Below are 110,464 nucleotides of genomic sequence, written 5' to 3'. Positions count from 1 at the left end.
TTCTAATTTGATTGCTGCAGAATACGTTGCACGTTTTAATTTCGTCATTTTTTCACCCAAATTTGTATGCTTATCAGCATAACATTTCTTTCTTAATGGGTGGCCAAAATTAATTTACCACTACAGTATGGGGTTTGAGTTTAAGGAAAATCTCGATGACTTCGACGCAAACACCGAATACTTCTCCCTGGGAACAGATCCCATAGGAGACTGGTTTGTTATGACAAAAGATGAAGGTGGTAAGATTTCCTTATCCGACCATCATACTTACGGGCTGTATGATCACTGGCTAAACCCAAACCACCTGATTGCCTGGGCCTTACGCCTAGAGCTGGCTGTTGAAAACAACCTTACAGAAGCTGAGATTATGCAGTACTGGAAAGGCCGCGCGAACAGGCTAGAAAAAGTCACCGTTGAGCGAATAGCAAACTCTATAGATGAATAAAATTAGCTACTAGATAGCTGGAGGGAGAATCTAACTTTCAGCTATTACACTGACGTACATAACGAATCCTGCCTAGTTTTCATTTAAAAAACGTAGTAATAGTACATTTCAGCGAAACTAAGGGCGCGATCACAAATTTAATATACAACAACCTGAGACGGCTTAAGGTGGCATATGTTGTAAAATATTACATTAATTTTGAAAGGTAATTTTATAGTCGGACTTGATACGATTTAATAATCTCTTTAAGAAAATTGATTCCGCGTATCATGCACAATTAGAGGGCTTGCTAAACCTAAATTGAGCAATTGCTTAACCGCATTTTATCCGTGAACTTAGCTCAAAAATATTCGCAACGCTGTAGTTTCATGTACCATAAAGCCAAAGAGTTTTAATATTAACCACTTTAAAATCAGAATATGGAAATTAATTAATGAGTGATATAAAAGTTTATTTATCAGATCGCTTTGCACAATTTTTAGACACTATAGGTGGAGATTCTCCTTACGATAAGGATGCTGCTTTAGCCATGGTTTTCATCTTAATGGAGAGAAAAGTTTTCACTCGAAAACAACGGAAAGTTTTATCTCTAGAACTAATTGAGCAATGTTTAAATAATAAGAGTATGTTCGATAACATTATTGCACAACCATCAGAGACTACCTCGTCTACATATGACTACTGCTACTATCCTTATACAGCCAAATATTTAGCTAAATATGGCGCGCTTAACCTCTCCACACTCAAATATATATTGACTGAATTAGATAAAGAGCTTTTTGCTGCCCAAGGCTCTAGCTCAATGAATATGTCAGTCCATAATATTCAAGGTAAAGCTGAGAGCGCTATAGTAATTAATGATTGCATTAAATTAATACAGGGTTATTCAAATGCTAAACCGTAAACGAATAGCTAAATTGTCTAGTGTCTAGTGTCTAGTGTTCATATCAACCATTTTGGTCATTTAGCGTAACTTAAGAGTGATATATGTTACCTAGATTAAAAATTAAATATTTCATTGTTATTGTCGTTTTGATTGGGTTTTCTGTTGGCTTTTTTAATATTAGCTGGTCTAGTTTCAAACTCACTAATCATGAAGTTACTTATATACAAGACACACTCAAAAACGGTGAATTATCGCCTAATATGGTAATAATACCGCCAGGTACAGGCACCATAGGTGGTGAAAACTTTCGTTCTTTTCAAGATGAAGCGCCAATTTTTGAAGCGACAGTAAAAGATAGCTATGCACTAAGTGAAACTGAAATTACCTTTGCGCAATATGACCAATTTTGTAAAACCGGCATACGCTCTTGCCCAAGCGATGAGGGTTGGGGTCGTGGTAAGCAACCTGTGATCAATATATCTTGGTTTGATGCCGTTGCTTATACAAAATGGCTAAGCAAAGAAACAGGCTATACATATCGATTACCAAGCGAAGTTGAATGGGAATATGCTGCTCGCGCTGGAACAAGTAGTAAGTTTTGGTGGGGTAATGAGTATAAACAAGGCATTGACCACTGCGATAGAGATTTAGGTGGTTGCCCAAAAGGCTCTGATTTAGGACACCCTTGGCAAGTAGCTATTTTAAAGCCAAACCCTTTTGGTTTATACGATGTAACCTCAAATGTATCTGAATGGGTGGAAGACTGTTATGTAGATAATCATAACAATGTAACGGGTACTACTGCTGCAAATAAAACTGGTGATTGTAATGATAGAACGGTGAAAGGTGCTAGTTGGACTATGCCACAGCCGCATGTACATCACTCACTAAGAATGGGCTTTACTATAAATGCAAGAGCCGACTTAATTGGTTTTAGAGTATTAAGAGAAATTAATAAAGACGAATTAAAGGATTAAAATGAACGTTGCGTGCCCAAACTGTAAAAGTAAGGTTGATAGTAAGGATATAAAAAATATAAATAAAAAAGGCATTTTTATTGAAAAGCAATGTCCTTCTTGCCGTGGATGGTTTGGTTTAAACAAAACGCAAGAAGTTTTAAAAACAGCTGGGATATTACTTTTATTAATCACTAGTCTGCTAAATATTTTCAGCATTAACAGTGAATATAGTTTAGTTTTCTCAACCATAGGCTTTGTTGGAATATTTATAGCAATAATTATTACTTTTTTTGGTAAACATGAAACGGTTAAATAATAAAAAAACAAAAAAGAAGCCAAAAATAAAACACGCTAATATTAGTAATACCAGAATGTTATTAAATCAAATAGCATTCTCCTTGTTTTCTTTTTCTTTAGGGCTATTGCTTATAATAATAACGGTCAAATCTATATACGACGGATATGTTCTTACACCAACAGATTATCGAGTTGAATCTGATGTTTATTTTTTATCGACCTCTCCATTTTCTTATCTTTTTAACCTTCTTTTTTACTTAGGGGGTGGGATCTTTTTTTTAGTGCTACCTTATTTAAGTAGAGATATGTTCCCTCGTAAGAAAGAAAAAAAGCTAAACAAAAAAGTTCAAAGAAAAAATAAACAATAGTTTTAATTAACTCGTTTTGTATTTATACAATAACTCAAAAGGTATATGGCAGTAATCATCAGGGTGATTAGTTAAACGGTCTTGATGCTCAGGATCGCTTGGCACGTAGTTAGTTAACAACTCTACCCCTACCACAATTTTATCGGCATCACTGCGTTTGTTTATATAATTGCTTGCTGCATCTAAATGGCTTTGGTTTTTGCTGTAAATAGCAGTGCGGTATTTAGGGCCTACATCATCCCCTTGTTTATTAATGCTATACGGGTCAATAATTTCAAAAAAGTAGTCATACAGCTTATTTAGGCTAACGACTTTTAAATCAAAAATGACTTTTACGCATTCGGCATAACCATCGTATTCGCCGTCAGTGGTTTTGCTTGTACCATTAGCGCGACCTGCTTCAGTACTTATTACGCCTGGTAAGTGCTTTAAAAACTCTTGTACGCCCCACAGGCAGCCACCAGCAAAGTAAATAGTATTTTGTTGTGTCGTATCCATTATAAATGTTACCTAATAAGTAATTATACCGATTGCATTAAAATAGTGTTCAATTATAGCGCCAAGAAAATAGCGCAATAACAAGGCGAAAATTATGACATATAGTTGTTCTATATAAATAATTTTTAACGCAGTGAGTGCGCTATTTAATACGATAGAATGACCATGTTTTTAATAAAGTCGGTATTACGTAAATGGTTATCAAATGCAGTTATTAACAAATTAATGTACAATCGCGCACAAAATGACTGCTGTTACGTTTAGTTATTTTATCATGCTCAAATATAAGCTTTGAAATTAATTGTAATCGCAGCTACAAATAAAAAATGACGAGAAACACATGAATCGCACACCACACCTTATAATACCTGCAATATTATGCAGCGTTACTGCATTTGCTAATGCTAATACGCTATCTGATGAGTCACCAATCGAGAAAATAACGGTTGAGGCCTCACCCACTGCAAATAAGTTGCCAGTAGGTACATTCGACTCGCCTATTTCTAATTTAGAATATGACCCCCGTGTTGACCTTCAATCGCGTAATATGGCTGAGGCGCAAGCTGATGTAACTATTCGTGGTGGGATTTTTGAAAACACCGGTTTTAGAGTAGGAAGCGCTACCCTGCTTGACCCGCAATCTGGGCATTATTTTGCTGAAATACCCATTGCACCGCAAATGCTAAGCGGCCCAGATGTTTTAACCGGTGCCGATAACGCACTTTACGGTATGAATAGCTCTGTAGGTACAGTTTCGTTTGGTTGGAAACCGATTATTACTGGCGGTAGTGTATCCCTTGGTACTGGCACAAATGACTTTAATCTGCAAAGTATTCACGCTGCTAAAAACACACAACTTGATAGTTTAGTTAACTATACTCTGGGCTTTGAAGGTGAGTATTCTCATTCGCAAAGTGATGGCACCATTGATAATGGCGATCATGACTTTTCGCGCGCCTCAGCTCGCGTGCAATTAGCTAGCGAGCACAGCCAAACAGATTTGTTTTTTGGCTCACAAGATAAGTTTTTTGGCTGGCCTAACTTGTACACCCCTTTTGGCGTTAACGAAACTGAAGATTTAGAAACCCGTCTTTGGATGCTTAATCACAAGCAAAACTACTCTGATAACAGCAATTTTGAAGTATCTGCTTATTATCGTACCCATGACGATCACTATATTTACTCTCGCGAAAATCCAAGCGCTTTTGAAGCGTTTCACAAAAGTGAAGTTAAGTCGTTAGCGCTATCGGGGCATCATGCTCAAAGCTATGTATTTGCTGTAAATTATTCAGCACAGTTTATTGACGACTCAATTGAATCTACCACGCTTGAAAACAACTTTACCTCTCGTAAGTATTATAAATTAAGCGTATTGCCTGAATACAAAATGGCGCTTGAGGATAATAAACAACTTACCTTTCGTTTAGGCGCAGCCTATGACGATACAAATCGTGATGATGCTGAAGTATCAGCTATTGGTGACATAACCTTAAACACCCAAAATAGTGACGGCACAGCACAAACCCTTTACTTATCATACGCGCAAGCGAGTCAAGTTGCAGGCTACACAGCCATTGGCGGCAGTGATTCAGGCGGGTTATTTAGAAGTAACTACAACCTTGAGCGCGAAACCACATCAAACTTGGAGCTAGGTTTATTACTTGAAGAACAAAGCTGGCAGTTAAACTCGGCTATTTTTTATCGAAAAGATAATAACTTAACCGATTGGACCTTTAATTTTGATTCAACCTCAGCGCGCTTTGCAAACCCAGTAGATATTGATACTGCAGGGGTTGAATTTTTAGCGACTAAGCACTTTGAGACAGCAAAGCTTATAGCAAGCTACACCTATTTACATAAATCAGAAAACTACGGCGCAGCCGATATTGATGCCAGCTTTTACGCGTTAAACTTTCCTGATCACCGTTTAACACTTGGCGCTGTGTACAACCCAACTGATATTTTAGAATTTAGAATAGATAACGAATGGCGTACACAACACAAAAATGCACTTAGAAACGGCAATGATAACGCGTTATTTACCCAGCTAACACTTAAAATAACGCCGCCACAGTTGAGTAATTTATTTATCACCTTAGCGGCAGATAACTTATGGGATGAGTCGTTTGAAGAAATACCAGGTACACCTGGGCGCGGTGAGCAATATACGTTAAGCGCAACGTATAGCTGGTAGAAATGAGCTATCACATTCAAAGGCCTGTTTATTTAAAACAGGTCTTTGAATAAATATTTAGCAAAGAATAAACGACATGCTAAATATTAAGAACTTTGATTACTCAGCTTATATTGAACCAGAACGACATTGTCTCTTTCTTAGCTCATTATCAATTTGTAAAGGGCGACTAAGCTCATCTGTAAGAACCTGCGAAACAACCGTACCGGTTTCAACTTCTTGTATCCAGATTGATATTTTATCCCCTTCCCTTTTTCTATTTAGCATGTAGCTTTTATCAGAATCTAAATTAACGTTAAAATTAACAAAAGCTTCTTTTTGACTATTTAAAACATCAGGGTTTGAAACACTCGCCTTTACCCATAAATCGTGCTCACCACTGATATACTGCTTTGGTTCAGCCCATTGTGTAGGTTTTTTGTTAAAGCACATCAAGTGGACATATTCAAGATCTACTCCCTGCTCTCTTTTAAAGTTTTCGAGTCTAAAATGGTCTTCTTTAATATCGGTTTTAATGGGTAAGTTTGAACAACCTAATAAAGTCACACCTAATGTAAATGCTGTAAGTAAATTTTTCATTTTTCTTTCCTTTTAAAAATTAAGATTGAACGAAATCACCTATAAATGAGATTTATAAAAAGTATCTTACAATTTCCTATATTAGCAACAAAATTAAATATGTCTAATATTTCACCATAGAATATATTAACGACTGCTTTTAATAACCTTGTGAAGATTTTTATTAATAATATATTGTAAATAGATGTGTATTAAAAACGAGGATTAAGTTAGCTCTTCGAGCTCTGTAATAAGCGCTAGGGCTTGTGCATTTGTAGACCCGCACACATCAAGCGTGGCACTAAAATCACTACATACTTTAGGTCGGCTTGAATCACCAAATAACTTACATAAATTACGTTCATCTAGCTGAATACAACGCTCTCCGGCTTTTTTACCATTTGGCATACCTGGAATAGGCGAACTAATACTTGGCGCAATACAACATGCGCCGCAGCCTAGCCTGCAATTCATCGATTCGGTTTTCATAATTTCCTCTGTATAAAAAACACTTACTTTAATTTCTTTTTAGGAACTTAATTAGTCACATAGTGAGTTGTAACACACACATGTAATGCTTTGTTACATCTTAAAACAGCTTGTAAACACTTTATTGCGTATTATTGCTCTGTCACCACCAATTATGAAGGAATGCCTTGTGGCTACTACAAAACAAATAATACTCCCAATCGCTGTTTTAGCAGGCGGTATTGCTTTAGCTTTCGCCTTTATGGCAATGAAAAAACCACCCGAAGAAAAGCCAGAGCAAGATTTACGTCCTTTAGTAGCAACACAAAGCGTACTTTTAGATTCTATAACGCTCGATGTTAAATCGTACGGCATTGTTAAACCAAAATATCGTACCGAGCTAATAGCACAAGTTAGCGGGCAAGTTATTTCGGTATCAGATCAATTTGTTGAAGGCGCGTTTGTAAAGCAAGGCGATATTTTAGCACGAATTGATGCAAATGATTACGAAGCAGACTTTATTGAAGCGCAAGCGGGTTTAGCACAAGCAAGCTCAGCACTTGAAATAGAACGCGCGCAAGCACATGTCGCTCAAGCTGAGTGGGAGCGCATTAAGTCAGACTCAAGCGACGCTATCGCATCAGAACTTTATTTACGAAAACCACAGCTGGCCGAAAAATTAGCGCGTTACCGCTCTGCTCAAGCAAGTGTTAAGCGTGCTAGCCGCAATCTTGAGCGTACTTATATTAAAGCCCCTTATGATGCCATTATTAATGAGCGCACAATTAGCTTGGGGTCAGTAGTAAACCCAGGTAATAGTTTTGGCGCACTAAGCGCAACCTCAGTTGCAGAGGTACGTTTACCGGTTGCCGATCAAGAACTGCAATATTTAAAAAATGGCGGCGTAGGCTCAAATGTTACATTTAACGCAGAATACGCGGGTAAGCAAACAATGTGGCAAGCCAAAGTAATTCGCACCGAAGGTGTGGTTGATCAAACAAGCCGTATGAGCTACTTGGTTGCACAACTTGCAACACCTTATGGCGATAAAACACGTCCTCTTCGTTTTGGTTCGTACATTAATGCTACCATTGAAGGCCGCCCGCTTGATAACGCAATTATTGTTGCGCACCACTTAGTTAAAGATAATAAAATTGTAATTTTAAATGACGATTTAACATTGTCGTTTAAAACCCTCAATATTATACGCGAACAAAACGGCATGATTATAGCCAGCCAAGGGTTAAACAATGGCGAGCAAATTGTTACCTCAGCGCTTGAATACCCAACTGAAGGTATGGCAGTAAAAATTGAAGATATTGCGCCTGATAAAACTGATGTAACTCAACTTGCGCTGAAAGAGGAATAATCATGAACACTCGTGAAACAGGGTTAATAGCATGGTTTGCCCGAAATCCCGTTGCAGCCAACCTACTAATGATATTTATATTAGTGGGCGGTATTTTAATGGCAATGACCATTCGCAAACAAATGTTCCCACAGTTTGAAAGCAACTGGATAAGCGTACAAGCAGTTTACCCAGGTGCAGCCCCGCAAGAGGTTGAAGAAGGCATAACCATAAAAGTTGAAGAAAACCTCGAAGGTATTGAAGGCATTAAACGCCTAATTACGTACTCTAACCGTGGTTTTTCACAAGCGTGGATTGAAATAGAAGAACAATACAATCCACAAGAAGTACTTGATGAAATTAAAGTACAAGTTGATTCAATAAACACCTTTCCTGCGGGAATGGAGCGCCCTGTTGTGCGCCGCGATAAGTTTGAGCAAGAGGTAATGATACTCGCGCTTTACGGCGACATGAGTAACTACCAGTTAAAAGAGCTTGGCAACGATATAAAAGACGAACTACAAGCACTGCCTCACGTGAATCTTGTTAATTTTAACGGCGGCTTAGAATACGAAATTGGTATAGAAGTCAGCCCTGATAAACTACGCGAGTACGGCTTAACATTTAGAGATATTGCAGGCGCGGTGCAAAACTTTTCGGCAAATATGTCGGCGGGGCAAATACGCTCTGAAAATGGTTATATATCGATGCGTGTTGAAAAACAAGCCTACCGTGGTTTTGAGTTTGAAAAACTGCCACTTATTACCCTTTCTGATGGCGCACAAATTTATTTAGGCGATGTAGCAACCATTAACGATGGCTTTGAAGAAGGCTTACAGTATTCAAAATACAATGGTAAAAATTCACTCTCGTTTGAAGTAAACGCATCAAAAGATCAAGATATTACCGATGTAGCAAAAGTTCTTAAAAGCTACATGGCGGCTAAAGAGCCACTTTTACCTGCAGGCGTTAAGCTATCTCCTATTGTTGATTTAACTTACTACCTTGAAGGTCGACTCGATATGATGGTCGATAACATGATTTGGGGTGGCTTGTTAGTAATGATAGTGCTGGCACTATTTTTACCGCTACGCTTAGCATTTTGGGTAATGATGGGTTTACCGGTGTCTTTTCTGGGCGCCTTTTTGTTTATGCCTATTGGCTTTTTAGATGTAACAATTAACCTAGCCTCTCTTTTTGCCTTTATACTTGTGCTCGGGATTGTTGTTGATGACGCCATAGTTGTGGGCGAGTCAGCCAGTGCCGAAATAGAAAAATACGGTCACACACTTGATAACGTTGTACGCGGTGTAAAACGCGTTGCGATGCCAGCAACCTTTGGTGTACTAACGACTATTGCGGCATTTTTACCTCAAACACTCGCAACCGGCCCTGGCGCTGCTTTTTCTAAGGCCATTGGTGGCGTGATTATTTTATGTTTGATTTTTTCACTCATTGAATCAAAACTTATTTTACCTGCGCATATTGCAGCAATGAACCCACGTAAACCAAATCCTAAAAACCTATTACACCGCTTACGTATGGTGATTGATAGCAGCTTAAAAAGCTTTGTGAATAACTACTACCTTCCTTTTGTTGGCCGCTGTATTCATTATCGCTATACAGTGATTGTCGGCTTTATGTGTTTGCTTATTGTAAGCGCAGGTATGTTTGCAGGTGGTTTAGTTAAGTTTGTACCAAACCCTAAAATACCGCACGACTTTCCGCGTATTGATATAGAAATGAACCTTGCCTCATCTGAGCAAGCAACGCTTGAAACCGCACGTAAAATAGAAAGCGTGTTGTTACAGGTCGATCAGCAACTACAAGAGCAATACGGTAAACCGATGATCCGCGATTTATCGGTAAGCCTTCGCGGACGAACTGAAGCAAATATTATGGCCATTTTGGTAGAGCCTGATTTACGCCCTATCGACACCTTTGCCCTAAGTGCATTATGGCGTGAGCAAATGCCCGCTCTACCCGGCATTAAAACCATGACCATTCAAGACAGTATAATGAATGGCGGTCGAGATGATGGCGACGTTAGCTTTAAACTTGAAGGCAAAAATGCTGACGAGCTAAAAGAAGTGGCTGGTAAATTAAAAGCCAAATTACAAACAATGGAAGGCGTTGGCGACGTAAACGATTCAATGCAAAGCGCTACCGACGAAGTGCAACTTGATTTAAAACCACTCGCTTACAGCATGGGTTTAACGCTTGCTGATGTAGCGTCGCAAGTTAGCTTTAGTTACTACGGCTTAGAAGCGCAGCGAATATTGCGTGAAGGCGAAGAAATTAAAGTCATGATCCGCTATCCAGAAGACGAACGTAACTCAATAAGTGACATAGCAAGTGTGCGTATTATCACACCCACAGGCGCTGAAGTACCGCTAAGTGAAGTAGCCGAAGTTAAGCTTGTTGACGGTGTAAACCGTATTCGCCGAGAAAACTCTAAACGCACTGTAAACGTATGGGCTGCGGTAAATACCGACAAAGCCGAACCATTTGCGATTGCAGAGGAAATTCGTGATGAATACTTACCAACATTACTTAAGAGCTACCCTGGCGTTACAAGTGATGTAGCTGGGCGCATTCAAGAAGAGATGGATAGCGCTTCAGAGCAGCTTCGTGATTTTGGTATATCAATGATGATTATATTTGCCTTGTTAGCCATTCCGCTTCGCTCTTACTCGCAGCCACTTATTATAATGTCGGTTATTCCGTTTGGTGTAGTGGGCGCGATGTTTGGGCATATGATTTTAGGTATGACCATGAGTAGCTTATCGATGTTTGGCATTATTGCTGTAGCGGGTGTGGTCGTAAATGATTCCCTCGTTATGGTTGATTTTGTAAACAAAGCACGCGCTGAAGGTGTTGCGATTAAGGATGCTGTAATGCAAGCCGGTGCTCGTCGCTTTAGAGCGATATTACTTACCTCAATCACTACCTTTATTGGTGTAATGCCAATTATTTTTGAAACGAGTTTACAAGCTAAAATTGTTATCCCAATGGCTGTATCACTTGCTTTTGGTGTGTTATTTGCCACAGTAATTACACTGATACTTATACCGTGCCAGTATGTTGCACTAGAAGATGCTAAACGATTAGTACGTAAAATGCGTGGCAAGCCACCACTAGTAGATGCCCAACCAGCGCCTACAAATAGCTAAATTAAGTAACATCCCAACCAAAAAAGCTCGGCATACTATGCCGAGTTTTTTATTTGAAATAACTATGAACCAAGTGTAAGTTATTATTTCGCATTCAAAAAAGACTTTATTAAGATGGCACAATGGCACGATGAGAAAACAAAAATCAAAGATATCTTTGATGCAATTAGAAATTTTGGATTAGTCGGTCTAATTTTTTATACATCTACAATTAGCTTTTTAAGAGCTAATTCATCTGAATCACTTAGCTACATCTACTTATCAATTAGCATTATTTTATTGTTGTTATCATTCTACTTATATTACTTGAATATTAGCTCTTTTTATAAAACAGTTAAAAGAGAATATAAAGCTAACAATGTAGGGCATCTATTCTATATTTTAATGCCAGCATTTATGCTTGTTTTAAGTATTCAAGTTTATATCCTAACTACTGTAGAAATTAAATTAAAAGATGGTAGAAACTTGAGTGAACTAACGATAAAGGACATATTAAATTTTGATAATAAAGAAATATCTTCAAGAGAATAAGTATTTGGGCTTTATTAATAATTCGATAAAAAGAGAGAAAATATTGCTCGTTTTTTATTCCTAATACGTTATGGTATTTAAATAACAAAATAAAATTAAGGAACAGCCATGAATACATCTCCCTCTGATCACATTCCTCAAGAAGCCTTTGATTGGTATGACGAATACGCCCACGGTTTAATGGACCGTCGTACTTTTATGAAAAAACTCGGAGGGCTTGCTGCACTTGGTTTTTCAATGGCTGTACTTACATCAGCATTATTACCTAATTACGCGCTGGCTGAACAAGTGTCGTTTAACGATGACGATATAACGGCAACGTACGAAGAATTCGATTCGCCAAACGGGCACGGTAAAGGCAAGGGTTACTTAGCAACCCCTAAAAACATAGAAGGTAAGCTCCCTGTTGTTCTTGTGATACACGAAAATCGTGGATTAAACCCATACGTAAAGGATGTAGCAAGACGCTTAGCGAAGGTAGGTTTTATTGCATTTGCGCCCGATGCGCTCTTTCCACTGGGTGGCTACCCTGGTAACGATGATGAAGGACGCGCCATGCAAAAAACCATGGACCGCGCTAAAATTCAAAACGATTTTGTAGCCGCAGCACACTTTTTAAAATCGCATGCTAACAGTAACGGTAAGTTAGGCGCTGTCGGTTTTTGTTTTGGTGGCTACATTGTTAATTATTTAGCGGCAGTAGATAGTAATTTAATCAGCGCCGGAGTGCCTTTTTACGGTACTCCAGCCAGCGAAAGTTTACGTAAAAACATTAAAGCACCATTAATGATTCAATTAGGCGAGCTTGATAAACGTGTAAACGCGTCGTGGCCACAGTACGAACAAGACTTAAAAGCCAATAACGTTGAGTACACTATGTATATGTATAAAGGGGCAAATCATGGATTTCATAACGACTCTACAGGTCGATATGATAAGGACAATGCCGAGCTTGCATGGCAACGTACCGTTGAGTTTTTTAATAAAAAGCTAAGTTAAGCTAAGTTAGCGAATAAAAAATAATGCCACCTGCTCAAAGTAGGTGGCATTATTAAAGTAATTAGCTATTTTTTGCTTTAAACTTTTTTGCTACGCATAACTAATAACGACAACAAAACGAGTATATAAATACTCAAAGATCCACCGCTGCTGGAGCCATCTTTATTTTCGACTTTTGCAATTTTCTCTTCTTTAACACGTGTTTTAAACCTTGCTAGTTCTGCATCTAAATTAGTACTCATATCACTAACCGCTAGATTAAAACCTTCAGCCGACTTTTCAGATAACGTTTCATCAATACCTATTGCTGTTGTTCTTTTTTCAAGCTTACTTATACCAGGTGCTCTAAATAGCATTTTTCTACTTTTAATATCAAAAACAGCTGTATCCACAAAGGTTTGGATTGTATTTTCATTACCTGGAATAACGTACATACCCACTATTGTCCAATAAAGTAAGGCTGCATTATTTTCATACGATTGCGTAATTTGATCATATGAAACCAGTGCCATTACATCTACATCGTAAAGTCGCCCTACTTGCTCGAGTGTTGCAAAACCTTCACCACCCTTTAAATAGGTGCTTGGTATAACTTCAATGCGGTCAATGTAATTATATTGAAGAAATGACTTTTTTACTTTTTCGAGTAATTCGACTTGGTTTTGGGTCTCTAACCCGTCTGGCTGCCAGTTTTTAGACGGTACAAATGCAATTCCGACGGTAACAGGGAGTTTTAAAACAGGTATTTCAGGTTTATAGGTAGCACGGCTTTGTTGATCAGGATATAAAAAATCCATTAAGCTACTAGATTGTGTATTTTTACCTGTATTGTTACTCATAAACGAGCTACAAGAAGCAAGTAAGGCCGCCATCAAAATGATTATATATTTATTAAATTTCATATTTATTCCTTTTTATTTTTAATTTAATTCAGTTACGTGCCAAAGCTCACCCGATGGTCCCCATAAGTAAATAACGCTACCCCAAGGTTCTTGCTTTATACCCTCAAAGCGGATGTCAAAACCGTTTAGGTTACTAATGAGTTCGTATGCTTCATCTATATTTAACACACAAAGTTGCAGCATTAAGTTTTCAGCAAACGTTTTATTATAATAACGCTGTAAAAAGAACGTACATTCGCCAAAGGTACACACACATAAATCATTTGAAGCATCTTCAATCTTAAATCCAAGCGCTTTATAAAAGCGCTGAGATTGTTCATAGCTTTTACAGGGAATAAAAACTCTAATATCATCAACTTGCATAACTCTTCCTAAATTAGCTCAGTACGCTTTTATCAATAATTCCTTTATTTACCAACTGCTGCAAAATAGCTTGGGATTTTGCTCTGCATGCATCACGTAGTAAACGCACCGCTGGGGTTATTGACTGCCTACTTGGGCAAATAAGCCAAAGTTCACCATTAACATGTTGATAATCTTGCATTACAGTAACCACCCTGTCATTGAGTAAATCGTCAGCCATATCAAGGGCTGATTTTACAGCCAAGCCTTTACCCGCAACGCACCAGCGCCTTACTAAATCGCCATCGTTTGAGGCGCGCCTGCCATTCATTTTAACTTTAAATTTTGACTCACCATCGGTGAATTCCCACGTATTATTTATAATATCCTGCAACTGATAAAACAAACCTTGATGCGACGCTAAATCATCGGGATGCATGGGAGCCCCGTTTTGTAAGAGATATTCGTCAGTTGCACATAACAAGCGCGGTACGTTACAAATTTTGAATCCATAAACGCTAGCATCATTAGGCGAGCCATAACGAAGCGCTATATCAACTGAGTCACGGTAAAAGTCGATATTACTATCACTTATATGCGTTCTTAAACTTAGCTTTGGATAAGTGTCCATGAGTTCATCAATCCATGGGATCACTAAGTTACGGCCTAAGTCAGATGAAAGGGCAACACGCAGCTCGCCTTCTATTTCGTCGTGTTCACCTTTTAGATTTTGCTTTGCAAGCTCAAGTACAGCTAAAGCCTGCTCACATTGTGGTATGTAGCGCTCCCCAGCAGCCGATAACCTTAAATGACGTGTTGTCCGAACAAATAGCTCACTACCAAGGGCTGCCTCAACACGTTTAATAGCAGCGCTTGCTGTAGCTGTACGCATATCTAACTTAGCAGCTGCGAGCGTAATACTTCTAAACTCAGCGACTTTTAAAATAAGTTTTAAATCTTCTATGTTCATATTATCTATTTATATTTGATAATGATTCAACAATTATGCGGTTTATCTATATTAAAGCAAGGTCTACTATATATCCATCAGCTAGCCAAAGCATGGCTTGCAGCTTATATGTAAACAAATTAGGACACTTATTATGAAAGCCATTGGTTATAAAAAATCTCTTCCTGTTTCTAACCCTGAATCGTTAATTGATGTTGAATTACCACAGCCAGTTGCAACTGGTCGTGATTTATTAATTAAAGTTAAAGCTATTGCAGTTAACCCAGCAGATTACAAAGTGCGTGCATCTATGCCCCCTGCTGATGGTGAAATAAAAGTTATTGGTTGGGATGCTGTTGGTGAAGTTGTTGCCATCGGCGATGCTGTAACGGCATTTAAACCTGGCGATGCTGTTTACTACGCAGGTGATATTACCCGCCCAGGTAGTAATGCAGAATTTCAATTAGTGGATGAGCGCATTGTAGGGTTCAAACCACAAAGCTTAAACGATGCTGAAGCTGCTGCATTACCCCTTACTGCAATAACAGCGTACGAATTATTATTTGAGCATTTAAACATTGTAAAACAAGCAGCTGATGCAAAAACAAAATCAGACGAAGTTATTTTAGTAACAGGTGCCGCAGGCGGCGTTGGCTCAATTTTTATCCAGCTTGCTAAAGCGATTACTGGTGCAACAGTGATTGCCACTGCATCGCGTGAAAGCTCACAAGCATGGGTTAAAAAACTAGGCGCAGATTATGTTGTTGATCATACAAAACCATTACCCGCTCAAATTGACGCATTAAACATTGGCTCGGTAACACATGTAGCAAGTCTGCACAGTACTGATACTTACTTTGAAGCGTATACAGAGGTACTTACACCATTTGGTAAAATTGCAATGATTGACGATCCTGAGTCATTAGATGTTAGTAAATTAAAAATGAAGAGCTTATCGCTACATTGGGAATTTATGTTTGCCCGCTCAATGTTTAATGCCAAAGATTTAATTGAGCAAAGCAAGTTATTAAATCATGTTGCTGAGTTAATTGACCAGGGCCATATTCAAACAACTATTGGTAAAAATCTAGGCATTATAAATGCGGCTAACCTGCGTATTGCACACGCAGAACTTGAAGAAGGTCGCTCTATTGGAAAAATAGTGTTGGAAGATTTTTAATTCCATAAATACTAAATACGCGCTGCCTGAATTAATTGAAGGCACCAATGTAATTGGTGTCTTCAGCCAATATTTCGGGGTGGCTATGGCTGTATTTATATTTATTAAAGAAACTATTACCTAATAATATTTGATAATGATTCAACCATATACCTGTTTATCATATTGTAATAACCCACTACTATCCGTACCTAGCTATATTGATAGGCTTTACTTTACGTAGATATCAATTGAATTAAATAAGTAGAGTGATTTAAAAACACGATATTATTTTTGTAATAAATTTTTAAAAGGGTTTGTTTTTACTAAAACTGACTCAACATAGTAAATACTGGTAAAACACCTACTCAATGGAGAAACTAATGACTCACCCTATTATTAATGACTTAGAAAAGCGTTACACAGCAAAACGTTACGATGCAACGAAACGTGTATCTCAAGACGATTTAGCCGTTATTTACGAAGCTATGCGCCTATCTCCATCATCTATTAACTCGCAGCCTTGGAAATTCATCGTAATTGAATCAGATGAGGCTAAAGAGCGTATGCATAGTACATTTGCTAATAAATTTGCGTTTAACCAGCCACATATTAAAACAGCTTCGCATATAATATTATTCGCTCACAATCCTAAATATACCCGCGATGACTACGCACAAGTTATTGATGCAGATATTAAAAATGGCCGTACTAAAGCAGAAAATCGCGAACAAGCTTTTGGTGCTTATGCGTTTGTTGATATGAATACTGATGAGCAAGGCGTTAATGAAGAGTGGACTAAAGCACAAACTTACATTGCACTGGGTAACACTATGCATGCCGCTGCACGTTTAGGCATTGATTCAACCCCAATGGAAGGCGTAGATGCCGAGCTGATTGGCGAAGTCTTTGAAAAAGAACTTGATGGTTACGTATGCGACGTGGCATTAGTACTTGGCTATCATGATAGCGCTGAAGATTATAATGCTAAATTACCTAAATCTCGCTTAGCAAAAGAGCAAGTTATTCAGGTTTTATAAGTAATACGTTATAAACTTAAATGATAACAATATTAAAAAACCACTTATTTAAATAAGTGGTTTTTTTGCTTTAAAGCAGTTTAGCTTACTTTGCGCTGTGCAGCCTGAATGTGTTGCACTAAATCTTCAATAGAAACCACGGTCATATTATGTTTATTAGCATAATCACTCACCTCAGGTAAGCGCGCCATTGAACCATCAGGATTTGTTAGCTCGCAAATTACGCCAAATGGTTTTAAGCCGGCAAGTTGCATTAAATCAACGGATGCTTCGGTATGGCCACGACGCACTAATACGCCACCCGTTTGTGCTTTTAAACCAAATACATGCCCTGGGCGCGATAAATCACTTGGTTTTGCATTATCCGCTGTCGCTGCTTTTATAGTAGTTACTCTATCAGCAGCAGACACACCTGTTGTTACGCCATGCTTAGCTTCAATAGTGACTGTATAAGCGGTGTTATTTTGACTCGTATTGTTAGCTACCATTTGCGGTAAGTCGAGCTGTTTAATGCGTTCCTCCCCCATGCATAAGCAAACAATGCCGCTGCCTTCGCGGATCATTTCGGCCATTTGAGAAGTCGTTAAATGCTCAGCTGAAAAAACAAAGTCGCCTTCATTTTCACGGTTTTCATCATCAACAACAAGTACGCCTTGGCCTTGCTGTAGTGCAGTGATTGCGCTTTGTACGCGGGTATGGCTTTCGCCGAATTGAGTAAGTAGAGACTGAATCATCATTATATTCCAAATAAAAATAATAGATTCAGGACTGTGAAAGGATCAGTAATACATCACTTAAATTTAAAGCGATCACTACCAAAATAGCTTAAATAAAATAACAAAAAGCACGCAGCAAAATGCAGCGCACACTGTTATACCAATAACATTAAATTAGTGACTAATTATAGCGCAAAGAAAAATAGCTCACTTAACGCGATACAACAGTCATGTCTTTAATAAAATTGGTTTTAGTATAATAAGCCATATTCTCTTTCATCCGGACTGTAACCGTCGGCTCTGGCATCTCACCAGATCTGCTTGACCTTTACTTAACCTAAAATAAGTTAAATAAAGCGCTCGCGGGCTCGTTTAAGTCATAAAAAACATTAAACATACCGCCGGTGGGGAATTTCACCCCGCCCTGAGAATTTACAGTAAGCATTAGCACTTACTGTAGGCATATTATACGCTTGTATTTATTTGTTTTTCAAAACTAAATACAATAAAAACTACGAAAGTTGAATATTTAACGATGCGCGATCTACTATACCTTCGTTTATATCAGCAACTAGCGTACAGGTAGCACCATTGACCAAATTTAAGTTAGGTTGAACGTGCCCTATATCCGCATCAAAAATTACAGGAAATAAACACCCACCTAGCGCAACATCAAGCGCATGGCGATAATCAAAGGCATCGTAATGACCTTGTGTTATTTCACTTCGCCCTAAAACCAAGCCATTGATGTCATCAAATATACCGGCTAATTTTAATGACAGTAAAAATCGTGCAACGGTTGTTGGTGTAAGTTCTGAGTTTTCGAGGTATAAAATAAGCCCTTCGGGCGCACTGTCCTTTTTAAACTCATGCAGCGCTAAAAATGGCGAGTCGAGCAATAAACCTACGGTATCTAAACACCCACCAAATAACCGACCAGACATTTCTATGGTACGTTTATCTGTGTAGTTTAAACATTGCCAGTTTGTGGGCTCACTCGGGCTGAGTAATTCGTTCGGGTTTTGCGCGTAATTAGGCTTATTTTTTTGGTATAAAGAAGAAGGACCTTGCTCAAATTTACTACCGGCTTCGTAGGTCAGAGTTTCAAATATTTGTAAACTGTACGGATTTTTTTCATCTGGGTGTAACTGCATAAGATTAGCGCTGTGAAGGGTTGCCCATTGGCACTTAGCAGTGAGTGCACATGCAATAGTACTCACATCAGAAAAACCAACTAACCACTTAGGCTTTGCTTCTTTAATGGCGTTAAAATCAAGTAGTGGCAGTATTTCCATTGCCAGCTCACCACCCATTGGCGGCATAATCGCATCTATTTCATCATCTAATAAAAAACCCATTAGCTGCTTAGCATGCGCTTTAGCATTAAGCTGTTCGCGTGGTTTGTTTTGACGTAAAAACTCGCCTTCAACAACATTATACCCTCGTTGTTGTAGTCCATTTATAACAATATCTAATCGTCCGTGATACTTTTCTTTTAGCCCAGATGAAAGCGAGCAAATAGCAATTTTAGAGCCTACTTTTAAAGGCGCTGGGTAAAGTATATTAGCCATTGAGTGTTCCTTTTAATGAAGTGATTATGTACCTATATCATCATGCTCACTCTTTATGCAATATGAACACCCTTATCAGTATAGTGATTTATTTAGGGCATAAAAAAACCGATGTAAATACATCGGTTTTTATTTAAAACGTTAAAGTGAGTTATGCGTTAAAGATACTCAACTTCAATGATTTCGTACTCAACGATACCTTTTGGCGTTTGGATAGACACTGCATCGTCTACTTGTTTACCAATTAAGCCACGTGCAATCGGTGAATTAACAGAAATTAAGTTGTTTTTAATATCTGCTTCATCATCGCCTACAATACGGTATTTTACTTCAGCATCCGTATCTACATTTACTATAGTTACGGTAGTACCAAAAATAACTTTGCCCGTATTTGGCATTTTAGTTACGTCGATTATCTGAACATTTGAAAGTTTAGCTTCAATTTCTTGAATACGACCTTCACAAAAACCCTGTTGCTCACGTGCAGCGTGGTACTCAGCGTTTTCTTTTAAGTCACCGTGTTCACGCGCAACAGCAATGTCGGCGATAATTTTTGGACGGGTAACTGTTTTTAATTCGTTAAGCTCTTTGCGCAGTAAATCTGCGCCACGAACTGTCATCGGAATTGATTGCATACTTTTCTCACTTAACACCAAGGCCCTAGTTGGCCTTGGCACATTTCCTTAGTTCAATCGCAGGTGTAGCTCTTGAACTGACGTTACTTTACTACGGTCATCTGCTTTGTTAGCAGTACAGTTAGCAAAAGCCGCGTTCAAGGTTGTCGTATAGTTGGTTTTATTTTGCAATGCACCACGACGTAACACCTTCGAATCTTCGATCGCTTGGCGACCTTCGGTGGTATTAACGATATAGCTGTACTCTTTATTCTTGATATAATCAAGAATATGCGGGCGGCCTTCATATACTTTGTTTACACGTCGTACTTCAATGCCAGCTTCTTCAAGAGCTTGTGCCGTGCCACCCGTTGCGTCAAGTTCAAAACCTAAGTCGGTCATAATCTTGGCTAATTCAACAATGCGTGGCTTATCGCTATTACGGACAGATAATAACGCGCGACCACCGCGTGGTAAAGTGTTGCTTGCACCTAATTGTGCTTTTGCGAATGCTTCGGCGAAAGTATCACCAACACCCATCACTTCACCCGTTGAGCGCATCTCAGGGCCACGAATTGGATCCACACCCTGAAACTTAGCAAATGGTAAAACAACTTCTTTAACGCTGTAATAAGGAGGGATCACTTCTTTAGTAATACCTTGGCTTGCCAAAGACTGACCCGCCATACAACGAGCCGCCACTTTTGCAAGCGCTACACCGGTTGCTTTTGATACAAACGGTACAGTACGTGCTGCACGCGGGTTAACTTCAATTAAGTACACTTTGCCATCTTTTACAGCAAACTGTGTATTCATTAAGCCAACAACACCAAGCTCAAGCGCCATGTCGGTTACTTGCTTGCGCATCACATCTTGCACTTCTTGCGATAAAGAATGTGCTGGTAATGAACATGCTGAGTCACCAGAGTGAACACCGGCTTGCTCAATGTGCTCCATGATACCGCCAATAATTACTTGCTCGCCGTCGCAAATCGCGTCAACGTCAACTTCAATTGCGTTATCTAAGAAACGGTCCAGTAATACAGGTGCTTCGTTTGATGCAGATACAGCTTCGGTCATGTAGCGACGCAAATCGTCTTCATCGTATACAATTTCCATTGCACGACCACCTAGTACATACGACGGACGTACAACGAGTGGAAAACCAATTTCAACTGATTTAAGTAGTGCTTCTTCAGTTGAAGTTACTGTTGCATTTTCTGGCTGAAGTAAGTTCAAACGCTCAACAAGTTGTTGGAAACGTTCGCGATCTTCTGCACGGTCAATCGCATCAGGCGAAGTACCTATTACTGGAACGCCATTCGCTTCAAGCTCACGCGCTAATTTAAGTGGTGTTTGACCACCGTACTGCACGATAACGCCTTTTGGCTTTTCAACACGTACGATTTCGAGTACGTCTTCAAGTGTAATTGGCTCAAAGTATAGTCTATCAGATGTATCGTAATCGGTAGAAACCGTTTCAGGGTTACAGTTAACCATAATAGTTTCATAGCCGTCTTCGCGAAGCGCAAGCGAGGCATGTACACAACAGTAATCAAATTCAATACCTTGGCCGATACGGTTAGGGCCGCCACCAATAACCATGATTTTGTCTTTATCTGTTGGGTTTGCTTCACACTCTTCATCGTAAGATGAGTACATGTAAGCTGTGTCTGAGCTAAATTCTGCGGCGCACGTATCAACACGCTTGTATACTGGCACGATGTTTAATAGGTGACGTTTTTTACGAATTTCAGCTTCAGATACACCAGCAATTTCAGCTATACGTGGATCTGCGAAACCTTTGCGTTTAAGTTTACGTAGGAAGTCGGCATTTAAACCAGCCATACCTACTTCACCAATTTTTGCTTCGTCTTTTAAAATATCTTCTATTTGTACTAAGAACCAGCGATTAACTTTAGTCAGCTCATAAACATCATCAACGCTCATACCATGGCGCATTGCATCGGCAATGTACCAGATACGCTCAGCACCTGGTTCGCGTAATTCGCGGATGATTTTTTCTTTCGCTTTAGGGTCATCAAGTGCAACTATTGGGTTAAAACCTGTTGCGCCCACTTCAAGACCACGTAATGCTTTGTGTAATGATTCTTGTTGGTTACGACCAATCGCCATTACTTCGCCAACTGATTTCATTTGCGTAGTTAAACGATCGTTAGCACCGGCAAATTTTTCAAAGTTAAAGCGAGGAATTTTTGTTACAACGTAATCGATTGAAGGCTCAAAAGATGCTGGAGTTTTACCGCCAGTAATATCGTTTTGAAGCTCGTCAAGCGTATAACCTACTGCTAGCTTTGCAGCAATTTTAGCAATTGGGAAACCCGTTGCTTTTGATGCAAGTGCAGATGAACGTGATACGCGTGGGTTCATCTCAATGATAACCATACGGCCATCTTCAGGATTAATACCAAACTGCACGTTAGAACCGCCAGTTTCTACACCAATTTCACGTAATACCGCCATAGAGGCGTTACGCATAATTTGGTATTCTTTGTCGGTTAGCGTTTGCGCTGGTGCAACGGTGATTGAATCGCCAGTGTGAACACCCATAGGGTCAAAGTTTTCAATGGTACAAACAATAATACAGTTATCGTTTTTATCACGTACAACTTCTGTTTCGTACTCTTTCCAACCAATCAGTGATTCATCAATCAATAATTCGTTTGTTGGCGATAAGTCTAAACCACGTTCACAAATTTCTTCAAACTCTTCCATGTTGTAAGCAACACCGCCACCGGTGCCACCCATGGTGAAAGAAGGACGAATGATACATGGTAAGCCAATTCGGCTCATTGTATCTTTAGCTTCTTCCATTGAGTGAGCAATTTCAGCACGAGGACATTCAAGGCCAATGTTTTTCATTGCTACGTCAAAGCGTTCACGGTTTTCTGCTTTGTCGATTGCATCCGCCGTTGCGCCAATTAGCTCAACGCCGTGCTTAGCCAATACACCGTGCTTGTCTAAATCAAGTGCACAGTTTAATGCTGTTTGACCACCCATTGTAGGCAGTACTGCATCTGGCTTTTCTTTTTCAATAATTTTTTCTACCACTTCCCAGTGAATTGGTTCGATGTAGGTAGCATCGGCCATTTCAGGATCGGTCATGATAGTTGCAGGGTTTGAGTTAACTAATATAACTCTATAGCCTTCTTCTCTAAGTGCTTTACACGCTTGAGCACCAGAGTAGTCAAATTCACAAGCTTGACCAATTACAATTGGGCCTGCGCCTAAGATAAGAATGCTTTTTATGTCGGTACGTTTTGGCATTATTACTCCAGTTAAATTAGTGTTTACGCGCTTGCATCAAATCGATGAAGTGGTCAAATAATGGTGCTGCATCATGTGGACCTGGACTTGCTTCAGGGTGACCCTGGAAGCTAAACGCAGGCTTATCAGTACGATGAATACCTTGAAGCGTTCCATCAAATAACGATTTATGCGTGGCACGAAGCGTACTTGGTAGGCTTGATTCTTGAGCTGCAAAACCATGGTTTTGAGCTGTGATCATAACTACATTACGGTCTAGGTCTTTAACTGGGTGGTTACCACCGTGGTGGCCAAATTTCATTTTTTCTGTTTTAGCACCTGAGGCAAGGGCTAATAACTGATGACCTAAACAGATACCAAAAATAGGTGTGTCGGTTTCTAAAAAGGCTTGAATGGCTTCAATAGCGTAAGTACATGGCTCAGGATCACCAGGGCCATTAGATAGGAAAATACCATCAGGGTTTAAAGCAAGTACGTCAGCGGCTGAAGTTTGCGCTGGTACTACTGTAAGTTTACAACCACGGTCTACAAGCATACGTAAAATATTACGTTTTACACCGAAGTCGTAGGCAACAACATGAAACTTTTCATCAGCAGCGTCAAGGGTTTTAAATCCTTCACCTAATGTCCAGCTTGATTCGCGCCACTCAAAATTTTCCTTGGTTGAGACAACTTTTGCTAAATCCATACCTTTTAAGCCTGGGAAGGCTTGCGCGGCTTGTAACGCTTTATTTTCGTCTAGCTCGTCACCGGCAACAATACACCCGTTTTGTGCGCCTTTATCACGCAAAATTCGAGTTAGCTTTCTAGTGTCGATGTCCGCAATACCTAAAATATTACGTTCTTTTAAGTAATCATCTAACGATTGCTCGTTACGAAAGTTACTTGCTAGCAGTGGCAAATCACGGATCACTAGGCCTTTAGCCCAAATTTGATTCGCTTCTTCGTCTTCGCTGTTGGTACCCGTATTACCGATATGTGGGTACGTCAAAGTTACGATTTGTTCCGCGTATGATGGATCAGTCAAAATTTCTTGATAACCAGTCATAGACGTATTGAATACCACTTCACCGACTGACATGCCGTCAGCGCCGATTGCAGTACCGCGAAACACTGTGCCGTCTTCTAGGACTAACAGAGCGGATTTAGTCAAGTTAAACCTCCTAACAGTAAAAAACGGGAGTAAGCAATTGCTTAACACCCCGCCAATACCCAGAGGGATCGTCAAAACCAGATTTTTGTGAGCTTAAATTGTTTTACGCAGTCTTAAATGATGCAGATGTAAAGCATTCAACCTTCAATCATTTTTCTTGCCTAAAACTATTTTCATTCCCACTGAAACCCTGGATTTACTAGCCACTTGGGTATAATTGGAAACACGCATTTAGTAATTTTTGGCAAATTGGCTGCATATTACATGAAGTTGCTATTTAGGTCTAACATTATTTGGTTAATTGTTACAAATAAGTCACTGTAGGTGAAATTAGACCCAAACAGTTAAAATAGTAACTAAACTACTTAAGATCTAGCACATCTTGCATATCATAAAGTCCAGCAGGTTTGTTTTTTAACCAGCTTGCAGCCCTTATAGCACCTAGAGCGAATGTCATTCTCGAACTTGCTTTATGTGTTAATTCAAGCCTTTCGCCCATTGTAGCGAAGTATGCGGTATGTTCACCTACTATATCGCCCCCTCTTAGGACAGAATAACCAATCTCATTTTGAGATTTCGCTGTTTCTACTTGGCTTCGGTCATATACCGCAACCTCGTCGTGATCCCAGCCTTTCGCTTGCGCGATTGACTCACCTATTGCCAGTGCAGTACCCGATGGTGCATCTATTTTATGACGGTGATGCGCTTCAAATATTTCGATATCTAAATCGTCACCAAATTTAGTCGCTGCAGTTTGCACAAGGTTAAGTAATACATTGACACCTACGCTGTAATTTCGCGCAAATACAATAGGGATATGTTTAGCGGCATCGTGTAATAGCGCCATATCATCATTTGTTAAACCTGTTGTGCCAATTACCATAGGAATTTTTTGTGCAACAGCTGTTTTTAAATGGTTTTTCATACCCGCTGGCAGCGTAAAGTCGATTAAAACATCTACATCATCTATTGTACTTTCGTCGCTAAAGCTAACACTGTTATCGGCTGCGCTATTTACTTGATTTACATTAATGCCCAATAGCGATGAACCACTACGAACATATGCGCCTGTAAGTTGTGTTTGCTCTTTAATTGTCGCGGCTTCTAATAGGGCTAAGCCCATTCTGCCGTTAGCACCAAAAACACCTATTCGATTTGTAGTCATGGTTTTTACCTAATTTTATTTGAATCCGTTTATTAGCTATATATCCGGACATTGCAAAATACGCAGGTGGGTATTTTTATGCAGTTGGATAAATATTAATCGCTGAAAATCGCGTTGCTTTATAGATATTATCTAAAAGTCATGCAATAGTCAGGTGACCTTTTAATTTAATAATAATAACAATACCAGTTTACTTTAGCCATCTATACATTTAAACTTCTCTTTCGCGTCGATTTGGTCTTTGGCTTGCGGACGCTGCGGCTATCAACTTTTTAAAATAAAAAGTTGTACTGCTAAATTCAGCTAAAAGAGGAGTTTTGGCTGTGATAAATTTTACTGGTTATGAGGATTATGATGCAGCCATCATTTAATAAAAACAAAGCAATACTTTCTTTACTTCCCCTACTTACCTTTGTAGCGCTATTTTTAGGCTCAGGTTTGTATTTGCAATCGCAAGGGGTTGATTATGCTTTTTACCAACTACCTGCACCTGTTGCTATATTGCCCGCCATCATGCTTGCGTTTATTTTAAATAAAGGCACGGTAAACCAATGTGTAGAGACCTTTATTAAAGGTGCCGGACACAACAATATTATTACCATGTGTTTAATCTACTTACTTGCAGGTGCTTTTTCGGCTGTGGCAAGTGCAACCGGTGGTGTAGATGCGGTAGTAAATGCAGGCTTATCGCTTATTCCACCTTCGTTATTGCTCCCTGGTTTGTTTTTAATTGCGGCCGTTGTTTCTACTGCAATGGGAACGTCAATGGGTACGATTGGCGCCATTGGCCCTATCGCTTATGCGGTATCAATTAAAACGGGTATAGATCCAGCATTAATGGCCGGTACGATTGTATCTGGCGCTATGTTTGGCGATAACTTATCTATTATTTCAGACACCACTATTGCAGCTACGCGCACGCAGGGCTGTGAAATGAAAGACAAGTTTAAAGAAAATCTTAAAATTGCAGTCCCTGCAGCCATTCTAACAATCGCCCTGTTGTTTTATTTAACACCTGCTGCACAAGTAGTTGAAACTAAAGATTATGATATTTGGTTGGTACTTCCTTATGCCTTTATTTTAGTGTTAGCAGTTGCTGGCTTGAACGTATTTGTAGTGTTGTTTAGCGGTATTATTTTTGCCGCATTAATGGGCTTTACCGGTAGTTACGAAGGCGCAAGCTTTGTAAAAGATATTTACAAAGGCTTTACTGATATGCAGGAAATATTTTTACTTTCTATGTTTATTGGCGGCTTATCTGAATTTATTCGTATTAACGGTGGTCTTGATTACATTGCTCAAAAAATTCAAGCGATTACTAAAATCATTGCAAAATGGCACCGTAAAGTGGCAGATCAATTAGGTATCGCTGCGTTAGTTTTAACAAGTAATGTATGTATTGCTAATAACACAGTGTCTATTATTGTCGCGGGTCCTATTGCTAAAAAGCTAGCAGATGACGGTGAAATAAGCGGTAAACGCTCTGCCAGTTTACTTGATATATTTGCCTGTGTTACACAGGGTTCATTGCCATACGGTGCCCAAGCATTGTTATTAGGTGCTACGTTTAAAATTAGCCCGTGGGAAGTATCAACGTCTTCTTATTACTGCTTTATTTTAGCATTTACAGCCATTGCAGTTATTTGCTTACGCCGCAATAAAGCATAGTTTAAACACCGACACTATGTTGCAGCTTAATAAGTAAGCTGCAACATATGTTAAAATAATGCTCTACATATCAATCACTTTTGCTATAATGCGCGCCTTCGCGTGTCACTAAAATTATAGTTAAATACAGATATGAAATTTAAAAAATTACTTCCTCTCGTTACTTTTACATCAATTGCTTTATCGTCTTCTGCTTTTGCGGCTAATTGGAGCAGCACAGCACTACATATTAATAATGGCGACCAAAAAAACCCATTCACTGAGCAAGAGTCAAACACCACTGTTTACTCGGTTCAACATGCATCGGGTTACGATTACGGCGATAACTTCTTTTTTATCGATTACAGTAAAGACGATACCGATGATGGTTACCAAGATGCTGATTTTTATGGTGAGTGGTATTCAACGGTAAGCTTATCGGCCATTAGCGGCGAAAAAATTGGCGCAGGCGCATTATTAGATGTGGGCCTTACCGGTGGTATTAACGTTGCTGGCGACGCTAAAGTAATGAAATACTTGCCTGGTGTTAAATTAAGCTGGGATGTACCTGGGTTTAACTTTTTTCAAACGCTGTTCACAGCCTACATTGACGATAGTGAAGGTGTAGCAAAAGGCGGGGCTCCTATTGAAACAAATAGCTGGATGCTTGATGTTGCCTTTGAATACCCTTTTAATATTGGCTCACAAAAATTTAGCTTTAAAGGCCACGCTGAATACATTGCAGAGCGTGAAGATGAATTTGGTAACGATGTAGAGGCGTGGATACTCGCACAGCCTATTTTAGTATGGGATATGGGCCACGCTCTTCAAATGAAAGAAAACACACTACTGTTGGGTATGGAATTACAATACTGGCACAATAAACTAGGTACTGAAGTCACTGAGTCAGTGCCACAAATCCATATTGAGTGGACGTTTTAAGCTTTAACGATACTCGTTTTACCCTACATTAATAAGCGAAGCTCTATTTTAGCTTCGCTTTTTTCATCTCCAAATTAAACAACGTTGAGCATGACAAAGCCTCAATTGAATAGTACTTAATGTTTGGTTACTATAATGAATTATTCTGAGTTTTATATATTAGAGCTCATATTATTTGTCCTTAATTGGAGTAACCAAATGTCGTCGATTAAAGTTATTTGCTTTTCTACTTTATTGTTATTAACAAACAATGCATTAGCGAGCACAACGCAAGATACCTCTTCACTTTCTTATGATGCACTTTTAAGCAGTTATCAGTACGACTTTAAAGTAAATTACTTTAACATTGAGTCACAAAAACAGTCCCTTAAAATGGCGTATATTTACTTAAAGCCTACCAAATCCGACATGCCTACAGTGACGCTTATGCACGGCAAAAATTTTAATGCAGATTACTGGACTACCACTGCGCAATACCTGCAATCTTTAGGCTACGGCGTATTAATTCCTGATCAAATTGGTTTTGGAAAATCATCTAAACCAACTAATTACCAGTATTCATTTGCGGCTCTTGCTCATCATACTCATGCGTTAATGGACTCACTTAATATAAAAGAGTCAATTGTATTAGGGCACTCTATGGGTGGGATGCTAGCGAGTCGTTTTGCACTAATGTACCCAAACACAACTAGTAAATTAATTTTACTTAACCCTATTGGGCTTGAAAACTACCTGCAGTATGTTGATTACAAAGATACAAATTTTTTCTATAAAAACGAATTTTCAAAAACGCCAGAAGGCGTAAGAAAATACCAACAGAAAAATTACTACGATGGTAAGTGGAATACCACATATTCAGCCCTAACCGACTTTATAACAGGGCAAATACAAGGCCCAGATAAAGAACAAATGGCATGGGTAAATGCAAAAACATACGATATGATTTTCACTCAACCTGTAATAACCGAATTTAAAGATTTAGCAGTACCGGTTAAATTAATTATTGGTACACGCGATAGAACCGGCCCTGGCCGTAACTGGAAAAAAGACGGTGTTGATTACGAGCTTGGTCGATATGATAAATTAGGCAAACACGCTGCAACACTTATCCCTGACGCACAATTATTTGAACTGGATAATTTAGGGCACCTGCCGCACATTGAAGATTTCGAACGCTTTAAAAATGTATTTAAACAAGCACTTGCTGCTGAATAACCACGCTTAAAAACTAAAATAAAACCCCTGTAGGTAAAATACTTACAGGGGTTTTATTTTAATTACGCATTAATACTAAACGTACACTACTTCAAATAGTAAAGCGCTTAACTACAGTGTGCATTGTGGGTTTTTACCCTGTGCTTTAGCAGTGCTTTGCTCGCTAAGTGCTTTACTCATTTGCGCTTGTAGATTTTTAATACGGTTACTTGGCGCTGGGTGAGTAGATAAAAACTCAGGGGTTGTACCGCTGCCCGCTGCACTCATATTTTCCCAAAGTGTAACCGACTCTTGTGGATTAAACCCCGCCTGTGCCATTAAATCCAGACCTATAGTATCGGCTTCTGATTCGTGAGAGCGGCTAAATGGTAAAACAACTCCATATTGTGCGCCCAAACCTAAGCCTTGCATAATTTCGTTACGGTATTGAATATTACCCATTTCAAGTGCAGCACTACCAAGCTGCATCCCGGTATCTAAAATAGAGCTTTGTGAAACACGCTCATTAGAATGCTCAGCAATTACGTGCCCTACTTCGTGCCCTAGTACTGTTGCTAGTTGGTCTTGATTGGTGGCTATTTTTAGTAAGCCCGTATGAACCCCAATGTAACCACCAGGTAGTGCAAAAGCGTTAGCAGATTCATCTTCAAATACTACTACTTCCCAATTTTGCGACGCGTATTCTTTTGGTAATACAGCGACTACTTTTTCAGCAATACAATTTACATAAGAATTTGTTTTAGCATCTTTATTAATTGGTTGGCTTTTTTTCATATCTGCAAAGCTAGCAGTACCCATTTCACTCATTTGTTGATCTGAGTAAAGCGCTATTTGAGTACGTCCTGTTGGTGACGTTTTACAACCGGCTAAAACGGCTGTCGCTAATACTGCAAGTACTAGTTTTTTCATGATAATTCTCTTAAGTAATGAATTTTTTATTGCTTGTAGAATAGCAAACACAGTACCAATTTAAAATATTTGCTTTATGTACCGTTATATTAAAAAAAAAGCAATATGACGATAAACTTAGCGGGCAAACTAAGTTTATCCAAATACAATGCCCTGTTACACTATAACCCTTGTTTTTAGTGATTGTTGAGTTTACACATGGACGCCTCAGCCTCGTCTTTTAATACCCGTATTTTATTGCCTTTATTAGCCAGTATCGTGGCGATTACGCCATTGGCGATAGATATGTACTTACCTGCCATGCTGGTAATTGCAAACGATTTACACACTAATATGCCCAATGTACAAATATCGTTGAGTATTTACTTAGCAGGCTATTCATTAGGGATGCTATTTTTTGGCCCCATTGCCGATCAAATTGGCCGCCGTAAGCTTGCACGTATCGGCTTAACCTTATTTGGTGCAAGCTCACTTGCACTGGCATTTACCACCGAAATCCATGCTTTTTGGACTCTTCGAGCAGTGCAAGCATTTACGGGAGCGGCAGCAACGGTAGTAGTACCGGGTATTATTCGCCATATTTATCAGCAAAATACAGCTAAGGGAATGTCGTATGTATCGATGATTATGATGGTAGCGCCGTTAGTTGCCCCCTCTGTTGGCTCGTTTATTTTAGGATTTTCTGTTTGGTCAACCATATTTTTGGTTCTTGCTGGGTATAGCTTTTTAATATTGGCGTTTGTGCAAGTGTATCTAATTGATATTCCTATTCACAAAAATGAAAAAAAGGGTCTCGCTCTATTTTTCGACAGCTATAAAACAGTACTCAGTAATAAAGATGCACGTGCCGACATACTCAGTTCTATGTTTGTATCGTTTGGATTTTTTTGCTTTTTGACCTCAGTACCATTTATTTATTTAGATTTATATGAAGTGTCAGAACAGTTATTTGGTGTGTTATTTGCCTTTAACGTAATGGCGCTGATGTTTGGTAACTTTTTAAATACGCGAATTGTACCAAGGCTGGGCTCTCGAAAAATGCTCTATATTGGGCTTACATTTGGATTTGTATCGGGGCTGGCTTTGTTAACATTTAGCTTATTGCATTTATCACTTTATTATATTGTGGCTGCTATTGCGCCATTAATGATGAGCTTAGGCGTCACTGCAAGTAATGCTGACTCGCTAATATTAATGAAGTTTGAAAAAAACACAGGCACGGCAACGGCCGTAATTGGCACACTTCGTTTTGGCAGTGGCGCATTAGTTGGCCCACTACTCGCTATTATGCATGCAAAAAGCGCAGTGCCGTTTTCAAGTTTAATGTTCAGCGCTGTTTTGCTTACTATGCTCGTACAGTTAATTCACTATAAAAAAGACAAAAAAAATGCCTCAATATGAGGCATTTTTTAAAACTAATAATTCAATTAAGCATCAGCAGCTTTAGAAACCATAACCATTGCAGGGCGTAATAAACGACCATTCAATGTGTAACCTTTTTGCATAACAGCAAGTACTGTATTAGGTGTTACATCGTTACTTGGTTGAATTGACATTGCTTGATGAAAATCTGGATTAAACTGCTCACCTTGAGGGTTTACAATTTCAACACCAAACTTTGCAACAGCATCGTTAAAGCTTTTAACTGTCATATCGATACCTTCAAGCAACGGCTTTAAAGTCTCATTTTCTTTATCAGAAAACTCAATAGCACGCTCAAGATTATCAATTACAGGTAGTAATTCGTTAGCAAATTTTTCTAGTGCAAACTTATGCGCTTTTTCTACATCTTGTGCTGCACGACGACGAATGTTGTCTACGTCTGCTGCAGCACGAACAACACCATCTTTTTGATCAGCAATAGTTTGTTTAGCAGCTTCAAGCTCTGCATATAGCATAGCTATCTCTGCCTCAGGGCTTTGCTCTTCCTCGGCATGTTGATCAGCGGCTTCTACTGCTGCTTCTACATCAGCCTGCATTTTAGAAATTTCTTCGTTTAATTCTACTTCTTGCTCAGGGTTTTGTGTCTGCTCAGACATAAAATACGTGCTCCAATTCTTTTCAACTGCGGTAATTATGGGGATTGAATAAAAAGATTCAAGAGTTAGATGTCTCAATTAATTTAAATTCTTGGATTATTTCTTCAATTTGCGCTGATTTAGGGCAAATTATACAAAAGCGGCTTTGGTATTCTTGATTTTGAAAGTACGGCACACTTATTACAATCAATTCATCGCACTCAGTAAAAGGTAATTTTTCGCTATTAAGTACCGATACACCGTTTTTAAAAGCGAGTTTATCTTCTACATAATTTAAAAACGAAACGCCAATATTTAAACTTTGCTCACAATCGATTTGTTTATAGAGGTAATTTTCGCCAACAACAATACTGTTATCTGAGCCTAATTTTTGACTTAGTTGTCGCGTCCATTGATTAAGCGAATCGTGACAATTTCGAGGAGCGGTATTAGCCATAGCTTGCATACGGTATAAACCTTCCATCAAAGTTTGTTGGCTAAATACGGTGTTCAACCACGTTGCAAACTGATAACGAACAGAGTCTGACGAATCATGAGGCTTATCAATACAAATATTATGGCTCTGCCCTGCTCGGTCTATTAATAAAATAAGCCAGTCGGTAGAATCAAAATCAAGCACTTCTACTCTAAACACTTGCTGCGAGCTGGCTTGTGGTAAACCAACACAACAACATATTTGGTATTTTTGGCTCAAACCATGTGCTAGTTCAACGAGTTGTGATTGCTCTGGTTGCCAATAATTAGCAATGTCAGCGAGTGGAAAAAACTCGTCAAACCAATAATCAAACCCTTCATTTGTGGGCACTCGTCCTGCAGATGTATGAGGTGAATACAATAGCCCCACTTTTTCTAAGCGAGCCATAGCATTACGAACCGTAGCCGAGCATACTGCCATACCTTTGAGCTTGGCAATTTTTGTTGATGGAACAGGCAAGCCTTCACCATTACAGTACATGTTCATAACAGCTGAAAAAATTTGCTGATCTCGTGAGTTTAGTTTCATGGTATCTACATCTTGTTGCATGAAAGAGATATCGGGGCGTTTAGTTGTTTTTCAAGTCGTGCAGTTAACTGACTGCGAATAAAATTGAAGGTTTATAATATTGCTATAATCTGTATTTTCAAACACTTCTGTTTTGAGTTACTCTACAATTATTAAATCTTTTTGTGCGTACATTATGGACTCTCCTTTTAATACCATAGGCCTAATTGGCAAACCTAATCACCCGGGAGCCGCTGCTACCCTTCAGCGCTTACATACATTTTTACTTGCGCTTGGTTTTGAGGTAATAGTAGAAAAACGCACAGGGAGTCAATTAGACGATATCCCGCATGACAAACTTGTTAAGTTAGTCGACTTAGGAGAACAAGCCGATTTAGCTATTGTTGTTGGCGGTGACGGTAACATGCTTGGTGCTGCACGCGTGCTTGCGCGCTTTAACATTGCTGTAATTGGAGTAAATAGAGGTAACCTTGGCTTTTTAACTGATTTAAACCCTGAAGGGTTTGAAGCGAGCTTAGAGCAAGTCCTCAGTGGTGAGTACCTTGAAGAAAAACGCTTTTTATTAGAAGTAGAAGTATATCGCCACAACGAATTAAAGAGTGCAAACTCAGCCGTTAACGAAGCGGTACTTCATGCCGATAAAGTAGCGCATATGATTGAGTTTGAAGCTTTTATAAATAATGACTTTGTGTTTTCTCAGCGCTCTGACGGTTTAATAGTATCAACCCCTACTGGCTCTACGGCATATTCACTTTCAGGTGGCGGGCCAATTTTAACGCCAGAGCTAAATGCAATATCGTTAGTGCCTATGTTTCCTCATACCTTATCTAGTAGACCTTTAGTGGTCGATGCCGATAACGAAGTACGCTTAAAGCTAAGCCTAGAAAATACAGATAGCCTACAGGTAAGTTGCGACAGCCATGTTGTGCTTGCCGTATTACCCGGCGATGAGGTAGTAATTAAAAAAGCGGATAAACAACTGCGCTTAATTCATCCAAAAAATTACTCGTACTACAACGTTTTACGTACAAAACTAAATTGGGGTAGTCGTTTGTACTAATTTTATTGCCAAATTTAGTACTATAAAGCAAAATGGCGGCTTAAAATAATAATCAAATAATTTAGGAACGAGTAGCAATGACTTATGTAGTATTCTTTGCTTTACTGCTATTAATTACACTTTTATACAGTTACCTCAAAATTGAGAGTAATCGCAAAAAAGCAATCGAAGCTAGAAAAAAGCTATTTAATGAACGTGTTTCGCATGTAAATTCACGCCTTAAAGCAAAGCTTAATGATCTTCTTGATGCTAAAATAATTCGCCCAAAATACGTTCCTCGTATTCAAGCTATTGTAAATAATTTTTTTGTTGTGCAATCGCATACAGACGAGAATTTGCAACAACTTGAAGATACCGCTGACCTACTAATTAATACGTTGTCCAACGAGTTAATTAAAACTAATCAAACGAATATAATCCAGCCATTGATTGATAATATACAGTACTTTGTATCTGAGTTACCTCAGCAAGGAATTTTATACAATAAGAGTTTTTACCTAAATACTTTACCTCCACTTATCGGGCTACTTAAAACCGAAGACATTATACAAGCTACTGATATTGTTGATGATCAAATTGATACCTCCCCAAAAACTTCTGATACACAATTTACTCAAGATGTAAGCGTTGCATAAATAATAAAAAATTAATTTGCAAAAAACCAAAACACTGTATAAATTAACAGTTAATTGACTGGATGGATAAACAGTATGTTAATTGGTTTAGAAGTTAAAAATTTTGCAATTGTTAGTAATTTAAGCACAGAATGGCGCAGCGGTATGACCGCGATCACTGGCGAGACAGGTGCTGGTAAATCTATTGCTATTGATGCGCTATCATTATGTTTAGGTGAACGAGCTGAAGCATCAGCAGTGCGCCCAAGCTCTGATAAAGCAGAAGTATGCGCTCAATTTGACCTAACAGATTTACCGCTAGCTCAATCGTTTTTAGAGCAACATATGCTAAACAATGACGATAATGAATGTCTATTGCGTCGTGTTGTTTGCAAAAATGGACGCAGTAAAAGCTACATTAATGGCAGTGCCGTTACCGCATCACAATTAAAAGAACTTGGTCAATATTTAATATCCATTCATGGACAACATGCCCACCAACACTTATTAAAAGCTGAGCATCAGTTACAGCTTTTAGATGCCTACGCAGGGCATCACCACTTAGTAAATGATGTAAATAACAACTATAAACAGTTTGCTAACTTACAAAAAGAATTTAAACATTTAGAGCAACAACAGCAGCAACAAGCAGCGCAAAAACAATTGTTAGAATACCAAGTTGCAGAGCTCGATGAGTTTGCCTTACAAGAAGGTGAGTTTGATTTAATTGAGGCCGAGCATTACAAACTTAGTAACAGCCAAACAATATTAGAATCGTGCCAACGTGAATTACAATACTTATATGAAAGTGATGAACAAAATGCTTGTTCAATGCTGCAGCACAGTGCCCAACAATTCGCTGAGCTGGCTCAATACGACGAAAGCTTAGCAGGCGTAGCAGCCCTCCTTAGTGAAGCCGCAGTACAAGTTGAAGAAGCAAGCCGTGAAGTTCGAAATTATACTGAGCAAGCAGATTTAGATCCTGCTCGTTTAGGTGAAGTAGAAAATAGACTAAGCGGTGCGATGGATTTAGCGCGTAAGCATCACATAAAACCACAGCAGCTAGTTGAGTTTCATCAATCGATTGCTCAGGAGCTTGAGTCAATAAGTAATAATAGTAATCGTCTGGAGCAACTAGAGTCAGAAATAGAAAGCGCGTTAATTAGTTATAAGCAAGCTGCCGATGAACTAAGTAAAAGTCGCTATGAGTATGCTAATACACTTAACATACTAATAAGTGAAAGCATGGCTAATTTATCGATGGAAAACGGTGTATTTGAAATAGCTTTAACTCAAGAGAGTAGCCGCGCACCTAATAGCTTAGGGTACGATAATGTGTCGTTTTTAGTATCAACTAATCCGGGGCAACCACTTCAGCCGTTAGCTAAAGTAGCCTCAGGTGGTGAGCTTTCGCGAATTAGCCTTGCTATACAGGTAATTATTGCCCAAAAAGTAACAACCCCAACGCTTATTTTTGATGAAGTTGATGTAGGTATTTCTGGCCCTACAGCATCAGCCGTAGGCAAACTATTGCGCCAGTTAGGTAAGTCTACTCAAGTGATTTGTGTTACCCATTTACCGCAAGTTGCTAGTAGCGCACACCAACAATTTTTTGTAGCTAAAGAAATAGCACAAGGCGAAACGTTCACTCATATGCTGCCTTTGAATAAAGATGGTCGTATTAATGAAATAGCTCGCTTACTTGGTGGTGATAATATCAGTAAAACAGCTAAAGCGAATGCTAAAGAACTAATAATGGCCCATGCCTAACATTGGTTAATAGAGCTTTGAAGGATTAAATAATGCACAGTACTTTAGTTAATTTTTGTATCATTTTAAGTTGGTTTTTATTAGCGCTAAGCAGCTGTTTAATTATTTTTAGTAAATTTAAGCATACTTACTTTAAACAGCGTTTACTGAGGTTTTTAAATAGCTTTTTAGTTCTTCAGATAATCGCTGTAGCCTATTACTTTACTAGCGAAAAAATAAATAACCTAAGTGACTTAGGCATAAGTTATTGGCTATTAATTACAATGCAGATTGTCTGTAATGCAATGTGTTACATGAGCGTAAAGCGCAGAAAGGCTAAAATAAAGCCATCACTTGATTCGTTTTCAATGGATTAAAGTAGATAAACTTTTAAGAAGAACACGTTCTGTTTTTACCTTGCGCTTTTGCTTTATAAAGTAGTTCATCAGCACGCTTGATATCAAGATCAATTGAGCGTTCGGCACTTGCAGAGATAACACCAATACTTAGCGTAATATTGGTACTATCTGAAAATAAGCTCACAACTGAAGCTTTAAGGGTGTTGTGGATTTTTTCTGCAACTTGCTCCCCCTGCTCAACTGTTGCATCTGGAATAACAATTAAAAACTCCTCTCCGCCCCAACGTGATGCAATCGCATTTTTTGGAATACTTTTATCAAAGGTTTTAGCTAACTGAATAAGTGCTTCATCGCCAAAATCATGGCCGAATTGATCATTAATCTTTTTAAAATTATCTACATCAGCTAATAAAATTACAAAAGGAGTATTATTATCTTTCAGCTCACTTTTGAAAGCCACAAGCTTATTCATGGTATAGCGACGGTTTGGCAGGTTGGTGAGTGGATCTATAGTTGCTAAAAATTCATTCTTTTGACTCAAAGCAATTATTTTACTGCTGTATTTTTCTCTTGAAAACTCGTAGTAGCCACTCAGCGACGCGACAATTATAAAAGCGAGTATGATTCTGATAGGAAACTGTTCCGGACTATAGTCATATATATTGAATGTATCAGCGCAGTAAAAGCCTAAAACAATCGCTAATAAAAACAAAATTATATCAAATGTACCTCGCTTAAGTCCGCGTATTGAATAAGTAACTGGAGACACTATGAATATCCATATAGGCCCTGTTCCTTGTGCTCCACCAGTGAGGACTAGGTAAAACATTAGTGCATAAAGGTTGTATAAAATTATAGTGCCTGACTTCTCTACTCCCCTACTTATGCTAAATGCCAATAAATAAACAAACGAAGAAACAACCAAGGTACACGCTAATAAATAACTGCTATTAATAAATGCTAAGCTAGCCATAGAAAACGTTGCTATAAACCCTATTGAAGAGAAGAATCGAACAATGAGTTTCCTTTCCGACTTGTTTGAATATTCGTACATAATTTCTATTTATTTTATTAATATATAAAAGCTCACTTGTAGACAAAAAGTAAGCAAACCGTAAACAGCGTGCGATAATGGACCAACTTTATATTTAAATCAACTCTTAAGATTAGTTATTTCGGGTTGATAAAAGCGAATACTTTAACCATTACTTACCTTTGTTAGGAATAATGCATAACATTAAGAGTTAAAAAATAAATAAGTTTACTTTTTTATTTCCACACTACCCGCACTAATAGTACTGAGTAATAGTAAAAGTAGTGATATAACACACGCAGTTAAAGATGGTATTGACGATGCTGTAAATATGTATCTAGCACTAGCGACCAATCAATTAACTCTTCACATCAAAGTGTTTATACAACGACGAAAACAAAAGTTATAGCATATTAAGCAGCAAAAAAAGCTACAGATTATGACCAAATAACGTTAGCTAGTACTACTGAAAATCCAAAAACTCGAGTTGCTACAAGTATATGCCTGTACCCTTGTGTTGGTTAAGTAAAGCGTAAAGTTTGATGTATGAATTAACCCTCAAGGCTGCTTAATAGATGCCCAAAGCATCCGTATTTAGCTCGAAACAAGCACACCCTCACTAAAGCAAAATAATCCCTCTTGGTAGTTACACTAAAGGTAAAAGCTCAAGGTGTCGCTAAAGAAAGCTATACTACAGGTGATATTAATATAATACCGTTTGTGGCTAACTACGTTGACATTACATTCGAATCAAACAATAAAAAAAGCAAGCCAGTTGGCTTGCTTCTTATTCATTTTATTAATACGAACAATTAAACTTTTAAGTAATCCATAATACCTTCTGCAGCATTACGTCCTTCAAAAATAGCGGTTACCACTAAATCTGAACCACGCACAATATCGCCACCAGCAAATATTTTAGGGTTCGTTGTTTGATGTGTAAATTCACCCTGTTCTGGTGCATTAATGCCGCCCCAGTGGTTTATTTCTACATCGTATTTTTCTAACCAATCCATTTTGTGAGGCTGGAAACCAAATGCCATAATAACTTGGTCAGCTTCAATCACATGCTCTGAACCAGGTACTTCTTCAGCACGACTTCTGCCATTTTCGTCAGGTTCGCCTAATTTAGTTTTAACCATTCTAACGCCAGTTACTTTACCTTTATCGTTCAATACAATGCCTTTAGGCTGAACGTTATAGGTAAATATAACGCCTTCTTCTTTGGCGTTTTTAACTTCACGTTTAGAACCAGGCATATTTTCTTTATCACGACGATAAGCACACGTTACTTTTGCAGCATTTTGACGAATAGACGTACGCACACAGTCCATCGCTGTATCACCACCACCAAGTACAACTACTTTTTGGTTAGCCATATCAATACACGGCTGCTTAGTCTCGTCATAGCCCATTACACGGTTAGTATTACCAATCAAAAACGGGAGGGCATCGTGAACGCCTGGTGCATCTTCATTTTCAAGACCTGCACGCATACTTTGATACGTACCAACCCCTAAAAATACGGCGTCGTAATCAGCTAAAATTTGATCAAGCGTAATATCAACACCTACTTCAACATTTAACTTAAACTCCACGCCCATTTCAGTGAAAATTTCACGGCGCTTTTGCATCACTTCTTTTTCAAGTTTAAAAGAAGGAATACCAAACGTGAGTAGTCCGCCAATTTCTGGATGACGATCAAACACTACTGGTTTTACGCCGTTACGAACTAAAATATCAGCACACCCTAAACCAGCTGGGCCTGCACCAATAATAGCTACTTTTTTGTCGGTCCAAGTTACATAAGACATATCAGGCTTCCAGCCCATTTTAAATGCCTCATCGGTAATGTATTTTTCAATATTACCAATTGTAACCGCACCAAACTCTTCATCTAATGTACACGAACCTTCACACAAACGGTCTTGTGGGCAAACACGCCCACAAACCTCTGGTAAGCTATTTGTACGATGAGAAAGCTCTGCTGCCTCTATAATACGACCTGTGCGTATTAACTTTAACCATTGTGGAATGTAGTTATGTACTGGGCACTTCCACTCACAATACGGGTTACCACAATCTAAACAACGATCAGCTTGTGAGTTAACCTGATTTTCTGAAAAGGGTTCGTAAATTTCTACGAAAGATTTTTTACGTGACGAGATTGGTTTTTTGCGTGGGTCTACACGCTGCACGTCTATAAATTGATATACATTTTCGCTCATACTGCCCCCTTATTGCGCCTGAACACGTAGTTCGGCACTACTCCGAGCGCGATGCCCGAGTAAACTTTTTACGTCGCTTGATTTTGGTTTTACTAATTTGAACATCGGTAAGTACAGTTCAAAGTTAGCTAAAATGCTTTCTGCTCTGCACGAACCCGTAAGCTCTAAATGCTCAGCAATTAAGCCGCGTAAATGTTCTTGATGCGACGTTAATTCGTCTAGTGTTACTATTTCTACAAGCTCTGGATTAATGCGTTTTTCAAAATCATTTCGCTCATCTAAAATATAAGCAAAACCACCAGTCATACCCGCGCCAAAGTTAACACCTACATTACCAAGTACACACACAACGCCACCGGTCATGTATTCACAACCGTTGTCACCTACACCTTCAACAACCGCTTGCACACCTGAGTTACGAACTGCAAAGCGCTCACCGGCACAACCCGCTGCAAACAGTTTTCCGCCTGTAGCGCCGTACAAACATGTGTTTCCGGCAATGGTTGCTTTATGGCTTTCAAAAGATGAGCCAAGTGGTGGACGAATCACTAACTTACCACCAGCCATGCCTTTACCTACGTAATCGTTAGCATCGCCAACCAATGTCATTTCAAGACCACCGGCATTCCAAACACCAAACGATTGACCCGCCGTGCCGTGTAATTCAATTGCTACTGGGTCTGCCGCCATCCCTTGATTACCGTGTTTATCAGCAATATAACCCGAAAGCATTGCACCTACAGAGCGGTCAGTATTACAAATACGACTCACAAGCGAGATACCGCTTGACGTATCGATTGCCTCTTGCGCTTTAGCTAATAAACTTTCGTTTAACTTACCTAGATAATGCGAACTGTTAGGCGCACTACAATAAAGCGTTTCGCCAGTTGGGTTGTTCGGCTGAGCAATAACAGACGATAAATCAATTTTCTTCTGCTTTGCAGTTTTGCCTTCAATTTCTTCTAATAAATCTAAACGGCCAATTAAGTCAGTTAAATTTGCAACGCCCAGGCTAGCCATAATTTCACGCGCTTCTTGCGCTATAAACTTAAAGTAGTTCATCGCCATTTCTGGTAAGCCGTGATAATGCTTTTGACGAAGTGTTTCGTCTTGTGTTGCAACACCGGTCGCACAGTTATTTAAGTGACAAATACGTAAGTATTTACACCCAAGGGCAACCATTGGACCAGTACCAAAACCAAAGCTTTCAGCACCTAAAATTGCCGCTTTAATAATATCTAAACCTGTTTTTAAGCCACCATCTGTTTGCAGGCGAATGCGATGACGAAGGCCATTTTCTACTAGTGCTTGCTGTGTTTCAGCAAGTCCAAGCTCCCATGGGCTACCCGCATATTTAACAGAAGTAAGTGGGCTTGCGCCTGTACCGCCATCGTAGCCAGAAATAGTAATTAAATCGGCATATGCTTTAGCAACACCTGTTGCAATGGTTCCCACACCTGGCTCTGAAACAAGTTTTACAGAAATAAGTGCTTTAGGGTTTACTTGTTTTAAATCGAAAATTAGCTGTGCTAAATCTTCAATTGAGTAAATATCGTGATGCGGTGGTGGCGAAATTAACGTAACACCTGGTACCGAATAACGAAGCTTAGCAATATACGGCGTTACTTTTTCACCTGGTAATTGTCCACCTTCGCCTGGTTTTGCACCTTGCGCTACTTTAATTTGAATAACGTCAGCACTGCGTAAGTAATGAGGCGTTACACCAAATCGACCTGAAGCGACTTGCTTAATACGCGAGTTTTTCTCTGTACCATAACGCAGTTTATCTTCACCGCCTTCACCCGAGTTTGAACAACCACCTAAGCGGTTCATTGCAATTGCTAGCGCTTCATGCGCTTCTGGTGATAACGCACCAATACTCATTGCTGCTGAGTCAAAACGCTTGTATAGGTTTTCTGCAGACTCTACTTCATCAATGCTTATACCTTGCTCAGGTAATTTAAGCGCTAACATATCGCGCAAAGTCGCAATTGGACGATTATTAACTAAATCAGCGTACGCACTGTAGTCTTTATAATCACCTGAGCGAACCGCTTTTTGCAGTGTTTGAATAACATCTGGATTATAAGCATGATACTCACCACCGTGAACGTACTTAAATAAACCACCGTGGCTTAATAATTTACGCTTACTTAAAGCAAGTTTGTGCAAACTTTGCTGATCGTCATCAAAGTCGGTAAAACATGCACCTTGTATGCGACTTGCAACGCCTTTAAAGCACATTTCAATAATTGCATCAGATAATCCCACCGCTTCAAACAACATTGAACAACGATAAGACGCAACCGTACTTATGCCCATTTTAGACATAATTTTGTATAAGCCTTTATTAATGGCTTTACGATAAGCAAGGGTCACTTCGCAATACGACTTATCAATAATTTTGCTGTCGCTCATCGCAACTAGCGATTCATACGCAAGGTATGGATAAATTGCCGTAGCACCAAAACCTAATAGCACAGCAAATTGGTGCGCATCTCGCACGCTGCCAGTTTCAATGATAATATTTGATTCACAGCGCAAGTTGTTATCAACTAAGCGTTTTTGTACCGCACCTACAGCCATAGCTGCTGGAATTGGTAAATTTATTTCATCAAAGTTACGGTCAGTTAAAATAAGCATGATACAGCCCGCAGCTGCTTTTTCTTGTGCTTGGTCACAAATACGCGTAACCGCGTTTTCTAAACCCTCTTCAACTGTGTAGGTAATATCAATTTTACAGTAGCTGTAGTGCGCTTCATCAGCATTTAATAGCTGCTGCATATCTGCGTACATTAAAATTGGTGTATCAAACTGTAGGCGCTTAGCGTGGCCCGTTGTTTCGTTAAATACGTTTTGCTCACTACCAATACAGGTTGCAAGCGACATTACATGGTTTTCACGTAGTGGATCGATAGGTGGATTTGTTACTTGCGCAAATTTTTGGCGGAAGTAATCATAAAGTGAACGATGCCCTTCACTAAGCACAGCAAATGGCGTGTCATCACCCATTGAGCCTGTCGCTTCTTGGCCGTTTTCACCCATTACACGAATAACGCTATCAAGCTCTTCGTTGGTATAACCAAACATTTTTTGATATTTAGCTAGCGTTTCGTCATCAAATGAGCGATTACCAGCGTCTTGCTCAGTAAGTTCTTCAAATGGAACTAAACGTTTAACGTTTTCTTCAAGCCATGACTTGTAAGGATGGCGAGATTTTAAATCTTGATCGATTTCATCCGAGTGCCAGATTTTGCCAAGTTTAGTATCAATAACTAATAATTCACCTGGACCAACACGGCCTTTTTCAACCACTTCATCGGCAGTGTAATCCCAAATACCCACTTCTGATGCAAGCGTAATAAAACCATCTTGTGTAATTACATAACGTGCTGGGCGAAGTCCATTACGGTCAAGGTTACACGCCGCAAAACGACCATCCGACATAACAATACCTGCCGGGCCATCCCATGGTTCCATATGCATAGAGTTAAAGTCGTAAAATGCACGTAAATCGTCGTCCATTGCACGGTTTTTCTGCCATGCAGGCGGCACGAGCATACGCATAGCGCGGAATAAATCCATGCCGCCAGCTAAAAATAGCTCAAGCATATTATCTAGGCTTGATGAATCAGAACCGGTTTCGTTTACAAACGGCGCTGCGCTTTGTAAATCAGGAATAAGCGGTGACGCAAATTTATAAGAACGTGCGCGTGCCCACTGGCGGTTACCTTCAATAGTATTAATTTCACCATTGTGTGCTAAATAGCGGAAAGGTTGAGCTAAAGGCCAACGCGGCTGAGTATTAGTAGAAAAGCGCTGATGGAAAACACAAATCGCACTCGTCATACGAATATCAGCTAAATCTAGGTAAAAATTAGGTAAATCCGCAGGCATCATTAAGCCTTTATAGATAGTTACCAAACCAGATAGACTTGCGATATAGAAAGCTTCATCATCAACAATGCGCTTTTCAGCGCGGCGGCGTGCTACATATAAGCGACGCTCTAAGTCTTTAGAACGCCAACCTTCTGGCGCGCTAACAAAAATTTGTTCAAAACCTGGTAATTGCTGTACAGCAATAGGACCCAACATAGATGGGTCGGTTGGTACAACACGCCAACCTAAAATATTTAGCGTTTCTTTTTCTAATTCTTCGCTAAGTATTTGTTTTGCAGCTTGTGCTAAAACAGGGTCTGAATTTAAAAATATCATACCCACTGCGTAGTTTTTGCCTAAGTGCCAATTATGTTCACTGGCAATTGCACGGAAAAAGCTATCTGGTTTTTGTAATAATAAACCACAGCCATCACCTGTTTTACCATCGGCAGATATACCGCCACGGTGCTGCATGCGATCAAGCCCCGTAATAGCAGTACGAATAAGCCTATGACTAGCTTGACCATTAACTTGGGCTATTAAGCCAAAGCCACAATTTTCTTTTTCTAACTTTGAGTCGTATAACATAGACCCCTCCCCTTGCTGCACTGTTAGCGTGGATGAACTGCTCGACGATTTGCTAACAGACGGACAAAACTAGCCTCTATCTTAAATAGAGTCAATAGCACTTTGAATACATATTCACATTCTTGAATATTTCTCACTTCATAGCAAGATTTCTTTTCATCATTATTTTTAACATTTAGCGTTATTTTAACCACTATTTTTTCATGACACTGGTGTCAAGTTTAACATATTGTAAAAAACACAAGCGACCAAAGCCGCAGCTTACGTAAACGTAAAGGCAAGTAAAAGTGAATAAGTATTCAACTCATGAAGGGCTATTCAGTTAACATTTAGATAGTTTTGTGCTATTTCATTACTTTAATGGCTTAACATCCCCGATTATTGCTGCTCATTAGTATAGTTATGAAAGTTCATGTCCTTTTTTGTACATTAATAGTGAATTTTTATTTAAAGCGGTGTCCGATGCGGACATAAAAACTGTCCGCGGACATCATTTTCAAGAACAAAAAAATAAAAAGCACTTTAATATCAATGCGATAATAGTTGGCATATTAATCGTATAGCTTTACATATAATCGCTAATTGGAATTACCATGTTTACTCTAAGCTTATTTTTACTCTCTCCTATTGCCGCCATTTGCACAGCAGCTTTATTACTGCTGTGCGAAAAATACATAAAAGCAATATAGGGGGAATTAAATGATTAAAGATACCAGTGCACAAGACGTACATGTAAAGGCACCTATAAACTATAAAAAATACACGATAATCACTGCGATTGTTTTCATTGTGGTCTCTACAGTTGCTTATATTTTTTTAACTAACCATAGCGCTAAAAGCTCTATTAGCCACTCAAAAGTACAGATTGCAAAAGTACATGTTAAAGCGCTCATTCGAGACATTGCCGCCAGTGGTAAAATTGTTGCTGCTAATGCTCCTAAAATCTACAGCCCAGAACGTGGATTTATAGATTTAAAAGTAAAGGCCGGCGATACAGTAAAGCAAGGCGATACACTTGCCCTGCTGCAAAGCCCTGAGTTAACTAATGAATTAAAGCAACAGGAATCTGTACTTAAACGACTACAAGGCGAGCAGCAAAGGCAGCATTTGCAAGCAAGACGCCAAACACTCACTTTAAATAAAACACTCGATATGGCACAAGTTGAGCTTAATGCCGCTGAGCGCGAAAATCGCCGGGCACAGTTATCAATTCAAAAGCACTTAATTAGCCAAATTGATCTTGAAAAAGCAGTTGATGATTTATCACGCGCAAGACTCTCATATAAACATGCACAACAAGAGGTATTGCTTGCCAAAGACACGCTCGCCTTTGAACTACAAGCAGCTAAAAGTGATGTGACCCGCCAACAACTTATTGTTGATGATTTAATCAGAAAAGTAAGCAACCTATCTATTAAGGCTACCGTTACTGGGATCGTGGGTAACCTACTTGTGCAACAAAAAGCCGCTGTGACACAAAGCCAACCTCTTATGACACTCGTCGACTTAAGTAATTTCGAAGCGGAACTTCAAGTACCTGAAAGTTACGCCAACGAATTAGGACTCGGTATGGAAGTAGAGCTTAAGTTAGGCAATGAAACAGTGATGGGGAATTTATCCGCCATATCACCAGAAGTTAATAATCGTGAAGTAACAGCACGCGTCCGATTTAAAGGTGTTACTAACAACATCCGTCAAAACCAACGCTTAACTGCACGTATTTTACTCGACAACCGAGAAGGTGTAATGCAGGTGAAACGCGGCGCTTTTATGCAGCAAGGCGGAATTTTTGCTTATAAGGTAGAAGGCAATATTGCAAAGCGTATACCTATTACAATCGGCGCCACCAGCATTAATGCAGTTGAGCTTTTGAGCGGGCTAAAAGAAAACGATGAAATTATTATTTCAAGCTACAGCGACTTTAAGCAAGCCGATACGATTTTATTAAATTAAACAGACGTTCTCAACCAACGCTAAAAATAATTAGGAACAACCATGTTACAAATGAACAATGTAAGTAAAGTATACCAAACAGAAATGGTACAAACCCATGCGCTTCGAGACTTTAACCTGCAAGTAAACGAAGGCGAATTTATTGCTGTTACCGGTCCTAGCGGCTCAGGAAAAACAACCTTTTTAAATATTGCAGGTATGCTCGAGCCTTTTAACGAAGGTGAGTACCTGTTGGATGGCGTTAATGTTGGCAGCCTAAACGATAACCAACGTGCTGATTTACGAAATCAAAAAATTGGCTTTATATTCCAAGGCTTTAATTTAATCCCCGATTTAAATTTATATGAAAACATAGAAGTTCCTCTTCGCTATAGAGGGATTAAAGCAAATGAGCGAAAACGTCGAATTGAGCAATGCCTTGAACAAGTTGGTTTAGCATCTCGCGCTAAACACTTACCTCAGCAACTCTCCGGTGGCCAGCAACAACGTGTGGCAATAGCTCGTGCGCTTGCTGGTGAACCTCGTTTTTTACTTGCCGATGAGCCAACAGGTAACCTTGACAGCTTAATGGCTCGCCAAGTTATGGAGTTACTTGAACAAATAAATCGCGACGGTGCCACTATAATAATGGTAACGCATGATAGCGAATTAGCCCGCCGTGCTCCGCGTAATATTCAAGTAGTTGATGGGCAACTTGCCGACTTTACACTTTATCAAGGCGCGCAAACTATAAAAACAGCATCGGGGGTTTAACTAATGTTTATTCATTATTTAGATTTAAGTTGGCGCAGCTTCAAGCGCACCCCATTGGTTAGCTTTTTAATGGTACTTGCCATTGCGATAGGTATAGGCATAACAATGACCAGCCTTAGTGTTTATCACATGATGTCGGCCGATCCTATACCAGAAAAAAGCAGCCAACTTTACAGTGTGCAATTACAAACAATGGACGATGGTAGTACGTGGTGGACAGAAGATAACATGCCACTGCAACTGACCTATCAAGATGCTGAGAACTTATTAAACGCACCCACGCCAGAGAAAAAAGTGGCTATGATGCGTACCGGTTTCTCAGTTTATCTAGACTCCGACAAAATAAAACCTTTTATAGGTAATGCTCGCATGACAACGCCTGACTTTTTTAGCATGTTTAATTTGTCATTTTTATACGGAGGGGCTTGGAGCAAAGAGCAAGAAGACTCTGCCGCACCTGTGGTTGTTATTACCCAAGAGATAAACGATAAACTATTTGCAGGAAAAAACTCCGTCGGAGAACTGATTTACTTAGATGATGCAAGCTATCAAGTAGTTGGTGTTATTAATCATTGGCCTCTCAATATTAAGTATTATGATTTAAATAACGGTGCATTTAATCAAGTAGAAGAGTTATTTATGCCCTTTAGCTTAATAAAGGCAAAAGAGCTCGTAAGTTGGGGCAATAGCAATGGATGGAAACACGAAAACACACCAACCTTTGCAGATAAACTGCAATCTGAGCAAGTATGGATCCAGTTTTGGGCAGAGCTAAATACGCTTGAACAAAAACAAGCCTATCAAAATTACTTATTAGACTATATGCAAGAACAACAAAAACATGGTCGATTTAATCGTAAAGAACTTGAGTATAAACTTCGCGATGTAAACCAATGGATGCAATACAACAACGTCGTCACCGAAGACAATAAAATTTTAGTGGGCCTGAGCTTTATGTTCTTAGGTGTCTGCTTAGCCAATATTTTAGGTTTACTTTTAGCTAAGTTTTTACGCAGAGCGCCAGAAGTAGGTGTAAGACGCGCATTAGGTGCTAGTAAAAGGCAAATATTTTTACAGCACTTAGTTGAGGTCGCCATGCTTGGCTTTATAGGTGGCATGCTAGGAATTGTACTAGCACAACTTGGTTTAATGGGCGTAGGGCAAAGCTACGACTACTATGAAAACTTAGCGACAATGGATTTAACCATGCTATTGAGCGCCCCATTGATTGCAATTACAACCTGCATTTTAGCTGGTTTTTACCCAGCTTGGTTAGTGTGTAAAACCAATCCTGCTATTTATCTTAAGAGCCAATAAGGAATGTCACAATGTTAGAAATAAAACCTATATTTAACGCCTTATGCCGCTCAAAGGTGGGCGCTGTATTACTGCTAATTCAAATTGCAATTACCACAGCTATAGTCAGTAACGCTGCGTTTATTATTCAAGATAGAATTAGCTATTTAAACCAAGAAACGGGCTACCCTGAGCAAGATATATTTAAGTTTAATGTAATGACCTTTGGTACTGATATTAACTTAAGCCAGCAGTTTGAGCTTGATGAAAGCATGCTTAGAAAAATGCCAGGCGTAGTTGATGCCGCATTAAGCAGTAGTATTCCGCTATCAGGGGGTGGCAGCGCTTCGAGCTTTAATTTAAAACCTGCTCCACAAGAAGGCCTAAGTGTCAGGGCCGCTTATATTTTTATAGACGATCATGCTATTAATACCTACGGCGTTAACTTAATTGCAGGGCGAAACTTTACCGAAGATGAAGTGCTCGTTACAAACGAAATTACACAAAAGCGCACCAACGTCACTATAGTCACTAAAGCCTTACTTGATGAGCTCTACCCTGATGGAGATGGTTTAGGGAAAATAGTTTATTTTGGTGACCTACCACTTAAAGTTATTGGCGTGATCGGAAAAATGAAAGGCCCGTGGCTCAAAGACAGTAAACCCGATAATCTTGCGTTTATTCCTTATATTAAAGCAGCAAGTTATGCACAAGTTGCCGTTCGTACTAAGCCTGGTCAGCGAGCAGCTGTAATGAAAGAAATAGAAAATGCTATGCTCGAAAATTACAGCAAACGCGTTATTAACAACCTTAAAGGGCTTGATGAATTAAAAAATGAGTATACCGCTCAAGATCGCCTTATGATGCGCATGCTCATAGTATTAATCACTATTTTAGTGCTTATAACCGCTCTCGGTATTTTTGGCTTAACCTTATTTAATATTAGCAAACGTACTAAGCAAATTGGTACACGCAGAGCACTTGGCGCAAGAAAGTCAGCTATTGTTAGCTACTTTTTAGTAGAAAATGCATTAATTTGTAGCCTAGGTTTAGCCTTAGGTGTAGTAACAGCAATACTACTTGGGAAAATGTTAATGCAGTATTTTTCTGTAGCCGCACTACCGCCAAGTTATATAGCCGTTACCGCCATTGCCGTATTTTTAATGAGTTTACTTGCAGTATTAGCGCCGGCTAAACGCGCTGCCAATATTTCGCCCAGTATCGCAACTCGCACTATTTAATAATATGTAAATCACTATGCTACACTGCTTAGTAAGGCAGTGTAGCCATTAAAAAATTATAAAAATAACCTATGACTCATAAAATACTCATTGTTGATGATAACCAAGCAGTACTCGACGCACTTTCATTGTTGCTCGAGATCCACGATTTTTCGGTAGTCACTGCAACAAATCCATTTGATGCTTTGCAAATAGTTCGCTATCAGCGAATTGAGCTTGTAATTCAAGACATGAACTTTACCAGCGACACCACCTCTGGCGAAGAAGGTAAAGCGTTGTTTTATGAACTACGAGAAATAAACCCACACCTACCTATTATACTTATTACAGCCTGGACCGAACTTGCCACCGCCATTGAGCTTGTAAAAGCCGGTGCTGCTGATTACTTACCAAAACCCTGGGATGATGCAAAACTACTAGTTTGTATCGGTAACTTAATAGAGCTAGGCAGTGCTAAAAAAATAGTGGCGACACATAATCGCCATCAACAAGAACGTGAAGGTACATTTAAAAATGCAGACCTTGCTGGGCTAATATTTAAAAGTACTGCGATGGAACGACTGGTTACTATGGCGCTTCAAGTGGCTAAATCTGATATATCTGCATTAATTACAGGCCCTAATGGGAGTGGCAAAGAGTGTATTGCGCATATTATTCAAAAAAACTCCCCGCTTGTATCGCAGCCTTTTATTAAGGTAAACGCCGGTGCACTACCGCAAGAACTTATAGAGGCCGAGCTTTTTGGCGCTGAAGCCGGTGCATATACGGGGATAACCAAACAACGTATTGGTCGATTTGAAGCAGCTGATGGCGGTACGTTATTTTTAGATGAAATTGGTAATTTACCACTTTCAGGACAAATAAAATTACTACGCGTACTACAAACCGGCGAGTTTGAACGTTTAGGCTCAACACAAACACGAAAAGTAGATGTGCGGGTTATATCGGCCACTAACGAAAACTTACTACAAGCAATTGAGCAAGGTCGATTTAGGGAAGACTTATATTATCGTCTTAATGTAATTGAGCTCAATGTGCCTGCCCTAAGTGAAAGACAAGATGATGTTTTAGCACTTATTAGCCATTTTTTACCTCACCGAGAGCTGACTATAAACACAGAGCAAGCACTTCAACACTACAAATGGCCGGGTAACGTTCGAGAGCTAGAAAACGCTTGTAAGCGTGTAGCGGTACTAAAACCTACAGGTGCGCTTACAGTCGATGACTTTGCACTATCGTCACCGGCCACTGCTCAACAAGAAGCAAAAGCAGAGCCGACCAAACAGGAAATAGAACACGCAATGCGCGCTCATCAAGGTGTTATAGCCAAAGTCGCCCGTGAATTTGGTTTAAGCCGACAAGCGCTTTATCGTCGATTACAAAAAATGGGTATTGATTATTAATGCCAAACATTATTAGCAACTTTACCCTAAGCCAAAAGGTTGTATTAATTTGCGGGCTTTGTAGCGCGCTGCCTATTGTTATTATTGCCGCGCTAAGTGGCTTTGATATTTACTACACTCTGTTTTTAATATTACTAACGCTTACATTTAGCACTCTGCTTTCAAGAACTCTCACCAAGCCAATAAAGCTTGGCATGCAATCGCTTGAAACAGGATTACTTAATTTTAAAGATGGTGAGCTCTCCAGCTTACTAGCGTATAAAAGTAATGATGAACTTGGAAAACTATGCCAACTTTATAATCAAACCGCAAAACAGCTTCGCCAAGAAAAACAATGGATTTACCAGCGCGAGTTAATGCTTGATAAAGTATTGCAAAGCTCGCCGCAAGCGTTATTGCTGGTCAATGATAATAATACGGTGGTATTTAGTAATTTAATTAGCCGTAGTTTATTTAATAGCGCAACTCGCCTTGAAGGTATGCAACTAAGTAAATTACTCGAAAATTCGCCTCTGCAATTAGTAGCAGCTATAGAGCACGGTATTGATGGCCTCTTTAATATAGAAATAGAGAATCAAGACTCGCAAACTTGGCATTTAGCCACTGGGGAGTTTTTACTCAATAATCAAAAGCATCATTTATATATATTTAAACAGTTAACCCGTGAACTTAGTCGCCAAGAAGTTGCGGTGTGGAAAAAAGTAATACGCATTATTAGCCACGAATTAAATAATTCACTCGGCCCTATGTCATCCATGCTACACAGCGCACAATTGCTCGCAAATAAAGTTGATGAGCCTCGTCTTGCCCGTGTATTTGCAACTATTGATGAGCGAATTAGTCACTTAACTGAATTTGTACAAGGCTATGGCAAGTTTGCTAAATTACCGCAGCCACAAAAAACGCGAGTTAACTGGCAAAACACCCTCAATAATTTAAAAAACCACTGGCAATTTAGCTACGAAATAAAAAATTCACACAATGAATTACAAGCTGATCAAACACAACTCGAGCAGCTGCTCATAAACCTATTAAAAAATTCACACGAGTCAGGTTCCAATGCCAATGAAATACATATTCAGGTCGAGTTTGTACCCCAAGCATGTGTTATAAATGTAAGCGACTGCGGTAAAGGAATGAGCGAGCAAGTAATGGGAAATGCTTTAGTGCCCTTTTATTCAACAAAAAGTACGGGGAGTGGTTTAGGGCTAGCCTTATGCAGAGAAATAGCAGAAGCGCACCAAGGGCATATAAGTTTACATAACAAAATAGAGGGCGGCTTAAACGTTCAAGTGAGCCTTCCTTATTCGTAAATTTACACAAATTAAAAACAACAAAGCCACTTAAAAAGTGGCTTTGTGTTTAAAGAGCTTAATAACCTGGGTTCAGGTTGAGTAATAAATTACTCTGCGTCAGCTTCTTTATATTTAGCAGCAGTTTCTGTAATTAACGGCTGTAATTCACCGCGTTGAAACATTTCGATAATAATGTCACAACCACCAACTAATTCGCCATCTACCCAAAGTTGTGGGAATGTTGGCCAATTTGCGTATGCTGGAAGCTCAGCACGAATGTCTGGATTAAGTAAAATATCAACGTATGCAAATGGTTCACCACATGACATTAACGCTTGCGATGCTTGTGAAGAAAAACCACAATTTGGTAATTTTGGTGACCCTTTCATGAAAAGGATTATTGGATTTTCTGAAATTTGCTGTTTAATTTTATCAATGGTTTCCATCTACAACCTCAAAGTAACGATAGCTAAATATATTTAGGTCTTGAAAATAACTCATCGTGACCACAAATATATAACTTAAAATGGGCAAATAAAGCCGCAATTGAAATAGTCTTTCGCAATAGCATTGCTGTTTGCTTAAACTTGAGTAAAATACTCAACAATTATAGTAACACTATATTACCGCTTGGTATAGGTAACTGCTCTGTTTCAACAGGCATTACGTATTACCAAATGGACTATCAACCAAAGAAGATGGAGATAAAAAAATGGCATTTGAACTACCGTCACTACCATATGCAATCGACGCACTTGAGCCACATATTTCAAAAGAAACGCTAGAGTTCCACCATGGCAAACACCACAACACATACGTGGTTAAGCTTAATGGTTTAATCCCTGGTACTGAGTTTGAAAACAAATCTCTAGAAGAGATCGTATGTTCATCAGAAGGCGGCGTATTTAACAACGCAGCACAAATCTGGAACCATACTTTTTACTGGAACAGCTTATCTCCAAACGGCGGAGGCGAGCCTACTGGCGCAGTTGCTGATGCAATCAACGCTAAATGGGGTTCTTTTGATGCGTTTAAAGATGCATTAAATGACAAAGCAGTAAATAACTTTGGTTCAAGCTGGACGTGGTTAGTTAAGCTTGCTGATGGTTCACTAGACATCGTTAATACATCTAACGCTGCTACACCATTAACTGATGATGGCGTTACTCCAATCCTTACAGTGGATTTATGGGAACACGCTTACTACATCGATTACCGTAACGTTCGTCCAGATTACCTTAAAGGTTTTTGGTCGCTTGTTAACTGGGAATTCGCGAACGCTAACTTCGCTTAATTAGCCTTTAAACGCTAATGTAAAAAAGACGCTTAGGCGTCTTTTTTTGTTTGTTGTTTATCACACCTAAGCGCCTCATCATCTAATAAAACACTTTTAGTAACATGATCTTTTTTCACTTAAATTTTTAATTTTATTGCACAAAAATACACATTCGTGACTAGACTTTAAAAGGTAAGCACCTTTTTACAGCGGGTTTCGGAGGTTATTATGACGATTTTTGAGCATTACCAAGCACGATACGAAGCGGCACAGGAAGAAGAATACAGTATCGCTGAATTTCTTGAGATTTGTAAAACCGATAAGTCTGCCTACGCCAGCGCACCAGAACGCCTACTCATGGCAATTGGCGAACCACACATGGTAGATACCGCAACGGATGCACGACTAAGTCGATTATTTTCAAATAGAGTAGTTGCGCGCTACCCTGCCTTTGCTGATTTTTATGGTATGGAAGACGCCATTGAGCAAATAGTCTCTTATTTAAAACATGCGGCTCAGGGGCTAGAAGAATGCAAACAAGTGCTTTATTTACTTGGACCTGTTGGTGGGGGTAAATCATCCATTGCTGAAAAACTAAAGTATTTAATGCAACAAGTGCCTATTTATTCAATTAAAGGGTCTCCTGTAAACGATCACCCCCTCTGCTTGTTTGATCCTATCGAAGATGCAGACGTACTCAGCAAAGAATACGGTATTAAACCGCGCTACTTAAAAACCATTATGTCGCCTTGGGCTGGCAAACGCTTAAAAGAGTTCAATGGTGATATAAGCCAGTTTAGAGTGGTTAAACGCTACCCTTCTATTTTAAACCAAATAGGCATTGCCAAAACCGAACCAGGAGATGAAAACAACCAAGATATTTCAGCACTGGTTGGTAAGGTCGATATTCGCCAGCTTGAGCACTTTGCCCAAAACGATCCTGATGCATACGCCTACTCTGGCTCTTTGTGTTTAGCTAACCAAGGGCTGATGGAATTTGTAGAAATGTTTAAAGCGCCTATTAAAGTGCTGCACCCTTTACTTACCGCAACCCAAGAAGGTAACTATAACGGCACAGAAGGCATTAGTGCCCTGCCCTTTAATGGCATGATCCTCGCTCACTCGAATGAGTCTGAGTGGCAAACCTTTAAAAACAATAAAAACAACGAAGCATTTTTAGACCGTGTTTATATTGTGAAAGTCCCTTATTGCTTACGTGTGACTGAAGAAATTAAAATTTACGACAAATTACTTGAGCACAGCGAGCTATACAACGCGCCATGTGCACCGGGTACACTTAAAACATTGGCGCAATTTACGACGCTATCACGTTTAAAAGAGCCAGAAAATTCAAGTATCTATTCTAAAATGCGGGTATACGATGGCGAAACTCTAAAAGATACCGACCCTAAAGCAAAATCGTATCAAGAGTATCGTGATTACGCAGGTGTTGATGAAGGTATGACGGGGCTCTCTACCCGCTTTGCGTTTAAAATTTTGTCCCGAGTGTTTAACTTTGATACCACTGAGGTTGCTGCAAATCCGGTGCATTTGTTCTATGTGCTTGAGCAACAGATAGAGCGCGAGCAATTTTCAAGTGAAATAGAAGAGCGTTATTTAAGCTTTTTAAAAGGCTATTTAATTCCACAATATGTCGAGTTTATAGGTAAAGAACTGCAAACCGCTTATCTAGAATCGTACTCAGAATACGGACAAAATATTTTTGACCGTTATGTTATTTATGCTGATTTTTGGATACAAGACCAAGAATATCGAGACCCTGATACGGGACAACTATTTGACCGCGAGGCACTTAATGCCGAACTTGAAAAAATAGAAAAGCCAGCAGGAATTTCCAACCCTAAAGATTTTCGTAATGAAATAGTGAACTTTGTACTGCGTGCCCGCGCACACAACAACGGTAAAAACCCACTATGGACAAGCTACGAAAAACTACGCACGGTGATTGAGAAAAAAATGTTCTCTAATACCGAAGATTTACTCCCTGTTATTTCGTTTAATACTAAAACGTCTGCAGAGGATCAGCAAAAGCACGAAGACTTTGTGAACCGTATGGTCGAAAAAGGCTATACACAAAAACAAGTTCGCTTGCTTTCTGAGTGGTATTTACGGGTTAGAAAATCGCAATAACCTTCATAGTCGTAGTATTTAGGAGGTCAATATGGCGCATTTTATAGATAGGCGTTTAAACGGAAAAAATAAAAGTACGCTTAATCGCCAGCGCTTTATTAGGCGCTATAAAAAACAAATTAAAGAAGCGGTTTCAGATGCGATTAACAAACGCAGCGTTACCGATTCAAGCTCTGGTGAGAGTATTTCTATTCCACAACGCGATATCAGCGAACCTACATTTCATCAAGGGCAAGGCGGGAATAGAGAACAAATTCACCCTGGTAACGATCAGTTTTCCACAGGTGATAAAATTGAGCGTCCTAAAGGCGGACAAGGCGGTGGTGCCGGTGAAGGTGACGCCAGCGATTCGGGCGAGGGACAAGATGAGTTTGTATTTTCAATATCAAAAGATGAATACCTTGATTTACTGTTTGAAGATCTAGAACTTCCTAACTTACAAGAGAACCAGCTTGATAAGTTAGTGCAAATGAAAACCCATCGCGCAGGTTTTTGTAGCGACGGCATGCCAAGTAATATTGACATTGTACGCTCTCTTCAAGGCTCGCTTGCACGGCGTGTTGCCATGAGTGCAGGTAAAAAACGCCGTTTAAAAGAGCTCGAAGAACAACTTGTTCTGCTGCTTGCTGGTCCACATAACGATAAAGCGGCAATTGCTTTATTACAAAAAGAAATTGCAGCATTAAAAGTGCAAATTAAGTCGGTTCCGTTTATTGATAACTACGATTTACGTTTTCGTAATTACGAAAAGCGCCCTCACCCCACCAGCAAAGCCGTGATGTTTTGTATTATGGATGTGTCAGGCTCAATGGATCAGCCAACAAAAGACATGGCAAAGCGTTTTTATATTTTGCTCTATCAATTTTTAACGCGCAGTTATAAAGACATAGAAGTTGTTTATATTCGCCACCACACACAAGCTAAAGAAGTAGACGAACAAGAGTTTTTTTACTCCCAAGAAACTGGCGGCACTATTGTTTCGAGCGCTCTTAAATTAATGAACGAAATAATAAAAGAGCGTTATCACGCAAATGAGTGGAATGTATACGCCGCACAAGCCTCTGATGGCGATAACTGGGCGGACGACACCCCGCAGTGTGGTGAAATATTACGTAATAAGCTCTTAAGCGCAGTACGCTATTTTGCTTATATTGAAATAACCACTCGTGCTCATCAAAGCCTATGGCGCGAATATGAATCTATAACACACAGCCATAATAATTTCGCTATACAGCATATCCAAAGCGTTGAAGATATTTACCCAATTTTTAGGGAGCTATTTAAAAAAGGTCGTCAACAGCAAAACTCTGCATAGCCAAAAGCGAGGTAGTATTATGAATGATAAACGATTGAGTGATGGCCCAGATTGGACCTTTGATTTATTAGATGAGTACCAAGGTGAAATTGCCCGTGTTGCAGCTCACTACAGGTTAGACACCTACCCTAATCAAATTGAAGTGATAACCGCAGAGCAAATGATGGATGCTTATTCAAGCGTTGGTATGCCTATTGGCTACAGTCATTGGTCTTACGGTAAGAAATTTATCCAAACAGAGCAAAATTATAAGCGCGGACAAATGGGTCTCGCTTACGAAATAGTGATAAATTCAGACCCTTGTATTGCGTACTTAATGGAAGAAAACACCCTACCTATGCAAGCGCTTGTAATGGCACATGCGTGTTACGGACATAACTCATTTTTTAAAGGTAATTACTTATTTAAAACCTGGACCGATGCAGGTTCAATTATTGATTACTTGGTATTTGCTAAAAACTACATAAGCCGCTGTGAAGAAAAGCATGGTATTACACAAGTAGAAGCCCTACTCGACTCATGTCATGCATTAATGAATTACGGGGTCGATCGCTACAAACGTCCACAACAAATATCGCTATTTGAAGAGCAAAAACGCCAACAAGAGCGCGAAGACTACCTTCAATCGCAAGTAAACGAATTATGGCGAACTATTCCTGAGCAACAGCAAGAAACCAAAAAGAAAGTCCGCCATTTCCCTTCTGAACCTCAAGAAAATATTTTGTATTTTATTGAAAAAAATGCCCCATTACTGGACTCTTGGCAACGTGAAGTGATACGTATTGTTCGTAAAATTTCGCAATACTTTTACCCACAAAAACAAACTCAAGTAATGAACGAAGGCTGGGCAACTTTTTGGCATTACACCATCCTTAATCACTTATATGATGAGGGAAAGCTCAGCGACTCTTTCATGTTAGAGTTTTTACAAAGCCACACCAACGTAGTTTATCAGCCACCTTATAACAGTAAGTATTATTCAGGCATTAACCCATATGCTTTAGGCTTTAATATGATGGTTGATATTCGCAGAATATGTGAACACCCAACTGAAGAAGATAAACGCTGGTTTCCTGAATATGCAGGTAGTAACTGGCTAGATACACTGCATTTTGCAATGGAAAACTTTAAGGATGAGAGTTTTATTAGCCAGTTTTTATCGCCTAAGTTAATTCGTGATTTTAAATTATTTACTATTATTGACCATACTAACAATCCCCATTTACAGATTGGCGCAATACATAACGACAACGGCTATAAGGCAGTGAGAGAAGCACTCTCAGCGCAGTACAATTTAAGTAATCATGAGCCTAACATTCAAGTGTATGATGTTGATATTAGAGGTGACCGTTCATTAACCCTACGCTATGTACCCCATAACAATATTCCTTTAGCAAACTCGCACGAGGAAGTGCTTAAGCATCTTTACAGATTATGGGGCTTTAAAGTAAAACTAGAACAAGAGTCAAATTCTGGTGAAGTTTCAATGATTGGTCAATGCCCAATAGATGACTCTCGACACACAACACAATAATGAAGGGCAATACAATTTCCATACTGATTGGATTTGCTCAGCAGATTGTAAAAAAACACGGTATTATTTAACCCTAAATTCTGGATATAAAAAATGACGCTTAAGCGTCATTTTTTATATCTTCGTAGGCTATTACTTTATTTCGCCCTGTATTTTTAGACTGGTACAGTGCTTTATCTGCAGCCTCTATCCAGCGCTCATGATTTTTAAAATCATTACTGCTACCAGCCAGCCCTATACTTACCGTCATTGTTATTTCAAAGTGTTTATACTTAACAGGGTTACTTTCAATCAATACCCTTAAACGCTCAGCAAATACAAAAGCGCCTTCTTTATCTGTATCAAGCAATGTCACTGCAAACTCTTCACCGCCATAGCGCCCTGCAACATCAGTCTCGCGCAGCGTCGTACGTAGTAAGTTAGATAAGTGACGAAGCGATTCATCACCACAGCTATGACCATATTCATCATTTATTTTTTTAAAGTGATCAATATCAAACATTAATAATGTACTACAGCCACCACTTCGCTTAACTCTTAAAAACTCTTGGCGTAGCGTACCTTCCCAGTGTCCACGGTTTGCAAGCTGCGTTAAGCTATCTGTTTGACTTACTTGTTCTAATTTTTTATTTAACTCTTCAAGCTCTTTTTTATTTACCGCCACATCTGTTACATCATACAAAATAATACAAATGTGGCTAACTTCGCCCATCGTATTGGTAAGAGGGATGAATGTCGCATTTTGATACATGTAATCAGCTTTACCAGTAATAGGTCGATAATTTTTAAACCTAAAAATGTATGGCTGCTGCTCCCAAATCGTAAAAGAGCGGTTTTTTAAAACAAAAACCGACTCAGATTTACTTCTAAACCATTTTTCGTCTATTGCAGGAAATAAATCAAATAGATCTTTATCTTTTACTGCGCTTGGTAGAAGCCCTGAATGGTTTTCCATAAAACCATTCCATACACACACCTTATAATCCCTATCGAGTACCACAAGGCCTACATCAACGGTATTAAACATATCCATTAACCAATGGATCTCATTCATTTCTAAATCAGCGGCCATAACTTAATCTTCTAATAGGTAAGCAACTTTGTATTTCAAAGTTTTAAGTGAATCTTCAGTAAATAACAGCATGAGGTCGCAGTTTATATCATGGTTTTCAATACCGTAACTAATCTCTATTGCAAGGGTGCGTTGCCAACGTGACTTGTTTGATTTAACCAACTCAGATACATCTCTGTGTTGGCCAAGTACAATCGGGTGCCCTTGGCTAAATGACATATCGAGCTGTTTTGAAAGACCCGTTAAAATAGCGCCTATCAAAATATTACTAATATCCATAAGCAGCTCAAGTTCAACTTTATCGTTTAACTCGCCGTCATAGTTCATCAAAGAAGCTATTTCTTTAAAGCTTGAATCATTTAAAAGTAATAGCGCCTCGCCCGAAATACCACCGCCAATAAAGCCCTGGCACACACCCGATGTAGCTGCGTTATTATCTATAGACTGCAGCGCCATATCGAGTTCATTAACTTCCAAAATATTCACATTAGGAATTGGTAACTCTACAAATACATTAAGAAGACGTGCAAGTAAATCCCCAGCCTGCCCCATAGCAACGTTAGTTAGCTCTTGGTATATATCCCGAACATCAGGGTCGACTTGCTCTCCTAGCGAATGAGAGAGACGCTCACGCATGGCTTTATCTTTAATCCCATGGTGTTCAATTATGCTGGCTAGTTTTTCGGGAGAACATGGTTTTTGAATAAAATCGATAGCACCAAGCTCAAGCACTCTTTGGTGTGCACTTGGTTGTATATCACCAGAGACAACAACAGTGAGAATATTAAGCCCCTGTTCTTTCATAGCGATTAAAACTTCATAACCGTCCATTTCTGGCATGTTTAAATCGAGAAAAAGTATCTCTGGTTCAATTAACTTTATTTGCTTTATACAATCAACGCCGTCAAGTGCAAATTCAACTTTAATGTCCCAATCTTCAGGTAATGAGCGAGCTAGCTGACGTCTAGCTAATTTCGAGTCATCACATATTAATACCGATGTTGACATATTATCTCTCTGTTTCTAAACCAGTAATGAGCATTAAAATCATTTTATGATGGTTTTTATTTTTATTATTGAAGATATCTTTTGTAACTTCATGTTAATCAAAGTTTAGCATAGTTACAATTTTTATATTTCAGAGCTAATACCCACTCTATTAAGCAGGTTTAATCACTTGGTAACTATAGCCCAGTATAATACACTGACGCCCATTGCGTTAATTTAAAAGGAAATACCTTATGTTACGTTCACTTGCCTTTGCTTTGAGTTCATTTTGTTCTGTGGCTATTGCAGCCGACTATCCAGAAAACACGCTTGATGCAGGAAAAGTATCCGCGCAAGGCAAACCAGTCACTTTATTAGGTCAAGGTATCTCAATTGGAGATAGTGCGCCAAACTTTAAAGTTGTTGATGACAACTTTATTCCAGTGACACTTGAGGATTATAAAGGCCAAGCTGTATTAATAAGTGTAGTACCCAGCCTAGATACCGGCATTTGTAGCCTGCAAACTAAGCACTTTAATGAAAAAGTAGCCTCACAATTCCCAAGTGTAGTTATGCTAACAATTAGTGCTGATTTACCATTTGCTCAAAAGCGTTTTTGCAAAGCTGAAAATATCGATAAAATCACTACGTTATCAGATTCTGTTTGGCGTGATTTTGGTCAGAAATACGGATTGATTATTAAAGATATGGGCTTACTAACGCGAACAGTCTTTATTTTAGATGAAAGCCATAACGTCATTTATAAACAGTTAGTTAGTAGCCTTTCAACTGAACCAGAATACAACAGCGTAATTGAGAAACTTAAAACATTGTAAAGTCCATTAAGTAGCACTAATTAAGCAATGCTAAATAGCCTTAAAACAAAAAACCGCCAATTGGCGGTTTTTTAATGTGCTTTTATAATTAACCTAAAAGTTCACCAAGTTGTTGGCTAACAGTTTCAACAGCTTGTGTACCATCTAGTTTATGGTATTGAGTATTACCAGCAGCCGCTTCTGCTTGATAGTAATCAACCAATGGCATAGTTTGCTCGTGGTAAATACCTAAACGTTTACGTACTGTTTCTTCAGTATCATCAGCGCGAACAATTAAATCTTCGCCAGTTTCGTTGTCTTTACCTTCCACTTTTGGTGGATTATAAACAACGTGGTAAACACGACCAGAACCAGGATGAACGCGACGTCCGCCCATACGCTCAACAATGACTTCATCAGCCACGTCAAATTCAATAACGTGATCAACCACTACGCCATTTTCTTTCATTGCATCCGCTTGCGGGATTGTACGCGGGAAGCCATCAAGTAAAAAACCTTTCTCACAATCCGCTTTAGTAATACGCTCTTTAACTAAACCAATAATAATATCGTCAGAAATTAGTTGACCAGCATCCATTACTTTTTTTGCTTCTAGACCCAGTGGCGTGCCTTCTTTAATTGCCGCACGTAACATATCGCCAGTAGAAATTTGTGGAATACCGTATTTGTCCATTAAAAACTGAGCTTGAGTACCTTTACCTGCACCCGGCGCGCCCAAAAGAATAATGCGCATATTATTGTCCCCTAGTATGGATATTTATTTTAAAGCCTGAATTCTTCCACAAGCGCCGCCGATACTCAAGCAACTTATACTAATTGATGAGCCGTGGGGGTGTTTACAGGGCATTAAAAAAGGGAACACACGTTCCCTTTTATTTAAAGTACATAATTTATACTTTATTAACTGAGTAAATAGCTATTTGCTTATTTACTTAGTTCAAGCATCAATTTATTTAAGCGAGTAACAAATCCTGTTGGATCTTTAAGTGTACCGCGTTCTGCAAGTAGCGCTTGATCTAGTAAAACGTGTGACCACTGCGCAAACTTATCTTCATCTTGTTCGTCATTTAAGTGCTTAACAAGTTGATGCTCTGGGTTTAGCTCAAACACAGGTTTTGCTTCAGGGGCTGCTTGACCAACAGACTCCATTAGCTTTTGCATTTGTGAGCTCATGTCGTTGTCGTCGCTTACAACACATGCTGGAGAATCTGTTAAGCGGTGCGTAAAGCGCACTTCTTTAACGTCATCACCTAGTGCTGTTTTAATACGTTCAACAAGCCCAGCCATTTCTTTTTCAGACTCTTCTTGCGCTTTTTTAGTTTCTTCGTCGTCAAGCTTACCTAAATCTAAGTCACCACGTGTGATCGACTGTAGTTGCTTATCAGCAAATTCAGTTAGGTGACTCATCATCCACTCGTCAACACGGTCACTTAGTACTAATACTTCAATGCCTTTTTTGCGGAAAATCTCTAAATGCGGTGAGTTTTTCGCAGCGGTGAATGTATCAGCTACTACGTAGTAAATTTTGTCTTGGCCTTCGTTCATGCGTTCAACATATTGCTCAAGCGACACATCTTGTGTTTGTGAATCAGTGTGTGTCGAAGAAAAACGAAGTAGCTTACAAATAGCTTCTTTATTGGCAGCATCTTCAGCTGGGCCTTCTTTCATTACTTGACCAAACTCATTCCAAAATACTTGGTAATCGTCAGCTTTGTTTTTAGCCATACGCTCAAGCATTTTAATAATACGCGATGTACACCCTTTACGAATAGCTTGCGTTACTTTGTTGTCTTGTAGAATTTCACGAGATACGTTCAGTGGTAAATCGTTTGAATCTAGTAAGCCTTTTACAAAGCGAAGGTAGCTTGGCATGAACTGCTCAGCATCATCCATTACAAACACACGTTGTACGTAAAGTTTTAAGCCACTTTGACGTTCACGGTTCCATAAGTCGAAAGGTGCTTTTTTAGGAATATATAAAAGGCTAGTGTATTCAGTTTTACCTTCAACCTTATTATGTGCCCAGCTAAGTGGCTCTTCCCAATCATGGCTAACATGCTTGTAAAACTCTTTGTATTCTTCATCAGAAAGCTCTGACTTATCGCGTGTCCACAATGCAGTTGCACGGTTAATGCTTTCCCACTCACCTGGTACTGCTGGAATTTTTTCGCCGTCTTCGCCTTCAGATTCTGGCACTTCTGCTTTAAACATTTGTACTGGCGTTGAGATGTGATCAGAGTATTTAGTAACGATACTACGTAGGCGCCAGTCATCAGCAAATTCTTTTTCTTCATCGCGAAGATGTAAAATAATGTCGGTACCACGGCCTTCTTTTTCAATTTCTTGAAGTGTGTATTCGCCTTCACCTTGAGATTCCCACTCATAAGCGGTTGTTTCACCAGCTTTGCGTGTACGAACAGTTACTAAATCAGCAACAATAAATGCAGAGTAAAAACCTACACCAAATTGACCAATTAACTGTGAATCTTTACTTTGATCACCCGTTAAGTTTTTGAAAAACTCAGCAGTACCCGACTTTGCAATAGTACCTAATGAGCTAATGATTTCATCGCGCGTCATACCAATACCATTATCTGAAATGGTAATTGTATTTGCTTCTTTATCTGCACTAATACGAACACGTAAATCGGCATCACCTTGATAAAGGTCACCTTGAGATAATGCTAAAAAGCGTAACTTGTCTGCTGCGTCTGATGCATTTGACACAAGCTCACGTAAAAATATTTCTTTATTAGAATAAAGAGAATGAATCATTAAGTTTAATAATTGTTTTACTTCTGTTTGAAAGCCTAATGTTTCTTTTTGTGCTGCAGTCATTTATATATCTCCAATTTGCAAAGTGTCTGCGTTATGCACTTAATATGGGGTGAGGTGTTAGAACTTCAAGGGAAAAATTTAAAAAAGGTGAAACGAAAACAAAGAACCATTAATTTGTTTAAAACGAATGCGGACAATTAATATGAATCTTTTCACCTGTTGTTGGATGTTCAAAATATAAATCGCTGGCATGTAATTGTAACCGCCCTGCCATATATTCACTTTGCGCACTTTTATATAAATCACAGCCTAAAATTGGGTGCCCTATAAACTGGCTGTGTATTCGTAATTGATGGGTACGCCCAGTAATAGGTGTAAATTGCACTAAGGTTCTGCACGGCTGCCTGAGCCGCTTAAGTACTTTATATTCACTCAGCGCTGTTTTACCTGTCGATTGGCAAATTTTAACACGCGGAAAAAGCAGTTTATCTTTTGCAATTGGCGCAGTAATTTGCCCTTCATCAACAGCCAAGCATCCCTTTAACATGGCTACATAACGCTTTTGAATAGTACGCGCTTGAAATTGCTTATTAAGGTGCTTTGACGCAATCGCGTTTAACCCAACAATCATAATGCCCGATGTGCCCAAATCTAGCCGATGCGGTAACTTAGCCTCTGCAAATGCAGCTGTTAAGCCCTTTTGACCATTTACTAAGCGGTAATGCACTGAGTCCCAATTAAGCGGATTTTTACCTGATAAGCTTAATAGTCCACTGGGTTTATTGATCAGTAAAATATCGTCATCTTGATATAATATTTCAATAAACCCGTCGCACTTAGGGGCTACAAAATCATCAACTATAATGGGTTGTTCTGAAGGTGTTTGCGATGTTGAGTTAGCCATTAAGTTAATCATTAAATTAGTCACTATCTTTTGAATGAAGCGCTTTTAAAGCCAATACTTTTTCACGTAAACCATCTGCTACTACTTTATCAGCTGCAATCGGGGCACCGACTGCAACCGACACCAAAGACCATTTTAATCGAGGCAATTGCCACTTAGCTTTACGACTAAACATGCTGCCCCATAAACCACCTAAGTGCACAGGAATAACGGGCACAGGTGAGCGCTCAATAATGCGCTCGATTCCACGGCGAAAAATATCCACTGAGCCGTCACTGGTTAGTTTTCCTTCAGGGAAAATACCAACAAGTTCGCCTTTATTAAGCGCAGCAGCTACTTCGTCAAAGGCTTTTTTAAACGCTTCTGGATTGGTTTTTTCACTGTTAATGGGAATAGCCTTAGCCATTTTAAATAACCAATGTAGGGCCGGCGAATAATAAATAGGGGCAAATACCATAAACCGGATAGGCCTTGGTGATGCGGCTAAAATAAACATCCAATCAACAAAGCTGACATGATTACACACGACAACCGCAGCGCCTGCATCAGGTATATTACTTTCACCTTTTGTACGCACTCTGTACATACAAATAGCTAAAATATATATAATAAATCGTAAAAAGAACTCTGGTACTTTGGTATAAATATAAACAGAGATAAGTAAGTTTAGCCCAGCAAGAAACAGTAGCAACTCTGAAATACTCCACTCAAAAACAGACAGTGTTACAATGCTCAAAATAGCACTGCCCACCATAAACAGTGCATTTAATACATTGTTAGCCGCTATAACTCGTGAGCGACTCGACTCTTCAGTACGCTGTTGAATAAGCGCATACAGCGGTACAGTGTAAAAACCAGAGCCAATACCAATGCCTGCCATCCATACAAAGTGCCACACCATATCGCCTGTTTTTAATAGCTCCTGAAGCGTCATTAACTCAGGGTGTTGAGGTAAATAAGAGCTAATGGCTGGCTCTTGGCTCAGTAAGTATAAAAACAAGGTAATTAAGATAGCGCCAAAAGGCACAATTCCTAATTCTATTCGAGAGCGAGAAAGCTTTTCACACAGTAACGAACCAATCGCAATACTTAGTGAAAACACAACAAGCGCACTAGTTACAACCAGTTCATCGCCGCCCATTGTGTGTTTTACATAATTTGGTAGGGACGTTAAAACGATGGCGCCAATTAACCAAAACCAACTGATCCCAAGGACTGATTTACCAACCGATTCTGTTTGCGAGTTAAGTACTGAAAATACATTTCTTGTCGATGAAAATATATTATAGGTAAATTTTAAGTTAGGCTCGTTTGCTTCACTAGTGGGTATAAAGCGACTGCTCACATAACCCATCACGGCCAAGACTAATACGGCAATACTTATAAGCGTAGGCCCTACTGATTGAGTAATATAATAAGTGCCAAAAATTGTACCAATTAGTATCGCCACAAACGTGCCTGATTCAACCAAACCATTCGCTTTTGTTAATTCATTAGGTGCTACGTGCTGCGGTAAAATAGAATATTTTAATGGACCAAAAAACGTACTTTGCACGCCCATTAAAAATACGGTGGCTAACATTAGCCACACATACTGCGTTAAAATAGAAACTGCCCCTACAACCATAATAGGGATCTCACATAGTTTTACGATTCTAATCAATTTTGATTTTTCTGTTTTTTCTGCAAGCTGCCCTGCCATCCCTGAAAAGAAAAAGAACGGAAGAATAAATAACCCAGCAGCAATATTTGAATAAAGTGCGCCATCTGCAAGTGTTGCAGCCTGAAATATCAATAGAATAAGCACTGATTGCTTATACACGTTATCGTTTATCGCTGAGAAAAACTGCGTAATAAAAAGCGGTAAAAAACGCTTACTACCTAGTAATGCACCTTGATAGGGTTGGTTATCTTTCATTGTATTCCTTACTAATTAGAGACATAGCCCAAAAATAAATTAGATTGTTTCTAAGCTTACCTTAAAAACGAAAAAGCCTACATGATTTAATCATGTAGGCTTTTGTAATTTGTTTTCAAATAGTGACTTAGAGCTAGTCTTGAGTAACTAGGCGCCTGCCGCTAAAGGCATGCATAAGTGTTCTACCATCTACTAAATCAAGCTCACCTCCCACAGGAATACCATGGGCAATACGTGAAGCGCCTACTTTGTATTTATGACAAAGCTGAGCAATATAATGTGCGGTAGTATCGCCTTCAACCGTAGGGTTAGTCGCTAAAATAACCTCATTAATATCGCCTTGAGCAAGCTTTTGCTCTAAAACATCTAAGCCAATCTCTTTAGGACCAATACCGTCAATTGGCGATAAGTGACCCATTAATACAAAGTATAGACCTAAATACTGCCCTGTTTGCTCGATGGCAAGTACGTCAGTAGGTGATTCAACAACACATAATATACCGCTGTCTTGGCGTTTTGTACTTAAACAAATATCGCACTGAGCTTGTTCGCAAAAAGTACGACAAGACTGACAGTGCCCTATGGCGGTCATTGCTTTAGTGAGTGCATTGCCCAGCTGAGTGCCTCCCTTTCGGTCGCGCTCAAGCAGGTGAAAAGCAATACGTTGCGCTGACTTTGGACCAATGCCAGGTTGACAGCGCAGTGCTTCTATAAGCTGATTTAAACTATCTGAAAGTTGCATTATTGACTTAAAACGGCATTTTCATACCTGGTGGTAATTGCATACCGCCAGTTACTTTACCCATACGCTCTTGTGTTTCTTCAGCAACACGGCGTACAGCATCGTTACATGCTGCTGCAAGTAAGTCTTCAATCATGTCTTTGTCGTCTTCCATCAAGCTTTCATCAAGCTGAACACGACGTACATTGTGGTTACCAAGCATGGTTACTTTAACTAAACCGGCACCGGCTTCGCCAACAACTTCTAATGTTGCGATTTCGTCTTGGGCTTTTTGCATGCGATCTTGCATTTGCTGCGCTTGCTTCATCATGTTGCCCATTCCACCTTTAAACATAACTTTCTCTCTTTCTTTTAATACATTAATTAACATGAACATAAGGGCGATTGTAAGTAATTACAATGCCTGAATACTGTTTTCGTCAATTTCGGCGCTAAATACTTGCTGAAATTGTACTATGTTTTCATCAGATGTGATCACATCGATTGCTTGTTGATGACGACCTGCATCAATTTTTTGCTGAATAAGATAAGGAGAGTCAATAACTCCCTTAGCAAAATTAATACTTAACGACACGTTATGCTCATAAATACTCGACAATGCGGCATCTAATCTTTGGCGAAGCATCGGTGTATCTAAATGCTTTTGTGATTCATCAACGTCTATATGTAAACTGTTGCCTTGCTTGGTAAATATTGAATGCAATGCAAATTGGCGCATACGACCCCCCAGTCCCATACGTTTAATTAAATAAGCCCATTCATCTTGTTGATGTGCAAATCTAATTTCACTAATTGGACTTTGAAAATCATCAGGCACGGGAATGCTAATTTCCTCGGGCGCTGCTTCAGGTACTTTTTGAGGATTTATTTGCTCAAGTAGCTCTGGCGCTAGATTTTCGGTAATTGTTTGATGCTTTTCTTTAAAATCAACTTTTCGTACTGGTTTTGTATTAGCGTGACCATGTGCCTGGCTTTCGCTCCCTCTTGGTGGGAGCTCATGCTTTTTTTCACTTGCACCTGCACTATCATTTACCCAAGGTGGGGGATCGCTAGGTGCAATGCTTGAAACGCTGTTGAGCTCGTTTATATTTTCAGCGGTACTATCTTGGTGAACACTTTGAGCTTTAGGCATTCTTGGCTGGTGTTCTGGCTTTTTAGCGGGTGCTTGGTTTGGCTGCGCTGCTACATTATTTGCAGAGGTGCTTGTACTCTTGCTTGATAACCTACCCGCACCGGATATGTTTCTATCACGTAAAATACGAGCAATGGCAGATTGCGCCTGCGCTTCTTGTTCAGCTATTGGCGTACTTGCATTGTGATTTGTTAAGGGCTCTGATTGAGGTTCTGAGTTTGCAGTAGGTGCAGGGTTAAAACCCTGATCTACAGCGCTACTCATTATATCGTCAAATTGCGAGGCCAGCGTTTGTTCAGCATCACTATGGAGCATATAAGCTTCATCTTCACTTTGTCGCTGGGCTTGAGCATCTGAAACAACATTGGTTTGTGGTTGCTCTTTAGCTAAAGCCTGTTGCTTTGAAGCGTTTTCACTTTGTTGAACCGGTTGCTCTACTGCAACTTGGGCAGGCTCATTATTACTTTGCACGACTTCATTATTTGATGACTGAGCGGCTGCGTTAGCTGAAGGCTCTATCTCAACGGCTTTAGGCTGCTCTGCATTGCTAACTGGCTTAATATTATTTACTGGAGCACTGCTTTGGCCAGCTACTGTGTTTTGCGATGTTTTATTTTTATTTAATATATCTCGCAGTGCATTTGCACGGCCTTGTTTATTTGGGGCCGGCTCTTCGTTTGCTGTGTGTATAGTTTGTTGCGCGTCTGTAGGCTTAAATGCTAATAATCTTAGCATAATCATTTCAAAACCTAAGCGAGGCTCTGGTGCCCATTGTAAATCTTTTTTACCATTTAACAGTAACTGATAATAAATTTGAATTTGTTGTGGGCTCGTATGTTGTGCAACATGAGCAATATAATCTACATTTTTTTCATCTAGCCCTGCCGCTTCTGGCACTAACTGGGTTAGTTGGGTCAAATGCGTAAGTGCAATTAAATCATCAAGCAATGCCACATAATTAGGATTACGACTTGCCACCTGCGCAATCTCATCCATTAGCGCAGCGCCATCTTGTGCAAGTAATGCCGCAAGCAAGCTTTGGCTATAATGAGTATCCATTAAACCAAGCATTGTTTGTACTGCTTGATTATTAATATCACCATTTGTTTGCGCAATAGCTTGGTCGGTTAAGCTAAGTGCATCACGCATACTGCCATCAGCGGCTTTTGAAATAATGCTAAGTGCATCGGTATCAAAGCTAAGCTGCTCTTGAGTAAGTACGTGTTCAAGCTGTGTTTTAATTTCACTTTGCGACAAGGCATTTAAGTTAAATTGTAGACAGCGAGATAAAATAGTAACTGGTAATTTTTGAGGATCGGTGGTCGCCAATAAAAATTTCACATGCTCTGGTGGCTCTTCAAGCGTTTTTAAAAGCGCGTTAAAGCTGTGCTTAGAAAGCATGTGAACTTCATCGATTAGGTATACTTTATAACGTCCACGAGTTGGTGCATATTGAACGTTATCAAGTATTTCGCGAGTGTCTTCTACTTTTGTACGAGAAGCCGCATCTATTTCGAGTAGGTCAATGTAGCGCCCTGCTTCTATATCCAAACAGCTGCTACATTGTCCACACGGATTTGCAGATATACCTTCATCGCAATTTAAGCTTTTAGCAAAAATACGTGCAATGGTGGTTTTACCTACACCGCGGGTTCCAGTGAATAAATAAGCGTGATGCAGTCTATTTTGCGTAAGCGCATTTACAAGCGCTTGCTTAACATGAGACTGCCCAACCAATTCATGAAAGGTTTGAGGACGCCATTTTCTCGCTAGAACCTGATAACTCATCGATTACTCGCCTTCGAATTCAACCAATTTTAGGATTTTAATACCCATTTTTTTGATGCGCTGCTCGCCACCAAGTTCTGGTAGTGATACAACAAATGCTGCATCTGTGGCTTCGCCACCTAGTTTATTAACTAACTTAGCAGTGGCTTCAATTGTGCCACCAGTTGCTAATAAGTCATCAACTAGTAATACTTTGTCGCCAGGTACAATTGCATCTACATGCAGTTCTAGCGTGTCTTCACCGTACTCAAGTAAGTAATCTTGGCGAATAACTTCGCGTGGTAACTTACCTGGTTTACGTACTGGAATAAACGGAATGCCTAACGCATAAGACAATGGCGCACCAAAAATAAAACCACGTGATTCTGTGCCTATGATTTTAGTAAAGCCCTGATCTTTATATTCTGCGATAAACGCGTCAATAGTTGCTTTAAAGGCTTCTGGATTTGCCATTAAAGTGGTTACATCGCGAAACATAATGCCCGCTTTTGGATAATCAGCAATTGTAGTTATGCTGTTTTTGATAATTGCTGGTGTTACTTGAGTCATAATTTTAACTGCTCAATTGTTTATATTACAAAGCAGGTGATTATAACCTTAACTAACCTTTAATTGCGAGTTTGGCGTTATTATAAAAGAAGTATTAAATATGGACGGGGTAATTAAAATAAAGTGGTTCAAGGCTGAAGTTAGCAACAGCCTTAATAAACGCTATACATTTTACGTTAAGCTAGTGATCCAGCCTAATATTGCATTTAAACAACCAATCCCTGCAAATACAGCTAAAAAAGCAAGAAAGTAAGTAGCGTTGAACGGATCTTTAAAGTCTTTATCATCTGACATTGGTACAACCTTTTATTAAGCACGGCAAATAAGGCTGCCATAATAGACGATGTAAAATCATCAATAAAGACCTTAGCCTTGATTTTTTGTCACAATCACTCCACGTTCAACCATAGCATTAAGAGTAACCAGTGCACCTTGAGCAATTTGCTCTGCATTAAATTGTGGTGCATGAGCTAATACCTGTTGGCAGACGTTGTCAAATGTCGCGCCTTCGCTTGCCTCTATGATTGACAATAGCAAAGCTGTCATCGCATTCGTAGCTAAAAATTGAACGTCGTCATTTTCGTCTCTATATACAACAAAATAATTAGGCTGAAGTGATGGCTCTTTTGGTTTAAAGCGATTGCTAATATTTTGAACCGGAAATTGATAACTTAAATTTCTTGCCGTTTTCGATAAATATAAAGCTGAACTAGTGAGCGCTGTTGTTTGTAATTTTTTCTCTTGCTCATCTTCGTGTGCAATGGATACATCTAGCTCTACCCATTCATAATGGGCAAGCTCAAGCATAAACACGGGATCGTATTTTTTCATTTTATAATCACTTGATAAGTAATTAATAAACTCCCCTGCTATGTCTAAAAAGTACGGCGAATGACAATCATATTCGCTAAAAAACTGGCGTACGAGGGCTTGCCATTGCTTCTGGGTATATAACGTTTTTAATACCGGAAAACCTGATGATAGAAAACCTTCAATGTTATTAAAAAATAGGTCGCGATAAATAGCCATACGCCTGTCTTCGATACCGCTGGGCTTTTTATTTTTTTGAGGCTCGCGAATATGCGCCATAAATTCGTTTTGTATTTCAATGAAGCTCATAACTAGGCACTCTTTTAATGTTGATAAAGGCTTATATTAAGCTCGTTGTTTTGAAACAGTTGAATCAAAGTGTTTAGCTTGTAGATCATGAATTATATCTAACTCTTTGGTTAAAACATTCATGGTAGGAATATTAAAATCGCGCTCAAGCAAGGTTGGAAATACGCCATGCACTTCGTATGCTTTATCGAGTAGCTCCCAAACAGGATCAATCACATCAGCGCCATGTGTATCAACAATTAAGTCATCAGCCTCATTATAATGGCCTGCAATATGCCCATAGGCTATACGATTAGAAGGTAACCCAGTTAAAAATGCTTGCGCGTTATAGCAATGATTTATCGAATTAACATAAATGTTATTCACATCAAGTAAAAGCTTGCAGTCAGCTTGCTCTAAAATAATATTCGTAAATTCAAGCTCTGATAATTGCTGTCCAGGAGCACCATAATAGGAAACATTTTCTATCGCAATTTGCTGCTCTAGTATGTCTTGAACTTGTTTAATGCGAGGTACAACATGTGCTATGGCATCTTGTGTAAATGGAATGGGCATTAAGTCATACATATGCCCTGTACCGGAGCAGTAACTTAAGTGCTCACTAAAAATTTTTATATTGTGCTCTTCAAAAAACACTTTTAAAGACTTAACAAATTCAACATCAAGAGGTTCGGGAGAACCGATAGACAGTGATAATCCATGACACACAAAATTATTAGCATCGGTTAATGTTTTAAATTGCTTTTTAAAGCGTCCACCCAGTTTTAACCAGTTCTCTGGCGCAACTTCTAAAAAGTCTACTTGATTAGGTACATGCTCAAGCAGCTCATCAAGCATTTCTCGTCGTAGGCCAAGGCCCACCATCCCAAGATCTTTACTTTGAGTTTGTATCATAACTACCTCTAACTTAACAAAAAAGGGCCTTAGGGCCCTTTTAGCATAACTTATTTAGAATAAGATATTAACGGCCACCACATTTACCTTCGCCGCACTTACCTTCTTTTTTAGTTTTTTTAGCGTCGCCGCCACATTTACCTTCACCACATTTGCCTTCTGTTTTAGCTTTTGCGTCTTTTGCATCGCCGCCACACTTACCTTCACCGCATTTACCTTCTTTTTTACCTTTTGCATCGCCGCCACATTTGCCTTCGCCGCATTTGCCTTCTTTTTTATCTTTTGCGTCGCCACCACATTTGCCTTCGCCGCATTTACCTTCTTTTTTATCTTTTGCGTCACCGCCACATTTGCCTTCACCGCACTTACCTTCTGCAGCATCTAATTGGTAACCTGTTACTAGTTGTTGAAACTCAAATGGGTTAGCTTGTACATCTGCAGATACAAAACTTGCAGAGCCAACTACTACTGCACCTAAAGTTAACGCGATTGTATTTTTTTTAACTGTATTCATTTTATGACTCTCTTTAATCAAGGATTGTAAATCTCAGCAATAAAAATGTATTTTTAAATTGCTTGTATGCTTAAGTAGACCCGTACAAAAATAAAAACTTTCATTTATTTTCATAATATTTACTTTTGCAATTTATACATCAAATATGGGCGGTAATTACAGATTTATCAATGTGTGATTTACAGGTAAACTATGCCTCCAGTTTTTTATCAAAATTAATCTCTTTATGAAACTTGTTTTAGCACCTATGGAAGGTGTCGTTGATTTTAAAATGCGCCAATTACTCACAGACATTGGTGGGTTCGATTTGTGCGTTACAGAGTTTGTAAGAGTGGTTGAAACATGCTTACCTGACAAAGTTTTTCATCGATTTTGCCCTGAACTACATAATAATGGATTTACACGAGCAGGTACTCCTGTGCGTGTTCAATTACTCGGTCAAGAAGCAAATCCGTTAGCCGAAAATGCAATAAGAGCAATCGCATTAGGGTCCCATGGGGTCGACCTAAATTTTGGTTGCCCAGCAAAAACAGTTAATCGTAGCCGAGGGGGGGCTGTACTGCTTAAAGACCCTGACCATATGTATACGATTATTAAAGCAGTCCGAGATGCTGTAGATGATAAACATGAAGTAAGTGCAAAAATTCGCTTAGGCTTTGATGATGACAGTAACAGCCAAGAAATTGTCGATGCTGTGGTAAGTGCAGGTGCAAATAGTGTAGCTATTCACGCCAGAACCAAACGAGATGGTTATAACCCGCCAGCTTATTGGGAAAAAATTCCACCAATAATAAAAGGTAAGAATATTGCCGTTGTTGCCAATGGTGAAATTTGGCAAGTAGAGGACGCAATGCTTTGTCAAAAACGAAGTGGGTGCACTGATTTAATGCTTGGTCGTGGCGCCCTTTCGCACCCTGATTTAGCAAAAAAAATTAAAGCTCATGTAAATAATGAGCAATATGATAGCCTTGAGTGGGAGCATATTATTTATCACTTAATTCACTCAGCTATTCATCAAGACCCCGCGAAGGATGAAAAATACTTTGCTTCACGTACTAAACAATGGCTTGGTTATCTAAAACGCCAGTACCCGCAAGCTATCGATTTGTTTGATGAAATCAGACGTTTAAAAAGTAAAGAAGATGTGGCGAGCGTATTAAATAAATATGCCAAAGCACCTCAACTTGATTCAAATCATAACGACTAACTTAAAGACTCTAGATAATATCAGAATAACGTAAAGCCCATTTAATAAGGTTGTACTGATAATGCATCATCAAAAAAGACTTAACGATGAAATAGCACAAGTTAAATTAAATATATTAACCATGCTTTCTAAATCAGCTTACCCTGCACATCACCATTTAATACAAATTTTAGCTGATACAGCAAATAGTGAATGGTTAGACTGCGCAGCAGAGAAGTTAGGCCCTGAGTATGCACTTTTAATCAGTCGCATGACCAAACTAGAAGCCGCACTAAGTCAAATAGAAATTGGCCAGTATGGCTACTGCTGTGATTGTGAAGAAAAAATATCAGCTAAGTCACTTGAACTAGACCCCGCAACTCAACGGTGTACAAAGTGCGCACAATAAGCGCACTTTCAAATCATTATATAATGTGTTGTATAAAGCTAAATGATTGCCCTGGGTAGAGAATTATATCTTCAACCAAGTACTGGGCCTCTTCTGGACTCATTTGTAGGCGCTTTATAAGGTTTACCTTTGCTTGAGGCAAAGTCCACGCATGGTAGTGAATACCTATATCTGATTCCATCATCGCAAGCATCAATGTTTTATCTTTATGAGACATATCCATAGCGATCGCCATTGCAGGTAAGTCTTGATAGTTAGCCTGCCAATCTAAGCCTTCTATTAATTTTTCATCAGATAAATACTGAACTAAAAACGATTTTTGGTGAGAAGTTGGCAGCTTACTGTCGAATGCAACACGATCTAATACTTTTATTTTTTCGTTTAAAAGAGTAACCCATTCTAACGGTGAATGTACTTCGCCACTAAAGTAATTAAGTTTGCTCTGATACCACTGAGTGCCATTTGGCAGACCTCTTAGACCCACACTTCCTCTTGGCTTATAACTAGCTAAATAATCGATAAAAGCTCTTATATGGCTTTTAAGCGCTGGTTGAACATCGTTACTTGCTATCGCACTTAATACATAGCTTTGTAACAATGTAAGTTCAATCTTGTTCAGCTTTAAATTGCTTTGTTGAGCACTGTCTAGGGTATCTTGGGTTAACTTGAGCCAAGTAATAACATTATCCGGTGTGTTTTTTGAGCCTTCAAAAGCGAGCATGTTTTCTAAAACATTTACTTGGGCTGGCCAATTAAAGTAGCGTTCAGGGAAACGCTCTGCAATTACCAAATAGTTTACTTGCGCAATTTGATTTAGATTAAGCTCCATACCCATTAGGCTCTGATAAATAGTATGGCGTTTTGTTAAGTAAGCATCAGAGAAAACCAATTGATCTTTTTCAATGTTATTGCCTTTAGTAGCACCTGTTTGTACAAGCGCCATGTTTAAAGCTTTTAAAGCGACTTGTGCGTCCTCAAACGACTCATAAGGTTGAGGCTGCTTTGAACATGCAGCTAAAAATAGGCACAGTAGTGATGATAAAAAGAGCTTTTTATACATAGTAGTTCCAATAAAAAAAGCCCCAGAGGGGCTTTTTACAAGTTGCTTAAGCTAATTAAAATTAAATTTTAACACCGTTGCGAGCGGCTTTATCTTTAATATATGTAGACCAACCTTTTGCAAACTTACGTGTGCGAGGGTCATCCATAGCTTTAGTAATTGCAGCATATGCTTGCTTATACTTACCTTGGTAGTAATACGCTTCAGCTAAATCTGAATAAATTGTGCCTTTTTTGTCAGAGCCAAGCTCTAATGCTTTGTTCAAGCGAACAATAGCAGCACTGAATTTTTCAGATTGTAAAAGTAATGAACCTGCTTTGCGGTAAAGCTCAGCGTCGTCATCAAATTTAGCAGCATCTTCGTAGTACTTAGCAGCTTTTTCTAAATCTTTAGAACGATGGTAATTACTCGCAATCGCGCTAACATTCTGCTTTGTACGTTCTACTTTTTCACTCTTAATGGCCTTTTCTAGCGTTACAGCTGCTTTATAAGGGATCTCATTTAGAGAGTAAAAGTTAGATAAGACTTTATACTCAACTTCATTTTCAAAGTAACCATTCTTGTATGCAACTTCCATAGTTGCTAAACCTTTAGAATAATCTTCAGTTTGTAGGTAATACTTACCTAAGCTAACCCAAGCTTTTTTATCATCAGGCCATACACGAACAATTTCTTCGCCAATTTTAACCATGTTTGCATAATCTTTAAGCTCAAAGTATGCGCCAAGTTTTAATTGGTAAGGGCCTTTGTTAGGCTCTTTTTGAAGTTTTATTGCCTTATCTGCTGGTTCAAAAACATCACGGTATTGCTCTAACTGATAGTTAGCTTGAGCAATACGTGTATAAACCGTAGGGTCCTCTTCACCGGTAAAGTCCATCCAAGCTACATATGCTTTTTTAGCTTCTTGGAACTTTTCTGTACCAGCGTATAAGTCACCTAACAACTTAAGAGTTTGTTCTTGATCAGCAAAGTTTAAAACATCAGGTGCAACGGCTTGCTTAGAGTACTTGATCGCTTCGTCATACTTTTCTTTTTGAGCGTACATGCTACCTAAGTAACGATTTACGGTCGCTTTATCAAAGTCATTCGAAGGCTCGATTTCTCTAAGCAAAACAATTGCTTCATCAACTTTTTCTTCGTTGTACAAATCAAATGCTTTAATTACTTTTTTACCAGTACGCTCGCCCATGATTTTAGTTTTTGCTTTTTTACGCTCTTCAATCTTTGCGTAATCCGGCGCTGCTAAAACAGATGCACTTAAAGTAGCACCCGACACAGACATAAGAATTGCAAGAGCAGTTACTTTAGAAAAATTTCTCATTACTCGCCTCCTTAGTTGCCTTGGTTAAGTTTAAAGTCTAATTGAACTTGTAAACCTGGTTGTTTCTGTGGTTTTCCGTCAATGATCTTAGGACGGTACTTCCACTTACGCAGTGCACGTTTAGCTTCACGGTCAAAGATACGTTTCGGTTCTGCGTCAATTACTTCAACGTCAGTTACTCCACCTAACTCATCAATTGTGAATGAAAGTTGAACCCAACCTTCTTTACCATCACGTGCTGCTTGCGTTGGATATTTTGGTTCTATACGAACGATAGGTGTCGCATCACCATCTCGTCCAAATGCACCAGGACCACTTAGTCCACCTGCCGAACTACCAACATCAATGCTTCCCATATTAAATGACATAGCACCAGGATTTGGATTATTATTTTCCGGCTGTGGCGGCTGCGGTTTAGGCGGCTGCTTTGGCGGTGGCGGAGGAGGAGGCGGTACACGCTTCCTCTCCTGCACCTTAGATTCAGGCGGATTCGTCATTATTTCGACTATGATCTGCTCTTTTTGTTCCGTATTACGGTCAGCCCCACCAGAGATGAGGAATGCCATGAAGTAGAACAAGCCGAAAGTAACTGCCCCACCTGCAATCAGTGAAAACAGAAAACGAATCATTACTGATCTCCAGCTATTGAAATTCTCAGGTTATCACCCGTCGCTTTAATCTGGTCCATAACTTTAACCACTACGCCATGTTTTGCTTCTTTATCAGCTTGCAAAATTACAACTTCAGTAGGTTGTTCTGCTAATAAACTTTCGATTTTTGCTGAAATACGTTCAACATCAACCTGCTGTTTATCAATCCAGATCTCGCCGTTACTACGAATAGCAATAAAAATGTTAGCATTTTTTTGCTTAGTAGCTTGAGCCGCTTTAGGTTTATTGACCTCGATACCAGCCTCTTTAACGAACGATGTAGTTACGATAAAGAAAATAAGCATGATAAATACGATGTCAAGCATTGGCGTCATATCAACCGCTGCTTCTTCTTCTTCACGAAAACGTTGTTTACGTGCCATATTTAATTCTCTCTCTAGTGATGAGGCATACTATCAATAAGTTTGGCTTTCACCATTTTAGCTTTTGTCTCAAGACGTGAGCTAAAAAATACTCCAGATAGTGCCGCAACCATTCCAGCCATTGTTGGGATTGTTGCCATTGAAATACCTGATGCCATTAAACGTGCGTTACCCGTACCCTGGTTGGCCATGGTTTCAAAAACCGAGATCATACCAGTAACAGTACCAAGTAAGCCTATTAAAGGACAAACAGCTACTAATGTCTTAATCAACAACATACGCTGATCTAATTTTTCAGACGCTTCAGAAATCCATGCTTCACGGATTCTGTGTGCGTACCAAGACGTAGTGTCTTGGCGGGCATCCCACTTTGCTACAATTTCTTTCGCTGTGCGAGGAAATTCTGCAAGTAGGAACCAATAGCGCTCAATCATTAAAACCCACATAAGAAAGAGTGCTATCGCGACCACGTATAAAACCTGGCCGCCTGTGCCAACAAAATCCCTGATAGATTCCCATATCTCCATCAGGACTAGCATTAGGCTTTCTCCTTCTCCGCGTGAGTAGCAACGATACCCGCGCTTTGCTCATCAAGGATGTGTAATACCGACTTACTACGACCAGCTACAAGAGCATGAAGTAGAATTAGTGGTAATGCAGCAATTAGACCTAGCGCTGTAGTTACAAGTGCTAGAGAGATGTTACCTGCCATGATCTTCGGATCACCCGTACCGAACAATGTGATTGTTTGGAACGTTAAGATCATACCGATTACTGTACCTAGTAGACCTAGTAACGGTGCGATTGCAGCAAGAATCTTAATTATATTGATACCAGCTTCAATGCGTGGCGTTTCACGTAGAATCGCTTCATCAAGTTTAAGCTCAAGGTTTTCAACATCTTGGTTCTTGTTGTCATGGTACACTTTAAGAATACGACCCAGTGGGTTATTTGTATTCGGTGTAGCAACATTTTTAAGCTGGCTCTTAATCTTACTAGTAGTAAGTGTAAGGTCAACAAAGCGGATTAGAGTAATTAGCATACCTAGGCCAAGTAAAGCCGTGATGATATAACCAACTACGCCACCTTGATGGAAGTATTCCATAAGGGTCGCTTTTTGAGTGTTGATACGTAAGATAGCACCACGAGTCGGATCTATGTAAACACCAGCGTAGTTATCTGGTGATGTATTTTCTAGAGCCGTGATACCGTCTAAGATATAACCGTCTGGTTGCTTACCTAGAGGCTGGATAGACTTAGTCTCTGGTGAATAAATTAAGTAACCATCGTCTGTAACTAAGTTAAAGTTACCGATACGTGTTACTTTTTTCATTGACGGGTTACCGTCAAGACCAGCAACTTCAGTTTCAAAAGTTGAAACTTTAGCTGATTCTGTCATTTCAGTTTGAAGTGAAATCCAAAGTTCTTCAAGTTCGCGAACTGTAGGAAGTTCTTTAGCAGCTGCTAACGAACGTAAGATTTCAGCACGACCTGGTTTTTCAGCACTAACTAGTGACGCTTCGATAGAACCGATAGCATCTTGAGCTGCACGACGTACAACACCAAACATCTCACCTAAAGTACCTTGGGCACTTTGAAGAGCTGCTTCTTTTTCAGCTAGCGTATTTTCGTTTTGTGCATATTGCTTAGCTAAGCTTTCACCACGAGACTTCTCAGAAGCAAGTTGGCTTTTAGCTTTGTTAAGTAATGCTTGCTTGTCAGCACGTTCTGATAAGAACTCTTGCTCACGTTGCTTATTGATTTTACCTTCAGAGATACGCTCTTGCTTTACTTGCTCAAGAATTTTATCTAGAGCTCCAGTATTTGCATGTGCATTAAGCGCGGTACCTGCAGAAACAGTTAGTACTGCTGCAACAGCAAAACCTTTAAATAGTTTCTTCATTATTGATTACTCCGCGCCAAAGATAGGTAGTTTAACAAGTTCTAATGTCGCTTGCTTACGCGCCATACGAATAACTTCTTTAACAGGTTTTAGGTATTCTTCGCCTAATGCTTTCCACTGTTTAGTGTTGTTATCCCACACCCAAGCATGTTTCAAGTCAAAAGACTGAGCAACGTAAGTGATACGACCTAACTGACCGATATCAACGTTAATGCTTTTACCATCAACTTCTAGAGTACCTTGTGAAGCAGATACAAGAGAGCTGTATGCTGTTTCAATAGTGTAAGCTTCAAGTACTTGACGGAATTTTTCAGACGTCGTTACAGACGCAGAAACCATGATCTCACGTAGTCTTTCAACACGTCCTAAACGCGTTTCAAGATTAAATGGAACGTCCGCTTTGATGAATTGCTCAAGCGTATCGATCATGCGATACATCAAAGGCACAACGTTTTGTTTAGTGTTATCAATAGTCGCGATTTGACGATCAAACGATTCAATTGAAGCGTTTTGGCTATCAACCAAGCGCGACACGTGATCGTTATACACTTTCATAAGTTCAGTCTCATCAACAACGCTACGGTACTCAGCGATTAGCTCCTGAGTTTGACCATATACATTGTCAATTTTAGTTTGAGACTTAACAGCAGCCTTTTGAATTTGTTGACCTGCTTTTTGCACGTCATTCAAAGGATCTGCAATCACATTGCTGCTTGCAAATGCAAATGCGCCAACCAACGCAGTTGCTACAAGACTCTTTCTGATTTTAACAGACATAGTTCCCAACCAATTAAGTAATGTTACTTTTATAATTTAATTATCCTCCGAGGAGAACAACCCTGATATCTTTTAATAGATATCAACCTTCCAATAATGCTAAATGCAATTAGCGCTGTCAACTTGATGTTTACTAATCTCAGTAAATAAATAGCTAAGTTAATGCTTAAACGAAAGTACCAGCCCACAACAGTTAACATTATTGCAACGAAGCTTTTTCTTAATATTTCTATTAAAGCCTTTTAAGGGGTGTATTTATTCGCATTGCACTGACATAAAACAACATTATTGCAACATTTAGCTAAAGCTGAATTAGCACTGAAAAAAAACTAAAAAAAATATAAATTGATATAACAAAAGTTATTTTTTACACGATTTTATCGTGTTTTATCGCCTCAGTTACACTTCATCTGAAAAAACAAACCATTTGTCGCACAAAAAAACAACACTGGATAATATTTAATATCGGATACTCACGCTTTATATACGTTACTTTTAAAACTATTTTAAAACGTGTTTTTCCATAAATAGTAATAATAAACTCAACAATGCATTTCTTTTAGCAGCATAAAAGCTTTTGATAATTAAACAGGTTATATTTACCGCTTTAAAGTATTCTTTAATACTATTTTAACGTTAAGGTTAATTCAGTGATTAAGTTAATCATGAAGAGTTATCCTACTTTATTAGTAATACACTATAAATGAAGCTTTACGTTCACATAATAAAGTAATAGAAGCACCTATAAGCCCTTATCAATGAGTAGCCTTCGTCAGACAGAGTAAGCTTAAAACAGAATTTGCATGGATGGATATTGAGCATCGATTTTATTTAAGCTGGTATCAGGCCCATTGAATAAATTCTTATGAATGGTTTTTAAAAGTATTAGAGGATTGTTTTGTCCGTTAGATTATTAGTTGTTTAGCTTTGCAAAGATAGAATGTTTGAGTAGTTTTTTAAGTTTAAAAAAAGGAGAATTTGAGGTATTAAAATAAATAGATTTAAGGAAGGGGAATTATGGTGAAACAGAAACCTGCTTCACCAAGATGAACTAGAGTTCACATAATAAATTATGCTGCTTCTACGTTCTCAGCTTCAGGGCCTTTTTGACCTTGTTTGATGCTGAATGTCACTGCTTGACCTTCGCTAAGAGTGCGAAAACCAGAACCAGTGATTGCGCTGAAATGTACAAACACGTCAGGACCATTTTCTTGTTCAATGAAACCAAAGCCTTTAGCTTCGTTGAAAAACTTTACTTTACCAGTAACCGACATACTAAATTTTCCTGTAAGTCAATAATTAAAATTCAGCCATATTATTATGGCAATATCCTCCCTGAGTCAATGCTCAAAAATATGGAGGTACAGTACAGGAACAAGTAATAACCTAACCGGTAACCTTAAACGCAGCACAATATCCGTAAATTCAATACATAAAAACTCAAAGCAAGGTAAGATTAACACATTATATTTTTTTTCGCTCTATTAATTAGGAATTATTTCTTAAAAATATAAATTTGTTTTAAATCGCCTTTAACTGACTAATTTACAAGCAAAAACTATAAGTATTATTGTAATATTTATTGCTGTAAGCGAGATCAAAAGCCACCTACAACCACCCTGTCGTCGAATTACGCTTCAATAATATCAAAAGCACAAACAAAAAAGCCGCATTAAAAATTAAGCGGCTTTAGATTTAAATATATTATTGGTTATTCGACAGACCAATCCATTGTATTTTCAGCCTTTATAGGCACAACTTCAGAGTCGCCCAATGTATAACTTGCAGGTACTTTCCACGGCTTTCTTTGTAATGTAATTGTATCTGTATTACGCGGCAATTCGTAAAAATCAGGGCCAAAGTGGCTTGCAAACCCTTCAAGCATGTCCAAAGCTCCTGCATCCTCAAATGCTTCAGCATATAATTCAATAGCGGCATGAGCCGTGTATGCACCAGCACACCCACAAGCTGCTTCTTTTTTATCTTTATAATGTGGTGCAGAGTCAGTTCCTAAGAAGAATTTTTTATTTCCACTTATTGCTGCAGCCATTAATGCTTGCTGGTGAATGTTACGCTTGAGAATTGGCAAACAGTAATAATGTGGGCGAATTCCACCCGCTAACATATGATTGCGGTTATAAAGCAAGTGATGCGCTGTAATTGTTGCCGCTACATTGCTAGGTGCATTAACTACAAACTCTACTGCATCTTTAGTCGTAATATGCTCGAGTACGATTTTAAGCTCAGGAAAGTCATTTACTACATCTCCTAAAATTGTATCCAGAAATACTTTTTCACGGTCAAAAATATCAATCGACGAATCTGTCACTTCCCCATGCACTAACAGCAACATGCCTACTTCTTGCATTGCTTTTAAAGCTGGATAAATATTTTTTACTGATGTAACACCCGAGTCAGAATTAGTGGTAGCGCCAGCAGGGTAAAGCTTAGCTGCTACTATTTTACCTGTCGCTTTAGCTTTTATTATTTCATCTGGTGTAGTTTTATCCGTGAGATACAAAACCATTAATGGCTCAAAGTTGCCTTGTGGATTTGCAGACATAATGCGTTCTCTGTACGACAATGCCGTATCTGTGCACGTTGCTGGCGGAACAAGGTTTGGCATAACAATAGCGCGGCCCATGTATCTGCTAATATCGCGTACAGTGTCTTTTAACTGGTCACCATCACGTAAATGTACATGCCAGTCATCAGGGCGAGTGATAGTAAGGGTTGTTACAGAGTTTGTATTATTACTTGTCATTACTTTGTTCCACGGCTGAATTTATCCGATCATAGGCATATGATGTTTTCGAGTAAAGATTTTATTAAAAATAAAGTTTTTATATGGATAAAATTACTGAGGTACTATTTAAAGCACAATGAGCAAATTCAATGTTATTAGCTTATTGTAATGATTTATGATTAATTAAAACTCGCTATATTAAAACTTTACAGTGTATTGAAACCACTCATCGCTTTAATTTGTACAAAAACCCAAGATTAGGTTAACTTAACTGCGAATTTAAAAATAAAAAGAACAATATAAATTGCCTATGTCTTATAAAACCGATGCTACTAGAGCGCTTGAGATAAAAACTGATCAACTAAGTATCATTAATCAATTTTCATCTAGCCTATTGCAACTCGATACATTAGAAGAATTGTTTGAGTATGTTACAACGCACGTTGTAAATCGCTTAGGGTTTGTTGATTGTGTCATATATCTAGCTGACAATAATGCAAATACATTAAACCAAGTTGCATCAATGGGTATTGCACACGCGCGGGACAAATATCAAGCGGAACGTAAAATAATACGTTTTAGTGAAGGTATAACGGGCGCAGTTGCAACGACCGGAAAAGCGGTAATTATTAACGATGTAACGAAAGACAGCCGTTATATCGCTGATGAACGCCCTGCTCAATCAGAACTATGTGTTCCCCTTATATATAAAGAACAAGTTTTAGGTGTTATTGATTGTGAGCACCCAATCAAAGGTTATTTTACCAATGCACACCTTGAAATTCTTACAACAGTTGCTCACTTACTCAGTGCCAAGATTAACCAGGTTAATACAGTAAATAGCTTACAAAAAACAGTTGAGCAACTCAACAATGCACAAAAATTAGAAAACAGCTTATTACAAATAGCTAACCTAACTTACAAAGCGAATGACCTAGATACATTTTTTAAAGCCTTGCATTCAATCATAAATAACTTACTTCGAGCCGATAACTTTTTTATCGCTCTATACGACAAAAAAGTAGATATACTTGACCTCGTTTACATAGTCGAAGAAGGCATAAACACTAAAACTCATCAAAAAATATCTAAAGAACAACTTAAAGATACCGCTTCATATTACCTTCTAAAAACAGAGCAAACCCTATTACTTAACAAAGATGCCTTTCAAAGTCACATTAATAACGGTGATTTTAAAATGGTAGGTCGGCAATCTGAGTCTTGGTTAGGTGTTCCATTTCAAACAAGTGATCGTATAAGCGGGGTTATCGTTGTACAAAGCTACGATAAAACACTGCATTACAACGAACACGATAGTGCTCTTCTAACGTATGTAAGTCGCCAAATAAGTATGGCAATTGATAGGCAATTAGCCCGCCAAGAACTTGAGCACAAAGCATTACATGACGAGCTTACAGGCCTTGCTAACCGCTCACTACTTATTGAACGTATAAAACATGCTATTTTACGTTTAACGCGTGCTAAAAAGAGTACTAGCCATGCCCTGTTGTATCTAGACTTTGACCGTTTTAAAAGTATTAATGATTCGCTCGGGCATGAAGTTGGGGACCACTTCCTTATAAAAATATGCGACTTGATTAAAGGTACAGTACGAAGCACGGATACATTTGCACGTTTAGGCGGCGATGAATTTGCAATTTTTATGGAAAACATCACGCATAAAAACCAAGTTAATGAAGCTTTAAACCGCATTAAAAACGCATTATCAAAACCTTTAAATATAGATAACCACTTACTCCAAGCATCAACGAGTATTGGGGTTGCCTATACAGATAACGTAAACGACGAAGCTTATATATTACTGCAACAAGCCGATGCCGCTATGTATGAAGCTAAGTCAACCGGACGTGGTCAGGTAAAGTTTTTTAATAACACGATGCGTAAAAAACTTAAAACCCATGCCGATATAGAAAACGACTTACAACACGGTATTGAACACAACGAGTTTGAACTTTATTTTCAACCAATTTTCACCATTACTACCAGTGAAGTTATCGGCTTTGAAGCACTTGTTCGTTGGCATCACCCTACAAAAGGGTTTGTACCCCCTAATGACTTTATACCGATAGCTGAAACTACAGGGCAAATTATAAATCTTGATTTACATTTACTTGATTTGGCGGCCCAGCATATTTCAAATTGGCACCAACAAGGCCATCGCTTTTTAAAAGTCACCGTTAATGTATCGTCACGACACTTTGCATGCCTCGATTTTGTAGCGCAAATACATTCCATTTATAATAAGTACCAATTACCTCTTGGTTCTTTATGCTTAGAAATTACCGAATCTGGCTTAATAGAAAATCTAGAACTCGCCACTCAAATAATTGAAGGTCTTTCACCTTTAAAAGTAAAATTATGTCTTGATGATTTTGGAACAGGTTATTCAGCACTAGGCTACTTGCACCAACTGCCTATTCATATTTTAAAAATAGATAAAAGCTTTATTGACCATCTACAGGATTCTACTAACCCACTTGTTGAAGCCATTTTATCACTTGCGCAATCATTAAAACTTGAAGTTGTAGCTGAAGGAATAGAAACAGTTGAGCAATTAACTATTTTGCAATCCACCGCGTGCGACTATGGTCAAGGCTTTTTAAAATCAAAACCTGTCACTGCCAAAGAAGCCATATTACTAATTAATAAACCCTTATAAAAAGAGCCAGCGAGTAGGTCGCTGGCTTAGGTATTACGCATATACTCTCCCATTGAGCTAAACTTAAGCTATAAGGCAAAACGACTCTATTTTTTAAAGCACAATCTAAAGTAAGCATTCAACAAACCTCACCTCATACCGTTATCAGCATGGTTAAAACTCACGCTGAGCTAAAACGCACAGCAATCGTTATATTTAAAATACAACATGAAGCAAACTCATCTAAAACTCATCAAACCAGTTTTCAAATGACTTTTATCATTACTAACTCTAATATTTTCACGATTCATAGCGATAAACTGCAATAAAACGCATAATTTTAGCCATCTAGACGTTGAAACGTTTTTTATATAGGCGTAGTATGTAATTAATCTGAGCTGAACTCACTTTTCCCATGAGAATTTTTAAAGATGATTGGTATTAAACATTTAAAAACCATAGCAACCCTAAAAGAAACAGGATCTTTGGTTAATACTGCACGAGAGTTATTTTTGACACAGTCTGCTTTATCTCATCAAATCAAAGATTTAGAGAATAAATTGGATTGCCAATTATTTGAGCGTAAAACTCAACCAGTCCGCTTTACCCCTCAGGGAATGCTATTACTTGAATTAGCTCACGAAATATTGCCAAAAATGGAAGCGACTAAATGTCGTTTAAAAGAAAGCTTAAACCAGCCTATTTCTCAACTACGTTTGAGCGTGGAATGCCATGCATGTTTTCATTGGTTATTACCTACTATTAAAGAATTTAATAACTTTTGGCCTGATATAAAAATTGATTATGAACGTGGCTTTAGTTACGACGCTATTCCTGACTTACTAAGCGATGAGCTCGATTTAGTTTTAACGTCTGACATACGCGAACCCGACACATTAGAATACGCGCACTTATTTGATTTTAAATTGAAGCTTATTGTGGCACCGGATCATGAACTTGCTAAAAAAGCGTATGTAACAGCGCTTGATTTAAAAAACGAAACTATTATTTCATACCCTATCCCGCGAGAACGCCAAGATATATTTAAGCATTTCATTCAAAATGCACGTTTTGACGGTACATTAAAAACGGTTGACCAAGGATTACTTATTTTTCAACTAGTAAGTGCCGGCATGGGCGTTGCCGCTTTACCTGATTGGCTAGTTACACCTTATGAAAGCCAAGGCTTAATTAAATCAATTCCTTTAGGCGCTCTTGGTCTTACTCGCCCTATGTATTTAGCGATGAAAAAAGACATGAAAGATAACCCTGTTTATCGTCACTTTTTAAATACGTGTAAGCTAAATAACGGTCGATAATCATCAATATAATAAGTAATATCGCTGTAATTAACTCTACAGCGTTTAACTCTTATGTTTGTTATTAAAAAAATGATTGGTGGTTTACTTATGCCACTGCCTCTATTTGGTTTATTTGCGTGCCTGATGCTCCCACTGGCATTTAAAGGCCGCAAATCAGCCCTCTTCTTGTCTACTTTAAGCTTAATTGTATTACTTGCATTGAGCACCCCCTTTATCGCCAATTTAATTATCCAAAATAATGAACCAGCGTCGCTTGCGTTTAATACTCTAAAGCATCCAAAAATAGACAAAATAGTTGTACTAGGTTGCGATATAAACCCAAATTCGGCTTTAAGTTCAAATAATCAATTAGGTAATTGTGCGCTAACGCGCTTAGTCGAAGGTGTAAAACTGGCGAAACACTACCCTAATGCAGAGCTTATCGTTTCAGGCGGGGGTTATAAAAATACCACTAATAGCGGGCTTATGTATCAAACGGCAATTAGTTTAGGCGTTAATAAGAGCCGTATTTTCCAAAATCCAAAAGCAATGGATACAGGTGAAGAAGCTAAATTACTGGCATCAAAATTAGTCGACTTTAAAGTTGCACTAGTAACATCTGTACTGCACATGCCCCGTGCCAAAGACTTATTTAATGCTCAAGGTATTGAAGTCATAACCGCAGCCACTGATTATCATAATTTTGCTGCACTTCCATGGAGCAAGCAGTTTATTCCCAATGCTCATGCCTTACTTGTGGTTACTCAATACAGTCACGAAGTAGTAGGAAATATATGGATAAGTTTGCGCCGCTGGATAGATCCAGAGGCGCTGTAACTTATATAGCCTAATTAAACTGGGTTATCTATGTCTATAAATGTCACATCAAAACCATGCTCTTGAGCAAGTAACTCACCTAGTGCTTTTACACCATAGCGCTCTGTTGCATGATGCCCGGCTGCAAAAAAATCAATGTTTTGCTCACGAGAACTATGAATTGTCTGCTCCGATGCTTCACCCGTTAAGTAAGCATCAATGCCTTGCTCTGCTGCTAAGTCAATATATCCTTGCCCACCACCAGTACACAGTGCAATGGTTTCTATTTTAGCTGAGCGTACTAAGCTTGTGAGCGGGGTTCGATTAAGCACTTTTGCAATTTTATCTGCAAAATCTTCACCACTTAATGGTGTTTTTAAACGCCCTTTCATTGCTACGCTATTTGAAGTTGGCTCTAGCCCTGTTTCAATTTCAATATCTAATAACTTTGCAAGTTGTGCGTTATTGCCAACTGCTGGATGAATATCGAGTGGTAAGTGATAGCCGAATAAATTAATATCGTTTGCTAGTAGTGCGCCTATGCGACGCTTTTTCATACCCGTTATTGGTTGAGATTCCCCTTTCCAAAAAAAACCATGATGAACCAAGATAGCATCTGCTTGTTGCTCAATAGCAGCTTCTATTAAAGCTTGACTTGCGGTTACACCCGTCACAATTTTTTTAATTTCGTTTTTACCTTCGACCTGTAAGCCATTTGGGCAAAAATCTTTTATTAAATGAGGTTTCAAAATGTCATTTAGGAGTTGGTTAAATTCTCTACGTTGCATACAACTTACCTTACTTAGCACTGAATTTTGTGCAAATTTTGGCGTTTATAGGCCTAAAATGGAAGGAAAATCGCAAAAAATTGAAAAACTGTTTTAAAATAGGTATAAATACCTCTTCTTTATCTGTGTTCACAACGTATAGGGTCTCTGATGAGCAAACTAGACAAAACAGAAGTGTTATCTGCCTTTGAAGCAGCGTACGAAACTGCCAATGGTAAAAAACCTGAAATCACAACCAAACCTGGTTGGTACAGCATTGATGGCGGTAAAAATTTACGCCTAGCTGACGTAGCAGAGCTTACTAAAAAATTAAACTCTGGTAAAACAACTAAAACGAAAAAACCAAAAGCAGCTGCTCCTGTTAAAGCACAGAAAAAAGCGCCATTCACTGTTGTTACCGAAAATGAAGAAGGTTACACAGCGGAAGAACTTTGGATTGTAATTTTAGCTCGTAAAGATCATGACTGTCGCTTACCGCGCGGTGTTGTTTAATCAACATTTATGATTTTTAAAAGAAACCGCGTTAAGCGGTTTTTTTATATCCGTTATTTGCCAAAAACATAAAGCTTTATAAGTTGTGTAAGGCTAAAAAAAGCGGCTATGTAGCCGCTTTAAAAAGTTTAAAATAAATTACAGTTCTTCAAAATAAAGTGGTTCGCGTTCTTTTTTACCCACTTCATTCATTGTCTCTGCATTGAATAGTCGACCATTGATCATGGTGTAATCTACTTTATCCGAATCTCGAATATTTTTAAGCGGATCGCCATCTATAACCATTAAATCAGCCAGTTTGCCCACTTCAAGCGAGCCTACGTTTTTATCAAGCCCTAAATACTTAGCCGGATCGAGTGTTGAAGCACGTATTGCCTCAAGCGGTGTCATTCCGCCTTGTGCGAACATCCACATCTCCCAGTGTGCACCTAAGCCTTCACGCTGACCGTGCGCACCTAAGTTAACTAATACACCTAGGTCTTGCAGCTCAGCAGCAACGCGTGCGTTATTAAAGTGATTATAGTGATGATCGGGCGCTTTAATGCGGCGCATAGAGCGTGGTAATAATTGATTTTTTGGCACAAATTTACTTAAACGCGGGTGATTCCACACATCAGTTTTATCGTACCAGTAGTTCTCACCCCAAATGCCACCATAAGCCACTACAAGTGTTGGTGTGTAACCAACATCACTTTGCGACCATAACTGCTTTATATCGTCGTATATGTTCTCTACAGGGATTGAATGCTCAATACCTGTGTGTCCATCTACAATCATACTTAAGTTATGTTGTAATAATGAGCCACCTTCAGGGACAACCATCATTTCAAGTTCACGGCCTGCTTCAATAACTTGTTGGCGCTGCTCTCGGCGTGGCTGGTTATACGATTTAACACTAAACGCCCCTACTTTTTTAAGGCGCTCTAAATGAAATTTAGCATCGTCTAACGAGTCAATATGCGACGTATAACCTGGCATATTTGCGCCATATAAAATAGTACCCGTTGAGAAAATACGCGGGCCAACAATCATGCCTGCCTTTTGCATTTCGCTTGCGGTAAATATTTCAGAGGTATCGTTTGATGGATCGTGAATTGTAGTTACACCCAGCGCTAAACCTGCAAAGTTTTTCCAGTTTTGCTCAGGTATAATTTCACCGCTTGCTTGCGAGCCATGTGCATGAGCATCAACAATACCAGGCATAATTGTTTTGCCTGTTACATCAATAACCTCAGCACCTTTAGGGATGCTTATCTCGCTGGCTGTACCAATTGCTTTGATATGCTTGCCATCGGTGATAATAACACCATTTTCAATAACCTTTTCGCCGTCCATAGTAATAATTTTTGCACCAGTGAGCGCAATCATGCCTTTAGGCTCTGCCATTTTTTTACTGAAACCGATATTATCGCCACTTTTCACTTTAAAGTCGGCATCTTCGGCTTTGTTAATGGCAAACATCCCCTCAAGGCTTGCATGATAAAGCTCAGGCCCTAATGTCCAATAAAGCGTGTTGCTCTTAGCACTCCAGCTAATGTTTTCACCAGCACGTACCGATAACTGCTCTATTGGAAATTGACTGTCTTTAGGCCCAATATTAATTGTTTTACCACTTTGAACAAACGGCGTTACAAATACTTTAAATCGCTCAGCAAAAGCGAGGTATTGCCCATCTGGTGATACTCTAAATTCTGTCGCATGTTCTGACTCGTACAGTTTGCGAACTTTTTTACTTTCAAGCTCAACTACGCTAAGCGTTGGTTTTGGCCAAGGACTCATTATAAAAACGCGATCGTTTGCATCTCCAAATTGTGGTTGATAACCACTTTTTGAAATAAGCTCACTTTTACCGCCTTTTTCGCTTACGCTATAAACCCCCGGATTAAGTGACCACTTAGGGTTTAAAATACTGCCGCCAGTGGCTTTTCGATAAACAACCGTTTTACCATCTGGGCTAAACGTTGGCTCTACGTACTTGCCAGGCTCTTTAGTAACTGTATCACCACGACCACTGCGCGCAGACACAACTCTCACTGACCCTTGTTTGTTATCATCCCATGTGGTGTAAACTATTTTTTTACCATCGCGAGAGTACTGTGGAAATAATTCGTAATGATCAGTTTGCTTTGTTAAACGCTTAATTTTACCCGACTCTAAATCACGTTTATAAATATGTCCAAGCGCTTCAAAAATTGCCGTTTCGCCATCTGGGCTTACTTGCACATTACGCAGCATTTTTACATCAAACTCATCAGTATCTAAGTTTTGTGTAAAGCGCACCGCTTTTTGAATTTTTTTACTTGTTTGCACTTTAAAAGGAATGGTTTTAACAGATTTCTCTGCAACATCTAGCTTGTGAATTGTGCCACCAGCCCAAAATACCAGTTCTTCATTATCGGGTGTCCATGCAATGGTTGGGTATACACCATGAATAGCCCATGTTTCTTGCATATCTCGCTCAAGCTTATCGTAAAGCTTAGTGTGCTCACCGCTGGTTAAGTCATATAAATAAAGACTAGTTTGAAAATCATCACGCTTTATATACGCCAGTTTTTTTCCATCAGGTGACGGTGTAGGCCTAATAGCACCGCCCATCGTATCGATTATGGTTTCAATTTCACCCGTTTCACGGTCGTAGCGCTTAATTTTATAAATGCCCGCTACAGAATCCTTTGAATAATGAAAGGTTTTACCGGGTGTTGCATCATGCGAAAAGTATACATAACGACCATCAGGTGAAAACATTGGCTCACCTAAATCTTTTTGATCGTTCTCGCGTTTTGTAAGCTGTACGCCCTTGCCACCCGCTTTGTGATACAACCACACTTCACCTGCTCCCAATGAGCGGCTAGCTGTAAAGTGTTTACGCGCAACTAAGTAGTCGCCATCAGGACTCCATGCAGGGCTATTTAGTAATCTAAAGGTTTCATCGGTAACAGCGTGTTGGTTTTCGCCATTTAAGTCCATTATCCAAATGTTATCGCCACCACCTTGATCGGAGGTAAACGCAATACTTTTGCCGCTAGGACTAAAACGAGGTTGCATTTGCCATGCAATATCAGAGGTGAGCTTTGTAGCTGTACCACCACTCATTGGCATAGTGTAAATATCGCCAAGTAAGTCAAACACCACGGTTTTACCATCAGGGCTAACATCTATATTCATCCATGTGCCTTGCTCAACGCTAATTGCAGCGTCAACAAATTGCCCCTTAGGTGAATCTACTTGCCATTTTTGTTCGTCTTTTTCGGCGGCATTTACCTGCCCTATCGCTAATGACACCGACAATGCTAATACTGTATGAAGCATTTTTTTCATGCGTTTCTCGCTTGTTATTGTTGCAGTAAAAACTATTTCACATGATTGCAACAAAAAAAAACCCAACTTGCCAGCGTTATATGATAAAGCGCGGTTTATGTAGGTTTAATGCCAAACAATAGGGTCAAATTGGTAGTAATTAACTAGCATGCTATAAATTTCAGGATCGTATCGGCGAAGCTCTGCGGGTTTTTCGAGGAAGGTTTCGGTGAGTACAGCAAAAAACTCAGCTTCGTTAGTCGCACCATAGCTGTGAATAACATGCGGCATGCTATAAGCAACGTGACTTTTTAACTGGGTGAAAGCACGGCTAAATACTCGGCCCCACTCTTTGTAATCTGCTGAGCTTTTTAAAATGGGTGTGCCCGTTGTTTTACCTGTTTCTTGATCGAGTTGATGCGCAAACTCATGAAAAACTAAATTATGTCCATCACTTGGCAAGCGGTTACCCTCAAGCACGTCATGCCAACTGAGTACAAGTGTGCCGCCAGGCCATGACTCGCCTAGTCTTACCGTATTGTGGTAACTCACAAGTCCTGCACTATCGCGAGTTGATTGCGGAGCATAATAAGCACTTGGGTATAATAAAATTTCTTTTACATTTCTATATAACGGCCACGGTTTATTAAGCACTAATACACACGCATCGGCGGCTACAATTAACTTCATTGCAGACGTTAGCCTTAAGCCATCACAACCGACAAAGCGTTTTTCGTTTAAAAACCACGTAATATGTCGCTCTAACTTTTCTCTGTCAGCGTCGGTCATTTTTTTATAGATGGGCATGCAACGCAGTAAAATATCTTTTTGCTGTGAATTTAAAGCAAAGTCTTTATATTTACTGCGCCATAATCGGTTTTGAATTGATGGCCAACGCCAGAAAATCACCACAAAAAGAATTAAAACAACAATTAACAGTCCATTTATCATGGGGATTTCCTGAGCTAAGGTATGGTATATAAATATGTCCAGCACACGTGCTTTTCAAGCATATAAGGTTATGTATTTGAATATAAAGTAATTCACATCGCATTGCTTATAGATTACTTATAGATTACTTATAAATTGTTTACTGCTTTGCACTGCCGTTAAATGACGTGTTTAAGTTAACCTTTGCAAAAGGAGTCAAATGTACCCTGCAATGTGTTTATAAATTTCGCTACGTGCAAACCATCCATTAATGAGTGGTGTACATCGATAGCTAAAGGCATTGTACCTGTGTGTTTATCAAACTGACCAAATACAAATTTAGGAATGCCTAAACTCTCCCCTTCACTAAATGCATGCGAAAACGCACTAAAATTCAGCCACGGCAAAACAGATATATGAATTAAGTCGGCCTGCCCTTCTGTTTGGGCAAATGCATCAGAAAATAACGGCTGTTGTTTCGCTTTTTTGCTTACGTCACTTGCATGATTTGCAAACTCTTTAAAATCGCTTGCGCTATTAAAATAACTAAAAACAAACGTATCGTTTTCAGACAACTCAACCACACTTGCGCGAACACTATTAAGTAACCATGGCCTACTATCTATTATACGTAGCATTATTGAATCGTACTCATGGCACGCTTTTAAGGTGCAATATACATACGCTTGAAAAAAAGAAAATTGATTGGTTTTGCAATAGTCGTAAAGTGCTTGAGCATCTAAACGCACACACACATTAAAATAAGGCTGAGAAAAGTGTTTAAATAATTCAAAGTGTTGCTTTCTAGGCCAATTATCTAAATCGATGGGCTGCATGAGAGAAGTTGAGGGAGTCATAATTTGCCGCACAAAATTAAAAATAAAGTGTACCGCTGTTCAGTAACAATTGCATTAACTTACAGATAAACAAAAGGTGTGCAATTGCACACCCTTATATAAATTAGAACTTAGATCACAGACCGTTTTTAATGATCTCTTGCGCTAATTCGTCAGCAATTAAATGCGTTGATTTTTGCTCTTTTTCGCTACGGGCAAAGATTTCAGTTAACGTATTAAAAATACCTTCAACATGTTTATTAGACGCTGCTGCACTGTAACCATCTGGCGCTGTTTCGTAATAAACATTAATAATACCACCGGCGTTAATTACGTAATCTGGTGCATATAAAATGCCTTTTTCACGAATAACTTCACCGTGGCGAGATTCTGCCAGCTGATTGTTAGCACAGCCTGCAATAATAGTCGCTTTTAAACGCGGTATCGTTAAATCGTTAACGGTTGCACCTAATGCACAAGGTGCATAAACATCAACATCTAAGTCGTAAATGTTATCAATGCCAACCGCAGTTGCACCAAAATCACTTACTACACGGTCAATGGCAGCTTGGTTAATATCAGTTACAAACAACTCAGCGCCCGCATCATGTAAATGTTTACATAAACCATAAGCAACAGCACCTAAACCTTGAACAGCCACTTTCACACCTGCAAAATTTTGATGACCGCGTTGATGCTGTAGCGCTGCTTTAATTCCTAAAAAAGTACCGTATGCTGTAAATGGCGATGGGTTACCGCTTTTACCTTCAAGACCCAGTACGTAATTAGTTTCTTTATTCATAATAGCTACATCAGCACATGTGATGTTTACATCTTCTGCTGAGTAATAGCTGCCATTTAATCGCTCTAATTGACGACCAAATGCACGGAATAATTGCTCAGATTTAATTTCTTTCGCATTACCTATAATTACAGATTTACCGCCACCAAAGGGTAAGCGCGCAACTGCATTTTTATAAGTCATGCCCTTTGATAAACGTAGCACGTCATAAACAGCATCTTCGTCGTTTGCATAATCCCACATTCTACATCCGCCAACTGCAGGACCTAGGTTGGTATTATGTACAGCAATAATTGCTTTTAAACCCGACTCTTCATCAGAACAAAAAACCACTTGTTCATGGTTATCAAATTCAACTCGATTAAACACAGCCACTTAAAATACTCCGAAATAGTTAACCCGTGAGAGGGTATGCGCGCTGGAAATTGCCGAGACTTTATCACTTCATATACGTGTTCGCTATACTCACAGATGATAAAACCAATGAAAACATTAAGCTTAAATTAAATAACCTAATTAAAACTTTTATATAGATAAAAAATTTACAAAACCGTCATTTTTAAGTTTTAAATACTATAAATATAAGAACCACACCGACTTACGTTTACGTGAACGTAATACAATTGTTGCATGTAAAGTTTAATATACAAGTGCTACCTGGCCGCTACGTACCGCTGCCTATAGGTTTCCAGTAAAAAGTAAGCTTTTTCGCAAACTGGTCAGAGCTGTAAACTTGCTAATAACTCTATTTAAAAAACAAAAAAGCGAGCACTAGGCTCGCTTTTTAAAAATACAAAACGTACGTTATTTTAGCTTGCTATCAAGCTCTTCAATTTTAGCTTTCCAGATAGCAGGGCCTTGTGTATGCGCATTGGCGCCTTCACTGTCTACTGCAACAGTCACTGGCATATCTTCTACTTCAAATTCGTAAATAGCTTCCATACCTAAATCTTCAAAAGCTACAACACGCGCTTTTTTAATCGCTTTAGATACTAAGTAAGCTGCGCCGCCTACAGCCATCAAATAAACAGATTTATGCTCTTTAATAGACTCAACCGTTGCAGGGCCACGTTCAGCTTTGCCAATCATGCCTACAATGCCTGTTTTTTCTAGCATCATATCGGTAAATTTATCCATGCGAGTGGCTGTTGTAGGGCCAGCAGGACCTACTGCTTCATCGCGTACCGCATCCACAGGGCCCACGTAATAAATAAATTTATTATCAAAGTCTACGCCCTCAGGTAAACCTTCACCTGAGTTGATCATATCTTGCAAACGTTTATGCGCTGCATCACGACCTGTTAAAATAGTGCCCGAAAGTAAAACGGTTTCACCCATTTTCCATTCTTGAACATCTTTTTTAGTCAGTGTATTTAAATCAACACGACGTGTGCCTTCGCCCACTTCAAATGTTACTTGTGGCCAATCTTCTAGTTTAGGTGCTTTTAAATTAGCAGGGCCAGAACCGTCAAGCGTAAAATGTACATGGCGAGTTGCCGCACAATTTGGGATCATTACTACAGGTTTTGAAGCTGCATGCGTTGGTGCTGTTTTAATTTTAACATCAACAACCGTTGTTAAACCGCCTAAACCTTGTGCACCAATACCTAATTTATTAGCACGGTCAAAAATTTCTAAACGCAGTTTTTCTTCAGTTGTTTCTGCGCCGCGTTCTATTAACTCGTGAATATCAACCGGATCCATTAACGACTCTTTAGCCATTACTGCTGCTTTTTCAGCCGTACCACCAATACCTATACCTAGCATGCCTGGCGGACACCAACCAGCACCCATTGTTGGTAGTGTTTTTTCTACCCATGCAGCAACATCATCTGACGGGTTTAACATAACCATTTTACTTTTGTTTTCAGAGCCGCCGCCTTTAGCCGCAACCATTACTTCTACTTTTCCACCCGCTACTAAATCAATATGCACAACCGAAGGCGTATTATCTTTAGTATTTTTACGCGTACCAGCAGGGTCTGCAACAATAGATGCACGTAAAGGGTTATCTGGATTCAAATATGCACGACGAGTACCTTCATCAACCATTTGTTGAACGGTTAAATCTGTTTTATCCCACTTAACATCCATACCTACTTTAACAAAACAGGTAATAATACCGGTGTCTTGGCAAAGTGGACGCTTGCCTTCAGCCGACATGCGTGAGTTAATTAAAATTTGTGCAATGGCGTCTTTAGCCGCTTTACTTTGTTCTTTGTTGTACGCTTTTTCGAGTGCTTGAACAAAATCAAGTGGGTGATAGAACGAAATATATTGCAATGCATCTTCAATGCTATCAATAAAGTCTTGCTGACAAATTGTACTCATAGTGGTTCCTTAAGTTACCGTTACGCGTTGTCGCGTAATCTAAATCAAACCGGTGACGGTGGTTTGCACTGTTTTTTGCAGCTTAGTGCTGCCAAAAAATTTGACTTATGATACCCTCCCAGCCCGTTTCGAGCCAGTTCTTAAAGGGGCAGTAAATGCTAAACAATAAAAAAAATTGTATTAAATTAGGCATAACACAAAACTGCATTGACGTTTTTGCGCATTTTTCACATTTGCCTTATGCAATTCTATTAGATTCTGCAAATAGTAATCATATAAACAGCCGTTTTGATATTGTTGCTATTGAGCCGCAAAGTACCCTTGAAGTAAAAAATAATAAAAGCTTTTTAAATAATATAGAAAGTAGTGATAACTGCTTTGAAATTATGAATAATGAGCTTTCGCATCTTGCTAAAACAAAAGCCGATTACGATTTACCCTTTAACGGCGGCTGGCTTGGCTACTTTGGCTACGACTTAGGGCGTACAATTGAAAACATCCCCACTCGTGCTATTGAAGATATTAATCTTCCCCAAATGGCTATTGGCCTTTACTTAGATGCCCTTATTTACGACAAGCAGCAACAAAGCTGGTTTTATGTATCGCAGCCAAACACCGATCGATTAGCGCTTTATGAGCAATACTTAAATACACACGCTAACTCCCAAGTTAATACGCAGTCCTTTGCCCTAAACAGCGACTGGCAATCAAATATGAGCGAAACGGAATACGCTGCAAAGTTTGCCCAAATTGAGGAGTATCTAAAAAGTGGCGATTGTTACCAAATTAATTTAGCGCAGCGCTTTAACGCTCAGTTTGAAGGCTCCCCTTGGGCGGCTTATATTAAACTGCGCGAGGCAAATAAAGCGCCATTTTCGAGCTTTATAAATCACCCTCAAGGGGCAATTTTATCAATTTCCCCTGAGCGCTTTATATCTGTAAATAATAACGTTGTAGAAACCAAACCTATTAAAGGCACTCTGCCGCGAAAAGCGGATGCGCTGGAGGATCAACGCCAAGCCCAAATACTCGCAGCATCAGCTAAAGATCACGCTGAAAACGTAATGATTGTTGATTTACTGCGTAACGACTTAGGCAAAGTAGCAAAACCTGGCAGCGTCCACGTCCCTTCCCTTTTTGCTATTGAAAGCTTTCCGGCAGTGCATCATTTAGTAAGCACGGTAACCTCAGAACTTGATGAAGGCAAAACAGCGGTCGATCAGTTAAAAGCGGCTTTTCCGGGTGGCTCAATCACCGGTGCGCCCAAAATTAGAGCGATGGAAATAATTGAAGAACTAGAACCACATCGCCGCAGCATTTATTGTGGTTCAATTGGTTATTTAAGTGCATGTGGAAATATGGATACGAGTATCACTATTCGTACCTTGGTGTGCCACAAAGCGCAAATTTACTGCTGGGCAGGCGGCGGAATAGTAGCTGATTCTAAAGTCGAATTGGAATATCAAGAAACTTACGATAAAGTAAATAAAATCCTCCCTTTATTAAAACAGTAGGTCGCTTTGAATAGTGAACACATTATGGCGCGGTTTCTGTTAAGCCCTACAGCTGCGCCAAACCAGTTAAAAGACACGCGTAAAAAACGTGCTAGCGCCGTTATTCTGCCCATTATTGATATAGATAATCATGCACATATATTACTGTGTAAACGCCCTACTTATTTACACCATCACCCTGGGGAGATTTGTTTGCCCGGAGGTAAGTTTGAAGTAAGCGACATTACCCTTCGCACCACAGCCCTTCGCGAACTAAAAGAAGAGCTAAATATTGCCCAAAACAACGTTAATGTAATAGGTCACTTACCTGAGTATTCAACATTAACGGGTTTTAGTATTAGCCCCTATGTAGGTTTACTTAATAAAGGCACCACATGGGAAAATGACTATAATGAAGTACAAGCGAGCTTTTTACTCTCTGTCACTGAGTTAAATAACGAAGCTAATTGGCAACCCTTACCTTTTCAACGATTTGGGAAAACGGTTATTTTGCAAGGTTTTAAAACACCACATGGTTTACTTTGGGGTGCGACTGCAAACATTATAAAAAACTTTACAAAACAACTCGCCTTACCAGTTTAAATCTTCGTTATTAATAGTTACACAATCACAATTCCACGTTATCATGCTCGACCGTTCAAAGAGCAGCTTCGTGCTGATAAAACAAAGTAGAGACACACATTATGATCAGTGCATTTGATATGTTTAGCATTGGTATTGGCCCTTCGTCATCACACACCGTTGGCCCAATGCGCGCATCACGCTTATTTGTTAATGACCTACAAGAACAACAATTATTAGCAAATGTTACCGATATTAAAGTAGAGCTTTATGGCTCTTTGGGTCAAACAGGTGTTGGCCATGGTTCGGGTAAAGCCGTAATTCTTGGTTTAGCCGGTTATGACCCTGAAACTATAGATGCCGATTTAGTCGACGACATTTTAGCGACCATCGAACAAGATCAGGTTATTTATTTAAACAAAACACACAAAGCTAAGTTTCCAAAACAAGGCGCTATTGTTTTTCATCGTCGCAAAACGCTGCCTAAGCACTCTAATGCAATGGAAATTATCGCCTCAAACAACGGCGAAAAAGTTTACAGCAAAGTATATTACTCTATTGGCGGTGGCTTTATTGTTACTGACGAAGAGTTTGAAAACGAAAAACAAGCAGCCCTTAATATTAGAGAAGAAAACCCAGCCCCATTCCCATTTGGTAGCGCAAAAGAGTTACTAGAAATGTGTAAAGAGTCAGGGCTTAGTGTTTCAAGCTTAATGATGAAGAACGAAAAAACACTGCGCACTGAAGATGAAATAAAAGACACGCTGTTTCATATCTGGAAAGTAATGATGGCCTGTATTGACCGTGGTATGCGTACAGAAGGTATTTTACCTGGCGGCTTAAAAGTAAAGCGCCGTGCGCCTAGCTTATACTTAAAACTAAATATAGAAGTCAGTAACGACCCACTTCGTGCAATGGACTGGGTTGATTTATTTGCCCTTGCCGTAAACGAAGAAAATGCGGCAGGTGGCCGTGTAGTTACCGCACCAACTAATGGTGCTGCGGGTATTTTACCGGCTGTACTTATGTACTATCACACATTTGTGAAAGAAGTAGACCGCGATATAGCCACACGTTATTTATTAACGGCCGCTGCTATTGGTATTTTATATAAAAAGAATGCCTCTATATCGGGTGCTGAAGTAGGTTGCCAAGGTGAAGTTGGCGTTGCGTGCTCAATGGCTGCAGGCGCATTAACAGAAATTGTTGGTGGCAATGTTGTGCAAGTAGAGAACGCAGCAGAAATTGGTATGGAACATAATTTAGGCCTCACGTGCGACCCTGTTGGTGGCTTAGTACAAGTACCGTGTATTGAACGTAATGCAATGGGCGCGATTAAAGCAATTAATGCCTCACGTTTAGCTATTCGTGGCAGTGGAGAGCAAAAGGTATCACTTGATAAAGTGATTAAAACCATGCTTGAAACCGGCAACGATATGAAAACCAAATACAAAGAAACCGCTCGCGGTGGATTAGCAGTTAATATTATCGAATGTTAATCAGCTCGCTATAAAGAGAAAAAGCTGCCTATTTTAAAATAGGCAGCTTTTTTATTGTTCGTTCAATGCAATCACCTTATTTAACGGGTAACTCTATATCTGCAAATAACTTATCTACGTCATCTTGGTTACGTAACAAGCTTGCTCGCTCTACGCGCTCTTTAGTTAAGTGCGGTGCAAAACGTTCAATAAAATCATACATGTAAGTACGTAAAAAGCTGCCCTTTCTAAAACCAATTTTGGTCGTGCTTGCTTCAAATAAGTGGCTTGCATCAATACACACTAAATCGGTATCGCTCACTTGATCTATCGCCATTGAAGCGACAACACCAACTCCTAAACCCAGTCGTACGTATGTTTTTATAACATCAGCATCGGTTGCAGTAAATACAATGTGTGGCTCAAGTCCGTGTGCGCTAAATGCTTTATCTAACTCTGAGCGGCCCGTAAAACCAAATACATATGTAATGAGTGGATATTGGGCAATGTCAGCAACAGTTAAACTATTTGCCTTTTTAGCGAGCGGATGGTCTTTAGCAACAACAATACTACGGTTCCAATGGTAGCAAGGCAGCATAACTAAATCTGAATACAAATGCAGTGCTTCTGTTGCAATAGCAAAGTCGGCATCACCGCGTGCTGCAGCATCCGATATTTGCTGTGGAGTACCTTGGTGCATATGAAGCGATACCGCAGGATATTTTTTCATAAACCCTTGAATAACGTTAGGCAAAGCATAACGAGCTTGGGTATGTGTTGTGGCAATATTCAACTTACCTTGATCAGGTAGCGTATGCTCATTAGCAACGGCTTTAATACCTTCTACTTTGGAGAGTATTTCACGAGAAATATTAATTATATCTTCGCCAGCACCGGTTACATGCGTTAAATGTTTACCACTGCGACCAAAAATTTGTACACCCAACTCATCTTCTAACATGCGTACTTGTTTAGAAATTCCTGGCTGCGAGGTAAATAAACTCTCAGCAGTCGCTGAAACATTTAATTTATGATTTTGTACTTCTACGATGTATCTGAGTTGTTGTAATTTCATGGCTGCAAATTTTAACGTTATTATTCATATTATTTATAAAGGCAATACCGCTTAAAACCAAGTGTTATTTACGTAAAATATCACTTTAGGTCTTTAGGTGTGCAATTATCTGATTAGAGCTCAAGGCTAGCATAATAAATATGCTTGAGGTAGCGATGTTTATTCAGCTTTAGTTTATAAGCCCTTAGGGTGACTACGGTTTATAAAGAGCTCAACCTATCAATTTTTTGGTGTATTTTTTAAGTTAATCGGCGCAAAGCTACCCTGTTAACGTATATTTAATGTAAGATTAAATAATTAGGTTATATATCCGAGAATTACACCATGATCGTTTCTATTATAATAGTGCTTATAGTTGCATTGATTGTGATTGCACTTTGGGTAAGTGCTGTACAACAACACAAAGAAAAACAAGAAGCGGAACGCCGCAAAGAGCTAACAAAACAAAAAGCTATAATAGAAGAAACAGAAGAAGCGCTAATGAATAGTGCTAACATACCCCTGTCTGAGAATCTAATTCGTACGTTACAACGCCGTATTTACGAAGCTTTAAATACAATGGTTAATAACTCGCAAACATCTAAAGCACTTAAAAGCCGCTTAAGTGAAGCGAAAACGCACTTATCTAATCCCGTTCAAGATAATAGCAGTGAAGCTCTAACGCTACCGAATAATGACAAGCAACTTGTAGGCCTAATTCAGGGCATTAAAAAATTACGCTCAATTTTACGCTCTGAACATAGTAAAGGTCGTATTGACAGCCAAGCTTTTGTTTTAGAAGATAAACGTCTCGAAAAACTACAACTGCGTATTAATATCGAAAGCCAAATAAAACGTGGCTTATCTGCCCGCTCAGCGAGTATGGTTGGCTCAGCAAGACAGTATTTTGAAAAAGCACAGGCAACGCTCAATGCAGTTACATACACCGATGAATATGTAACAACAAAACGCCAAGAAGTTGAAGGTTACTTAGAAGCAATTAGTGTTGAACTAAGAGCTTCTAATGCAAGCGCACTTAAAAAGAAAACAGAAGAAGAGCAAGACGACTTAGATATATTGTTTGCTCCTAAAAAGAAATGGTAATTCTTTTATAAAAGCATTAAAAAAGCCTGCACAAATTAAATTTATGCAGGCTTTTTTGTCTATTTGTTAGTCATTAAGACAAAAATGCAAACTTGAAAACAAACAAGGCTGTCAATATCCAAACACTAATACTGATTTGATCTTGCTTACCACACAAAACTTTAACCGCCGTATAAGATATAAAACCAAGTGCAATACCGTGCGCAATCGAAAACGTTAATGGTGTCATTAGTAATACTACAGTAACAGGAATTGCATCGGTCATATCATCCCAATTTACAAACTTTAAATTTTGTAGCATCAGTACAGCGACATATAAAATAGCACCTGCCGTAGCATAAGCCGGTACCATTTGTGCAAGCGGTGCAAAAAACATCATCAGTAAAAAGCAAATACCTACAACTACAGCCGTTAAGCCAGTACGTCCGCCAACAGATACACCAGCAACCGATTCTATATACGATGTAGTCGTAGACGTGCCTAGCATCGCACCTGCAATTGTTGCTGAGCTGTCAGCACTTAGTGCGCGTCCTAAACGAGGCATGTTACCTTTTTCATCAGCTAAACCAGCTTTTTGAGTGACTGCAACTAATGTACCCGAAGTATCAAAAAGATCGACAAACAAGAATGCAAAAATAACACTCATCATTGATATATCAAAAGCGGCGGCAAAATCTAATTGCATAAAAGTAGGCATTATTGATGGTGGCATAGCCATAACACCGTGATATTCAACTAGCCCTAAACTTAGTGCAATGCCTGTCACTAATAAAATACTAATAAGTACACCGCTTTTAAAATCGCGGTATAAAAGCGCTGCAATTACAAAAAAGCTTAATATAGCTAATAATGGGCCTGGGGAAGTAATGTCGCCCAATTGCACTAGTGTTGCTGGGCTTGAGACAATAATACCTGCATTTTTAAGGGCAATTAAGGCTAAAAAAGCACCTATACCTGTTGCGATAGCTCGCTTGAGCACCAGAGGTATGGCATTAATAATCCATTCTCTGACTTTAAATAAGCTTAAAAATAAAAATATACAACCCGACATAAAAACAGCCCCTAATGCGGCTTGCCAGGTATAACCCATTCCTAATACGACGCCATACGTAAAAAAGGCATTTAGTCCCATGCCAGGCGCTAATGCTAATGGATAATTAGCCCACAAACCCATTATAAAACAGCCTATCGCAGCTGCTATACAGGTAGCTACAAATGCAGCCCCTTGGTCCATCCCTGCCTCAGCAAGCATAGCCGGGTTTACAAATACAATGTATACCATAGTGATAAAGGTAGTTAGGCCAGCAACGCATTCGCGTTTAACTGTTGAGTTATTTTCGCTGAGTTTAAATAAGGCTTCAAACATAATAAACTTGTGATAGTAAAAAGTGACGAGATTTTAACATAAAAATTATCTTTTACAGGACATTTTACCTTGCTATATACTAAACTGTTAAAGTAGTTAAAATAATAAATGAACCAATATGCTTAAAACAACACCTTGTGAGCAAGACTTAGAGCAACAGCTAGACAACATTTTAGGTTTTGTTACTCAACCAGAAAGCAGCCCCGCGCCCATTGATAATAAAAAAGATGAGCAAAGTACTATTAATAAAGCCCTATATTATTTAAAAAATAATCAAGCTCCATTGGCTGCAAAATGGATGCGCCTTGCTGCAATGGCAGGAAACCATAGAGCACAGTTTTATTTAGGTTTATTTTTTGTAAAAGGTGAAGGCGTGCCACAAAGTGTATTTCATGCTGTAGCGTGGTTGAGCTTAGCGAGTAGCCAAGGGTACGCACCTGCCACTGCAGCGGTTACAGATATACGCAAACATATCGAAACTAAGCGATTTAAAGATGCTCAATGTTATGCAGCAAGTTTGTACGAACAAATCCACCAACTCCAGTTTTCTCATATGATCCCTCGCACCAGTGAAAACACATAAACTAACTAAGTAATAAGTACTGTATACAGTGTTGAAAAATACTGTATATAGTTACAAAGATACTCCTACACAGTATAAAACCCACAAATGAAAACACTACTCAAAAATTTATTTTAAAACAACCCCCTCAAAAACAAGCCTATAACAAGTTGATTAATAAAGAATTATAGATTTAAAAATAAAAAACAATGATCAAAGGCTGAATAACTGTACAAATAAATAGCATAAAATGCTTGCACGAAAGCACTGTATAAACTACTGTATATGAATACTGTATAAAAACCCAGTGAGTGAAATTATGTTACAGCCTATTACCGTAAGAACAGTTAAAAGTTACCAACAAGACGAGCAAAGCGATTGCGTAAATTTGATCCAAATTGAAGATGAAATTTCAGCGACCTTTGAGCTTTTAAAAGTATTACACCAATACAATAGCTCTAATGCATGGACGTTACTAATTGCGCCAGATCATGTACCTAGCAAAGCTTTACTTGACTCATGCTCTATTGATACAAGCAAATTACTTGTTATTAGACAGAAGCACCTAGTAAATTTAGAGTATGTATTAAATTCTGCGTTAAATAATGGAAACTTTGCAGCGGTAATTACCTGGACCGATATAGTTAATAACCAACTACTTACAAATCTATCGTTCGATTTAAGTAAAACGAATACAAAACTATACTGTTTTACTAAAAACGCTCAAACAACAGAGATACCACTCGCTCAATAAGCTTGTTAAACTAATGTTTTAGATTCTGTATTATTATTATGACTTCACTCAATACCACATTATGTTTTTGCAGCAGTGGGCACAATTATGCCGATTGCTGCGAGCCGCTTCACTTATCTGTAAAGCAAGCTGACACTCCTGAACAACTTATGCGCTCACGATTCAGCGCTTATGTTATTAAAAATGCAGAATATGTTTATCGAACCTACGCAAAAGAAAAACAAGCTGAAAATCCGGTTAAAGAAATCAATGATTTTGCTAACAGCTGTCGATTTATAAATCTTGATGTAATCGGATCAAGCCATGATGACAATACTGGCAATGTAGAATTTAAAGCCCAGTACTTTTATCAAAACTTATTTTGTGAGCTTCACGAAAAGTCGCAGTTTGTTAAAGAAGATTCCAAGTGGCGTTATTTAGATGGCACTATATATCCTGTTGAAGATATTAAAGTAGGCAGAAATGATAACTGCCCATGCGGTAGCAATAAAAAGTACAAAAAATGTCATAGCATGTAATAAATAATCTTATTTAATATTTATCACCTAAAAGGTGTTTTTAAGTGGCAGAGTGATTTAATAGCTAATTAAACTTAAAAACACACTTTGTTACGCCCTTGCATTTTAGACTCATACATTTTTTCATCTGCGATCTGCAACGTGTTTTTGTTATTTACATATGGTTGTAGGGTTGCACCGCCAATACTAATAGTCACAAAATCATATTCTGAATGTTTGTGTAATATTCCTAAATCGGCCACACTCTGTTTAATTTTATCAGCAACACAAATTGCACCTTCAGTGCTTGTATGCGGTAGAACAACTACAAACTCTTCGCCGCCATAACGCGCAACAAAATCGGTTGGCCTTTGCAAACTATTAGTAATAGTTTGTGCTACTAGGTTTAACACCGTATCCCCCTGCACATGACCATAGATATCATTGTATTGCTTAAAGTAATCTATATCGATGAGTAATAATGCATAGTCAACTTTTTCTCGTAAGGCGCTTCGTTCCATTTTAGAAAAATGTGCATCAAAATAACGGCGATTGAATACTTTAGTTAAATCATCTAAAAATACTTTTTGATTGAGTAAGTCGTGTTGTAATTTTAACGTTATATGGGCACGAACCCTTCTAAATAGTGTTTCTTTTACAATCGGCTTTTTAATAAAATCAACAGCTCCGGCTTCCCAACACTCTTCTTCTTCGTTTTCAAAGGATGTAACAAAAATAACTGGGATATCCTGTGTTTCAGTATTATTTTTTAATTTTAAACATGTATCAATACCACTCATTCCACCCATACTAATATCGAGTAGGACTATATCGGGTACATTTACATTACAAATTTCAATTGCTTCTTCACCACTTCCAGCTGTTGTCACATTAAAATGCTCAGATAATATTTTTTTTAATACGATTAAGCTTAATAACTGATCGTCAACTATAAGTACTTTAGAATTCTTTAAACTTAGTTTTAATTGATGGTCAGAGTAATTTATTGGCATAGTAAAAATGTTTTGTTTTTTTAATTAAAAACAGCCTATAGCATCACATTTTGTTATGCAAATGTTAATTAAGAGGGATTCTACTTATTGGTTATTAATAAAAATGCTTTTTAGTAAATCTTTATTGCATAAAAACAAAAAATGAGCCACTTGGGCTCATTTTATAACTTTGAATACTTAATTTAGTTAAGTATTATTCGTCATCATCTAAATCTAATTGCTGACGTTGAGCAGGTCGAGCTAAAATCTCTACATAGAAAGAGGTCAAACCTTGCTTTTCAATTTCGCCAATTTGGTTACTTAATTCAGCAACGTGCACAACTTGCGCATCTTCAGCTGTGTTACCAAACTTACAGTCAAATGCCCAATAGTCAGCATCTTCAGGTAGCGTTTTATTACGCTCTCTTTTCAAATATTTTTTCACTTCGTGCTTTGCAGCATCAACCATACGAGGGTATTTGATTTTCTCGTGATTTAGCGTGAATGTTTTCTTCATTACGTTCCTAATTACCTTGGTTTAATGATAATGGCATTTCATGTCATACCATTTGACGCCATTATAGCAATTGCATTTAATTTTTGGATGCTTTTTTTTCATTAAATCAATTATTAGCAAATATATAAAGCAGACCCGTTATAAAGCATATATTAACTGATGATTATTACAATCATATATCACACCGCAATAAGCTGAAGTGGTTGATGTATTGCATCATTATTAAGGCTGTCGTAAAAAGCAGCTGCATCTATAGGAGGATTCGCTAGTTGTGTTTGTTCGCTTTTAATTCTTCTTCTGACAGCAAGCTCACAGTTATCTATTATATTAAGTGGAATATGCTTATCATCATTTCTAATCGCAAGTGGTTCAGGGCTTAAGCACTGTTTTAGCTTAATACTTGTCATACCGCAGCGCTCTCCTTCTTGAGATATTAATGATGCATTAAACTGTCCAACCAACATATTGTATTCATCAGGGGCTAAAAGTTGCTTTGGACCTGCGCCAAATTGCTTTCTTAATGCCTCTTCTTCTATAACTAAATTATCTATTTCAGTTTTTGGTAAATGAAATTGGCTAAAGTCGAGTGCGTCATGTGACAGCATCGCTAATAATAGAGAAAATTCGCCACGGCGATTTTCATGCACACTATTATTGAGCCTACTGTTTAACTGACTCTCTGTGATTAACAAATCATCTATTTGCATAGTCTTTAGTCGATTGTGGTAACTGATAGATATTTATCGGCTTTATTTCAATTTTCTTTAGCTTTTTTCTTTACTTAAATACGCAATTTGCTATTATCAGCGCCGTTGCATTGGAGGGGTTCCCGAGCGGCCAAAGGGATCAGACTGTAAATCTGACGGCTCAGCCTTCGCTGGTTCGAATCCAGCTCCCTCCACCACTTTTCTTACCGCTAAGTTAAGTGGGGCCAAATGCAATAAAATTAGTGTGGAGGGGTTCCCGAGCGGCCAAAGGGATCAGACTGTAAATCTGACGGCTCAGCCTTCGCTGGTTCGAATCCAGCTCCCTCCACCACT

General features: G+C 38.9%; 97 protein-coding genes, 2 tRNA genes and 1 riboswitch. Of the genes, 46 read left to right on the top strand and 53 right to left on the bottom strand.

Annotated features, from left to right (window positions below; translation table 11 throughout):
- Positions 1–220 precede the first annotated feature (220 nt).
- The 5 genes from H5117_RS13615 (at position 221) to H5117_RS13595 (ending at position 2,955) form a co-directional block, all read left to right on the top strand.
- The gene (locus tag H5117_RS13615; protein WP_182738349.1) at positions 221–445 is read left to right on the top strand and encodes a hypothetical protein; all 225 of its coding nucleotides are present in this window, start codon (positions 221–223) and stop codon (positions 443–445) included.
- A gap of 433 nt (positions 446–878) precedes the next feature.
- Positions 879–1,349, top strand: a complete 471-nt coding sequence (locus tag H5117_RS13610; RefSeq protein WP_182738347.1) for a hypothetical protein — start codon at positions 879–881, stop codon at positions 1,347–1,349.
- Between the two features lie 83 nt (positions 1,350–1,432).
- Entirely contained in the window at positions 1,433–2,308 is an 876-nt protein-coding gene (locus H5117_RS13605) for an SUMF1/EgtB/PvdO family nonheme iron enzyme (protein ID WP_182738344.1), read from the top strand.
- A gap of 1 nt (position 2,309) precedes the next feature.
- Complete coding sequence (locus tag H5117_RS13600; protein WP_182738335.1) at positions 2,310–2,606, top strand: hypothetical protein; 297 nt, start codon at positions 2,310–2,312, stop codon at positions 2,604–2,606.
- Positions 2,590–2,955 carry a hypothetical protein gene (locus tag H5117_RS13595; RefSeq protein WP_182738333.1) on the top strand — a complete coding sequence of 122 codons (366 nt, stop codon included), beginning with the start codon at positions 2,590–2,592 and terminating at the stop codon, positions 2,953–2,955. Before H5117_RS13600 ends, H5117_RS13595 begins: the two co-directional genes overlap by 17 nt.
- Before the next feature lie 6 nt (positions 2,956–2,961).
- On the opposite strand, the gene H5117_RS13590 is transcribed toward H5117_RS13595, so the two are convergent.
- Complete coding sequence (locus H5117_RS13590; protein ID WP_182693948.1) at positions 2,962–3,453, bottom strand: peptide-methionine (S)-S-oxide reductase; 492 nt, start codon at positions 3,451–3,453, stop codon at positions 2,962–2,964.
- A gap of 340 nt (positions 3,454–3,793) precedes the next feature.
- Between H5117_RS13590 and H5117_RS13585 the strand changes: the two genes are divergently transcribed.
- Complete coding sequence (locus H5117_RS13585; RefSeq protein ID WP_182738331.1) at positions 3,794–5,647, top strand: TonB-dependent siderophore receptor; 1,854 nt, start codon at positions 3,794–3,796, stop codon at positions 5,645–5,647.
- 108 nt (positions 5,648–5,755) lie between these two features.
- Here the strand turns inward: H5117_RS13585 and H5117_RS13580 are convergent, their stop codons facing one another.
- Positions 5,756–6,226, bottom strand: a complete 471-nt coding sequence (locus H5117_RS13580) for a hypothetical protein (protein WP_007581896.1) — start codon at positions 6,224–6,226, stop codon at positions 5,756–5,758.
- Positions 6,227–6,430: 204 nt separating this feature from the next.
- A complete protein-coding gene (locus tag H5117_RS13575) occupies positions 6,431–6,694 on the bottom strand; it encodes a YkgJ family cysteine cluster protein (RefSeq protein ID WP_182738329.1) in 264 nt (87 codons plus the stop codon).
- 169 nt (positions 6,695–6,863) lie between these two features.
- On the opposite strand from H5117_RS13575, the gene H5117_RS13570 reads away from it, so the two are divergent.
- The 4 genes from H5117_RS13570 (at position 6,864) to H5117_RS13555 (ending at position 12,724) form a co-directional block, all read left to right on the top strand.
- Positions 6,864–8,042: an efflux RND transporter periplasmic adaptor subunit gene (locus tag H5117_RS13570; RefSeq protein ID WP_182738327.1), complete on the top strand. Its 1,179-nt coding sequence runs from the start codon at positions 6,864–6,866 to the stop codon at positions 8,040–8,042.
- Between the two features lie 2 nt (positions 8,043–8,044).
- The gene (locus tag H5117_RS13565; protein ID WP_182738325.1) at positions 8,045–11,194 is read left to right on the top strand and encodes an efflux RND transporter permease subunit; all 3,150 of its coding nucleotides are present in this window, start codon (positions 8,045–8,047) and stop codon (positions 11,192–11,194) included.
- Between the two features lie 114 nt (positions 11,195–11,308).
- Positions 11,309–11,725, top strand: a complete 417-nt coding sequence (locus H5117_RS13560; RefSeq protein WP_007581892.1) for a hypothetical protein — start codon at positions 11,309–11,311, stop codon at positions 11,723–11,725.
- 108 nt (positions 11,726–11,833) lie between these two features.
- Entirely contained in the window at positions 11,834–12,724 is an 891-nt protein-coding gene (locus H5117_RS13555) for a dienelactone hydrolase family protein (protein ID WP_182738323.1), read from the top strand.
- Between the two features lie 77 nt (positions 12,725–12,801).
- Here the strand turns inward: H5117_RS13555 and rhlP are convergent, their stop codons facing one another.
- The 3 genes from rhlP to H5117_RS13540 are packed head-to-tail and all read right to left on the bottom strand — an operon-like array spanning position 12,802 to position 14,938.
- Positions 12,802–13,626 carry a rhombotarget lipoprotein gene (gene rhlP, locus H5117_RS13550; RefSeq protein WP_182694435.1) on the bottom strand — a complete coding sequence of 275 codons (825 nt, stop codon included), beginning with the start codon at positions 13,624–13,626 and terminating at the stop codon, positions 12,802–12,804.
- An 18-nt stretch (positions 13,627–13,644) separates the two neighbouring features.
- Positions 13,645–13,989, bottom strand: a complete 345-nt coding sequence (locus tag H5117_RS13545; RefSeq protein WP_024597431.1) for a lactoylglutathione lyase — start codon at positions 13,987–13,989, stop codon at positions 13,645–13,647.
- 13 nt (positions 13,990–14,002) lie between these two features.
- Positions 14,003–14,938 (bottom strand): LysR family transcriptional regulator, encoded by a 936-nt coding sequence (locus H5117_RS13540; RefSeq protein ID WP_182738321.1) that lies wholly within the window; start codon positions 14,936–14,938, stop codon positions 14,003–14,005.
- 133 nt (positions 14,939–15,071) lie between these two features.
- Between H5117_RS13540 and H5117_RS13535 the strand changes: the two genes are divergently transcribed.
- The gene (locus H5117_RS13535) at positions 15,072–16,097 is read left to right on the top strand and encodes a zinc-binding alcohol dehydrogenase family protein (protein WP_182738319.1); all 1,026 of its coding nucleotides are present in this window, start codon (positions 15,072–15,074) and stop codon (positions 16,095–16,097) included.
- Between the two features lie 362 nt (positions 16,098–16,459).
- Positions 16,460–17,116, top strand: a complete 657-nt coding sequence (locus tag H5117_RS13530; RefSeq protein WP_004335410.1) for a nitroreductase family protein — start codon at positions 16,460–16,462, stop codon at positions 17,114–17,116.
- 80 nt (positions 17,117–17,196) lie between these two features.
- Here the strand turns inward: H5117_RS13530 and ribB are convergent, their stop codons facing one another.
- From ribB to dapB, 6 genes are all read right to left on the bottom strand, one after another.
- Positions 17,197–17,850: a 3,4-dihydroxy-2-butanone-4-phosphate synthase gene (gene ribB, locus H5117_RS13525; RefSeq protein WP_182738353.1), complete on the bottom strand. Its 654-nt coding sequence runs from the start codon at positions 17,848–17,850 to the stop codon at positions 17,197–17,199.
- A 246-nt stretch (positions 17,851–18,096) separates the two neighbouring features.
- Positions 18,097–18,268: riboswitch (FMN riboswitch) on the bottom strand.
- A gap of 76 nt (positions 18,269–18,344) precedes the next feature.
- Positions 18,345–19,403: a S66 peptidase family protein gene (locus tag H5117_RS13520; protein WP_182733697.1), complete on the bottom strand. Its 1,059-nt coding sequence runs from the start codon at positions 19,401–19,403 to the stop codon at positions 18,345–18,347.
- Between the two features lie 158 nt (positions 19,404–19,561).
- Entirely contained in the window at positions 19,562–20,038 is a 477-nt protein-coding gene (gene greA, locus H5117_RS13515) for a transcription elongation factor GreA (protein ID WP_004335404.1), read from the bottom strand.
- Positions 20,039–20,086: 48 nt separating this feature from the next.
- A complete protein-coding gene (gene carB, locus H5117_RS13510; protein WP_039487473.1) occupies positions 20,087–23,305 on the bottom strand; it encodes a carbamoyl-phosphate synthase large subunit in 3,219 nt (1,072 codons plus the stop codon).
- Between the two features lie 16 nt (positions 23,306–23,321).
- Positions 23,322–24,458 carry a glutamine-hydrolyzing carbamoyl-phosphate synthase small subunit gene (gene carA / locus H5117_RS13505; RefSeq protein ID WP_004335400.1) on the bottom strand — a complete coding sequence of 379 codons (1,137 nt, stop codon included), beginning with the start codon at positions 24,456–24,458 and terminating at the stop codon, positions 23,322–23,324.
- A 361-nt stretch (positions 24,459–24,819) separates the two neighbouring features.
- Positions 24,820–25,623 carry a 4-hydroxy-tetrahydrodipicolinate reductase gene (gene dapB / locus H5117_RS13500; protein ID WP_004335398.1) on the bottom strand — a complete coding sequence of 268 codons (804 nt, stop codon included), beginning with the start codon at positions 25,621–25,623 and terminating at the stop codon, positions 24,820–24,822.
- A gap of 354 nt (positions 25,624–25,977) precedes the next feature.
- Between dapB and H5117_RS13495 the strand changes: the two genes are divergently transcribed.
- The 3 genes from H5117_RS13495 to H5117_RS13485 all read left to right on the top strand — a co-directional run bounded on the left by H5117_RS13495 (position 25,978) and on the right by H5117_RS13485 (position 29,427).
- Positions 25,978–27,291: a Na+/H+ antiporter NhaC family protein gene (locus tag H5117_RS13495; RefSeq protein ID WP_004335396.1), complete on the top strand. Its 1,314-nt coding sequence runs from the start codon at positions 25,978–25,980 to the stop codon at positions 27,289–27,291.
- Positions 27,292–27,423: 132 nt separating this feature from the next.
- Entirely contained in the window at positions 27,424–28,212 is a 789-nt protein-coding gene (locus tag H5117_RS13490; protein ID WP_149602436.1) for a nucleoside-binding protein, read from the top strand.
- Positions 28,213–28,410: 198 nt separating this feature from the next.
- On the top strand, positions 28,411–29,427 hold the full coding sequence (locus H5117_RS13485) for an alpha/beta fold hydrolase (RefSeq protein WP_024597205.1): 1,017 nt from the start codon (positions 28,411–28,413) through the stop codon (positions 29,425–29,427).
- 111 nt (positions 29,428–29,538) lie between these two features.
- Here H5117_RS13485 and H5117_RS13480 read toward each other — a convergent pair whose 3' ends face one another.
- Positions 29,539–30,336, bottom strand: coding sequence for a M48 family metallopeptidase (locus H5117_RS13480; RefSeq protein ID WP_004335391.1), 798 nt, complete (start codon positions 30,334–30,336; stop codon positions 29,539–29,541).
- A gap of 198 nt (positions 30,337–30,534) precedes the next feature.
- On the opposite strand from H5117_RS13480, the gene H5117_RS13475 reads away from it, so the two are divergent.
- The gene (locus H5117_RS13475; RefSeq protein ID WP_182197406.1) at positions 30,535–31,737 is read left to right on the top strand and encodes a Bcr/CflA family efflux MFS transporter; all 1,203 of its coding nucleotides are present in this window, start codon (positions 30,535–30,537) and stop codon (positions 31,735–31,737) included.
- A 26-nt stretch (positions 31,738–31,763) separates the two neighbouring features.
- On the opposite strand, the gene grpE is transcribed toward H5117_RS13475, so the two are convergent.
- Both grpE and H5117_RS13465 read right to left on the bottom strand, forming a co-directional pair.
- Positions 31,764–32,375, bottom strand: a complete 612-nt coding sequence (gene grpE / locus H5117_RS13470; RefSeq protein ID WP_024597391.1) for a nucleotide exchange factor GrpE — start codon at positions 32,373–32,375, stop codon at positions 31,764–31,766.
- Positions 32,376–32,433: 58 nt separating this feature from the next.
- The gene (locus H5117_RS13465) at positions 32,434–33,399 is read right to left on the bottom strand and encodes an HrcA family transcriptional regulator (protein ID WP_182738317.1); all 966 of its coding nucleotides are present in this window, start codon (positions 33,397–33,399) and stop codon (positions 32,434–32,436) included.
- 154 nt (positions 33,400–33,553) lie between these two features.
- On the opposite strand from H5117_RS13465, the gene nadK reads away from it, so the two are divergent.
- The 4 genes from nadK to H5117_RS13445 all read left to right on the top strand — a co-directional run bounded on the left by nadK (position 33,554) and on the right by H5117_RS13445 (position 37,178).
- Complete coding sequence (gene nadK, locus H5117_RS13460) at positions 33,554–34,438, top strand: NAD(+) kinase (RefSeq protein ID WP_004335384.1); 885 nt, start codon at positions 33,554–33,556, stop codon at positions 34,436–34,438.
- A gap of 77 nt (positions 34,439–34,515) precedes the next feature.
- A complete protein-coding gene (locus H5117_RS13455) occupies positions 34,516–35,073 on the top strand; it encodes a hypothetical protein (protein ID WP_024597393.1) in 558 nt (185 codons plus the stop codon).
- Between the two features lie 75 nt (positions 35,074–35,148).
- Positions 35,149–36,822: a DNA repair protein RecN gene (gene recN, locus H5117_RS13450; protein ID WP_182738315.1), complete on the top strand. Its 1,674-nt coding sequence runs from the start codon at positions 35,149–35,151 to the stop codon at positions 36,820–36,822.
- 32 nt (positions 36,823–36,854) lie between these two features.
- Positions 36,855–37,178: a hypothetical protein gene (locus H5117_RS13445; RefSeq protein WP_182738313.1), complete on the top strand. Its 324-nt coding sequence runs from the start codon at positions 36,855–36,857 to the stop codon at positions 37,176–37,178.
- A 13-nt stretch (positions 37,179–37,191) separates the two neighbouring features.
- Here H5117_RS13445 and H5117_RS13440 read toward each other — a convergent pair whose 3' ends face one another.
- The 3 genes from H5117_RS13440 to gltB form a co-directional block, all read right to left on the bottom strand.
- Positions 37,192–38,214, bottom strand: a complete 1,023-nt coding sequence (locus H5117_RS13440) for a GGDEF domain-containing protein (RefSeq protein ID WP_335676254.1) — start codon at positions 38,212–38,214, stop codon at positions 37,192–37,194.
- A gap of 791 nt (positions 38,215–39,005) precedes the next feature.
- The gene (locus H5117_RS13435; RefSeq protein WP_182738311.1) at positions 39,006–40,421 is read right to left on the bottom strand and encodes an FAD-dependent oxidoreductase; all 1,416 of its coding nucleotides are present in this window, start codon (positions 40,419–40,421) and stop codon (positions 39,006–39,008) included.
- Between the two features lie 9 nt (positions 40,422–40,430).
- Positions 40,431–44,888 (bottom strand): glutamate synthase large subunit, encoded by a 4,458-nt coding sequence (gene gltB, locus H5117_RS13430; RefSeq protein WP_004335377.1) that lies wholly within the window; start codon positions 44,886–44,888, stop codon positions 40,431–40,433.
- A gap of 699 nt (positions 44,889–45,587) precedes the next feature.
- On the opposite strand from gltB, the gene H5117_RS13425 reads away from it, so the two are divergent.
- The 6 genes from H5117_RS13425 (at position 45,588) to H5117_RS13400 (ending at position 52,847) form a co-directional block, all read left to right on the top strand.
- On the top strand, positions 45,588–46,841 hold the full coding sequence (locus H5117_RS13425) for an efflux RND transporter periplasmic adaptor subunit (protein WP_182738309.1): 1,254 nt from the start codon (positions 45,588–45,590) through the stop codon (positions 46,839–46,841).
- Between the two features lie 42 nt (positions 46,842–46,883).
- The gene (locus H5117_RS13420) at positions 46,884–47,594 is read left to right on the top strand and encodes an ABC transporter ATP-binding protein (protein WP_182693985.1); all 711 of its coding nucleotides are present in this window, start codon (positions 46,884–46,886) and stop codon (positions 47,592–47,594) included.
- Positions 47,595–47,597: 3 nt separating this feature from the next.
- Positions 47,598–48,911: an ABC transporter permease gene (locus H5117_RS13415; RefSeq protein WP_182738307.1), complete on the top strand. Its 1,314-nt coding sequence runs from the start codon at positions 47,598–47,600 to the stop codon at positions 48,909–48,911.
- Between the two features lie 11 nt (positions 48,912–48,922).
- On the top strand, positions 48,923–50,131 hold the full coding sequence (locus H5117_RS13410) for an ABC transporter permease (RefSeq protein ID WP_182738305.1): 1,209 nt from the start codon (positions 48,923–48,925) through the stop codon (positions 50,129–50,131).
- A gap of 71 nt (positions 50,132–50,202) precedes the next feature.
- Positions 50,203–51,534: a sigma-54 dependent transcriptional regulator gene (locus H5117_RS13405; protein ID WP_182738302.1), complete on the top strand. Its 1,332-nt coding sequence runs from the start codon at positions 50,203–50,205 to the stop codon at positions 51,532–51,534.
- The gene (locus tag H5117_RS13400; protein ID WP_182738300.1) at positions 51,534–52,847 is read left to right on the top strand and encodes a PAS domain-containing sensor histidine kinase; all 1,314 of its coding nucleotides are present in this window, start codon (positions 51,534–51,536) and stop codon (positions 52,845–52,847) included. Before H5117_RS13405 ends, H5117_RS13400 begins: the two co-directional genes overlap by 1 nt.
- A gap of 89 nt (positions 52,848–52,936) precedes the next feature.
- Here the strand turns inward: H5117_RS13400 and H5117_RS13395 are convergent, their stop codons facing one another.
- Positions 52,937–53,275: a Grx4 family monothiol glutaredoxin gene (locus H5117_RS13395; protein WP_004335359.1), complete on the bottom strand. Its 339-nt coding sequence runs from the start codon at positions 53,273–53,275 to the stop codon at positions 52,937–52,939.
- 266 nt (positions 53,276–53,541) lie between these two features.
- On the opposite strand from H5117_RS13395, the gene H5117_RS13390 reads away from it, so the two are divergent.
- From H5117_RS13390 to H5117_RS13375, 4 genes are all read left to right on the top strand, one after another.
- The gene (locus H5117_RS13390) at positions 53,542–54,123 is read left to right on the top strand and encodes a superoxide dismutase (protein ID WP_002960323.1); all 582 of its coding nucleotides are present in this window, start codon (positions 53,542–53,544) and stop codon (positions 54,121–54,123) included.
- A gap of 210 nt (positions 54,124–54,333) precedes the next feature.
- Complete coding sequence (locus H5117_RS13385) at positions 54,334–56,256, top strand: PrkA family serine protein kinase (RefSeq protein ID WP_182738298.1); 1,923 nt, start codon at positions 54,334–54,336, stop codon at positions 56,254–56,256.
- Positions 56,257–56,287: 31 nt separating this feature from the next.
- Complete coding sequence (locus tag H5117_RS13380) at positions 56,288–57,571, top strand: YeaH/YhbH family protein (RefSeq protein WP_182711563.1); 1,284 nt, start codon at positions 56,288–56,290, stop codon at positions 57,569–57,571.
- Between the two features lie 19 nt (positions 57,572–57,590).
- On the top strand, positions 57,591–59,105 hold the full coding sequence (locus H5117_RS13375) for a SpoVR family protein (RefSeq protein WP_182738296.1): 1,515 nt from the start codon (positions 57,591–57,593) through the stop codon (positions 59,103–59,105).
- A gap of 100 nt (positions 59,106–59,205) precedes the next feature.
- Here the strand turns inward: H5117_RS13375 and H5117_RS13370 are convergent, their stop codons facing one another.
- Together H5117_RS13370 and H5117_RS13365 are read right to left on the bottom strand one after the other, a co-directional pair.
- The gene (locus H5117_RS13370; protein ID WP_182715822.1) at positions 59,206–60,177 is read right to left on the bottom strand and encodes a diguanylate cyclase; all 972 of its coding nucleotides are present in this window, start codon (positions 60,175–60,177) and stop codon (positions 59,206–59,208) included.
- A gap of 3 nt (positions 60,178–60,180) precedes the next feature.
- On the bottom strand, positions 60,181–61,185 hold the full coding sequence (locus tag H5117_RS13365; RefSeq protein WP_024590825.1) for a response regulator: 1,005 nt from the start codon (positions 61,183–61,185) through the stop codon (positions 60,181–60,183).
- 233 nt (positions 61,186–61,418) lie between these two features.
- Between H5117_RS13365 and tpx the strand changes: the two genes are divergently transcribed.
- Positions 61,419–62,000, top strand: a complete 582-nt coding sequence (gene tpx, locus H5117_RS13360) for a thiol peroxidase (protein WP_182695637.1) — start codon at positions 61,419–61,421, stop codon at positions 61,998–62,000.
- An 88-nt stretch (positions 62,001–62,088) separates the two neighbouring features.
- Here the strand turns inward: tpx and adk are convergent, their stop codons facing one another.
- The 12 genes from adk to H5117_RS13305 all read right to left on the bottom strand — a co-directional run bounded on the left by adk (position 62,089) and on the right by H5117_RS13305 (position 74,338).
- Positions 62,089–62,733 carry an adenylate kinase gene (gene adk, locus H5117_RS13355; protein ID WP_002962321.1) on the bottom strand — a complete coding sequence of 215 codons (645 nt, stop codon included), beginning with the start codon at positions 62,731–62,733 and terminating at the stop codon, positions 62,089–62,091.
- 191 nt (positions 62,734–62,924) lie between these two features.
- Positions 62,925–64,838 carry a molecular chaperone HtpG gene (htpG, locus tag H5117_RS13350; RefSeq protein WP_182738294.1) on the bottom strand — a complete coding sequence of 638 codons (1,914 nt, stop codon included), beginning with the start codon at positions 64,836–64,838 and terminating at the stop codon, positions 62,925–62,927.
- Positions 64,839–64,956: 118 nt separating this feature from the next.
- The gene (locus H5117_RS13345; RefSeq protein WP_182738292.1) at positions 64,957–65,694 is read right to left on the bottom strand and encodes an RluA family pseudouridine synthase; all 738 of its coding nucleotides are present in this window, start codon (positions 65,692–65,694) and stop codon (positions 64,957–64,959) included.
- A gap of 4 nt (positions 65,695–65,698) precedes the next feature.
- Complete coding sequence (locus tag H5117_RS13340) at positions 65,699–67,600, bottom strand: MFS transporter (RefSeq protein WP_182738290.1); 1,902 nt, start codon at positions 67,598–67,600, stop codon at positions 65,699–65,701.
- A 133-nt stretch (positions 67,601–67,733) separates the two neighbouring features.
- Positions 67,734–68,342, bottom strand: a complete 609-nt coding sequence (recR, locus tag H5117_RS13335; RefSeq protein ID WP_002962308.1) for a recombination mediator RecR — start codon at positions 68,340–68,342, stop codon at positions 67,734–67,736.
- A gap of 7 nt (positions 68,343–68,349) precedes the next feature.
- Complete coding sequence (locus H5117_RS13330) at positions 68,350–68,676, bottom strand: YbaB/EbfC family nucleoid-associated protein (protein WP_002962306.1); 327 nt, start codon at positions 68,674–68,676, stop codon at positions 68,350–68,352.
- Positions 68,677–68,736: 60 nt separating this feature from the next.
- Entirely contained in the window at positions 68,737–71,262 is a 2,526-nt protein-coding gene (dnaX, locus tag H5117_RS13325; RefSeq protein WP_182695641.1) for a DNA polymerase III subunit gamma/tau, read from the bottom strand.
- A 3-nt stretch (positions 71,263–71,265) separates the two neighbouring features.
- Entirely contained in the window at positions 71,266–71,811 is a 546-nt protein-coding gene (gene apt / locus H5117_RS13320) for an adenine phosphoribosyltransferase (RefSeq protein ID WP_002962303.1), read from the bottom strand.
- 171 nt (positions 71,812–71,982) lie between these two features.
- Entirely contained in the window at positions 71,983–72,105 is a 123-nt protein-coding gene (locus tag H5117_RS20700) for a hypothetical protein (RefSeq protein ID WP_002962301.1), read from the bottom strand.
- Between the two features lie 72 nt (positions 72,106–72,177).
- Positions 72,178–72,930, bottom strand: coding sequence for a DUF2063 domain-containing protein (locus H5117_RS13315; protein WP_182738288.1), 753 nt, complete (start codon positions 72,928–72,930; stop codon positions 72,178–72,180).
- A 36-nt stretch (positions 72,931–72,966) separates the two neighbouring features.
- Complete coding sequence (locus tag H5117_RS13310) at positions 72,967–73,794, bottom strand: DUF692 domain-containing protein (protein WP_182738351.1); 828 nt, start codon at positions 73,792–73,794, stop codon at positions 72,967–72,969.
- A gap of 97 nt (positions 73,795–73,891) precedes the next feature.
- Complete coding sequence (locus tag H5117_RS13305) at positions 73,892–74,338, bottom strand: hypothetical protein (RefSeq protein WP_182738286.1); 447 nt, start codon at positions 74,336–74,338, stop codon at positions 73,892–73,894.
- 226 nt (positions 74,339–74,564) lie between these two features.
- On the opposite strand from H5117_RS13305, the gene H5117_RS13300 reads away from it, so the two are divergent.
- On the top strand, positions 74,565–75,545 hold the full coding sequence (locus tag H5117_RS13300) for a tRNA-dihydrouridine synthase (RefSeq protein ID WP_182720083.1): 981 nt from the start codon (positions 74,565–74,567) through the stop codon (positions 75,543–75,545).
- A 61-nt stretch (positions 75,546–75,606) separates the two neighbouring features.
- Positions 75,607–75,933, top strand: a complete 327-nt coding sequence (locus tag H5117_RS13295) for a conjugal transfer protein TraR (RefSeq protein WP_182711554.1) — start codon at positions 75,607–75,609, stop codon at positions 75,931–75,933.
- Positions 75,934–75,949: 16 nt separating this feature from the next.
- On the opposite strand, the gene H5117_RS13290 is transcribed toward H5117_RS13295, so the two are convergent.
- The 9 genes from H5117_RS13290 to pyrC form a co-directional block, all read right to left on the bottom strand.
- Positions 75,950–76,993, bottom strand: coding sequence for a hypothetical protein (locus H5117_RS13290; protein ID WP_182738284.1), 1,044 nt, complete (start codon positions 76,991–76,993; stop codon positions 75,950–75,952).
- A gap of 61 nt (positions 76,994–77,054) precedes the next feature.
- A complete protein-coding gene (locus tag H5117_RS13285) occupies positions 77,055–78,314 on the bottom strand; it encodes a lipopolysaccharide assembly protein LapB (RefSeq protein ID WP_002961712.1) in 1,260 nt (419 codons plus the stop codon).
- A gap of 11 nt (positions 78,315–78,325) precedes the next feature.
- Positions 78,326–78,943: an energy transducer TonB gene (locus tag H5117_RS13280; protein WP_024603667.1), complete on the bottom strand. Its 618-nt coding sequence runs from the start codon at positions 78,941–78,943 to the stop codon at positions 78,326–78,328.
- The gene (locus H5117_RS13275) at positions 78,943–79,347 is read right to left on the bottom strand and encodes a biopolymer transporter ExbD (protein WP_002961710.1); all 405 of its coding nucleotides are present in this window, start codon (positions 79,345–79,347) and stop codon (positions 78,943–78,945) included. Before H5117_RS13275 ends, H5117_RS13280 begins: the two co-directional genes overlap by 1 nt.
- 14 nt (positions 79,348–79,361) lie before the next feature.
- The gene (locus tag H5117_RS13270) at positions 79,362–79,886 is read right to left on the bottom strand and encodes a MotA/TolQ/ExbB proton channel family protein (protein WP_002961709.1); all 525 of its coding nucleotides are present in this window, start codon (positions 79,884–79,886) and stop codon (positions 79,362–79,364) included.
- The gene (locus tag H5117_RS13265; RefSeq protein ID WP_002961707.1) at positions 79,886–81,250 is read right to left on the bottom strand and encodes a MotA/TolQ/ExbB proton channel family protein; all 1,365 of its coding nucleotides are present in this window, start codon (positions 81,248–81,250) and stop codon (positions 79,886–79,888) included. Before H5117_RS13265 ends, H5117_RS13270 begins: the two co-directional genes overlap by 1 nt.
- Before the next feature lie 6 nt (positions 81,251–81,256).
- On the bottom strand, positions 81,257–82,027 hold the full coding sequence (locus H5117_RS13260) for a DUF3450 domain-containing protein (protein ID WP_165742764.1): 771 nt from the start codon (positions 82,025–82,027) through the stop codon (positions 81,257–81,259).
- A 1,070-nt stretch (positions 82,028–83,097) separates the two neighbouring features.
- A complete protein-coding gene (locus H5117_RS13255) occupies positions 83,098–83,301 on the bottom strand; it encodes a cold-shock protein (protein WP_002961702.1) in 204 nt (67 codons plus the stop codon).
- A gap of 437 nt (positions 83,302–83,738) precedes the next feature.
- The gene (gene pyrC / locus H5117_RS13250; protein WP_182673530.1) at positions 83,739–84,791 is read right to left on the bottom strand and encodes a dihydroorotase; all 1,053 of its coding nucleotides are present in this window, start codon (positions 84,789–84,791) and stop codon (positions 83,739–83,741) included.
- 292 nt (positions 84,792–85,083) lie between these two features.
- Between pyrC and H5117_RS13245 the strand changes: the two genes are divergently transcribed.
- From H5117_RS13245 to H5117_RS13235, 3 genes are all read left to right on the top strand, one after another.
- The gene (locus H5117_RS13245) at positions 85,084–87,453 is read left to right on the top strand and encodes an EAL domain-containing protein (RefSeq protein WP_182738282.1); all 2,370 of its coding nucleotides are present in this window, start codon (positions 85,084–85,086) and stop codon (positions 87,451–87,453) included.
- A 410-nt stretch (positions 87,454–87,863) separates the two neighbouring features.
- On the top strand, positions 87,864–88,751 hold the full coding sequence (locus H5117_RS13240; protein WP_002961689.1) for a LysR family transcriptional regulator: 888 nt from the start codon (positions 87,864–87,866) through the stop codon (positions 88,749–88,751).
- Positions 88,752–88,805: 54 nt separating this feature from the next.
- Positions 88,806–89,570, top strand: coding sequence for a YdcF family protein (locus H5117_RS13235; RefSeq protein ID WP_182696420.1), 765 nt, complete (start codon positions 88,806–88,808; stop codon positions 89,568–89,570).
- Between the two features lie 14 nt (positions 89,571–89,584).
- On the opposite strand, the gene H5117_RS13230 is transcribed toward H5117_RS13235, so the two are convergent.
- Positions 89,585–90,337, bottom strand: coding sequence for a Nif3-like dinuclear metal center hexameric protein (locus H5117_RS13230; protein WP_182198005.1), 753 nt, complete (start codon positions 90,335–90,337; stop codon positions 89,585–89,587).
- 150 nt (positions 90,338–90,487) lie between these two features.
- On the opposite strand from H5117_RS13230, the gene H5117_RS13225 reads away from it, so the two are divergent.
- Positions 90,488–90,829, top strand: a complete 342-nt coding sequence (locus H5117_RS13225) for a hypothetical protein (RefSeq protein ID WP_002961684.1) — start codon at positions 90,488–90,490, stop codon at positions 90,827–90,829.
- Positions 90,830–90,967: 138 nt separating this feature from the next.
- On the opposite strand, the gene H5117_RS13220 is transcribed toward H5117_RS13225, so the two are convergent.
- From H5117_RS13220 to H5117_RS13200, 5 genes are all read right to left on the bottom strand, one after another.
- The gene (locus H5117_RS13220) at positions 90,968–94,147 is read right to left on the bottom strand and encodes an amidohydrolase family protein (RefSeq protein ID WP_182738280.1); all 3,180 of its coding nucleotides are present in this window, start codon (positions 94,145–94,147) and stop codon (positions 90,968–90,970) included.
- A 105-nt stretch (positions 94,148–94,252) separates the two neighbouring features.
- On the bottom strand, positions 94,253–95,077 hold the full coding sequence (locus tag H5117_RS13215; RefSeq protein ID WP_002961680.1) for a M90 family metallopeptidase: 825 nt from the start codon (positions 95,075–95,077) through the stop codon (positions 94,253–94,255).
- Between the two features lie 176 nt (positions 95,078–95,253).
- Complete coding sequence (locus tag H5117_RS13210; RefSeq protein ID WP_182694181.1) at positions 95,254–95,892, bottom strand: chloramphenicol acetyltransferase; 639 nt, start codon at positions 95,890–95,892, stop codon at positions 95,254–95,256.
- Positions 95,893–96,028: 136 nt separating this feature from the next.
- Positions 96,029–97,069, bottom strand: coding sequence for a Glu/Leu/Phe/Val dehydrogenase (locus H5117_RS13205; RefSeq protein ID WP_024595520.1), 1,041 nt, complete (start codon positions 97,067–97,069; stop codon positions 96,029–96,031).
- A gap of 429 nt (positions 97,070–97,498) precedes the next feature.
- Entirely contained in the window at positions 97,499–99,025 is a 1,527-nt protein-coding gene (locus H5117_RS13200) for a fumarate hydratase (protein WP_165742758.1), read from the bottom strand.
- Positions 99,026–99,180: 155 nt separating this feature from the next.
- On the opposite strand from H5117_RS13200, the gene pabB reads away from it, so the two are divergent.
- The 3 genes from pabB to H5117_RS13185 all read left to right on the top strand — a co-directional run bounded on the left by pabB (position 99,181) and on the right by H5117_RS13185 (position 102,599).
- Complete coding sequence (pabB, locus tag H5117_RS13195) at positions 99,181–100,539, top strand: aminodeoxychorismate synthase component I (protein WP_182738278.1); 1,359 nt, start codon at positions 99,181–99,183, stop codon at positions 100,537–100,539.
- A 6-nt stretch (positions 100,540–100,545) separates the two neighbouring features.
- Positions 100,546–101,121, top strand: coding sequence for a CoA pyrophosphatase (locus tag H5117_RS13190; protein ID WP_182738276.1), 576 nt, complete (start codon positions 100,546–100,548; stop codon positions 101,119–101,121).
- Positions 101,122–101,222: 101 nt separating this feature from the next.
- Positions 101,223–102,599, top strand: a complete 1,377-nt coding sequence (locus H5117_RS13185) for an L-serine ammonia-lyase (RefSeq protein ID WP_182738274.1) — start codon at positions 101,223–101,225, stop codon at positions 102,597–102,599.
- A 76-nt stretch (positions 102,600–102,675) separates the two neighbouring features.
- Here H5117_RS13185 and cysB read toward each other — a convergent pair whose 3' ends face one another.
- Positions 102,676–103,653, bottom strand: coding sequence for an HTH-type transcriptional regulator CysB (gene cysB, locus H5117_RS13180; RefSeq protein WP_002961670.1), 978 nt, complete (start codon positions 103,651–103,653; stop codon positions 102,676–102,678).
- A 324-nt stretch (positions 103,654–103,977) separates the two neighbouring features.
- Between cysB and H5117_RS13175 the strand changes: the two genes are divergently transcribed.
- Positions 103,978–104,736 carry a hypothetical protein gene (locus H5117_RS13175; RefSeq protein WP_182738272.1) on the top strand — a complete coding sequence of 253 codons (759 nt, stop codon included), beginning with the start codon at positions 103,978–103,980 and terminating at the stop codon, positions 104,734–104,736.
- Positions 104,737–104,809: 73 nt separating this feature from the next.
- Here H5117_RS13175 and H5117_RS13170 read toward each other — a convergent pair whose 3' ends face one another.
- Entirely contained in the window at positions 104,810–106,102 is a 1,293-nt protein-coding gene (locus H5117_RS13170) for an NCS2 family permease (RefSeq protein WP_002961426.1), read from the bottom strand.
- A 118-nt stretch (positions 106,103–106,220) separates the two neighbouring features.
- Here H5117_RS13170 and H5117_RS13165 point away from each other — a divergent pair, with 118 nt between their 5' ends.
- The 3 genes from H5117_RS13165 to H5117_RS13155 all read left to right on the top strand — a co-directional run bounded on the left by H5117_RS13165 (position 106,221) and on the right by H5117_RS13155 (position 107,936).
- Positions 106,221–106,685, top strand: coding sequence for a tetratricopeptide repeat protein (locus H5117_RS13165; protein WP_002961427.1), 465 nt, complete (start codon positions 106,221–106,223; stop codon positions 106,683–106,685).
- A 298-nt stretch (positions 106,686–106,983) separates the two neighbouring features.
- Complete coding sequence (locus H5117_RS13160) at positions 106,984–107,418, top strand: SulA-like leucine-rich domain-containing protein (protein WP_182738269.1); 435 nt, start codon at positions 106,984–106,986, stop codon at positions 107,416–107,418.
- 38 nt (positions 107,419–107,456) lie between these two features.
- A complete protein-coding gene (locus H5117_RS13155) occupies positions 107,457–107,936 on the top strand; it encodes a YchJ family protein (protein ID WP_182738266.1) in 480 nt (159 codons plus the stop codon).
- A gap of 74 nt (positions 107,937–108,010) precedes the next feature.
- On the opposite strand, the gene H5117_RS13150 is transcribed toward H5117_RS13155, so the two are convergent.
- The 3 genes from H5117_RS13150 to H5117_RS13140 form a co-directional block, all read right to left on the bottom strand.
- Positions 108,011–108,928, bottom strand: coding sequence for a diguanylate cyclase (locus H5117_RS13150; protein WP_182738264.1), 918 nt, complete (start codon positions 108,926–108,928; stop codon positions 108,011–108,013).
- 193 nt (positions 108,929–109,121) lie between these two features.
- On the bottom strand, positions 109,122–109,424 hold the full coding sequence (locus H5117_RS13145) for a DUF6172 family protein (protein ID WP_002961433.1): 303 nt from the start codon (positions 109,422–109,424) through the stop codon (positions 109,122–109,124).
- A gap of 179 nt (positions 109,425–109,603) precedes the next feature.
- Positions 109,604–110,131, bottom strand: a complete 528-nt coding sequence (locus H5117_RS13140; protein WP_182738261.1) for a VC2046/SO_2500 family protein — start codon at positions 110,129–110,131, stop codon at positions 109,604–109,606.
- A 112-nt stretch (positions 110,132–110,243) separates the two neighbouring features.
- On the opposite strand from H5117_RS13140, the gene H5117_RS13135 reads away from it, so the two are divergent.
- Together H5117_RS13135 and H5117_RS13130 are read left to right on the top strand one after the other, a co-directional pair.
- A tRNA-Tyr gene (locus H5117_RS13135) sits at positions 110,244–110,328 on the top strand.
- 49 nt (positions 110,329–110,377) lie between these two features.
- Positions 110,378–110,462: transfer RNA gene (locus H5117_RS13130), tRNA-Tyr, on the top strand.
- The last annotated feature ends 2 nt before the right edge of the window (positions 110,463–110,464 follow it).

It is taken from the genome of Pseudoalteromonas sp. SG45-1 (assembly GCF_014164135.1).
GTDB lineage: Bacteria > Pseudomonadota > Gammaproteobacteria > Enterobacterales > Alteromonadaceae > Pseudoalteromonas > Pseudoalteromonas distincta.
This window is presented reverse-complemented; position numbering and strand designations above follow the sequence as displayed.

Bases quoted from the DNA above. Each gene is read 5' to 3' on its own strand.
- H5117_RS13615 (WP_182738349.1), top strand. From the start codon at position 221: ATGACAAAAGATGAAGGTGGTAAGATTTCCTTATCCGACCATCATACT.
- H5117_RS13610 (WP_182738347.1), top strand. From the start codon at position 879: ATGAGTGATATAAAAGTTTATTTATCAGATCGCTTTGCACAATTTTTA.
- H5117_RS13605 (WP_182738344.1), top strand. From the start codon at position 1,433: ATGTTACCTAGATTAAAAATTAAATATTTCATTGTTATTGTCGTTTTG.
- H5117_RS13600 (WP_182738335.1), top strand. From the start codon at position 2,310: ATGAACGTTGCGTGCCCAAACTGTAAAAGTAAGGTTGATAGTAAGGAT.
- H5117_RS13595 (WP_182738333.1), top strand. From the start codon at position 2,590: ATGAAACGGTTAAATAATAAAAAAACAAAAAAGAAGCCAAAAATAAAA.
- H5117_RS13590 (WP_182693948.1), bottom strand. From the start codon at position 3,453: ATGGATACGACACAACAAAATACTATTTACTTTGCTGGTGGCTGCCTG.
- H5117_RS13585 (WP_182738331.1), top strand. From the start codon at position 3,794: ATGAATCGCACACCACACCTTATAATACCTGCAATATTATGCAGCGTT.
- H5117_RS13580 (WP_007581896.1), bottom strand. From the start codon at position 6,226: ATGAAAAATTTACTTACAGCATTTACATTAGGTGTGACTTTATTAGGT.
- H5117_RS13575 (WP_182738329.1), bottom strand. From the start codon at position 6,694: ATGAAAACCGAATCGATGAATTGCAGGCTAGGCTGCGGCGCATGTTGT.
- H5117_RS13565 (WP_182738325.1), top strand. From the start codon at position 8,045: ATGAACACTCGTGAAACAGGGTTAATAGCATGGTTTGCCCGAAATCCC.
- H5117_RS13560 (WP_007581892.1), top strand. From the start codon at position 11,309: ATGGCACAATGGCACGATGAGAAAACAAAAATCAAAGATATCTTTGAT.
- H5117_RS13555 (WP_182738323.1), top strand. From the start codon at position 11,834: ATGAATACATCTCCCTCTGATCACATTCCTCAAGAAGCCTTTGATTGG.
- rhlP (WP_182694435.1), bottom strand. From the start codon at position 13,626: ATGAAATTTAATAAATATATAATCATTTTGATGGCGGCCTTACTTGCT.
- H5117_RS13545 (WP_024597431.1), bottom strand. From the start codon at position 13,989: ATGCAAGTTGATGATATTAGAGTTTTTATTCCCTGTAAAAGCTATGAA.
- H5117_RS13540 (WP_182738321.1), bottom strand. From the start codon at position 14,938: ATGAACATAGAAGATTTAAAACTTATTTTAAAAGTCGCTGAGTTTAGA.
- H5117_RS13535 (WP_182738319.1), top strand. From the start codon at position 15,072: ATGAAAGCCATTGGTTATAAAAAATCTCTTCCTGTTTCTAACCCTGAA.
- H5117_RS13530 (WP_004335410.1), top strand. From the start codon at position 16,460: ATGACTCACCCTATTATTAATGACTTAGAAAAGCGTTACACAGCAAAA.
- ribB (WP_182738353.1), bottom strand. From the start codon at position 17,850: ATGATTCAGTCTCTACTTACTCAATTCGGCGAAAGCCATACCCGCGTA.
- H5117_RS13520 (WP_182733697.1), bottom strand. From the start codon at position 19,403: ATGGCTAATATACTTTACCCAGCGCCTTTAAAAGTAGGCTCTAAAATT.
- greA (WP_004335404.1), bottom strand. From the start codon at position 20,038: ATGCAATCAATTCCGATGACAGTTCGTGGCGCAGATTTACTGCGCAAA.
- carB (WP_039487473.1), bottom strand. From the start codon at position 23,305: ATGCCAAAACGTACCGACATAAAAAGCATTCTTATCTTAGGCGCAGGC.
- dapB (WP_004335398.1), bottom strand. From the start codon at position 25,623: ATGACTACAAATCGAATAGGTGTTTTTGGTGCTAACGGCAGAATGGGC.
- H5117_RS13495 (WP_004335396.1), top strand. From the start codon at position 25,978: ATGCAGCCATCATTTAATAAAAACAAAGCAATACTTTCTTTACTTCCC.
- H5117_RS13490 (WP_149602436.1), top strand. From the start codon at position 27,424: ATGAAATTTAAAAAATTACTTCCTCTCGTTACTTTTACATCAATTGCT.
- H5117_RS13485 (WP_024597205.1), top strand. From the start codon at position 28,411: ATGTCGTCGATTAAAGTTATTTGCTTTTCTACTTTATTGTTATTAACA.
- H5117_RS13480 (WP_004335391.1), bottom strand. From the start codon at position 30,336: ATGAAAAAACTAGTACTTGCAGTATTAGCGACAGCCGTTTTAGCCGGT.
- H5117_RS13475 (WP_182197406.1), top strand. From the start codon at position 30,535: ATGGACGCCTCAGCCTCGTCTTTTAATACCCGTATTTTATTGCCTTTA.
- grpE (WP_024597391.1), bottom strand. From the start codon at position 32,375: ATGTCTGAGCAGACACAAAACCCTGAGCAAGAAGTAGAATTAAACGAA.
- H5117_RS13465 (WP_182738317.1), bottom strand. From the start codon at position 33,399: ATGCAACAAGATGTAGATACCATGAAACTAAACTCACGAGATCAGCAA.
- nadK (WP_004335384.1), top strand. From the start codon at position 33,554: ATGGACTCTCCTTTTAATACCATAGGCCTAATTGGCAAACCTAATCAC.
- H5117_RS13455 (WP_024597393.1), top strand. From the start codon at position 34,516: ATGACTTATGTAGTATTCTTTGCTTTACTGCTATTAATTACACTTTTA.
- recN (WP_182738315.1), top strand. From the start codon at position 35,149: ATGTTAATTGGTTTAGAAGTTAAAAATTTTGCAATTGTTAGTAATTTA.
- H5117_RS13445 (WP_182738313.1), top strand. From the start codon at position 36,855: ATGCACAGTACTTTAGTTAATTTTTGTATCATTTTAAGTTGGTTTTTA.
- H5117_RS13440 (WP_335676254.1), bottom strand. From the start codon at position 38,214: ATGTACGAATATTCAAACAAGTCGGAAAGGAAACTCATTGTTCGATTC.
- H5117_RS13435 (WP_182738311.1), bottom strand. From the start codon at position 40,421: ATGAGCGAAAATGTATATCAATTTATAGACGTGCAGCGTGTAGACCCA.
- gltB (WP_004335377.1), bottom strand. From the start codon at position 44,888: ATGTTATACGACTCAAAGTTAGAAAAAGAAAATTGTGGCTTTGGCTTA.
- H5117_RS13425 (WP_182738309.1), top strand. From the start codon at position 45,588: ATGATTAAAGATACCAGTGCACAAGACGTACATGTAAAGGCACCTATA.
- H5117_RS13420 (WP_182693985.1), top strand. From the start codon at position 46,884: ATGTTACAAATGAACAATGTAAGTAAAGTATACCAAACAGAAATGGTA.
- H5117_RS13415 (WP_182738307.1), top strand. From the start codon at position 47,598: ATGTTTATTCATTATTTAGATTTAAGTTGGCGCAGCTTCAAGCGCACC.
- H5117_RS13410 (WP_182738305.1), top strand. From the start codon at position 48,923: ATGTTAGAAATAAAACCTATATTTAACGCCTTATGCCGCTCAAAGGTG.
- H5117_RS13405 (WP_182738302.1), top strand. From the start codon at position 50,203: ATGACTCATAAAATACTCATTGTTGATGATAACCAAGCAGTACTCGAC.
- H5117_RS13400 (WP_182738300.1), top strand. From the start codon at position 51,534: ATGCCAAACATTATTAGCAACTTTACCCTAAGCCAAAAGGTTGTATTA.
- H5117_RS13395 (WP_004335359.1), bottom strand. From the start codon at position 53,275: ATGGAAACCATTGATAAAATTAAACAGCAAATTTCAGAAAATCCAATA.
- H5117_RS13390 (WP_002960323.1), top strand. From the start codon at position 53,542: ATGGCATTTGAACTACCGTCACTACCATATGCAATCGACGCACTTGAG.
- H5117_RS13385 (WP_182738298.1), top strand. From the start codon at position 54,334: ATGACGATTTTTGAGCATTACCAAGCACGATACGAAGCGGCACAGGAA.
- H5117_RS13380 (WP_182711563.1), top strand. From the start codon at position 56,288: ATGGCGCATTTTATAGATAGGCGTTTAAACGGAAAAAATAAAAGTACG.
- H5117_RS13375 (WP_182738296.1), top strand. From the start codon at position 57,591: ATGAATGATAAACGATTGAGTGATGGCCCAGATTGGACCTTTGATTTA.
- H5117_RS13370 (WP_182715822.1), bottom strand. From the start codon at position 60,177: ATGGCCGCTGATTTAGAAATGAATGAGATCCATTGGTTAATGGATATG.
- H5117_RS13365 (WP_024590825.1), bottom strand. From the start codon at position 61,185: ATGTCAACATCGGTATTAATATGTGATGACTCGAAATTAGCTAGACGT.
- tpx (WP_182695637.1), top strand. From the start codon at position 61,419: ATGTTACGTTCACTTGCCTTTGCTTTGAGTTCATTTTGTTCTGTGGCT.
- adk (WP_002962321.1), bottom strand. From the start codon at position 62,733: ATGCGCATTATTCTTTTGGGCGCGCCGGGTGCAGGTAAAGGTACTCAA.
- htpG (WP_182738294.1), bottom strand. From the start codon at position 64,838: ATGACTGCAGCACAAAAAGAAACATTAGGCTTTCAAACAGAAGTAAAA.
- H5117_RS13345 (WP_182738292.1), bottom strand. From the start codon at position 65,694: ATGATTAACTTAATGGCTAACTCAACATCGCAAACACCTTCAGAACAA.
- H5117_RS13340 (WP_182738290.1), bottom strand. From the start codon at position 67,600: ATGAAAGATAACCAACCCTATCAAGGTGCATTACTAGGTAGTAAGCGT.
- recR (WP_002962308.1), bottom strand. From the start codon at position 68,342: ATGCAACTTTCAGATAGTTTAAATCAGCTTATAGAAGCACTGCGCTGT.
- H5117_RS13330 (WP_002962306.1), bottom strand. From the start codon at position 68,676: ATGTTTAAAGGTGGAATGGGCAACATGATGAAGCAAGCGCAGCAAATG.
- dnaX (WP_182695641.1), bottom strand. From the start codon at position 71,262: ATGAGTTATCAGGTTCTAGCGAGAAAATGGCGTCCTCAAACCTTTCAT.
- apt (WP_002962303.1), bottom strand. From the start codon at position 71,811: ATGACTCAAGTAACACCAGCAATTATCAAAAACAGCATAACTACAATT.
- H5117_RS20700 (WP_002962301.1), bottom strand. From the start codon at position 72,105: ATGTCAGATGATAAAGACTTTAAAGATCCGTTCAACGCTACTTACTTT.
- H5117_RS13315 (WP_182738288.1), bottom strand. From the start codon at position 72,930: ATGAGCTTCATTGAAATACAAAACGAATTTATGGCGCATATTCGCGAG.
- H5117_RS13310 (WP_182738351.1), bottom strand. From the start codon at position 73,794: ATGGTGGGCCTTGGCCTACGACGAGAAATGCTTGATGAGCTGCTTGAG.
- H5117_RS13305 (WP_182738286.1), bottom strand. From the start codon at position 74,338: ATGAATACAGTTAAAAAAAATACAATCGCGTTAACTTTAGGTGCAGTA.
- H5117_RS13300 (WP_182720083.1), top strand. From the start codon at position 74,565: ATGAAACTTGTTTTAGCACCTATGGAAGGTGTCGTTGATTTTAAAATG.
- H5117_RS13295 (WP_182711554.1), top strand. From the start codon at position 75,607: ATGCATCATCAAAAAAGACTTAACGATGAAATAGCACAAGTTAAATTA.
- H5117_RS13290 (WP_182738284.1), bottom strand. From the start codon at position 76,993: ATGTATAAAAAGCTCTTTTTATCATCACTACTGTGCCTATTTTTAGCT.
- H5117_RS13285 (WP_002961712.1), bottom strand. From the start codon at position 78,314: ATGAGAAATTTTTCTAAAGTAACTGCTCTTGCAATTCTTATGTCTGTG.
- H5117_RS13280 (WP_024603667.1), bottom strand. From the start codon at position 78,943: ATGATTCGTTTTCTGTTTTCACTGATTGCAGGTGGGGCAGTTACTTTC.
- H5117_RS13275 (WP_002961710.1), bottom strand. From the start codon at position 79,347: ATGGCACGTAAACAACGTTTTCGTGAAGAAGAAGAAGCAGCGGTTGAT.
- H5117_RS13270 (WP_002961709.1), bottom strand. From the start codon at position 79,886: ATGCTAGTCCTGATGGAGATATGGGAATCTATCAGGGATTTTGTTGGC.
- H5117_RS13265 (WP_002961707.1), bottom strand. From the start codon at position 81,250: ATGAAGAAACTATTTAAAGGTTTTGCTGTTGCAGCAGTACTAACTGTT.
- H5117_RS13260 (WP_165742764.1), bottom strand. From the start codon at position 82,027: ATGTCTGTTAAAATCAGAAAGAGTCTTGTAGCAACTGCGTTGGTTGGC.
- H5117_RS13255 (WP_002961702.1), bottom strand. From the start codon at position 83,301: ATGTCGGTTACTGGTAAAGTAAAGTTTTTCAACGAAGCTAAAGGCTTT.
- pyrC (WP_182673530.1), bottom strand. From the start codon at position 84,791: ATGACAAGTAATAATACAAACTCTGTAACAACCCTTACTATCACTCGC.
- H5117_RS13245 (WP_182738282.1), top strand. From the start codon at position 85,084: ATGTCTTATAAAACCGATGCTACTAGAGCGCTTGAGATAAAAACTGAT.
- H5117_RS13240 (WP_002961689.1), top strand. From the start codon at position 87,864: ATGATTGGTATTAAACATTTAAAAACCATAGCAACCCTAAAAGAAACA.
- H5117_RS13235 (WP_182696420.1), top strand. From the start codon at position 88,806: ATGTTTGTTATTAAAAAAATGATTGGTGGTTTACTTATGCCACTGCCT.
- H5117_RS13230 (WP_182198005.1), bottom strand. From the start codon at position 90,337: ATGCAACGTAGAGAATTTAACCAACTCCTAAATGACATTTTGAAACCT.
- H5117_RS13225 (WP_002961684.1), top strand. From the start codon at position 90,488: ATGAGCAAACTAGACAAAACAGAAGTGTTATCTGCCTTTGAAGCAGCG.
- H5117_RS13220 (WP_182738280.1), bottom strand. From the start codon at position 94,147: ATGAAAAAAATGCTTCATACAGTATTAGCATTGTCGGTGTCATTAGCG.
- H5117_RS13215 (WP_002961680.1), bottom strand. From the start codon at position 95,077: ATGATAAATGGACTGTTAATTGTTGTTTTAATTCTTTTTGTGGTGATT.
- H5117_RS13210 (WP_182694181.1), bottom strand. From the start codon at position 95,892: ATGCAGCCCATCGATTTAGATAATTGGCCTAGAAAGCAACACTTTGAA.
- H5117_RS13200 (WP_165742758.1), bottom strand. From the start codon at position 99,025: ATGAGTACAATTTGTCAGCAAGACTTTATTGATAGCATTGAAGATGCA.
- pabB (WP_182738278.1), top strand. From the start codon at position 99,181: ATGCTAAACAATAAAAAAAATTGTATTAAATTAGGCATAACACAAAAC.
- H5117_RS13185 (WP_182738274.1), top strand. From the start codon at position 101,223: ATGATCAGTGCATTTGATATGTTTAGCATTGGTATTGGCCCTTCGTCA.
- cysB (WP_002961670.1), bottom strand. From the start codon at position 103,653: ATGAAATTACAACAACTCAGATACATCGTAGAAGTACAAAATCATAAA.
- H5117_RS13175 (WP_182738272.1), top strand. From the start codon at position 103,978: ATGATCGTTTCTATTATAATAGTGCTTATAGTTGCATTGATTGTGATT.
- H5117_RS13170 (WP_002961426.1), bottom strand. From the start codon at position 106,102: ATGTTTGAAGCCTTATTTAAACTCAGCGAAAATAACTCAACAGTTAAA.
- H5117_RS13165 (WP_002961427.1), top strand. From the start codon at position 106,221: ATGCTTAAAACAACACCTTGTGAGCAAGACTTAGAGCAACAGCTAGAC.
- H5117_RS13160 (WP_182738269.1), top strand. From the start codon at position 106,984: ATGTTACAGCCTATTACCGTAAGAACAGTTAAAAGTTACCAACAAGAC.
- H5117_RS13155 (WP_182738266.1), top strand. From the start codon at position 107,457: ATGACTTCACTCAATACCACATTATGTTTTTGCAGCAGTGGGCACAAT.
- H5117_RS13150 (WP_182738264.1), bottom strand. From the start codon at position 108,928: ATGCCAATAAATTACTCTGACCATCAATTAAAACTAAGTTTAAAGAAT.
- H5117_RS13145 (WP_002961433.1), bottom strand. From the start codon at position 109,424: ATGAAGAAAACATTCACGCTAAATCACGAGAAAATCAAATACCCTCGT.
- H5117_RS13140 (WP_182738261.1), bottom strand. From the start codon at position 110,131: ATGCAAATAGATGATTTGTTAATCACAGAGAGTCAGTTAAACAGTAGG.